This window comes from Streptomyces sp. NPDC058872, from assembly GCF_042743065.1.
GTDB lineage: Bacteria > Actinomycetota > Actinomycetes > Streptomycetales > Streptomycetaceae > Streptomyces.
Genome location: NZ_JBHYMK010000003.1, coordinates 1 through 115,343, shown reverse-complemented (window position 1 = coordinate 115,343; position 115,343 = coordinate 1). Strand labels below are relative to the sequence as shown.

Sequence of the window (115,343 nt, the reverse complement as noted above, 5' to 3'; positions counted from 1 at the left end):
TCAGCACCAGGCTGAACAGGGCAAGTGCCAGCCCGGACCGCAGGAGGGAGCGGGTGCCGTCCGCAGTGCTCTTGATGTTCTTCGCGAAGTGCACCTGGAAGACGATCGCGAGGATGGTGTTGAGGAAGAGGAGGGCGCTGAGCAGGGCCTCGGGCGCGTTCGTCGCCTCGACCAGCCACAGCGGGACGGCCACGCCGAGGAGGACGGGGTGCAGGAAGAGGACGCCGTTGACGGCGGAGAGGGCCAGGTAGGGGCGGTCCTTCGCGACGTCGACGAGCCCGGCGTACCACTTCTGCGCGGTCGGCTCCGAGGACGAGGTGTCGACGTCCAGGAAGCGGAAGACCAGCGCCGACAGCATGCTGCACGCGGCGCCGGCCAGGAGGACCGACCGCAGCCAGGACAGCCCGCCCATCGAGATCAGGGGGGCGGCCGCGAGCGTGCCGACCGACATCCCGACGTTGATGACGGAGCTGATCACGCCGAGTATGCGGGTGCGGTCGGTGCTGCTCGAGGTCGTGTTGATCAGGATCTGGACCATGGGGAAGATCGGCGCCCGCGACACCATCACCATGGAGGCGCACAGGGTGAAGGTGACCATGTTCTCGGAGAAGGCCAGCGCCACCATCCAGGCCGCGCGCCAGAGTTGGAGCGATCTCAGCAGGGTGAGCGGGCCGAGGCGCTTCGCGAGGAGCGTGACGGGGACCGTGGTCAGGAAGCCGACGAGACCGGCGATGGTCAGGCCGATGCCGACCTGGGCCGCCGTCAGGCCGATGCCCTTCAGGAAGTACAGCGTGCTGCCTGCCAGGTAGAACCCGCCGCTGGAGGCGTTGATGACGACTCCGAAGGCGATGATGCGGTGGTTCCGTCCGGGAAGCGAGTAGTCGCTGGCCAGCTTCTTGATGGTGTTCTTGATCATCACTTGGCCTTCGGTGACGGGAGCGGCGTGAGCCGGATGTCGATGAGCGCCTCCGCCTTGTCGAGGACGGCGTGGCACTCCTCGGGGCTGTCGCCGGCGACGATGACGGCGAGCACGCGCGGCTGCACGCCGCGCGGGGGCAGTTGGAGCGGGGTGGGCGGCTGGATCAGGGGCACCACCTGCACGACCCCGTCGAGCTGTTCGGCGGCGGCGGTGTCGAGGGACTCCACGGTCCCGTCCTCCGCCGGGTAGAGGAACCTGATCTCGACGCACCGATCGCGCACCTGCTCGGTGTCGGGTCGGTGCCCCAGCGCGATCGACACCGCGGCGGACGTCAGGTCGACACCGGTGGCGAGGTGGCCGAGGAGCGGGATGAAGTCGCCGCCGAGGCGTCCGTTGAGCTCGATCAGCTTCGGTCCGGACGACGACAGCCGGACCTCGGCGTGCGTCACGCCGTCGGTGATGCCCAGGTCCCGGTGGGTCTGGACGAGCATGCTCCGCACCTCGTCCGCCCACGGCTCGTCGCGCCACGGGGCGATGAGGTGCCCCATCTCCTGGCAGTAGGGCTCGAAGCCGAGGCGCTTGCGCGCCACGTTCACCGGCTGCACCTCGCCCTGGAAGACCACGGAGTCGACGCTGATCTCCGGGCCGTCGACGTACTCCTCCACGATCGAGCCGCCGAGCGGGGTCAGCCCGGGGAAGCTGCTCGTCACGGTCATGGCGAAGTGCCGGGCGAGCTCCTCCCGGTCGTTCGCCTGGGCCACGCCCACGCTGCCCGCGAGCGAGCGCGGCTTGATGACGACCGGGTAGCCGAAGTCCCGGGCGGCCTCCAGCGCCTGCTCCTCGGTGTCGACGCGGGCGAACCGGACGAGGCCGGTGGACTGCAGCGTCCGGGTGGAGAGCTTGTCCCGGCAGTTCGCGGCGGCCGTCGGCGACATGTGGCGCATGCGGAGCCGCGCGGCCGCGGCCGCGGTGTCCTCCAGGAGGGCCTCGGCCCACGTCATGACGCCGACGTTGCCGTCGTGCTCCGCGAAGAGGTCGCCGAGCGCCTCCACCAGCGAGTCGGGCTTGGTGTCGGGGACCTGTCGGTGAGCCGTGATGTACGCGTGCTCCCAGGTCGCCTCCGAGGTGCTGACGAGGGCGATCCGCGTGCCCTTGGCGACCGTCTCGTACGCGTACTCGCGGTACTGGCGCTCGCCGGATCCGACGAAGACGACCAGCTCGGGGGCGTCCGGGTCGACGGGACGGCAGCGGAAGTCGTAGGCGGCGACGGTCCGTTCGACCTTCGCCAGCACCTCGGCGCTGGAGCGCCCGCGGAACCGGAAGCGAGCCCCGGAGCCCTCGTAGCTGTGCTCGTGTCCGGGGGTGGCGACGATCGTCTGTCCCCGGATCGGACGGACGGTCTCGTACGGGCCCTTCTCGGCGGACGGCGCGAGCTCGGACGCGATGACGCGGCACGGCCGGACCTCCGGCGTCCTCACCAGCAGCCAGCCGGCGCGCTCGGTCTCCTCGACGGGCGGCAGCGACCGCGCCTCGTCGGGAACCGGGTCCCCGACCTGGAGCGCGAAGGCGGCCTTCATGAGGTCGATGCCGTGGATCTCGCGCCACAGGAAGGGGATTTCGGCCCCTCCGGGTCGCGCTCCGATCTCCAGGAACTGCACCTCCGGCGCCTCCTGCGGGCCGGAGACGAAGAGCTCCAGGTGGAAGACGACGGGACCGGCGCTGAGGGCGGCGGTGGTCCGGGTGGTGAAGTCCTCCACGCGGGCGAGGAGCACCGGGTCGTCGATCTCGACCGAGCCCAGCGGCTCGCCCTTGGTGTAGCCGAAGCAGGTGTTGACGTACCGTGACGCCCGCCAGGCGCCGAGCCCGAGTCCGTCCCCCAGGCTGACCCCGTCGACGTGCAGGACGTCGTGCGGGAGGTACGGCTGCACGAGGAGGGTCTCGTCGGGCGGGAAGGCGAACGCGGCGAGGTCGTCGGCGGAGTCGAGGCGCGTGATGCCGATGCTCGACGTACCGCACGCCGGCTTGAGCAGGACGGGCCAGCCGTGCTCGTCAGCGAACGACCGCACCACCTGGTGGTCGGCCGCGTGCGCGGTCGCGGGCACGGCGACTCCGGCCTCGGTCAGCTGCTCCGCCATGACCAGCTTGTCGCGGAACGGCGCCAGCTCCGCCGGGGTCTGGCCGGGGACGCCGAGTTCCTCGCGGAGGACGGCGGCGAGGTCGAGGTCCGATTCGTTGAGGGCGACGATGCGGTGGGGCACGCCGTACCGGGCGATGAGCTCGTCGACGGCGCCCCTGAGCAGGGACTCGTCCTTCGTGCTGGCGATCTGCTGCACCGCGGCCGCCGTGCCGGGGATCGAGCCGAGCGACCATGGCGCGGCAATGTACGTGACCGTGTGGGCGGTGTGGTCGACGTACGACTCGTACTCCGCGAAGCGGTCAGTCCATTGATGCAGGATCATGACGTGCTGCGACACTATTCCTCCAGAACGGTGCAGTGGATGGATGTGCGACCGGCGGCTCGGCCGGTCGGCGGTTCGCTCGGAGCAGCGGGGAATCCGGTCGTCCCGGTGGCGTCGGCGGCCGGGACGCCCCGCCTTGGCGTCCCGGCGCGCGAAGGCGCGACCCGCCCGACGGCCGGAGACGTCGCCCGAGCCTCCCCCGAGCGGCGTGAGGACGGACGCACGGCGACGACGCCCTCGACCGCTGTGCCCGCTCCGCCCCTCTCGCAGCGGGTCCACTGCGATGATTGCTGCTTCGCGGCTGTTCACGGGTGCGCGTGGAGCCGGCTACCCGCCGGATGCCGGGTGGCCGGAGCGGCCGCGCTCCGTGTCTTCACCGCGCGGTTCCGTCGCGCCCCGCCCCTTGTCCGGCGTGTGCGACGACGCCGCAACGGAGGACGGGACCGGCGACCGAACCTACTCGGCCGGGGAAACCTCTTCCCCGGCCGCGCCGAGGAGGATCTCCTCCATCAGTCGGAGGACGTCCGTGATCCTCTTGTAGTCGGTCGCCGAGGAGTTTTCCTGGAGCGTCGAGACGATGGCCTCGCCCTCCTGCACCTGGAGGTAGAGCGGCGCGCCGATGTTGCGACCGGTCGTCCCGGTCTCCAGGCTCTCCGGGACGGAGAGCCGGTCCTTCTGGTATTCGCCCAGGTAGTTGAAGAAGTAGGTGAAGAGCCCGCTCACCGATCCGTCGAAGCAGCCGTTCACCGTGCCGGTGAAGCCGTGTTCGGTCGCGATCTCCAACATGTCGTCGACGTTGTACTCACCGTGCCGGTAGGACTTGAACAGCTCCCAGTGGACCTTGGTGGCAAAGGCGCCGAACGACTCGTCCGGGTCGTTGCGGACGACGAGGGGAATGAGCTGGTTCTGGGTCGTGAGCAGCTTCTCCCAGCGCGGGTCGCTGCGGTTGTTGGTGTGGACCGCGACCATGATCTCGTCCAGGCCGTCGTACTGCGCGGCGGCGCGGCAGTAGGCGCTGAGGACGACGGAGGAGAGCGAGAGCCGGTGGGCCTCGGCGATCCGGTGGACGGCGTCGGTCTGCTCCGTGGTGCCGTAGCGGCCCCACCGGACGTTGACCGACTCGGGCGCCTCGTCCCGGACCATGGGCGGCGCGCTGCGGAACAGCTTCTGCCAGTGCTTGCGGGCCGACCTCCGGCGCGTCTCGTTGGCCTCGGCCCACTGCTCCTCCGCCAGCGACCGGCACGTCGGGGCCTCGCCCCCGGGGAGGGCGTCAACGGAGAGAAGGGTCAGGAACTCCCGCTGCAACTGGTTGATCGACCAGCCGTCCGTCGCGATGTGGTGGAGACAGATGACCAGCCAACGGAGTTCACCGTCCTCGGCCACCAGGACCATGCGCCACGGCGGTTCGGTCGCGAGGTCGAAGGACTCGCCACCGAGGGAATCCGCCGCCTTCACCGGATCGGTCTCCTGCGGCGGGCCGGCGATGACGACCGGTTGTGGCTGGAGGACGATTTGTGTGGGGGTCTTGCTGTCGATGTCCGCGTAACGCGTGCGGAGGGCCTCGTGTCGTTCCTGCAGGGTGGTCAAAGCCTCTTCGACCTGCTGGGGGGTGGTTCCCGGCGGCAGTTTCCAGACCTGGGGCAAATTGGCCGCCAGCGGGTCGATGTTCCGGATGGAGCGCAAAAGAGAGAGCTGCCCGAAAGTAACGGGAGCCCTGACGACTTCATTCGCATGCATATGAAATAAACCTATTCGCTCCGTGACGTCGGCACACGACCCGTATCGACGTCAGCACCTCGACTTGACCGTCGCGGTCAGGCTTTCGCGGAAGGCCCGACCGGTCTTACGCCAGCGCCCGGGCTGCAGGTAACACATCAAGGCGCTGGAAAGTGCTTCTTGAGATCTGAAGAGACACCTGAGGTCCGACGTGGCGTCGTCGACACGCGGGCACAGGCCAGAGCAAGTCCGACCTCAAGGCATCACTAAAGCGGAGGAATTTCATCTCTGCGGATTCGACACTCAGCCACGATCGTCGACGATCAGAGCTTCGGCCAGGGAATGCACAGACACGGACAGCTGCTTCAAAATAGCTTCATTGCACGACTCGAAGGCGCCGAAGAGGGCCAACGTGAGATAAACCTAGATCCACTACTGGAAGACGGTCAAGGGGTGATCGCCTTTCACGTCAAGTTCCCGGCGGACACAGAAAATGGAATCACCATTCCAACCCCAGAACGGAAATGTCCGATTGAAATTCGGCATGCGTCGTTTACTCCTCGGTGGGGCCACGTTGACGCCTCGGCGGCCTTCGCCGGGAACGGCAGGCACCGCACCACCGGCGAAGCGGTCGCGCACGGCCTGCCGGACCCGGACTCCCGCAGACGGACGGGTGCCGTTCGAGCGGCTCCCGTCCCTCGTCCCACAGCGCCCTGCGCGCCGTGCCGAACGTCCACCCGTCACCGGACGGTCACCGAGGGACGCGTCTCGCGTCCCGGTCACGCCCCGTCGGGGGCGAAGAAGGCGGAGAGCGCCGCCGCGACCGCCTTGGCGTCGTTCTCCATCGGGATGTGGCCCGCGTTCGGGACGCGAACCAGCTCGGCGTGCGGCACCTCCCGGGCGAAGCGTTCGGCGTACGCGACGCCCTGGAAGGTGTCGTCCTCTCCCCACACCAGCAGCTTCGGCATCTCCGAACGGCTCAGCGCCGGAACCAGGTCGAGGGTGTAGCGGCAGTCGGCCGCACCGGCCAGCGCCATCCAGGAACGACCGACGCGCCTGCTGCGCCAGGGGTCGAGGTACTCGGAGATCTCCGCCTCGGCGGCCGGCCGCCCCAGCGCGGCGGTGATCGCGGTGCGCCGGGCGGCGAGCAGCTCCTCCACGCTCGTGGCGGCCACCACCTCGGGGTTCCGGAACCGGTCCACGCCCGGCACCGGCCACGAGTCGTAGGTCACCGAGTTGACCAGGGCCAGCCTGGCCACCTCGGCGTCCCCGCCGACCGCGAGGTGCTGGGCAACGGCTCCGCCGATGTCGTGGCCGGCCACCCGCAGCGGCTCGTCGACGCCCACCGCGGCGGCGAAGCGCCCCACCCAGCCGGCGAGCGCCGGCACGGTGGCGGATTCGAGGTCCAGTTCGCCGGCCGACTGGCCGAGGCCGTGCAGGTCGACGGCGATGGGCCGCAGCCCCGCCGCCGCCAGCTCCGGCAGCACCGGCAGCCACACCCGGCTCCAGTAGGTCCCGTGCAACAACAGGACGGTCGGGAGTTCCGCGCCGCCGTCCGCCCCCGCCGCGGTGAGATAGCTGGCGGGTCTGCCGTCCACATCAACGGCCTTGCGGGTGACGGTTATCGACGACATGTCGCCTCCGGAGTCGTGCCCTCGAAATTGGACGACACGACCTTCCTAGCCTACGCAGACGTCCGTCAAATACCATTGCGGGCATGGGGGCATGGTCCATCGGCATAGATGCTGGTGAGCGGCCAGGGTATACGGGGGTGGGTATAGTGCGACTGTCGCAGTTGCGGATCTTGCTGGCCGTCGCCGAGCACGGCGGGTTCACCGCCGCGGCGGAGCAGACCGGCAAGTCCCAACCGACCATGAGCCGGTCGATCGCCGCGCTGGAGGCAGATCTGGGCGCGGTGTTGCTGGTGCGGCGCCGGGACGGCGTCGCCCTCACCGAGGCCGGGCAGCAGGCCGTCACCCGGGCCCGGGAGGCGATACGGCACTTCGACCTCATCCGTCCGGGCGTGGCGGCTGCCGCCGGACAGGTGAGGGGGCCCCTGCGGCTCGCGAGCCTACCGAGCGCCACCGGGACGCTGATCGCCGCCCGACTCCGCACCTTCAGCGACCGTTACCCCCAGGTCGGCGTGCGCCTTCTGGAGGGTTACAGCCCCGAGATACGCGGCTGGCTCCAGAACGGGGCCGCGGAGATAGGCGTGGTGATCCTCCCGGAACCCGGGATGCACACCGTGCCGTTGGGGACGGACACGATGGTCGCGTTATTGCCGCGGGGGCACGCACTCGCCGCGAGGGAGACGGTGCCCGTGCAAGCACTGGCGCGCGAGCCGTTCATCCTGACGACCGGCGAATGCCGACCGGTCATCCTGGACGGCGTGCGCCGCGCCGGCGCCACCCTCGACGTCGCCTACGAGGCCGGCGAACTGTCGGCCATCATCGCCATGGTGGAAGCGGGCCTGGGAGTGACCATCGTGCCCGCCCTGGGCCTGCCCGCGCATCTCGGCAGCGCCGTCGCCCGCCCCCTGAACGTGTCCATCGCCAGGAACCTCGCCCTGGCGGTGCCCTCCCTCGACGACTGCACTCCGGCCGCCCGGGCGTTCCTGGAGCACGCACTCGTCCCTTGAGCCGGCGCGGGACTCCGCACGGGCCCTCCGGGCGCGCCCGGGTCCGACGACCGGCGGAGCGGGGTCCGTCGACGTCCGGACCCGAAGTCTCCCCGGACGCACTGGTCCCCGGCCCGGGCCGGCCCGGGGACCAGACCCCGTCTCAGGCCTTGTTGAGGTGGGACCAGAACTCGTCCCAGGACAGGACGCCGTCGCCGTTGTCGTCGCGCTGCTTGATGAGCGCCTCGGCAACCGTCTCGGTGACGTTGAAGTCGCCCAGCTGCGCCATGACGTGCTTGAACTCGGCGGCGGTGATGAAGCCGTCGCCGTTCACGTCGAACCTGTTGAATGCCGTGCGAGCCGACTCGATGTCCGCCACTGCTTCCGCCCCTTCTCGGTGCTTGTCTGACGGGGGCCAGAGTAACCGGCCCGGCCCTGACCGATCATGGGGGCATGAGCGATGCGTTGGCAGGGGTCCTGGAGGCGGCGGCGGGCGGGGAGTTCCCGCCCGCGGACGGTTCGGTCACGGTGGTGCCGCAGCCGAGCCGACGGGACGCGGGCGTGCTCGCCTTCACCGCCCACTCGGTGGTCTTCGCGGACCTCGACCCGGAGTGGATACGGGCCGAACTGGCCGCCACGCCGAGCGAACCGCTCGCGGCCAGCATGCACCCGCGCTTCCTGGCCGCCCTGTTGGGCCGGACCGGCCGGCGGATGGACACGATCGACCTGCTCACGGTCGCCGACGCGCTGCCCGGCCCTCCCCCGTTGGCGCTGCGCGAGATCGACGATCCGGCGCATCCCCGGGTGGCGCGGGCGCTGGCGTTCCGGGACGAGGTCCGGGTGTGGGCGGCCGACGGCGGGGTGCTCGTGCTGGGCAGGGGCGTCGCAGGCCGTTGGGAGGCGGCGATCGAGGTGGACGAGGGGGTGCGCCACCGGGGGCTGGGCCGGGCCCTCGCCACCGCCGCCCGTCATCTGACCCCGGACGGGGTGGTCTGGGCCCAGCAGGCCCCCGGCAACGCCCGCAGCGTCCGGGTGTTCCAGGCCGCCGGCTACCGCCCGGTGGCCTCGGAGGCCCTGCTGGTCGCGGACTGAGCCTCAGCGGAAGATGCCGGTGTGGCCGAGGGAGTAGCGGCCCGGCTGGGGATAGACGGCGAGGCCGTGGGGGCCGCTGCCGACCGGAATGCGGGCGAGCTGCTTTCCGGTGGTCGTGTCGATCGCGTAGACCTCGGAGTCGTAGCGGCCGGACAGCCACAGGACCTTGCCGTCGGCGGAGACGCCGCCCATGTCGGGGGAACCGCCGTCCGGGAGCCACCACTTCTTGGTGAGCTTGTCCTGGGCGAAGTCGAAGACGGAGATCGAGCCCTCGCCCCGGTTGGGGACGTACATCTCGCGGGAGTCACGGCTGATGTAGAGGCCGTGGGCGCCCTTGCCGGTGGGGAGCAGGGTCGGGGTGGTGAACTTCTCGCCGTCGAGCACCCACATGCCGTGGGCCATCATGTCGGCGACGTAGAAGGTCTTGCCGTCCGGGGAGATCTTCACGTCCTGCGGCATGGCGCCCTCGAGGGGCAGCTTCTGCTGGCCGATCACCTCCATCTTCTCGGTGTCGACCTTGAGCAGTTCGCCGGAGAACTCGCAGGAGACGACGAAGTAGCGGCCGTCCGCCGAGAAGTCCGCGTGGTTGACGCCGTAGCAGCTGACGGGAACGGTCTTCTTGCGTTCCATGGTGTGCGGGTCGCGGAAGACCAGTTCGCGGTCGAGCGAGGCCATCACGACGGCGTACTTGCCGTTGGGCGTGAAGTAGAGGTTGTACGGGTCGTGGACCTCGACCGGCTTGCCGGCGATGCCGGTGGCCGGGTCGATGGGGGTCAGCGTGTGGCCGCGGTTGTTGTTGACCCAGAGGGTCTTCATGTCCCAGGAGGGGACGACGTGTTGGGGCTGGATGCCGACCGGGATGGTCTCGATCACCTGGTAGGTGGTGGGGTCGATGACCGAGACGGTGTTGGAGTTGGTGTTGGGGACGTAGACCCGGGAGGGGAAGTCCTTGACCACCGGGGAGAGCCGGTTGGGCCGGTCGGCGGCGTAGAGGTCGTTCGGGTCGAGCGGAGGCGGCATGCCGGGGAGGCCGGCGGGGGCCGCGGCCGGTCGGGGGACGGCCGGGGCCTCGGCCTTCTTGACGGGCGTCGCGCCGCCGCCGGGGTCCGCGGTGCCGCAGCCGGCGAGGGTGGCGAGGAGGGCGGCGGCGAGGAGGGTCCTGGTGCGTTTCGTGAGGTGTGGCATCAGCTGAACAGCTCCGTGGTGGTGACCGCGCTCAGGCCGCGACGGTCGAGGTCGGCGAGGAGGAGGGGCAGCGCGGCGGCGGTGTCGGGGTAGCCGAAGTGCAGGCTGACGACGGAGCCGGCGCGGACCGGCCCGGTCGTGTTGCGGACGACCGCCGCGGGGCCGGGCGAGGTGAAGTCGAGGGAGTCGACGTCGTACGAGAGGACGTGCGGGTATCCGGCCCGCCGGGCGGCACGCAGGACGGCGGGTGCGGCGTGTTGCGCGCGGGAGGGCCTGAACCAGGTGCCGGGGGAACCGGTGAGCCGGCGCAGCCGGGTGGCACAGGCCTCGATCTCGGCGAGGGCCTCGGCTTCGGTCATGGCGTTGACGTCGATGTGGCGCTGGGTGTGGTTGCCGAGTTCATGGCCGCCGTCGAGGATGCGGCGGGCCATCCCGGGGTGCGCGTCGAGCCAGCTGCCGACGGCGAGGACGGTGATCCGGGCGCCGGCCCGCTCGGCCCGGGCGAGGAGTCCGGTGGCGAGGGCGGGGTCGCCCTGGCCGTGGAAGGTGAGGGCGACCCGGGGTCGGTCACGGGGGCCGTGGGTGATCTCGTCCGGTTGCCCGGGGAAGCGGCGGGGAGCGGGGGCGGGGCCCCTCGCGGCGGGGTCCGGCGCGGCGGGGCTCCGGGGGGCGTCGGCGGGGGCCCGGGCGGCGGGGGTGGGACGCGGCTCCGTGCCGCAGGCGGTGGAGAGGGCTCCCACCAGGGCGGCAGCCGCGCCCGCCCGGAGGGCTCCTCGGCGGTCGGTCGGCTTCACCCGACCATTCAAAGGGGCGCGATGCCCGATTTATTACGATTAGGCCAATTCAGGACGTTTGCAATTAGATGAGAGGAGTCCAACATGCGGACGACCCCGAGAACCAGCCGGCAAACCGCATAGACATTCACTGTTTACAAGGTGAGTGCTACACGTCACCAACGATTCATTGTTAGCCTGTCCGCTTTTGCACCATCTTGACCCACTAGGAACTTTTGGCAGGAAGGCCCCCTGTCTGCCATAGTCGGGAACACGACCTTCCATTGACCCGGGCCAGGTCGACAGAGCTGCCGTGGATACACCCCCCCGTCCACGGCGCATCACACGGAAGCCCCCACGCGCCCCACCACGGCGCACGGGGGCTTCGGTGCGTGCGGGACCGGCCGCCCCCTCGCCCTCCGGGCCGGCACCCCGGGCCTCGGGACCTCCGGGGGACACCTCGTGCGGACCCGTCTTCAGGACCGGTCCGCGACCCTCATCTCGAACCAGGTCGTCTTGCCGCGCGGCGCCAGGTCCACGCCCCACCGGTCGGCGAGCTTGTCGACCAGGAAGAGGCCCCGGCCGCTCACGTCGAGCTCGCGCACGGGCATCAGGCACGGCAGTCCGCGCGAGGGGTCACGCACCTCGATCCGGATCCACCCGCGCCGCCGCTGTAACCGCAGGGCGAAGACCCGGGCACCGGTGTGCCGGACGGCGTTCCCGACCAGCTCCGAGACCAGGAGCACGACGTGCTCCGTGATCTGCGGGCCCAGCGCCCACTGCCGCAGCACCACGTGCTGGGCGAGCCTGCGGGCCACCCAGGCGGACTCCGGGCGGGACGGCAAGCGGACGTCCTCCTCGGCCGGATTGCCGTACAACTCCACTGCTTCGGCGGCCTGTTCGTCCTCAAGGGTCGGAACCCACCGCGCTGGGGCGGCGCTCGCGCGCTGCCTCGGTTGTTCCCTACCCTCCAGGCCCGCCATGCCCCCCATCATGGCCGCACGGAGTGGTCCGCGGGGGCCGTTCCGGTGGAATCGACCCCCGACGGGATCAGGAAGCGGGACCCCGGGCGGCATCCGGGGCCCCGCTCCCCCGTCAGACGAACTTCGCCTTGCCCGGGCCCTCCTCGACGAAGCTGCGCATCCCGCGCTCGCGGTCCTCGGTCGCGAAGAGTCCGGCGAACCAGTTCCGCTCGATCGCGAGGCCGGTGTCGATGTCGGCCTCCAGCCCCTGGTCGATCGCCTCCTTCGCGGCCCTCAGGGCGACCGCGGGCCCCTGGGCCAGCTTGGCCGCCCAGGCGTGCGCCTGCTCGTACACCTCGGCGGCCGGCACCACCCGGTCGACCAGACCGAGCGTGAGGGCCTCCTCCGCCTTGACCATCCGGCCGGTGAAGATGAGGTCCTTGGCCTTGGAGGGGCCGACGAGCCGGGAGAGGCGCTGGGTGCCGCCCGCACCGGGGATCAGGCCGAGCAGGATCTCCGGCTGGCCCAGCTTGGCGTTGTCGGCGGCGATCCGGTAGTCGGCGCAGAGCGCGAGCTCACAGCCGCCGCCGAGCGCGTACCCGGTGATCGCGGCGACGACCGGCTTGGGGATGCGGGCGACGGCGGTGAAGGAGTCCTGGAGGGCACGCGAGCGCTTGACCATGGCCACGTGGTCCATGACCTGCATCTCCTTGATGTCCGCGCCGGCCGCGAACACCTTCTCGCCGCCGTAGAGGACCACGGCCCGCACGTCGTCGCGGTCGGTCGCCTCCTGGGCCAGCTCGCGCAGCCGGTCCTGGGTGGCGACGTCCAGGGCGTTCATCGGGGGGCGGTCGAGGCGGATCGTGCCGACGCCTTCGGCGACTTCGAGGTTCACAGTCATGGGAGGAAGGTTAGTGGCCGTTAACGGGGACGGGCCCGGTGCTGTTGCTCACAGCACCGGGCCCGTCTCCGTCGCACGCGTCTACGCGATCCACTCCGACCAGTCCATGTTCCAGCCGTTGAGGCCGTTGTCCGGCTTGATCTGCTTGTCCTTGGAGTTCTTCACGATCACCACGTCGCCGATGATCGAGTGGTCGTAGAACCAGGCGGCCGGCATCGAGCCGTCGCCGGCGCCGCGGGCGTCCTGGAGGCCGACGCAGCCGTGGCTCACGTTGGAGGAACCGAAGGTGGAGGCGGGCGCCCAGTAGTTGCCGTGGACGAAGGTGCCCGAGGTGGACAGGCGCATCGCGTGCGGCACGTCCTTGATGTCGTACTCGCCGCCGAAGCCGACCGTGGCCCCGTTCATGCGGGTCACCTTGTACTTCTCGCTGATGACCATCTGACCGTTGTACGTGGTCGTGGACGGCGCGCCCGCGGTGATCGGCAGCGTCTTGATGACCGTGCCGTCCCGCTCGACCTTCATCGTCTTGGCGCTCGCGTCGACGGTGGAGACCTGGCGGCGGCCGATGGTGAAGCTGACCGTCTTCTTCTGCTTGCCGTAGACGCCGGGACGGCCCTCGACGCCGTCCAGGTTGAGGTGGACCGTCACCTTGGTGCCGGCCGCCCAGTAGTCCTCGGGCCGGAAGTCGAGGCGGTCGTTGCCGAACCAGTGGCCCTGGATCTCGACGTCCGGGACCGCCGTCACCTTGATGGCCTTCTCCACGGCCTCGGGGTTGGTGATGCCCCGGGTGAAGTTGATGGAGACCGGCATGCCGACGCCGACGGTGGAGCCGTCCTCGGGCGTGTAGTGGCCGATGAAGGTGTTCTGCGGGACGAGGGTGGTGAAGGTGATGTCCTTCGCCGACTCACGGCCCGCGGAGTCCGTGGCGATCGCGTGGACCTTGTACTGGGTGGCCGCGGCCAGGTGCGCGTTCGGCGTCCAGCTGGAGCCGTCGGCCGCGATCCGGCCCTCGACCTCGGTGCCCTGGGAGTCGGCGACGGTGACCGTGGTCAGCTTGCCCTGCTCCGCGCTGACCTTGAGGGCCCCGCTGGTGGGGACCGCGTCGGCGCCGTCCTTCGGAAGGATCGTCACGACCGCCTGGGAAGCCGCGTTCCCCTGGTCGCCGCCCTGGGCGGCCGGGGTCTGGCCGCCGGCACCGCCCGCGGTGGTCCCCCCTCCGCCGCACGCGGTGAGCACCAGGAGCAGGGCCCCCGCCGCCAGGGCCTGCAGCCTGACGCCCCCACGTCGGCCGCGTCGCCCCGTCGCCCCTACCGATGCCCCCGATATCGGCTGCCGGTTCACTGTGCTCGTCTCCCCTCGCACGGCCTGGCTCCGCCACGGCCCCACCCCCGTGTGCATCCACTCGCGCACACAGCGCTAGATAATCACACCGCAGGACACGAAAGTTCCTCGTAAATGTCACCGTTCAGTCCCAGTGGACCCGGTGGGGGCGGTGTAGGGGGCGGACGGGGTCAGCGCAGGGCGGAGCCGGCCTTCCAGCGGTCCCACTCCAGGTTCCAGCCGCCGAGGCCGTTGTCGGGGGCGACCTCCTTGTCCCGGGAGTTGACCACCTCCACCACGTCGCCGATGAGCGTCCGGTCGAAGAACCAGCCGGCCGGCGAATCGGCGCTGCCGCCCTTCTCGTCCCGCAGCCCGACGCAGCCGTGGCTGACGTTGGCGGAGCCGAACGTGGCGGCGTCGGCCCAGTAGTTGCCGTGCAGGAAGGTCCCCGAATCGGTGAGGCGCATCGCGTGCGGCACGTCCTTGATGTCGTACTCGCCGCCGAAGCCGACCGTGGCCCCGTTCATGCGGGTCACGTCGTAGAGCTCGGTGACGACCATCTTCCCGTTGTACGTGGTGGTCTTCGGCGCGCCCGCGGTGACCGGCAGGGTGGCGAGGACCCCGCCGTTCCTGCGGACCTCCATGGTGTGCGCGGCGGCGTCGACCACGGAGACCTGGGAGCGGCCGACGGTGAACCCCACGGTCTTGCGCTGGATGCCGTACACGCCGGGCGCGCCCTCGACGTCCCGCAGGGCGAGCTCGACGGTGACCCGGGTGCCCGGCCGCCAGTACGCGGCGGGGCGGAAGTCGAGCCGCTCCTTGCCGAACCAGTGGCCGACGACCTCGACCGGCGGGTCCGAGGTCACGCGGATGGCCCGCTCGACCGCGGCGCGGTCCTCGATCGGCATGTTGAAGCCGAAGGAGACGATCATGCCGGTGCCGACCGTGGAGCGGTTCTCCGGCTTGAAGTAGCCGATGAAGCGGGACTCGGGGACCACCGTGGTGAAGGTGGTGTGCCGGGCGGAACGACGCCCGTGGGCGTCGAGCGCGACCGCGTCCACGCTGTACTTGGCGGCCAGGGCGAGCCGGCCCCCGGGCCGGGGCCGCCAGCGCAGGCCGTCCGGCGAGACCTCCCCGGGGACCTCGGTCCGCCGGCCGTCCTCCACCCGGGCGACGCTCACCCGTTCGAGCCGCCCGCTGTCCACCTTCACCTCGACCGGCCCCCCGGCCGGAACCGCCCGGCTGCCGTCCTCGGGGCTGATCCGGATGACGTCCCCCGGGGCCCGCGCCTTGCCCGGCAGGACGATGCCGACGCCTCCCCCGCCGTCCGCTCCGGTGCAGCCCGCGAGTCCCGCAGACAGCCCGGCCAGTCCCGCCACCAGTCCCGCCACCGCCAGGGCGCGCTGCGCCCGCTTCCGTACGCATGTCACGCCCGGCCCAACGACGGCCACCCTCCAGGGGAAACGTGCGTGCGGGTCATGTTGGGAGCACGGCCGTGCGGGCAGAACAGGAGGGAGAACCATCCGCGGGAACGACGGCCGGGACGCCGCCGCTGCCCCGGGTGCGGGCCCGACGAGCCGCGGGAGGCCGGGACGGTGTCGAGTGCAGCCGAGCAGGAGGCGGTAGCGGAGCCTGCCCCGGAGCGGGCCCGGCTCCCCGTGTGGCCGGGGGCGCCGACGCCGCTCGGCGCCCGCTGCCGGGTCGGCCCCGGCGGCGTCGCGGGCACCAACTTCGCCCTGTGGGCGGGCGGTGCGGAGGCGGTGGAGCTGTGCCTCTTCGACGCCGGGGGAACGGAGACCCGGCTGCCGCTGACCGAACTGACCCACGAGATCTGGCACGGATTCGTGCCGGGCGTCGGACCGGGACAGCGGTACGGCTACCGGGTGCACGGCCGCTGGGACCCGTGGACCGGTGCCCGCTGGAACCCGGCCAAGCTGCTCCTGGACCCCTACGCGCGGGCCGTCGACGGCGACTTCTCGCTGCCGCCCCAGGTGTACGGCCACGTCCGGGACTGGCCGCAGCAGCACGTCGCCGACACCGTCCGCGACGACCGCGACTCCGCCCCGCACGTGCCGAAGGGCGTCGTCGTCCAGGACGACGACGACTGGTCCGACGACCGCAGGCCCAAGACGCCCTGGCCGGACTCGGTCATCTACGAACTGCACGTCAAGGGCTTCACCCGGCGGCACCCCGACATCCCGGAACACCTCCGCGGCACCTACGCGGGGCTCGCCCACCCGGCGGCGGTCGACCACCTCGTACGGCTCGGGGTGACGGCGGTCGAACTGCTCCCGGTGCACCAGTTCGCGCACGAGGACCACCTGCTGCGCCGGGGCCTGCGCAACTACTGGGGCTACAACTCGCTCGGCTACTTCGCCCCGCACGCCGGCTACTCCTCCTCCGGTACGACCGGCCAGCAGGTCGGCGAGTTCAAGCGGATGGTGCGGGCGCTGCACGCGGCCGGGATCGAGGTGATCCTCGACGTCGTCTACAACCACACCGCGGAGGCCGGCGAACTGGGACCGACCCTGTCCCTCAAGGGCATCGACAACCGCGGCTACTACCGGCTCCAGTCCGACGCCCGCCGCTACGCCGACTACACGGGCTGCGGCAACACCCTGCACGTCGTGCAGCCGCAGGTGCTGCGGCTCATCACCGACAGCCTGCGCTACTGGGTGACCGAAATGGGGGTGGACGGCTTCCGCTTCGACCTGGCGGCGGCCCTCGCCCGCTCCTTCCACGACGTCGACATGCTCTCCCCCTTCCTCGCCGTCATCGCGCAGGACCCGGTGCTGAGGCGGGTGAAGCTCATCGCCGAACCGTGGGACGTGGGCAACGGCGGCTACCAGGTCGGCGCCTTCCCTCCCCTGTGGACCGAGTGGAACGACCGCTACCGGGACGCCGTGCGGGACTTCTGGCGCGGGGCGCTGCCCGACGTGCGGGACCTCGGCTACCGGCTCTCCGGCTCCAGCGACCTCTACGCCTGGGGCGGGCGCCGGCCGTACGCCTCCGTCAACTTCGTCACCGCCCACGACGGCTTCACCCTCCGCGACCTCGTCACCTACGAACGCAAGCACAACGAGGCCAACGGCGAGGGCAACCGGGACGGCACCCACGACAACCGCTCCTGGAACTGCGGCACCGAGGGCGAGACCGACGACCCCGAGGTCAACGCCCTCCGCCTGCGCCAGCAGCGCAACCTGCTCACCACCCTGCTGCTCTCCACCGGGGTGCCGATGCTCGTCGCCGGCGACGAGATGGGCCGCACCCAGGGCGGCAACAACAACGCCTACTGCCAGGACAACGAGCTCGGCTGGCTCGACTGGTCCCTCCCCGACGACCCCGGCCGCGCCCAGCTCCTCGCCCTCACCCGCCGGCTGCTCGCCCTGCGCCACCGCCACCCGGTGCTGCGCCGCCGGGCCTTCTTCTCCGGCCGGCCGCAGGGCGCGGACGGGCTGCGGGACCTGGCCTGGTTCACCGCCGACGGCACCGAGATGACCGAGCCCGACTGGTACGCCCCCACGGCCACCCTCGGCCTCTACCTGTCGGGCCGGGACATCCCGGGCCGGGACGCGCGGGGCGAGCAGATCACCGACGACAGCTTCCTCGCCGTCCTGCACGCCGGCCCCCACCCCCTCGACTTCCGGCTGCCGGGCCCGCCCTGGGCGGAGACGTACGAACTCCTGGTGGACACCGGCCGCGAGGAGCAGGACCGGGCACCGGGCACCGAACACCCGGGCGGCGGGACGATCACGGTGGGCGGACGCTCGACGGTCCTGCTGCGCGTCCGGAGCTGACCGGGGTCCGGGGAACGGTCACCGGGATCCGGGGAACGGTCACCGTGGCGCGGGAACGGGCGGGGGTCCCGGGGACGGCCGCCGTGCCGCCGTCGGGGCTCAGGACCGGACGGCCAGTTCCGACTCCAGCCTGGCCAGGTGGCGGGCCTCGGCCTCCTTGCGCGCGGAGGCGAAGCGGCGGTCGACGAGGAGGACCGGGGCCAGCCACAGGTAGCCCCACGGGCTGAAGGAGTCGACGACCCCCGTCTGCCGGAGCAGCTGGTTGGTGACCAGGGCCAGCACCATGGCGACCACCCAGGCCGCCGGACGGTGTCGCCCGACGAACCGCACCGGCGCGTTCCAGGGGCCCGCGAGCGCCTCGACCGTCGCGGCGTGCACGGCCGCCCCGCGATCGGTGGGAGCGGCGGCCTCGGCCGCACGGGCGGCGCCGAGGGCCCCTTCGGCGCCGTTGCCGGCGAGGGACTCGCTGAGGTCGCGGGCCTGTTCCTGCGTCTGCTGGACGGCGAGCCGCTGGTGCACGACGCCCATCCGCAGCTCGTCCCAGTAGCCGCGGCGGGCCCAGCGCTCGGCCTCGGCGAGCCGCTCGGCCTCGGCCGTCCCGGGGCCGAGCTCCTTCAGCCGGCGGGACAGGGCAGCGGCCCGGCCGGCGCGCCCCGGATGGTCGAACCCATCTGCGCGCAGGCACAGTTCGGCGTACCCGGCGAGGAGCCCGAGGTGGTCGCCGTCCAGGGCGAGGCCGGCGCGGAAGGCCCGCTCGGCACTGTCGTCGTGGTCGTCCTCGTCCTCGGCGACGTGGCCGAGCGCGAGCCAGCAGTAGAGGTCGGGATGGGGTCCGAGCCGGTCGAGGCCCTCCTGGGCGGCCCGCCGGACGGCAGCCGCGCCGCCGGCGAGAAAGAGTTGCTCGCAACGGTCGCCATAGGCGTCGATCGTGGTCACTCGGTGTCCTCCTCGTCCATGCCCCCTGTGGGACCGCGCAAGTCTGTGACGTGCGGCTTCGCCGGGGCAAGGCCGTTCGGTGGCGCGGGTCAAGTCGGCCGGAAAACCGGATGAGACGTGTCAGTGGTGAACCGTATGGTCGGACCTGATGCCCGAGAAACCTGATCCCCCGAGGACCGCCGACCGCTCCGCGGTCCGCGTCCTGCTCCGCCTCTGGCCGTACGTGCGGCCCGTGCGGGCCCGACTGTTCACCGCCGCGGTCGTCGCGATCGTCGCCTCCTGCCTGTCGCTCGTCATCCCCCTCGTGTTGAAGTGGATGGTGGACGGGCCCGTCGCCGACCGGGACCCCGGGGGCGTCTGGCTGGGGGCCCTGTACCTGCTGCTCCTCGGAATCACCGAGGCCGTCCTGTTCGGCTTCCGCCGCTGGCTGGTGGCACGGCCGTTGTCGGCCGTGGAGGCCCGGATGCGCTCCGAGCTGTACTCCCGGCTGCAACGCCTCCCGATCGCCTTCCACGACCGCTGGGCCTCGGGACAGCTGCTCTCCCGCGGGACGACGGACCTGATGATGGTGCGGATGTTCCTGGCGTTCCCGCTGACGTTCCTGCTGGTCAACGCCGTCACCATCCTCGCCGGCTATGTCCTCCTGCTGGCCCAGGACTGGTCCCTCGGCCTGGTCCTCCTCACCCCGGTCGTCCCCCTCGTGATCGTCTGCTCGCTCTTCGAGCGCCGGTACGGGGTGGTGGCCCGCACGGCCCAGGACCAGGTGGGCGACCTGACCACGGTCGTCGAGGAGAGCGTCCTCGGCATCCGGATCGTGAAGGGCTTCGGCCGGCACCGCAGCCAGGCCAGGGCCTTCCGCGAGCTCGCCGGACGGCTCCGCGGCACGGAACTCGTCAAGGCACGGCTGCTCGCCACCATCTGGGGGGTCATCACCGTCGTACCGGAACTGGCCATCGGCGCGGCCCTCGTCCTCGGCACCGTGCAGGTCGCGGACGGCCAACTGTCGGCGGGCACCCTCGTCGCGTTCCTGTCGACGGCCCTGGCCCTGCGCTGGCCGGTGGAGTCCATCGGCTTCCTGCTCGCGATGAGCCAGGAGGCGGCGACGGCCACGGAGCGGTACTTCGAGGTGATGGACGCCGAGGAGGAGACCCGCACCGCGGCCGGCACCACCGCCGCCGCGGACGCCCCGGACGGCGTGCGCTTCGAGAAGGTGACGTTCCGCTACCCGGACGCCCCGGAGGACGCGCCGCCCGTCCTGGACGGCATCGACCTCCACATCCGACCCGGCGAGACCCTCGCCCTCGTCGGCGGCACCGGTTCCGGCAAGACCACCCTCACCGCCCTCGTACCGCGCCTGCACGAGGCGACGGGCGGACGCATCCTGCTGGACGGCGAGGACACCTCCCTGATGGAACGGGACCGGCTCCGCTCCCTCGTCTCCATGGCCTTCGAGGAACCGACCCTCTTCTCCGCGAGCATCGGCGAGAACGTCCTGATGGGCGCCGCCGACGCCGGGGAGCAGGGGCTGCGGCGCGCCCTGGGCGTCGCCCAGGCGGACGGCTTCGTCGACCGCCTCCCGGAGGGCACCGCCACCCAGGTCGGCGAGCAGGGCCTGAGCCTGTCCGGCGGCCAGCGGCAGCGGCTCGCCCTGGCCCGCGCGGTCGTCGGCAAGCCCCGGTTCCTGGTCCTGGACGACCCGCTCTCCGCGCTCGACGTCCACACGGAGGCACGGGTGGAGGCCGCCCTGCGGGAGGTGCTGCGGGAGACGACCGCCCTGGTCGTGGCCCACCGCCCGTCGACGGTGATGCTGGCCGACCGGGTGGCCCTGTTGTCGGGGGGCCGGATCACGGCCGTGGGCACCCACCAGGAACTGCTGCGGAGCAGCGAGGAGTACGCCTGGCTGATGTCGGGCGAGGGGGAGCAGCGATGACGGGGACCACACCGACGCCGACGCCGGAACCGACGCCCACGCCCGCGTCCTCGGGGGCCGGCGCGGCCGGTCCCGTGACCGATGCGGCGAACGGCCCCGCGACCGGTGCCGTGAACGGTCCCGTGAGCGGCGGCGCAACCGATGCGGCGGCCGATCCGGCAACCGGTCCGACGGCCGGTGCCGTAACCGGTCCGGCAGCCGGCCCCGTGACCGATGCGACGGCCGATCCCGTGACCGATCCGTTCGACCGGGACGACCTGCCCGCGCCGCCCGGCGCGACGGGGGCCCTGCTGCGGTCGCTGCTCGCCGCGCACCGCACCAGGGTCGTCCTCGCGACCCTGGTCCTCCTCCTCAAGGAGGCGGCGGTCCAAGCGGGCCCGCTGCTCGTCGCGTACGCCATCGACCGCGGCGTCCCCGCCTTCCGCGCCGGGGACCACGGGCCGGTCGTGGCGGTGGCCCTCGGCTACCTGCTGTGCGCCGCGCTGTCGGGCCTGCTCCAGTACGCCTTCGTCCGGGGCGCCGCCCGGATCAACCAGGACGTGCTGCTGGACCTGCGCGGCCGGATCTTCCGACACGCGCAACTGCTGAGCGTCGACTTCCACGAGCGCTACACCTCGGGCCGGCTCATCTCCCGGTCGACCACGGACGTCGAATCGCTGCGCGAACTGCTCGCGGAGGGCCTCCAGGAACTCATCGGGGTGGTCCTCTCCTTCGTCTCGATCTCCCTGGTGCTGCTCTGGCTGGACCTGGGGATCGGTGCGGTGGCGGTCGCCTCCTTCCTCCCCCTCTCCCTGCTGGTGCGCCGCTACCGGCGGCGGGCGGGCGCGGTCTACGCGGAACGCTCCACCGCCATCGCGGGCGTGATCGTGAAGTTCGCGGAGACGATGAACGGCATCCGCCCGGTCCGGGCGTTCCGCCGCGAGCGCTCCAACGACGCCGAGTTCGCGCTCCTCAACCACCGGCACGAGCGCAGCAACGGCGACGCCCTCCTCGAAATGGCCCGCTACGTGGTCGGCTCCCGCCTGGTGGCGAACACGGCGGTGGCCGGGATGTGCCTGTGGGGCGCGTACCGGGTCGCGGACGGCACCCTCGCACTCGGCGTGCTGGCCGCGGCGGTGCTCTACATGCGCCGGCTGTACGACCCGATCGACCGCCTCGCCATGTTCCTCAACTCGTACGAGTCGGCGGCGGCCTCCCTCGCCAAGATCGCGGGTCTGCTCGCCCAGGAGCCGGGCGTTCCCGAGGCGAAGGAGCCCCGGGAACTCCCCCGGCGGTCGAGCGCCCCGGGCCGCGAGGTCGTCTTCGACGGGGTGCGGTTCGCCTACCGGACGGGGGGCGAGGTCCTGCCCCGCTTCGACCTGACGATCCCGGCGGGCCAGACGGTGGCCGTGGTCGGCGCCACCGGCGCGGGCAAGTCGACGCTGGCGAAGCTGCTGGCCCGCTTCTACGACCCGACCGACGGCCGGGTCCTGCTCGACGGCGTCGACCTGCGCGAACTGGCGACCCCGGAGCTGCGGCGCGGCGTCGTCATGGTCACCCAGGAGGCCTTCCTCTTCTCCGGGACGGTCGCCGAGAACATCGCGATCGGCCGCCCGGACGCCACCCGCGAGGAGGTCGAGGAGGCCGCGAGGGCCATCGGGGCCCACGCGTTCATCAGCAGCCTCCCGGACGGCTACGACACGGACGTGCGCAAGCGCGGCGGCCGGATCTCGGCCGGCCAGCGCCAACTGGTCGCCTTCGCCCGCGCCCTGCTCGCCGACCCGGCGGTCCTGATCCTGGACGAGGCGACCAGCTCGCTGGACGTCCCGGGCGAACGGGCCGTGCAGCGGGCGATGGACACGGTGCTGGCCGGCCGCACGGCGGTGGTCATCGCCCACCGCCTCTCCACGGTCGAGGTCGCCGACCGGGTCCTGGTGATGGAGTCGGGCCGGATCGTCGAGGACGGCCGCCCGTCCGCCCTGGTGACGGGCGAGGGCCACTACGCGGGCCTCCACCGGGCCTGGCGGGACAGCCTGGTGGGCTGAGGACGCCCCGGGGCGGCGGGGTGGAGGGACACGGATCGTGCCCCTCCGCCCCTCCTCCTCCCGGCGATCACACCGGGACGGGGAAGTGCGCCCGGAGGGAAGCCGGAGCGGAGGCCTCGTCGCCTCCGTGCGGGCCGTTCCGCTCGCGGGGACCGCGCTACTGCGGGGCGTCGAGGCCGCGCTCGTGGCGGTCGATGGCCTCGCGCACGGCGTTGACGAAGCCGTTCCAGTACGCGGGGGCGTCGGGCGCGGTGGAGGATGCCACACCGGCGGTCCCCCGGCGGCCGGAGCCACTGCCGAAGGTGCCGAACATCGCCCTGCGCAGTTCGGTGGAGGTCTCCAGCTGGGCACCGGCTCCGGTGCGCGTCCGATTGACGATGTTGGTCGGGTCGTCGCCGTTCAGCTCGACGTTGGCGCCCGCGACGACCACTTCGACGCCCAGCGAGGAGTTCAGTCCGTGCTGGTCGAACGCCCACTCCAGGTTGCGGATCAGCCGCTGGTCCCGGCCGCCGATGAGGATCCGCTTGGCCATCGGGGCGTCATCCGGCTTGTAGCCGTGGAGGGAGACCGCATAGAGGTTGTTGCTGCAGACCGCCAGGGCGGCAGGATCGTCACAGTGGGTCGAGGTGACGTGGAGGGACTTGACGGGGGCGGGCCGGGACGCGGTCAGCGTCTCGAACATCCAGTAGTCACGCTGCACCGCGCCCGGGGTGCTCGTGTCCGGCGTCGGCTCGGTTCCGGGTTCGGCACGGTCGTAACCGGCGATGGTGAGGCACAGTTCGGTGGTGCCCGATTCGAGGCCGCCGCCGTGCGGGGCGATGATCGCCGTACTGCGGACGGGGGCGCTGGTGAGGACGCTGAGCGGGGCGGTTGCCGCGGGGTCCTTGGCGTAGTCGTTCAGGGTCACGGGGGCACCGCAACGGAAGCGGCGCATCCAGTTGACGCCCTCTTCGTAGTCGGTGCTGCTGTAGAGCGCCGCGTTCGACGCGAACTCCTCGGCTTCGGCCGCAGCGGCGGTGCTGCCGTTCCCCGCGAGGTCATTGAGCAGGGGCAGGGTGGCGGCCGCAGCCGCCACCGAGGTCAGGAGGGTACGCCTACTGGTGGAATTCATCCGTTGATCATCTCAACAGGACCGACTCGCCCCGCGAGGAGGCGGGCACGGTCCACCGGGCGGGCGGGGGACCCGCCGAAGTCCGGTGCCCGACGCTCGCACGTCCCACCCCTGCCCCTCACCGAAGCGGACGGGGCACCTGACGAGCCGCAGGCTCCAGCGGTAGTCGTCCGGCCCTGGGAACCACATCCCGCCGAGAAGTTTCCAGCCCCTCACTGCGGCAGCAGCCCGCCGGCCATCTCGGCACGGCCCGAACCGAGATCGGCTCCACGCGCTGCATGAACTCGCCCTCCGTGCCGGACTCCACAAGGGCGAACTCCTCGGTCTACGCCGGGAAGACCTCGATACCGGTATCGCTGCCGCCCGCCGCAACCTTCAGCACGCCAAGGCAGGCGGGCCCACCACGCCGCCCCCAAGATCTGGGCCCCTGAACGCCGCATCGCCCTCCCCGCCGGCTGCTTCCAGCCACTGAAGGTCCACCGCAAGCAGCAGCAGCGCGACCGTCATGCGGCAGGCACCGAGTGGCAGCACAACGGGCACGTGTTCACCACTCCCCAGGGCAGACCGATCGACCCGACCGACCTCACCCGCGCCTTCACCACGCTCCTCCGCACGGCCGGCCTCCGCCGCATCCGCTTCCACGACCTCCGGCACTCCACCGCCACCCTGCTCCTGGAACAGGACGTCGAACTCGTCGTCATCAAGGAACTCCTCGGCCACGCCCACATCGGCGTCACCGCCACCGTATACGCGCACGTACGCCTTCGCTTCCAGCGCGACGCCATCGACACCCTCAGCACCGCGCTCGACGGGCCAACGATCACCAAGACGGTCAGTACAGACGGCGACGAACCGCCGCCCTGCGCCGCCTTCGTCCGCTGATGTTGCCGGCAGCTACTGAGCCCGTGTCAAGCGGCTTTGTCGTGCGGGGTGAGGCTGATGCTCAGGTCGGCGCCGAGAGCCTGAGCCAGGCGGCGCAGGAGGGGAAGCGTGGGCACGGTCCCGCCGCCTTCGAAGCGGGAGATCTGCGGCTGCTTCATCCCGCACCGCTCGGCCAGCTCGGCCTGGGACAACCCGAGCTCGATGCGCCGGTCGTGGACGAGTTGCCCGAGCTCACGGGCGAGCGTGGAAGGCGGGTCCTGCATGATTCCTCCCCGCCTCAGGCCGCTGGGGCGACGATGGTGACGGTGGGCTCGTCTCCTCCGGCGAGGTGCACGTCCACCGTGAGGTCCAGTGCGCGGGCCAGGCGCATGATGACCGCAATGGGCGGCAGCTCGGTGGCCGTCTCGATGCCTTCGATGTCATCGACGCCGACGTGCATGCGCTCGGCGAGGTCGGCCTCGCTCAGGCCCAGCTGCTTACGCCGGTCGTAGACGGCCTTGCCCAACGTCATGGCGAGACCGGCCTCTTCGTAGACCCGGTCGTACTCGGCGTCAGCGTCCAGGTGTTCGCCCAGCAGCTGGCGGTGGCGACGGGTCCTCCATTCGCTGTGGTTCACCGGTTCTCCTTGAGGTTGCGGCTGTAGAGGTCGTGCTCGGCGGCGGCTTCATGCTCTGCCTCGCACAATCGCTGTGCGGCGTGGGCGCGGTCCACTTCGGCCTGCTCGCGCATCTTGGTCTTGCGGAACACGGTGAGCAGCACGACACGTCGGCCGGGCGCCAGCCAGTAGGTAATGCGCTGGTGAGCATCACCGAGACGGAAGCGCAGCTCGCGGAGCTTGCCGCCCAGATGGCGGGAGTGCGGTTCGTCGAGCGTGGTGGGCTGCTCGGCGAGCAGGTCAACAACGCGTTCGGCCTGCTTGTAGTGATGGGCCGGAATGTTCTCCAGCCACAGCCGTACCTCCGGCTCGATCTCGATCGAGTACCGCCCGCTGTCCATAGCGCCGATGATATATGGGCCGGGCTGATGCGTCGCCCAGTTTGGCGGCGCGGGCCGGGGCGGGAGGGGTCCGCCACGGGGGTGGGCCGCCGGGGCATCGCTCCCCCGCTGGAGGCGGTGCCGGCCACCGCCCTCGCTGAGCCTGCGCGACGCATGTGAAGGGTCGGCCCCTTGGCCGGCCCTTGCCTGCGATCCGGCCGTAGGACGGTCGTAGGCGATAGCTTGCTCCGCCAGGAGCCCGGCTCCGGTCATCCCGGTGATCCGGTTGGCTGCCGCTCCCGCAGCCCCACTACCGCTTCGGCTCGGTGCCTCCAGTAGCGCCTGATCGCGGGAGTAGACGGCAGGGTTTGCCGACGACGGCGGCCCGCTCAGGCGGGCGGTGCCCGCCTTGAACCTCGTAGAGAAAATCTGAACGCACCGTCCTGACCGGCGTCCCGGCACGGTGGGTCAGCGGCCCCGCTCGCCGCTGCCTGACTCCAGGGCCGCGATGCGGCCACGAAGGTCGGCAATCTGCTGAGCGGCCTCGGCCAGCGCACGTTCCAGCGCCTCGATGCGGGCCGTCGTCCCGGTGGCATGCGCGGTCGCCTCGGGGCCGTCGAGGTCATCAGCGTCGTCGGTGGCGTGGTCGTGGTGGGCGACGAAGGCGCCCTTGCCGGGGCGGGAGACCGCCCACCCCTCCTGCTTCAGCAGGGCCATGGCCTTCTGCACGGTCAGGCTCGACGCCCCGAACTCCCGCATCAACACGGCCTGCGTGGGCAACGCATCACCCGGCCGCAGCCCACCAGAGCGGATGCGCTCGCGCAGGGTCTCGGCGATGACCTCGAACGTCAGCGGCACCCCGCTGCCCGCCGGCCTGCGCCCGCGCCGCGTCGTCACCACGCCTGGTCACCCACGCTTTCCACGCCCTCTACCAGCAATATCCGGCCCGTCCAAGCCGGGAAACCGGCCCCACACTACCCGCGTCCCGCCACCCACAGAAAGGAATGAGGAGGGATGCAGTTGAATGCGCTGGTGGGGCGATGTTAACGTCACGCACCCGCCGGTGATCACCGCCGCGCCCCGCCGACCAAGCCCCCACCGGCCCCGGCCTCCGCGCCCACCTTCGAGGCGCCCCGTTCCCCCGTGAGCCGATCACTTCGGCCTTCCCACCGTCACGTCGTGCTGCTTCCGCACTCCCGCCGAAAGGCCCCGTTCCGCATGCCCGCACAGCTCCAACTCCCGTACACCGCAACCGTTCCAACTGCCTCGTGTCCATCGTCGGCGTTCACGACACCGACCTGCCCGGCGGACATCACCGCCTTGGCGGCAGGGCGGTCGGCGCTGGAGTGCCGCGCGAGGCTGACCGGCAGGCTGGCGAAGCTCGCCGCCGCCGGCCACCTCGCACCCCTCGCACGGCAGATCAGCACGCTCGGCGGCTGCGCGCACCCGATCCGCCTCGCCGGGCACCGCACCCGTCTGGACAGCGCGACCGGCGAGATCCTCGACCACTTCGACTCCAGCCGGCTCCCGGCGGGCGAACTGCTGGTCCGCTGCGGCAACCGCCGCGTCACCCGCTGCCCGGCCTGCTCCACTGTCTACCGGTACGACACCTACCAGCTCATCGCCTCCGGACTACGCGGCGGCAAGACCGTCCCCACCAGCGTCGCCGCGCACCCCCGCGTGTTCGCCACCCTGACCGCGCCCGGCTTCGGCCCCGTCCACAACCGGCCCGACACCGGCCGCTGCCACTGCGGCCACACCCACCCCGACGACGACCCGCTCCTCGGCACGCCGCTCGATCCCGACCGCTACGACTACGCGGGCGCCGTCCTGTGGAACGCGCACGCCCCAGCCCTGTGGGCACGCTTCACCACCCACCTGCGGCGGGAGATCGCGAAGGCGGCAGGGCTGACACAGCGGATCCTGCGGGACCACGCGACGCTCTCGTACGCCAAGGTCGCCGAGTACCAGAAGCGCGGCCAGGTCCACTTCCACGCCGTCATCCGCCTCAACGGACCCACCGGTCCCGCCAGTATCCCGCCCGCCTGGGCCACCACCCAACTCCTCGACCACGCCGTCCGCGCCGCCGCCACACGCACCCGCGTCCACCACGAGGGCGAACCGCCGAAGCAACCGCAGCCCGCCGGGGACATCCCCGCGCCCCAGCCCCAAAACTCACATCGGGGTGGGCGGTTGGTGTTCCGGTTCGGGCGGCAGATCGACGTCCGGCCGATCCGCAGCACGGACTTCACTGGCGGCCCAGTCACCGACCGGCACGTCGCCGCCTACATCGCCAAGTACGCCACCAAGGGCGCCGAGACCACCACCGGCACCCTCGACCGCCGACTCCGCTTCCTCGCCGAACTCGCCGGCCACGACATCACCGACCACGCCCGCCGAATGATCCACACCGCCTGGAGCCTCGCCACCGAACGCGCGCACGCCCACCTCCGTCTGCGCCAATGGGCCCACATGCTCGGCTTCCGAGGCCACTTCTCCACCCGCACCCGCCACTACTCCACCACCCTCGCCCACCTCCGAGCCGAACGCACCGCCTGGCGAACCAGCCGACCCGACACCCAGACCCCAGCCCCGGCATCGGCTGAGACGCAGGCCGGCCAGACGGACGGCACTCCGGTCAGTGACCGCGCCGGACACTCCACTGACCTGGCCGCCGGTCACCGACCCGGTCACGGTCATTCCACAGGTCACCGTCCCGGTCACCGCGATATCGCCGCACGGCCCGACGGCTCGGACACCACGCTGGTCATCTCCCACTGGCAATACGCCGGAAGCGGCCTCCTGCCCGAGCTCGAACACCTCGCCGATCTCCTGGCCGCGACACGGCAGACCCGACCCGAGCAACCGAACCGAACCCGACGCTCGGAACGCTCCAGTGACCGCTCCGGTCACCCGGTCGGTCACTCCACCGATCGGCTGACCAGTGCTGTCCGGGCGGGGGCCGTCGCATGACCGCCGACACGGAACTGCTGACGGTTCCCCAGGTCATGGCCCGCCTCCAGCTCGGCCGCTCGGCCGTCTACGACCTGCTCCGCACCCGCCAGCTCGCCTCGATCACCCTCGGCCGCGCCCGCCGCATCCCCGCCCACGCGCTGGCCGACTTCATCTGCACCCGCCTCGAACAGGAAGCCGCCTGATGACCACGCCCCGCGACAACCCCGTCTCCCGCCGCACCCGGGCCAACGGCGACGGGACCGTCTACCAGCGCAAGGATGGCCGTTGGGAAGCCGCCGGATACGTCCTCGCACAGGGCAACGCCCGTCGCCGGGTCCGCGTCTACGGCTCCACCCGCAAGGACGCCCTGGTCAAGCTCACCGAGAAGGTCGCCGCCAGCAACCGCGGCCTCCCCGTCCCCTCCGCGCAGGGCAGCGTGGCCGCGTACCTGACGTACTGGCTGGAGAACGTCGCCGTCCACCACCTCCGCGAGAACACCCACACCCGCTACACCGCCTGCGTCCACCGGTACCTGATCCCCGGCCTGGGCAAGAAGAAGCTCACCAAGCTCTCTGCCAAGGACGTCCGCACCTGGCTCAACCAGCTCCGCACCACCTGCCAGTGCTGCACGCGCGGCCTCGACGCCCGACGAGACGAGCCCCGCTGCTGCGCCGCCGGCCAGTGCTGCCACAAGCTGCTCTCCCCGCTGACGCTCACCTACATCCATTCCGTACTCAAGTCCGCCCTGGAGCACGCCGTCCGCGAAGAGGAGATCCCGCGCAACGTCGCCCGCAACGTCCGTACCGGCACCCCACGGCCCCGCCGCTTCGAACCCCTCACCGCCAGCGAAGCCCGCCAGTTCCTTACCGCCGCGGAAGGTCACCGGTTGCACGCGCTGTTCGAACTCGCCCTCCACACCGGACTCCGCAAGGGCGAACTCCTCGGCCTGCGCTGGGAAGACCTCGACCTCGACGCCGGCACCGCGGCAATCCGCCGAACCCTGCAGCGCACCAGCACAGGCGGCCTCACTACGCTGCCCACCAAGACCCGGGCCTCCGAGCGCCGCATCGCCCTCCCCACCCGCTGCGTCCAGTCGCTGAAGCTCCACCACGAGCAGCAGAAGCGCGAGCGGGAGGCCTCGGGTACCACATGGCAGCACAACGGGCGCGCCTTCACCACCGCGCAGGGCCGACCAATCGACCCGACCAACCTCACCCGCGCCTTCCTCACGCTCCTCCTAAAGGCCGGCCTCCGCCGCATCCGCTTCCACGACCTCCGCCACTCGACCGCCACCCTGCTCCTGGAACAGGACGTCGAACTCGTCGTGATCAAGGAACTCCTCGGCCACGCCCACATCGGCGTCACCGCCACCGTCTACGCTCACGTCCGACTCCGTCTCCAGCGTGGCGCTATCGACACTCTCAGCACCTCGCTCGGCAGCCCGGAGACCACCGAGACGGCCAACGGCGATGGCGATGAACCGCCATCCTGCACCGCCCTCGTCCACTGACGTTGCCGTCAACTACTGCCGTCACGACACGCAGAAGCCCCGCCAGGACGCACCTGGCGGGGCTTCATTTTTGCTGACGCGATCAGCTCTCCTTACGAGAGATATCCCATGTCAGCGCTTCGCCTGATCTCACGGTTACCCACGCTGCGGGGAACTCCAACAGGACACCACAGACCTCACCTACGGAATTATGGATATCCGAGGCTGAGATAATGATGTCGAGACCAGGGCTCCCGATCCCTTCCATCTCCTCGAAAGCCCATGACTCAATGGGCCAGCACCATGCGGGCAGCGCCGGCCACTGACCGTCAGTGACCTTGAGGGTCCAGTCTGTGTCGCAAGACAAGAGAATGGAAGGACCTGTGTCAAATAGGAATTCCACAGCCTCGACCGATGCGGCATCCTGGGAGTCATCCGCGAGGTACCTAACGCCAAGAGCAGCTCGCACGCGCTGCCCCGCTCGCAGGTTCGCTACTTTCCGTTCGGTCATTTCTTACACCCGCACGAGAAGGGACTAGCTTGCTCGAACCAGCCGTTTGGCTTACTCATTGGGAACATAGTGACGAACTGACCATCACCCTTCGTCACTAGAAGATCATTCCCTCTGCGGTAGAAGAAATAGTCGTTCCCGCCGCCATTCTTCGGATTCCACGGACCTTGCCGGACTTCGTCATGCGACCCGCGAACCTCTGCGATCTTGTCACGGAATCCCTGGCGGGCAGAGGCATCACCCGGGTTGAGGCCGTAGTCCTGAGCATGCTTGCCCCACTTCTTTCCGAACTGCCCCTCATCGATGGAAAACGCAGGACCACAGTTGCTGTTGTGAACGAGGACCGGAGTCTCGCCCGCCAGCACATAGTACGTGTGCAGGTCTGCGACGGTGAGATTATACGTATCCTGGTGAGCCTTATAAACCCGGACGCTCGTTACTGCTACATGTTCACCATCCGCAGCCAGGAGGGTCATGCCAGGCTGCAACTCATCGGCGTTGAGCCAGGACTCTTCAGATTCAACCCAGAAGGGGTGGTGACCAGTGGCGCGGAGGGGGCGCATTCCTTCCACCGAATTAACGAAAAGATCAACATAGATCTTATCGTCACTGGTGAATATGGTCGCGGTCACAGTCTTCCCTGCAGGCTTGCCTCCATCTGGATCGGCCGCTAGGACCTGATCACCGATTTCGACTTCCTCGATCGGCTTACTCGACCCATCGGCAAGCAGAACACGAGTTCCTGCCACAAAGCTATTACGAGGACACGGCGAGCTACTTCTTCTGCCGAAGCCGCCCAACCCCCCCACGGGACGCTCTCCAGGCCCCATAGCCATACCAGAAATCAGAAATGCGGCATTACTCGACACCGACTTAGGGCATCGAAAACTATTCCTCTGATTGCAGGCATGCCATTTCATTCTAGCCATGTGACTATAGAAAGCGCTTGACTGCTCCTCGTCTACAGGATCGGTGTACCAGCGCGCGATACACGATTCACCGCAATAGCTATCGTGGAGCTGCTCTGCCAGGCCAACCTTAAAAGCAGAGGCATCTGACCACGACTTGGGTACATTCACTCCAGGAAACACCGTCATGTATCCCGGAAAAATCTCCGGTCCAGTAGGCGATGCATGCCAGCCGCTAGTAGTCCACCAATTAGCGTTATAGCTGTCATTATCGCAACCTGTGCAGCCCCACGAGGAGTCATTAAGCGGCGCTCCTCCACTCTTCTGCGTGGGGGTGTTATTTCCGTACTGGGTACCGCCTCCACACTCGACTGGGGTAGCACACGCGGCAAGCCCACTCGGGTCAGAGAAGCTGACCGGACTCCCGTTGGAATACGAGTACCCGTTCATCTGGAGCGGGTCGGTGATGTCGAGGATCGGGTCGGCAGAAAGGAAGCGGCCGGTGTTCTGGTCGTATTCGCGGGCGCCGATGTGGGTGAGGCCGGTGGCGGTGTCGTCGATGCCGACGCCGAGGTAGCCGCGCTTGTTCGGCCAGTCGCTGGGCTTGGTGCCGCGGTACTCGCCGTAGGGCTTGCTGGCACGGCGGGTGACGGGCTGGGTTCCGCCGGCCTCGACCGCGGTGTGGGCGGTGCCGAGGTGGTCGGCGAGGAGGACGTTGATCTCGTGGCCGGTGGTGGACCGGTCGGTGGTGGTGCGGACGACCGTCGGTGCGCCGGGGTGGCCGTAGGAGCGCGAGGCGCGGGTGATGAGGCCGACGGAGTCGGTGGTGAGCTCCGTCTCGCCGAGGTAGAGGGTGCTGCCGGTGGGCGAGTTCTCCAGGATGCGGTTGCCCGCGGCGTCGTAGACGTAGGTGGTCTTGTCGTTGCCGATGGTGTTCGACTCGAGTTTCTGCTCGGTCGTCCACTTCAGGTTCTGGGTCTGGGTGCCGCCCTGGAGGGTGCGGGTCTTGGTCGTGCCGGTCGGGTTGTAGGTGTACGCGCTGCTCGTGCCCGGGGTGGGCGAGGTGGCGGAGAGCAGGGTGTGGGGCTGGGTGGAGCCGTAGGCGTAGGTGTAGGTGGTGTTCTTGCTGGTGTCGCCCGCCGGGTCGTGCTCCGTCATGGTGGCGCGGTTGCCGAGCCAGTCGAAGGTGAAGGACTGGTGGTAGGCGGCCGAGCCGGTGACGGCGGCGCCCGAAGCGACGGTGCCCGCGGCCGGTGCCGTGCCGGCGAGACCGGCGGGGGCGGTGGGGCCGGCCTGGGAGGGGGCGTCCGCGACGGGGCCTCCGGAGGGGGCTCCGTCGGTGCGGTGGCCCCAGGTGGCTCCCGAGGCCGACTTGCAGCCGGTCCCCTTGCCGTCGGGCGTGATGTTCGACGTCCAGGCGTTGATCAGTTCGCCCATGACGTCATAGGTGAAGCACTGGTTGTCCCAGGTCGTGAGGGTGGGGGTCTCCGCGTTCTGTCGGGCGCTCGCGGTGATGGTGCCGGAGGCGTCGTAGGCGTATCCGGTGTCGGAGACGCGGTGGGGGCCCGCGGTCTCCCGGTCGGTCACGGTGCGCTGGAGGCGGCCGGTGTGCTCGTCGACGAAGTTGGTCGTCCAGACCCGGTAGGGCTGGGCACTGGAGACGGCGCGCAGCACTTCGCCGTAGGGCGAGTAGGTGACGTCGGAGGTGTACCAGTTGATGCCGGAGGTGGACTCGGGCAGGCCGTCCGCGTCGTAGCGGGTGATGACCTTCTCGGCCGCCAGACCGCCCTTGGCGGGCAGGGTGACGGAGAGCGGCTTTCCGGTGGGCGTGTAGGCGTAGGAGTAGGAGTAGGTGCCCGACAGGCCGGTGGTCATGGCGTTGGCGGGGATGACCGTCTCGCTGCCGGTGGGGCGGTACTCGGTGTCGTAGCCGGTCACCCGCTCGACGTAGTCGCCGGTGGCGGTGTGCCGGGTGGACTCGTACGGGAGGCCGAGCGCGCCGGCCTTGTCGTAGCTGAACTCCTTGACCGGCGAGCTCGTCTTCGAGCCCTCGCGCACGGCGGTGACCCGCCCGAGCGCGTCATAGGTGGTGTAGACGTGCTGGCCGAGCGCGTCGGAGGTGACGGTGGGGCGGTCGGCGTTGTCGTACTGCGTCTGGGTGGTGCCGGTGTCCGGGTCGGTGGTCGAAGTGACGCGGCCCCGGGCGTCGTAGGCGTAGCTCCAGGTGTTGCCCGCGGGGTCGGTGACCCGGGTGCGGTTGCCTCGCTTGTCGTAGCCGTAGGTGGTGGAGCGGTAGGTGCCGGATCCGGTGTGGTGTCGGATCTCGGCGACGCGGCCGAGGTCGTCGGTGATGGTGGTGGTCGTGGGGGCGGTGGAGCCCGCGGGGTCGACGGTGACGCTGGTGTCGGCGTTGTACGTGGTGACGGTCGCGGCCTGCGGGGTGGACCCGTGGTAGGGCGTCTGCCGGATCGGGCGTTCCAGGCCGTCGTACGTGGTCTTGACGAGGCTGGGGACCAGCGACGGGGACTTGACCTTGAAGATCTCGGTGGTGGGCTCGCCCTTGGCCAGGTAGGCGCCGGTCTGTTCGGCGACCAGGCCGTGGTCGTCGTACTTGGTGTCGGCCACGATGCGGCCGGGGCCGTGGGCCTCGGACTGGGTCTGGACCTGGCGCAGCAGGCCGTCGTAGATCGTGACCTGACTGGCGTAGCCGCCGTCGTCCTTGAGGGACTTGACGGTGACGGCCGCGGGGAGGGCGTTTCCGTCGGGGGCGACGGAGGCGGTCTGGTAGGCGATCTCGACGTTGGGCGACTGCGTCCCCGTGGAGCGGGAGGCGGACCAGCCCTTGACCAGACGGCCGAGGTCGTCGTACTCGGTGCGGGTGACGCGGCCGTTGGGGTCGGTGACCGTCAGGGGCAGCGCCCGGCCGGGGTCGTAGGTCGTGGTGGTGGCGTGGCCCTTGGCGTTGATCGTCTTGGTGGAGGTGACCGGGCCTCCGGTGTCGCCGGGGACGTACTGGGTCTCGGTGGTGTAGGTGCTTCCGAGGGAGTCGCCTCCGGGGGTGGTGACGGTGCGGAGGCGGCCGAGCGGGTCGTAGGTGCTGGTCGTGGTGAGGGAGTGGGTGCTGCCGGTGCCGTCGATCCCGTCGACGGTGGTGACGAGGCCCTTGGTCGGGGTGGCGCCGTGGGCGAGGTTGTCGTAGCTGGTGCGGACCGAGCCCTTGAGTTCGGTGGCGGGGTCGGCGGTGGCCTGGTCGGCGCAGGCGGTGGCGGTGGCGCGGACCGTGGTGGGCAGGCCGATCAGCCACGCACCGGTGTTGTGGACGTAGGCGGTCTTGGTGCAGCTGGGGTCGGAGAGGGTCTCTCCGGTGCCGTTCGGTCCCGGCTTGACGACCACGGTCTCGACCTCGGTGGCCAGGCCGTAGGTGGGATCGCGCTGGAGGGTGGTGGTGCGGATCCCCCGCCACCCGGTGCCGACCGCCTGGATGGTGTCGGTCCTCTTGACGCCGGTGCGGTGGGCGGTCAGCGGGGTGAGGGCGGTGCCGTCCTCTGCTTCCCGGGGGCGCGAGGCGGTCTGAACCGCCTCGTCGGGGAAGGTGCGGGTGCGGCTGGTGAACTCGTCCGCCTTCTTGAAGGAGTTCTCGTAGACGAGGGTCTCGGCGGTCATGCCGGCGTACTGCGGGGCGTCGTCGGAGAGGAGGACGGTGCCGTCCACGGAGTCCTTGACCTCGCCGCCGGTGCCCTGGAAGTAGCGGGTGACGGACCGGGACTGCGTCGGGGAGTTGAGGCCGGTGGTCAGCCTCTTGTCGCCCTTGACGACGGTGACCTGCCGGTAGCCGCGCCAGTCGCTGTGGGTGCGCAGCGCGGGGCGGAGGAACTCGTCGTCGCTCTTGGCCCAGGCGGCGCCGGAGTAGCCGTACGCGGTCGTGACGGGCTGGCCGAAGAGGGTCGCGACCTTGTCGGTTTCGGTGACCGAGGCGACGACGTACTTGTTGAACCAGGCCTTGGCGGGGGTCTTCTCCTCGCCGTCGGGGGACCAGCGGACCGGGTAGCAGGTGCCGTTGGCCTTGCCGAGGTCGGTGGCGGGCTGGAAGCGGCAGCCGCCCGTGTACTGGACCTCGATGTCGGCGCCGCCCTCGGTGGCGATGACGCCGATGCGGGGCCGGGTGAATCCGGGCCGCTTGTCGTCGGGACCGCTGGGGACGAGGTTGGGCAGCTGCTTGTCCAGCGGGTAGCTCTTGAGCGCGAGGGGGGAGCGGGTGCCGACCGTGTAGGGGCCGAAGCTGACCCCGTCCTTGGACTGGAGGGTGCCGCCGCCGTTCTGGGGGGTGTCGCCGGGGCCGTAGCCGGTGCGGGTGAGGGAGTTGAGCCAGAGCCCCGGGGAGGAGTCGTACCAGTCCTCGGGGAAGGAGTGGTGCAGGGTGTACCTGTCGACGTACCCCAGGCCGGTCTGGCCGGGGCGGGCCGCCCTGGTGGTGACGGTGTCGAGGCGGAGCCGGGTCCAGAAGCTGGGGAAGCCGGGGCAGAGCTTGGAGGTGGCCTTGCAGTTCAGCGAGCCGGGGGTGTCCCACCAGGGGCGGTAGGCGCCGGGGTCGTCGGTCTTGTCGAAGTTGGCGGCGGCGCAGGCGGTGTCGGACTTCAGGCAGCGCTGCTTGACGCCGAACTCGACGGTGGCGGAGGGCGCGGTCAGGTCGGCGGCGCGGAGGCCGTACTCGATGCTGGTGGGGTAGGCGGCGCGGGAGTACTGCTCGGGGTTGGCGCGCTTGTCCCGCACGGCGTAGTGGTTCGTCTCCTGCTTCCAGTTGACGATCATGACGTTGCCGTGGACGTCCTCGACCTTGTCGAGGCCCCAGCGCCAGGCCTGCTGCTTGCCGGCGCCGCAGCGGGAGTCGGCGAAGGATGTGGCGTGGCAGGGCTCGCCGGGGTGGTTGCCGAAGACGGGGACGGTGGAGACGGAGTGGGTGTCGGCGTGGCCGCCGCCCACCTTGTTGAGGCCGAAGTGGTACTTGGTGCCGTCGGTGGTGGTGACGGTCCAGTACTCGCCGTTGTCGTCGCCGTTGGCGCTGCTGCCGGTGCTGTGGATGCGGCGCTCGACGCGGGTGCCGTCGTCCTTCGCGGGGCGGTAGACCTCGGTGTCGGACTCGGGGTCGCTGCCGGCGCCGGCGTCACGGACGAGTTCGGTGGTGCTGCCGCCGAGGGACATCACGGCGTTGTAGGACACCCAGCACAGGTCGCTGGTCTCGTTGGCCTTGGCGGTGTTGTTCGGGGTGCCGGCGGCCAGTTCGTGGGTGTCGTCCTTGCAGCTGCGGTAGCGGCGCTCGATGTAGCCGGGGTTGTAGTCCCAGCCCTCGCCGATCCAGGAGGCCTGGGGCGTGGAGACCGCGGTCTTCCCATCGACGGCCTGCGAGCTGTAGGAGAGCGTGACGTTCGGCGCGGGGCCGGCCGGGGCGGGGGGCACGGCCATCGGGTACGACCAGGTGAACGCGCCGGAGGAGCCGCCCGCGCTCCACGTGCCGCTGGCGGCGAGCGGGGTGGCCTTGAAGGAGCCGCCGGGGCCGGCGCCGGAGTCGACCGCGCCGATGACCGCCTTGTCCCCGCCCGTCGCCACGGGGGTGGCGGTGGTGTACGAGGCCTGCATGATGGCGGGGCCGGACCGGGTGGAGCGGGTGGCGAAGACGGGGGTGGCGGTGCCGTCCGCAGCGGTGTCAACGGTGGCCGTCAGCGTGTGGGTGACGGGGTCGTTGGTGGTTTCGAGCTCCTGGTACTCCTGGCACGCCTCTTCCAGCGGCGTGGTGAGGTAGCACTCGGGGAACTGGACCAGGCGCAGGCGCGAGGCCCAGTCCGCGCCGTTCAGGTTCTCGAAGGTGTCGTAGGTGACTCCGACGGAGATGGGCACGGAGCCGGTGGCGGGGGCCTCCACGGTCACGAGGGTGCCGACCTTGAGGACGTCCTCGACGCCCTGGCCGATCTCGCCGCCCCGGTCGACGACGGAGGCCTGCCAGGTGCCAGTGGGGGCGGGCTGTCCCTCGGCCTGCCCCAGCAGGACGGGCACGTTGGGGACCGGGGAGAGCGGGACCTCCTCGTCCTCCGCCGCCGTCGCGGTGAAGGCGGCGGGGCTGACCGGCGAACCGAAGGTGATCGTTCCGGTGTCAGCCGCCGGGGTGGTCGTGGTGTCGGCGGGCACCTGCTGGAGGTCGTCGGGGACCTCCACCTTCAGCTTGTCGACGTCCTTCTCGAAGGTCTGCCCGTCGACGGGCTCGTCGACGGCGATGGCTTCGAGGTCGAGGGGGTCCGCGCTGAGGGTCTCGCGCCCGGTTTCGACGTTCGCCGGGTCGGGCGGCACGGCCAGGGACTCGGCAGGCAGCAAGCCCACCAGCAGGGCGGCGCCGAGGGCGGGTATGAGCGTGCGGCGGGCCCGGCTGCGGGCATGCCGATGACGAGCGAACAAGGCGAGGTCCCTCCGGACCACTTGGGGCGGCAGCCGGAGACGGACCGCGGACGATTGCACTTCAGATCATGGAGATTCTGCGACTACTCCGTGAAGGAACACCAGAGTTGGCACGACACACGTGATGATCGTCACGGAATGCAACGGATCAGTTTGCACTAGTCGGCACCTATCGAACTCCCCTCGCCATAAGCGCAGGCCAGTGGAGCAATCAGAGGGAATGCCGTGATCGGTGCATCGGATGACTAAGTACCCGATCGCAAAGACCCTTCCTGGCATTTTCTCCCGTTTCGCCCTCCGGCAGATCGGAAGCAGCCCTGCCCGACACGCCTCCCCGCCCCCTGGCGCCTCATGCGTCGGGGCAGGTGGGACCGGTCCGGGGACTTCTGACGCGGGGTGACGGAGCGGAGTTCATGGGACATCATCGGCTCGCCCAGCCATGCCCGCGCGCAAAGGTGGTTCCCCGGACTCCCTGGCCCAGGACGTCATGGCCGGCTTCGTGGTTTCAGCCGGTGCCCTGAGAGCCCGGAACTCTGGGAAGAGGGGTCCCCACTCGATGAGACAGACATGGCAGCGGCCGGCGGCCCGGCGCGCGGGCGCCGTGGTGCTCGCGGCCACACTCGCCGCGGGCGGCATCACCTATGCCGGCTTCCGGGCCGGCTCGGCGGACGAGGCGGCGCGTCCCCCCGCGGAGTCCGGGAACGGAACCGGCAAGGACCGGACGGTGGAACGGGCTTCGGCCGCCTCGCTGGCACGCAAGACCGGCAAGCCGGTCGAGGTCACGGAGCTGCGGACGCCCCGCTCGACCACCTGGGCCCGTCCGGACGGGACGATGGGCCAGAAGCTCTACGCCTCCCCGATCTGGGCCAAGGTCGGTCAGGAGTGGAAGGCGGTCGACACCACGCTGAAGCGGACGGATCAGGGGTGGGCGCCCGCGGCCACCAACACCCGCATGGTCTTCTCCGGCGGTACGGCCGGAGGCTCCGGGCGGGCCTCGCGCGGCCGGGTCCACCGCGTCTCGCTCGTCAAGGGCGTCACGACCGAGACGGGCGCGGACAGTCCACTGGTCACGCTCACGGTCGGCGGCACGGGCGAGATTCCCGACCTGCACGAGATCCGGCTCACCTGGCCCGGTCCCGTGCCCGCCCCGATCATCCAAGGATCCCGCGCGCTGTACCCGGAGATCCTCCCGGGCACCGACCTGGTCCTGACCGCCGAGGACGACGGCTTCGCCCAGCTGCTGGTCCTGAAGAACCGTCAGGCCGCTGCCGACCCGCGCGTCGCGCAACTGTCCTACGGCCTGGCCTCGCCCACGCTCAGCTTCCGTCTCGACCCGGCCTCGGGCATCGTCGCGGCCGAGGACGCGGACGGGCAGGAGGTCGCGCTGTCGCCGACCCCTCTGATGTGGGACAGCAGCGGCGCCCCGGCCGTCACCGACGGCGAACTGGGCGCCTCCTCGCAGCCGACCGCCTCGGAGTCCCCCGAGGGGCCGATCAGCACGAGCACGGCTCCCGCGCCGAGTCCGAGTGCGAGCACCACGGAGCTGGCCAACGACAACGTCGATCCCGAGGCCGAGGTGCTGCCCACGGCCACGGACGAGGCCGCGCCGGCCCTCACCGAGGCTCCGCTGCCGCCCGTGCCCGCCGAGCCGACGCCCGCGCCCTCGCAGAGCGGAGACGCGGCCACCCTGAGCCTGCCGCTCCTCAACGGCCCCTCCCCGGAGTCGCGCGGCGACGTGGTCGAGGCGGACCTCGGGGCCGGCGGCTGGCTGCTCACGCCCAACCAGGACTTCCTCAACGACCCCGCCACCGTCTACCCCGTCTTCATCGACCCCACGGTGAAGAAGCACACCCAGGACTGGACGACCGCCTACAGCCGCCACCCGAACGCCACCTTCTTCAACGGCAAGGACTTCAACGCCGGCGGCACCCACGAGGCCCGCGTCGGCTTCGAGTCCGACACCTGGGGCACCTCGCGGTCGTACTTCAACATCGCGTTCGACAAGAACCTCCGGGGCGCCACGATCCAGAAGGCCACCCTGCGGCTCCTGGAGACGTACGCGTGGTCCTGCAGCGCACGCGGCATGTCCGTCCACGTCACCAGCCCGATCAACGGACGCACCAACTGGAAGAACGCGCCGGCCCTCACCGACGCCAACCTGGCCGCCGCGCCGCGGAGCTTCGCACACGGCTACAAGACCGGCTGCCACGACGACTACGAGACCTTCGACGTGAAGAAGGCCGCGCAGGCCGCCGCGGACAAGGGCAGGGACACCATCACCTTCGGCCTGCGCGCCAGGGACGAGAAGTCCCAGTACGCCTGGAAGAAGTTCCAGGCCAACGGTGACAACGCGCCCGTCCTCGAGTTGACCTACAACCGGCCGCCGACCGCGCCGACCAACCACGACCTCGGGCCCGACTTCAAGTGCACCACCACGCCCCCCTACGTCCGGGTCGGCTCCTCCAGCATCACCTTCACCGCCAAGTCCACGGACAAGGACGACAACCTCAGCTACCTCAACTTCGCCCTGTGGCCGACCAACCAGTGGGCCGTGACGGGCAACATGCTCAAGTCCACGGGCGTCGTCTCGGTCGGTTCCTCCACCAGCTCCGCGCTGCGCACCACGCCCGCCTTCTCGACCAGCGGCCTGGTGAACAACACCGTGTACTCCTGGTCGGTCCGCGCCGTCGACTCCGCAGGCAGTTCCTCGAAGTACACGCCCACCGTGCCGTGCCGCTTCATCTACGACGGCGCCGCGCCCAAGCCGCCCCGGGTCACCTCCACCGACTTCCCCAACGCCGACGGCAGCAAGAACACCTTCGGCAACGACCCCGAAGACTCGAACTGGTCGAAGCTCAAGTTCGGCAGCGGCGGCACCTTCAAGTTCCAGGCGCTCGACACCGACGTCGTCCGGTTCGAGTACGGGTACAACGCCAACTACTACCCCTACTCCGTGTCCCGGGCCGCCGGCGCCCCCACCTCCACCATCACCACGCTCTCGGGCGCCAAGCCCCCGACGGCCGGCCCCAACGTGCTGTACGTGCGGACCGTCGACCAGGCCGGGCACGTCTCCGAGGTCGTCAAGTACTTCTTCTACGTCACGCCCCGGGACGAGGAGGACGCCCCCGGCGACCTCACCGGTGACGCACTGCCCGACCTCTTCACCATCACCAACTACAAGAACCTGCGGCTGTTCCCCTCCCAGGCCAACAGCGGCAACTTCCTCAAGGGCACCGGCAAGCTCGACTACTCGATGTCCGGCGCCTACCAGCTGAACCCGGCCAAGGACCCCAACGGCGACGAGGAACCCCTCTTCATCGGTCCCCCCTCCGGGCACTTCACGGACGCCCTCATCACCCACAACGGCGACTTCTACGGCGGTGACGGCTTCCAGGACCTCATCGTCCGCCTGGACGGCAAGCTGTGGGTGTACCCCGGCGACGGGTACGGCGCGGTCAACATCACCGAGCGCCGGGAGATCCTGCTCCCCGCCAACGCCCCCTCCCCGGCTACCCTCACCCAGATCGTCGCCACCGGGGACGTCACCGGGGACAAGCTCCCCGACGTGTTCGCCACCGTCGGCGACCAGCTCTGGGCCTTCACCGGCTACACGGGCGCCGCGTTCTCCGAAGCCCGCATGCTCACCAGCGCCCCCTGGACCACGCGGGACATCGTCTCCGTGGCCGACATCGGCGGGGACGGCGTCCCCGACCTCCTCTTCCGCGGCGAGGAAACGGGACGCGGCCTCCTCCTGCGCCACGGCAAGCCGGCCGCCGGCGGCGGCGTCGACCTCACCTCCCTCGCCATCGCCGCCTACTCCAAGACCGGCGTGGACGAGGTCTACGGGACCGGCGGATGGGCCCTGACCCAGATGCCCTTCGTCATCGGGACGCCCGACGCCAACAAGGACGGCATCCCCGACCTCTGGGCCATCGACAGCACCGGCACCATGTACTACTACCCCGGGGGCCGCACCGCCCACGGAACGCGCATCACCGCCAGTTGGGTCAGCTGGAAGAGCGCCCTCGCCTTCGGCTGAGCGGCGACACGGGGCAACGTGCCGGAGGGCGATCGCGAGGACGCGGTCGCCCTCCGGCGCGTCGGTCGTCCCGCTCCTCCGAGCCGCCCCGGCGCCGGCCCGGACAGGCGGGCGGGCGGGCGACACCGACGGCACGGAGGAGCGGGACGGGGAAGTCCGGAGGGCCTTCTGACGGCCCGTGGAGAGAACAGAATGAGCCAGGCCCCGGCGCGATCCGGGCGGCGGGTCCGACTCGGGGCCGAGGGGTGCGACCAGCGGCGGAGCCCTCGGGGCGAACGGGGCGACTCTCGCGGAAAACGGGTCGCGAAGAACATCGGACGGCGTCGCGGCCATGATCGGCGAAACGTCCGGTTAACGAACACCAATGTACGGGCAGCGGACGATTTCCGGCCAACTTCCCGATGCGGTCCTGACAGGTCCCCGTCATTCCTGTCAGTCTCTCATCCGTTCTTCGCACCACAGTTCACGGCTTCACCCGCACGTGCTCCACAGCTCTCCTTGCACCGCCCGGACGGGCTCACCCAAGTCCGCCGGTACCCCCCTCGCATAAGGAGTCTGCGTGAGATCCACGCCCAGCCGTCGCGCCACCGCGACCGGCGCTCTGATAGCCGCCGCCGCCATGCTCACCCTCGGCGTCCAGTCCGGCACCGCCTCGGCCGACGCCTTCGAGGCGGCGCCCCAGGGGCAGTCCGCCGGCAAGGCCAACCCCGGCAAGCTCCCGGCCGACCTCACTCCCGCCGAGCGCACCGCGCTCATCAAGGCGGCCGACGCCGACAAGGCCGCCACGGCCAAGGCCCTCGGCCTCGGCGCCCAGGAGAAGCTGGTCGTCCGCGACGTCGTCCAGGACCGCGACGGCACCACCCACACGCGCTACGAGCGCACCTACGCCGGACTGCCCGTCCTCGGTGGCGACCTGATCGTCGAGGAGACGCAGGCCGGCGCACCCCAGAGCGTCAGCAAGGCCTCCCGCGCCGAGCTGAAGAACGTCGACATGACCGCCACGGTCGCACCGGCCGCCGCCTCGAAGCAGGCCCTCGGCGCCGCGCGCGCCGACGGCTCCGACAAGGCCGCGACCAACCGCGCCCCGCGCAAGGTCGTCTGGATGGCCCAGGGCGCCCCCGTCCTCGCGTACGAGACCGTCGTCGGCGGCCTCCAGCACGACGGCACGCCGAACGAGCTGCACGTCATCACCGACGCCAAGACCGGCCAGAAGCTCTACGAGTGGCAGGGCATCGAGACCGGCACCGGCAACACGATGTACAGCGGCCAGGTGACGCTCGGCACCGCGCCCTCGTACACGCTGACCGACACCGGTCGCGGCAACCACAAGACGTACAACCTCAACGGCGGCTCCTCGGGCACCGGCACGCTGTTCAGCAACTCCACCGACGTGTGGGGCAACGGCCTGCCCTCCAACAAGGAGACGGCCGGCGCCGACGCGCACTACGGTGCCGCGCTCACCTGGGACTACTACAAGAACGTGCACGGCCGCAGCGGCATCCGCGGTGACGGCGTCGGCGCGTACTCCCGGGTCCACTACGGCAACGCGTACGTCAACGCGTTCTGGTCGGACAGCTGCTTCTGCATGACGTACGGCGACGGCTCGGGCAACTCCAAGCCGCTGACCTCCATCGACGTGGCCGCGCACGAGATGACGCACGGCGTCACCTCCAACACCGCCGGCCTCAACTACAGCGGCGAGTCCGGCGGCCTCAACGAGGCCACCTCCGACATCATGGCCGCCGCCGTCGAGTTCTACGCCAACAACGCCCAGGACAAGGGCGACTACCTGGTCGGCGAGAAGATCGACATCCGCGGCAACGGCACCCCGCTGCGCTACATGGACAAGCCGAGCAAGGACGGCTCGTCCAAGGACTCGTGGTACTCGGGCATCGGCAACATCGACGTCCACTACTCCTCGGGCCCGGCGAACCACTGGTTCTACCTGCTCTCCGAGGGCAGCGGCACCAAGACCATCAACGGCGTCAACTACGACTCGCCGACCTCCGACGGCCTGCCCGTCACCGGCATCGGCCGGGACAAGGCCGCGCTGATCTGGTACAAGGCGCTCACCACCAAGTTCGGTTCGACCACGAACTACGCGGGTGCCCGCACCGGTACGGTCGACGTCGCCAAGGCGCTGTACGGCGCGACGAGCGCCGAGGTCACGGCCGTCGAGAACGCCTGGGCCGCGATCAACGTCGGCTCCCGCCCCGGTGGCGGCGACCCGGGCGGCGGCACCGTCTTCACCAACGACACCGACGTGTCCATCCCGGACAACGGCCCGGCGGTCACCTCCACGGTCAACGTCACCGGCATCGCCGGCAACGCCCCGAGCAACCTCAAGGTGGGCGTGGACATCATCCACACCTGGCGCGGTGACCTGGTCGTCGACCTGATCGCCCCTGACGGTTCGGTCTACAACCTGGCCAACCGGAGCGGCGGCAGCGCCGACAACATCCAGGAGACCTTCACCGTGAACGCCTCCTCCGAGGTCGCCAACGGTGCCTGGAAGCTCCGCGTCCAGGACAAGGCCAGCTGGGACACCGGCTACATCAACAGCTTCAAGCTGACCTTCCCGTAGGACGGGAGGGCCCGTACGGCCTGAAGTGACCCGGCGGACGCCCGGAGGGAGCCATCCCTCCGGGCGTCCGCGCGTCTGCGCGTCTGCGCGTCCGGAACGCCGCGCCGGCCGGATCCCCCGACCCCGCACCACGGAGGCGGAGCCCCGCGTCACCGGCCCCACGGGGCGGTGCGCCTAGCGCAGCAGCACCCCCGCCCCCTCCCCCGTCGTCTCCTCCGGCAGGGCCACGAGGCCCAGTTCGGCCGGGCCGGCGAGCAGCGGGTGCGCGGGCAGGACGCGGACCGTGCAGCCGAAGGAGCCGGTCCGGTCGAGCTCCAGGGTGCCCGCGTACGGCAGCCGTCCGTCCAGGTCGGGGCCGCCGGCCGGTTTGAGGGTGACGCAGCGGGGGGCGGCGAGGACGTCGTCGGTTCCGACGCGGCCGGTGACGGCCTGGACCTCGACGTCCTCGGGCCCCAGCGCACCGAGGGCCACCCGGACCCGGACGACGGGGGTGGCGCCCAGTTCGGCGTCGTCGAGGTCGTCCCCGAGGCCGTCGCCGACGACCTCGACGTGGTCCACGGCCACCTTGGGCCAGGCCTCCCGGACCCGGGCCTTCCAGCCGGCGAGGTCCCGCGCCCGGTCGGGGGTGAGGGCCCGACGGGCCCGGGCGGCGGGTGCGTAGAGCGTCTCGACGTAGTCGCGGACCATCCGGTCGGCGAGCACCTTCGGGCCGAGGTCGGTGAGGGTGCGCCGGACCATGGCGGTCCAGCCGGACGGCACCCCGTCGGAGTCCCGGTCGTAGAAGCGGGGGGCGACCCGGCGCTCGATCAACTCGTAGAGCGCGGCGGCCTCCAGGTCGTCGCGGCGCTCCTCGTCGGCGGCGGCGACGCCGTCGACGGTGGGGATCGCCCAGCCGAAGTCGGGCTCGAACCACTCGTCCCACCAGCCGTCCAGGACGGAGAGGTTGAGGCAGCCGTTGAGGGCGGCCTTCATCCCGCTGGTGCCGCAGGCCTCCAGGGGGCGGAGCGGGTTGTTGAGCCAGACGTCGCACCCGGGGTAGAGGCCGCGGGCCATCTCCATGCCGTAGTCGGGCAGGAAGACGATCCGGTGCCGGACCCGGGGGTCGTCGGCGAACCGGACGAGTTCCCGGACGAGCCGCTTCCCCCCGTCGTCGGCGGGGTGGGCCTTGCCGGCCACGACGAGCTGCACGGGCCGCTCGGGGTGGAGCAGCAGCGCCCGCAGTCGGTCCTTGTCCCGGAGCATCAGGGTGAGGCGCTTGTACGAGGGGACGCGGCGGGCGAACCCGATGGTGAGGACGTCGGGGTCGAGGACGGATTCGGTCCAGCCCAGTTCGGCCGCGGCGGCCCCGCGTTGCCGCCAGGAGGCCCGCAGGCGTCGCCGCACGTCGGTCACGAGCCGTGCGCGGAGGGTGCGGCGCAGCTCCCACAACTCCCGGTCGCCGGCGTCCGGGGCGAGCCGGCCGACCTCGGGGGCCACCCAGGTGGGGGCGTGGACGCCGTTGGTGATGGAGGTGATCGGGACCTCGTCGGCGTCGAAGCCCGACCAGAGCCCGGCGAACATGGAGCGGCTGACGGCTCCGTGCAGGGTGGAGACCCCGTTGGCGCGCTGGGCGAGGCGCAGTCCCATGGCGGCCATGTTGAAGAGGCCGGGCTCGCCGCCGAGCGGGGTCTCGTCGCCGAGGGCGAGGATCCGGGCGAGGTCGACTCCGGGGAGGGTGCCGTCGTTTCCGAGGTGGCGGGCGACGAGGGCCCGGTCGAAACGGTCGATGCCGGCGGGGACCGGGGTGTGGGTGGTGAACACGGTGCCGGCCCGGACGGTCTCCAGGGCGGCGTCGAAGTCCAGTCCTTCTCCCTGGAGTTCGCGGATGCGTTCGAGGCCGAGGAAGCCGGCGTGGCCCTCGTTGGTGTGGAAGACCTCGGGGTCGGGGTGGCCGGTGAGCCGGGTGTAGGTGCGGAGGGCACGGACGCCGCCGATGCCGAGGAGCATCTCCTGGAGGAGGCGGTGTTCGCTGCCGCCGCCGTAGAGCCGGTCGGTGACGTTCCGTTCGCCGGGGGCGTTCTCCTCGACGTCGGAGTCGAGCATCAGGAGGGGGACGCGGCCGACCCGGGCGATCCACAGGTGGGCGTGGAGGCTCCGCCCGCCGGGGAGTGCGAGGGAGATCCGGGCGGGGTTGCCGTCCGCCTCGCGGAGCAGGGTGACGGGCAACTCCCCGGGGTCGAGGACGGGGTAGTGCTCCTGCTGCCAGCCGTCCCGGCCGAGGGACTGGCGGAAGTAGCCGTGCCGGTAGAGCAGCCCGACGCCGATCAGCGGGACGCCGAGGTCGCTCGCGGACTTGAGGTGGTCGCCGGCGAGGATGCCGAGGCCCCCGGAGTACTGGGGCAGGGCGGCGGCGACGCCGAACTCGGGCGAGAAGTAGGCGAGGGCCGCCGGGGAGTCGCCTGCCCGGCCCTGGTACCAGCGGGGGGCGTGCAGATAGTCGTGGAGGTCGGCGGCGGCGGTGCGCAACCGGGCCAGGAAGTCCCGGTCGGCGGCGAGTGCGGTGAGCCGGGGGGTGTCGAGGGCGCCGAGGACGCGGACCGGGTCGGTGCCGGCGAGGCCCTCGGGGGCGAGGGAGTCGAAGAGCTCCCGGGTGGGCTCGTGCCAGGACCAGCGCAGGTTGTGTGCGAGGTCAGCGAGGGGTCGAAGGGTGTCGGGGAGGACGGGACGCACGGTGAATCGACGGATTGCCTTCACGGTGTCCACCTTCGCAGGCGAGTACGGAGCGGAGCGGACGCACCACGCTGTGCGTCCGGCGTGCCGCTCCGACGTTAGGCCACGGCGGCCCGGTGGGCCACGGGGCGTCAGGGTGCGGGCACCGGCACCTCGTACGGGGAGCCCTGGTTGACCGTGGTCGGGTCGGAGGGGCCGGTGGCGGCATACCGGGTGGTGAGGGCGGCGAGTTCCTCGGCGGGGAGGACCCGGTGGATGTCGGTGAAGCCGTGCGGGGCGCGGGCGTGGACGAGGTCGATGACGGCTCCGGGGCCGAGTGCGCGGTCGGCGCACCGCAGTGCGGTCGTGGCGGGGCGGCGTTCGCGCTCGTAGGCGGCGAGTCCTTCGGCGGGGTCGGCGTGCCGGGCGAGGGCATGGGCGAGGGCGCGGGCGTCGACGATCGCCTGGGTCGCTCCGTGGGGGCCGAGGGGGTGCATCGCGTGGGCGGCGTCGCCGATGAGGGTGGTGCGGCCGTGGGTCCAGCGGTCGAGGGGGGCCCGGTCGACCATCGGGTGCTCGTGGGCGGTGTAGGCGGCGCGCAGGACGGCGGGGACGCTGACGCCGGCGAACTCCCAACCGTCGTAGTGCGGGAGCAGGGCGTCGACGGGGACGGCACGGCACCGGTTGCCGTGCAGCCGTTCGTGCCCGGCGGTGCCGGGGGTGTCGGCGGGCCGGGTGAGCGCCCAGTTCACCAGGACCTCCCGGTCGGGTCCGGACGGTCGGCTCATCGGGTGGACGACGGCCTTCTGGCGGTCGTCGCCCGCGACGAGCATGAAGGAGCCGACGGCCCGTGCGGGCATCCGGGAGACGCCGCGCCAGACCAGCAGGCCGTTCCGTGCGGGTCCGCCCTCGGCGGGGTTGAGCGCCGCTCGGACGGCGGAGCGGATGCCGTCGGCGCCGATCAGGACGTCCGGTTCGAGGGAGGCCCGGCCCCGGACGGGTCCTTCGCGGTGTTCCAGGCGCAGTCGTGGCCGCCCGTCGGCGAGCAGTTCGACGCCGGTGGCCCTGATGCCGGTGATCAGGGCGGAGGTACCGAGTCGGGCGCGGACGGCGCCGGCCAGGACCTGCTGGAGGTGGCCGCGGTGGACGGAGAGTTGCGGCCACCGGTAGCCGGCGCCGAGGCCGCGCGGCTCCCGGGATATCAGGCCGCCCGAGCGGTGGTAGCAACGCAGTTCGCGGGTGTGCAGGGAACCCGCTTCCAGGGCGTCGAGCAGCCCGAGCGCATCGAGTTCGCGGACGGCGTCGGGCATCAGGTCGAGCCCGGCGCCGACGGGTCGGACGGCGGGGGCCGACTCGATCACGGTGACCCGTTCGAATCCGGCGGCGTGCAGGGCCAGGGCCGTGGTGAGGCCGGCGATGCCGCCGCCGGCGATCATGACGTGCGGGTCGCAACCGGGTCGCTGCCCGTGAGGGAGGTGGGGGGACATCGCGTCTGCTCCTTCGTGCCGTTGGGGCCTGTCCTACGCTGCCGGTGTCCCGACGGGGGTACCGGCGGGGTGGTGCGGCGCGGTCGCGCGGCGCACCGGTGTCTCGTTCTCCCCGGCCAGGTCGAGGATCGGGCGGAGCAGTGCGACGGGGGCGCCGCCGCCGTCCTCCCCGTAGGGCCGCAGCGCGTCGCGACAGGCCGTGTGGCTGGTGCCGGTGCGCCGGGCCCGGAGTGCCTCCAGGATCCGCAGCACCCGGCCGAGCGCCTGCGCCGAGGCAGTGAGGGCGGGCGGGAGCGGGGCGGCGCCCTCCCGGCTGATCGCGGCCGAGAGCTTGCTGACGGCGGAGACGCCGCCCCGGTGCCGGGCGTGGAAGGCGCGCCAGGACGGCGGGGCGTGGGGCAGGGTCTCGGCGAGGAAGGCCTCGTGGGCGGCGTCGGAGCGGTCGCACTGCCACAGCGTCAGGTCGACCAGCCAGAGCGGGACCTGGGTCGCTGCCGGGCCCGGGTAGTCGCGACCGGCGATCGCGACCTCCTCGAAGTACGGGCGCAGGGTCAGCGCGCAGTACTCCGGCGGAACCCGGATGGCCGTCGGGTCGAGGGCGGCGGCCACGGTCCGGAGGTGGCCGGCCACGCGGTCGAGGGCGCTCGCGAAGCCGGGGTCGTACGGTTCGAGGCGGGTGGTGCGGGCGCAGTCGTCGAGGGCGGCGACGAGCCCGGGGAACACCGCCCGCACGGCGTCCTGGAAGCGCGCCTCCGCCGGGTCCCCGGTGTACGAGCGGCGGCGGGGCCCCGTGGGGTTCCAGGTGGTGTAGTGGTGGACGGTGTCCCGGGGGACCATGTCGGTGCGGCGGCCGAGGATCTCCAGGACGGGCAGGGCCTCGGGGACCGCGGTCAGGGGTTGCACGCCGTGCCGTTTCAGGGAGCCGAGCAGGATGCCCAGGTCGCGCACGGCGGCGAGCGCACCGCCGACGCTCCACCGCGCGGCCTCCGCGGGGTCGGGCACCAGGGCCCGCAGGGCCACGGTGAGGGCGGCCGCGTCGGCCCGCGCGTTGAGCGTGGGCACCGCGGCGAGCAGGGCGTCGGCGCCCAACGGGTCGGCGGCGCGGACGTCCTCGGTCGTGTAGCGCGGGTCGCCGAGCAAAGGGGCTCCTTCTTCCGTGCCTCGGTGGCGGGTGGTGGGCGGTGCGGCCCGGGGGCCGGTGCGGGGCACGGAACCGTATCGCCGCGCCCCGCCCCGTGCGGGGCGAAGGCGGTGCACCGGGTCGCGGGGACCGCCGGCGGCGGCCGCGGTGTCGCGGAGGGCCGGGTGGACGGTGGAGTCCTCTCCGCGTCCTCCGTCGAGCCGGATCCCGTGCCCGTCGAACCGTCGCTCCAGGTGCTCCTGCCCGGTCCTCGTCACCGGTGTCCCGCCCTCCTCGGGTGTCACGGCCGTGCCGGTCCCGAGCCTGTCCGGGACCTTGCGGCCGGACAATGAACGTCCGTCCAGGGGTCCTTAAGAACCGTCCAGGGAACCCCGAAGATGTCAGGTCGAAGGGACGGCGGCGCTGCGGCGCCCACCTCCCGGCCGCCCCGCGCCCGCCGTCGTGTGCCCGCCGCCCCGCGCCCGCCGTCGTGTGCCCGCCGGGGAACGCGGGAGGGCCCTCAGGCGGCCCGGTACTCGCCGGGGGTGACCCCGAACCACTTGCGGAAGGCGAGGTGGAAGCCGACGGCGCTGCGGTAGCCGACGCGGGCGGGTACGGCCGATTGCGGGAGGGAGGTCTCGGTGAGCAGCCGGCCGGCCTCCTGCATGCGCCGGGCGGCGAGGTACCGGGCCGGGGACTCCCCGACGAGCTCGCGGAAGGCGGCGGTGAAGGCGGAGCGGGACATGCCGACCTCGCGGGCCAGGGAGTCGATCGTCCAGGGCTCGGCGAAGCGGGTGGCCATCGTGACCACCGCGCGGCTGATCCCGGGGTGCCGGAGCAGCGGCAGCGAGGCCGGGGTCCCGGCGAGTTCGCGGAGCAGCGGACGGAGGATGAGGACGAGGGCCATCTCGAAGGCGCGCAGGGTGACGAGCCGGTCGCCGGGGCCGACGGGCCGGTCGGGGGCGGCGAGCAGCCGGAGGGTGTCGCGGAGCAGGGGCTCGCGGTCGACCTGGTGGCCGTCGAGGACGAGTGCCCAGGGCAGCGAGGCGTAGAAGCCGGTGGCGGCGCCGGTGGCGTAGTGGAGCCCGGCGCACAGGAGTCGGCTCTCGGGTCCGGTTCCTTCGATGACGATCTCGCCGGAGGTGCCGGGGTGGCGTTCGGGCAGCCCGGCCCGGAGCGGGACGCCCCGGCGTTCGGGGCGGTCGGAGAGGCGGTGTGCGGTTCCGGTGGGGAAGACGACGAGGTCTCCGGTGTGGAGTTCGACGGGGGCTTCGCCGTCGGCGGTGATCCAGCAGTGGCCCTGGACGACGTAGTGGAGGACGGCGCAGCCGGGTTCGGCGTCGCCCTCGATGACCCAGGGGGCGCGGACGTGCCAGCGGCTGTCGAAGACCCCGGTGAGCCGGAGGGGCTTGAGGAGTTCGCTCAGCAGGTCGTCGTGCCGGTCCTCGTCGGAGGGGTCGAGCGGGTCGGACGGGTGGTGACGGTCGGTTCCCACGGTTTCCATGGACGATCCTTCAACTTCCGCCCCGGTGTGTCGACTGAACGGACGAGGCCGTCGCGGCGGGCCCGGAGGGGCGCCGGCGCAGCAGCGGTGACAGCCTATCGAAGGGCCTCGGACGGGGAGGGCCGGAACGTCCCGCCGCGCCCCGGTCCACGGAACGGAGCGGCGGACTCCGCCGCGCTGCGCGTCCCGTGCGGAGCGCACGGCCCCCCGACCGTCGAGGGCGGGGGCGTTTTCTTGGCCGGTTCTCGTCCGGGCCGAGCGCTTGCCCGCGGGGCTACGCCCTAGTAGTTAACAAAGCGCCGGATTGCCCACCCGAGAACCGCGGGAAGGCTCCTGCGGTACGAACCGGAAACCATCTCCCGTGCACCCCTCCCATCCCTTTTGTTCATCCCTGTGGACCCGCCATCCGAGTGAACGCGGACAGGAGCCGTCATGCCCGCAACCCGCCGGCCGTCGACGGAGCTACAAAGAGCGCACCACCACCCGCACCCCCGTACCCCGTCAGGTGATGCTGTGAATCCGCTCATGGGACGCATTCCCGTACTGGACGTCCGCCCGTTGGTCGACTGCGGCCGGCGCCCCGCGAAGGCGGTGGCCGGAGAGTCCTTCGAGGTGACGGCGACCGTCTTCCGCGAGGGCCACGACGCGGTCGCCGCCAATGTCGTACTGTGCGACCCCTCGGGGCGCACCGGCCCCTGGACCCCGATGCGCGAACTGGCCCCGGGCACCGACCGCTGGGGGGCCGAGGTCACCCCGGACGTCGAGGGCCCGTGGACGTACGCCGTCGAGGCCTGGAGCGATCCGGTGGCCACCTGGCGCCATACGGCGAAGATCAAGATTCCGGCCGGGATCGACTCCGAACTGGTCCTCGCCGAAGGTGCCGAGCTGCACGAGCGGGCCGCGAAGGGGGTCCCGAAGAAGGGCGGCGGCCGGGAGGCCGTGCTCGCGGCGGTGGACGCGCTGCGCGACGGGTCCCGCCCGGCGGCCGTGCGGCTCGCGGCGGCCCTCGCCCCACAGGTGATCGACGCCCTGGACCGGCACCCGCTGCGCGAACTCCTCTCCGTCTCGCCGGCGTTGCCGCTGCAGGTGGAGCGCGAGCGCGCCCTGTTCGGCTCCTGGTACGAGTTCTTCCCCCGCTCGGAGGGGGTGCGGACGGTCGGGGGGCGGACGGTTCCGGGGAACTTCCGGACCGCGGCCGGGCGGCTTCCGGCGATCGCGGCCATGGGCTTCGACGTGGTGTACCTGCCGCCGGTGCACCCGATCGGCGAGACCCACCGCAAGGGCCCCAACAACTCCCTCTCGGCCGGACCGAACGACGTGGGCGTGCCGTGGGCGATCGGCTCGCCGGAGGGCGGGCACGACGCGCTCCACCCGGACCTGGGCACCTTCGAGGACTTCGACGCCTTCGTGGCGCGGGCCCGGGAGCTCCGGCTGGAGATCGCCCTGGACTTCGCGCTCCAGTGCTCGCCGGACCATCCGTGGGTGGAGAAGCATCCGGAGTGGTTCCACCATCGGCCGGACGGCTCGATCGCGTACGCGGAGAACCCGCCGAAGAAGTACCAGGACATCTACCCGATCGCGTTCGACCGGGACATGGACGGGATCGTCGCGGAGACCGTGCGGGTGCTGCGGCACTGGATGGACCACGGGATCAGGATCTTCCGCGTGGACAATCCGCACACGAAGCCGGTGGTGTTCTGGGAGCGGGTGATCGGCGAGGTCAACCGGACGGACCCGGACGTGATCTTCCTGGCGGAGGCGTTCACCCGGCCGGCGATGATGCGGACCCTCGGGGCGGTCGGCTTCCAGCAGTCGTACACCTACTTCACCTGGCGCAACACCAAGGAGGAGCTGACGGAGTACCTCACCGAGCTGTCCGGGGAGACGGCCGCCGTGATGCGGCCGAACTTCTTCGTGAACACCCCCGACATCCTGCACGCCTACCTCCAGGAGGGCGGGCGGCCCGCGTTCGAGGTGCGGGCGGTCCTCGCGGCGACGCTCTCGCCGTCCTGGGGCGTGTACGCCGGGTACGAGCTGTGCGAGAACGTCCCGCTGCGGGCCGGGAGCGAGGAGTACCTCGACTCGGAGAAGTACCAACTCAAGCCGCGCGACTGGGAGTCGGCGGAGCGCTCGGGAGCGACGATCACTCCGCTGATCACCGCCCTGAACCGGATCAGGCGTCGCCACCCGGCTCTGCACAGGCTGCGGAACCTGTCCTTCCATGACACGGACAACCCGCAGGTGATCGCCTACTCGAAGCGTTCGGGTGCGAACACCGTCCTGGTGGTCGTCAACCTCGACCCGCACCACACCCAGGAGGCGACGGTCTCGTTGAACATGCCGGAACTCGGCCTGGACTGGCACGAGACCGTGCCGGTGCGCGACGAGCTCACCGGCGAGACCTATCACTGGGGCAGGGCCAGTTACGTGCGCCTAGAGCCGGGTGTCACGCCCGCGCACGTCCTCGTCCTGCGACCGTCCCCGCAGACCGGAGGGTCACCCACATCATGACTGTCAACGAGCCCGTCCCCGACACCTTCGAGGACACCCCCGCCAAGGACCGCGATCCCGACTGGTTCAAGCGGGCGGTGTTCTACGAGGTCCTCGTCCGCTCCTTCCAGGACAGCAACGGCGACGGCATCGGCGATCTGAAGGGCATCACGTCCAAGCTGGACTACCTCCAGTGGCTGGGCGTGGACTGCCTCTGGCTGCCGCCGTTCTTCAAGTCCCCGCTGCGGGACGGCGGCTACGACGTCGCCGACTACACCTCCGTGCTCCCCGAGTTCGGCGACCTGGCCGACTTCGTGGAGTTCGTCGACGCGGCCCACCAGCGCGGCATCCGCGTGGTCATCGACTTCGTCATGAACCACACCAGCGACCAGCACCCGTGGTTCCAGGAGTCCCGGCGCGACCCGGAGGGCCCGTACGGCGACTACTACATCTGGGCGGACGACGACAAGCAGTACGCGGACGCCCGGATCATCTTCGTCGACACGGAGTCCTCCAACTGGACCTTCGACCCGGTCCGCAAGCAGTACTTCTGGCACCGCTTCTTCTCGCACCAGCCGGACCTCAACTACGAGAACCCGGCGGTGCAGGAGGAGATCCTCTCCGCGCTGAAGTTCTGGCTGGACCTGGGGATCGACGGCTTCCGGCTCGACGCGGTGCCGTACCTCTACCAGGAGGAGGGCACCAACTGCGAGAACCTCCCGGCCACCCACGCCTTCCTCAAGCGGGTCCGCAAGGAGATCGACGACCACTACCCGGACACGGTGCTGCTCGCCGAGGCCAACCAGTGGCCGGAGGACGTCGTCGACTACTTCGGCGACTTCCCCTCGGGCGGCGACGAGTGCCACATGGCCTTCCACTTCCCGGTGATGCCGCGGATCTTCATGGCCGTGCGGCGCGAGTCCCGCCACCCGGTCTCGGAGATCCTGGCGAAGACCCCGCAGATCCCGTCCGGCTGCCAGTGGGGCATCTTCCTGCGCAACCACGACGAGCTCACCCTCGAAATGGTCACGGACGAAGAGCGCGACTACATGTACGCCGAGTACGCCAAGGACCCGCGGATGCGGGCCAACATCGGCATCCGGCGCCGGCTCGCACCGCTCCTCGACAACGACCGCAAGCAGATGGAGCTCTTCACCGCGCTGCTCTTCTCGCTGCCCGGCTCACCGGTGCTCTACTACGGCGACGAGATCGGCATGGGCGACAACATCTGGCTGGGCGACCGGGACGGGGTGCGGACCCCGATGCAGTGGACGCCCGACCGGAACGCGGGCTTCTCCTCCTGCGATCCGGGGCGGCTCTACCTGCCGGCCATCATGGACCCGGTCCACGGCTACCAGGTGACGAACGTCGAGGCGGGCATGGCCTCGCCGTCCTCGCTGCTGCACTGGACGAAGCGGATGATCGAGGTCCGTAAGCAGAACCGGGCCTTCGGGACGGGGACGTACACGGAACTCCCCTCCTCCAACCCGGCGGTGCTGGCCTTCCTCCGGGAGGACGGCGACGACCTGGTCCTCTGCGTGAACAACTTCTCCCGGTTCGCGCAGCCCACCGAACTCGACCTGCGGCGCTTCAACGGCAGCCGTCCGGTGGAGCTGATCGGCGGGGTGCGGTTCCCGGCCATCGGGCAGCTGCCCTACCTCCTGACCCTTGCGGGTCACGGCTTCTACTGGTTCCGTCTCCACACGACCTGAGCGAAGAGCAGTTCTTCCGCACCGGTGCAATTGCCCGGGGTGTGGCGGTTTCCCCCGCCCCACCCTGGGCACTGTGAACCACACACGATCCGCGCCAGGCACCAGGCCCATCCGGGCCCACTTGGCGGACCCGTACGGATCTTCCCCCTCCGACACGTCCCGCACCTCCGGACAGCCATAGCCGCAATCCGGGACAATTTGCGCATTTGAATGCATATGAAAACCACGTGCGCGCCCCGGGGAAAGGACGCGATGCCATGCAGGAAACCGCATCCACCACCCGGGCCCCGGACGCCCTCCTCCCGTCCCTCGCCCCCCTGCTCCACGAATGGCTGCCGCGGCAGCGCTGGTTCGCGGGCAAAGGCCGCCGGGTCACCGGATTCACCCTGGACGCGGCCACCGAGCTGCTGCCCCTCGACGGTGCGGGCCCCGGCCTCCTCCACCTCCTCGTACGGGTCGAGCAACCCGGCCGCCCGACCGGCACGCCCGCCGATTGCTACCAACTGCTCCTCGGCGTACGGGCCCAGCTCCCGCCCCGCCTCGCCCCCGCCCTGATCGGGCGGATCCGGCAGGGCCCGCTCGCCGGACGCGCCGTCTACGAAGGGCTGCGCGACCCGCGGCTCGCCGGCCTCCTCTACGAGCGGCTGCGCACCCCGGGCCGGACCGGCCCCCTGCGCTTCCACGCCACGACGGCACTGCCCGCCGCCCCGGCCCCCCGGATGCTCGACGCGGAACAGTCCAACTCCTCCCTGGTCTACGGGGACGCGTTCATCCTGAAGATCTTCCGGCGGGTCAGCCCGGGCGCCAACCCGGACCTGGAACTCCCCCTCGCACTGAGCCGGGCCGGCTGCGCCCGGGTCCCCGCACCGGTCGCCTGGTTCGAATCGGGCGCCGCGACCCTCGGCGTCCTCCAGCCCTACCTGCGGGACTCCCGCGACGGCTGGCGACTCGCGCTCGACGCGCTCGCCGACGGACGGGAGTTCAGCACCGAGGCCCGGGCCCTCGGCCGCGCCACGGCGGAGGTCCACCTGGCCCTCGCCGAAGCGCTCCCCACCCGGCGCCTCCAACGGGCCGAGACCGAGCGGCTGGCCGCCGCCATGGACCGCAGGTTGCACGCGGCGGCACAGGCCGTCCCCGCGCTGCTGCCGCACGTACCGGGACTGCGGGCGGTCTTCGCGGCGGCCGGCGGCGCTCCGGGCGCCGGGATCGTCCAACGCATCCACGGGGACCTGCACCTCGGACAGACACTGCGGGGCTCCGACGGCGGCTGGGCCGTCATCGACTTCGAGGGAGAACCGGCGAAGCCGCTGGACGAGCGGCGCAGCCCGCAGCCCACGGTCCGCGACGTCGCCGGGATGCTCCGCTCCTTCGACTACGCGGCCCGCACCCACCGGCCCTGGAACGCGGACTGGGCGGCGCGCTGCCGGGCGGCGTACTGCACGGGCTACGCGGAGGCGGCGGGCACCGACCCGCGCGCGGACCCCGCGCTGCTCCGCGCCTACGAGACCGACAAGGCCGTCTACGAAGTGCTCTACGAGGCCCGCCACCGCCCGGACTGGCTCCCGGTCCCCATGTCGGCGATCGAACGCCTGGCGACGTCCCGGTGACCGCCCCGCCCGCACCCGCCCCCTCCGCGGGGCCCACCCGTTCGGAGCAGTCCGCGCGCCGTCCGGCGGGGCCGCCGACTGCGGCGGGACGGACGGAGCCCGTTCGGCCGAGTTTCCTGCCCCCGCACCATGCCGTTGCCTAGCCGTACCCGTGTCCCCCCGTACCCCTCGCCCCAGGAGGCACCCCCTGTGACCGCCCGATCCGCAGGCAAGACGACCGGCAAAGCGCCCCGCGTGGCGCCCCCGCTCGACCCCGGCGACCGGGCCCGGCTGCTCGCCGGGGAGCACCACGATCCACACGGCCTCCTCGGTGCGCATCCGGTCCGGGGCGGGATCGTCATCAGGGTGCTGCGCCCGTGGGCGCGGTCCGTGGCCGCGCTGCTGCCGAAGGGCCGCCGCATCGAGCTCCACGACGACGGGGACGGCTTCTTCTCCGCACTCGTCCCGCTGCTCCGCAAGGTGCCCGCCTACGAGCTCCGGGTGCGGTACGAGGACGGCGGCGAGGAGTTGGCCCTCCACGACCCGTACCGCTTCCTGCCGTCGCTCGGCGAACTCGACCTGCACCTGATCGGCGAGGGCCGGCACGAGGAGCTGTGGACGGCACTCGGCTCGCGGGTGATGGTCCACGGGGGCGTGAGCGGCACCCGCTTCGCGGTGTGGGCGCCGAACGCACGCGGCGTCCGGGTCACCGGCGACTTCACCCACTGGGACGGCACGGCGCTGCCGATGCGCTCGCTGGGCTCGACCGGCGTGTGGGAACTGTTCGTGCCGGGGATCGGCGAAGGGGCCGTCTACAAGTACGACATCACCCGCCCGGACGGCTCGCACACGGTCCGCGCGGACCCCATGGCCCGCCGGACCGAGTGCCCGCCGAACACCGCGTCGATCGTCACGGAGTCGCACTACTCCTGGGACGACGCGGAGTGGATGGAGCGGCGCGGCGCCCGCCCGCCGCACGAGGCGCCGATCTCCGTGTACGAGGTGCACCTGCCGTCCTGGCGGCCGGGGCTGACCTACCGGCAACTGGCGGAGCAGCTCCCCTCGTACGTGAAGGACCTGGGCTTCACGCACGTGGAGCTGATGCCCGTCACCGAGCACCCCTTCGGCGGGTCCTGGGGCTACCAGGTCACCGGGTTCTACGCGCCGACGGCGCGCATGGGCACCCCGGACGACTTCAGGTTCCTGGTGGACGCGTTGCACCGGGCGGGGATCGGCGTCCTGATGGACTGGGTCCCGGCGCACTTCCCGAAGGACGACTGGGCGCTGGCGGAGTTCGACGGGCGCCCGCTGTACGAGCACGAGGACCCGCGGCGCTCGCACCACCCCGACTGGGGGACGCTGGAGTTCGACTACGGACGCAAGGAGGTCCGGAACTTCCTGGTCGCGAACGCCGTCTACTGGTGCCAGGAGTTCCACGTGGACGGGCTCCGGGTGGACGCGGTGGCGTCGATGCTCTACCTCGACTACTCGCGGGAGCACGGGGAGTGGCTGCCGAACGAGCACGGGGGCCGGGAGAACCTGGACGCGGTGGCGTTCCTCCAGGAGATGAACGCCACGGTGTACCGGCGCTGCCCCGGCATCGTGACCTTCGCCGAGGAGTCCACCGCCTGGGACGGGGTGACCCGGGCGACGGACCAGGTGGGGCCGGGCGGTTTCGGCGGCCTGGGCTTCGGCATGAAGTGGAACATGGGCTGGATGCACGACTCGCTCGGCTACGTGGCGAAGGAGCCGGTGCACCGCAAGTACCACCACCACGAGATGACCTTCTCGATGGTGTACGCCTACAGCGAGAACTACATCCTGCCGATCTCGCACGACGAAGTCGTGCACGGCAAGCGGGCGCTGGTCTCCAAGATGCCGGGCGACTGGTGGCAGCAGCGGGCCGACCACCGTGCGTACCTGGGCTTCATGTGGGCCCACCCGGGAAAGCAGCTCCTCTTCATGGGGCAGGAGTTCGCCCAGGGTGCGGAGTGGTCGGCGGACCACGGGCCGGACTGGTGGCTGCTCGACCCGGCGTACGGGGCGGAGGCGGACCACCGCGGGGTGCGGGACCTCGTCCGCGACCTGAACACGGTGTACGCGGCGACGCCGTCGCTCTGGGAGCGGGACACGGTCCCGGAGGGCTTCCAGTGGGTGGTGGGGGACGCGGCGGAGGACAACGTCTTCGCCTTCCTGCGCTTCGACGGCTTCGGGACACCGCTGCTCGCGGTGTCGAACTTCTCGCCGGTGGTGCGCCACGACTACCGGCTCGGCGTGCCGGACGCCTTCGCGGCCTGGGCGGAGGTACTGAACACCGACGCGGCGCGCTACGGCGGCGGGAACGTGGTGGGCACCGACCCGGTGAAGACCGAGTCGGTGCCGTGGCACGGTCGTTCGGCGAGCGTGCGGATGACGCTGCCGCCGTTGGCGACGGTCTGGCTCAGCCCGGCGTGACGGCCGCGGGCCGGATGACGCCCATCCGCTGGGTGGCCCGGGTCAGCGCCACGTACAGGTCGTTGACCCCGTGCGTGGCGCCGGCCCGGATGCCGTCCGGGTCGACGACGAGGACGGTGTCGAACTCCAGGCCCTTGACCTGCCGGGGGTCGAGGAGGACGACGGGTCGGGTGAGGTCGGGGCGCGGGCCGTGCGAGGCGTCGGGGAGCGCGGCGATCAGGCCCGGGTGCAGCCCGGGCGGGGCGATCACGGCGGTCCTGCCCTCCTCGCGGAGCGCGTCGGCGACCGCGTCGGCGACCTCCTTCACCGGGTCGTCCGCGGTGCGGTCCCAGGGCTGCACCCCGGTGGAGCGCACCGAGCGGGGCGGCTCGAAGTCCGGGTCGGCGGTCCTGCGCACCTCGGCGGCGACGGCCATGATCTCGGCGGGCGTGCGGTAGTTGACGCCGAGCCGGACGAGTTCCCAGCGGTCCTCGACGTACGGTCCGAGGATGTCCTGCCAGGCGCCGACGCCGGCCGGGTCACCGGTCTGGGCGGGATCGCCGACGAGGGTCATGGAGCGGCTGGGACTGCGGCGCATCAACAGTCGCCAGGCCATGGCGGAGAGCTCCTGGGCCTCGTCGACGATGATGTGGCCGAAGGCCCAGGTGCGGTCGGCGGCGGCCCGCTCGGCGGCGGTGCGGTGGTCGACCTCCTCGTGGCGTTCGGCGAAGCGTTCGGCGTCGATGATGTCGTGGGCGGAGAGGACCTCGGAGGCGTCCTTGTCGAGCTCTTCCTTGTCCTCGAACTCGTAGGTGCGGGAGGCGAAGGAGACGTCGAGGACGCCCTGTGCGTACTGGATCTGCTTCTGGCGCTCGGCCTCTTCGGCGGCGCGGGCGGCCGAGTCGTCCTCGCCGAGGAGCTCGGCGGCCTCGTCGAGCAGGGGGACGTCGGCGGGGGTCCAGGGACCGTCGGTCCGCCTGATCGCGGCGGCGTCCGGCCCGTCGTCCAGGTGCGTGGGATCGCTGAGGTAGTCGGCGAGGAACTCCTGCGGGCCGAGGGCCGGCCACAGGGTGTCGATCGCCGCGTGCACCTCGGGGTTAGCGGCGATGCCCTTGGCGAGCAGGGCCCGGTCGTCGGGGCCGAGGAAGTTGGGGCCGCCGTAGGGGTCGGCGCCGATCCGGTCGGCGAGCTGTTCGGCGAGCGCGTCGAGGATCCGGAAGACGAAGTAGGGGCGGGCGAGGTTGTGCGGGAGGAAGGTCTCGCGGGCCTTGTGACGGGCTTCCAGGGCCATGTCCCAGTCGATGACCAGGTCACCGTCCTCGTGCGGGACGACCAGCGGCTCGCCGCGTTCGGGAACCCGCTGGCGGTCCCGTACGGCCTTCGCCAGGGCTTCGGCCATCTCCGCCGCGCCCTTGACGGCGGCGGCGCGCGGGGTGTCGGTGCCGGTGGCGCGGACACCGGGGAAGAGCTCGGCGGGGGTGGCGAGGAGGACGCCGGTCTCGCCGAGGGAGGGCAGGACGTTGCCGATGTAGCCGAGGAAGGCGGGGTTGGGGCCGACGATGAGGACCGCCCGCTTGGCGAGTTGCTCGCGGTGGGCGTAGAGGAGGTACGCGGCCCGGTGCAGGGCGACGGCGGTCTTGCCGGTGCCGGGACCGCCCTCGACGACGAGGACCCCCCGGTGCGGGGAGCGGATGATGGCGTCCTGCTCGGCCTGGATGGTCTGCACGATGTCGTGCATGCGGCCGGTGCGGGCGGCGTCGAGCGCGGCGAGCAGCACCTCGTCGGCGTCCCGGCCCTCGTGGCCGGTGCGGGTGGCGTCGGCGAGGTCGAGGACCTCGTCGTGGAGCGAGACGACCTCACGGCCGCGGGTGGTGAGGTGTCGCCGTCGGGAGAGGCCCATCGGTTCGTATCCGGTGGCCAGGTAGAAGGGTCGGGCGACCTCGGCGCGCCAGTCGACGACGAGCGGGGTCCGTTGCGGGTCGTCCTTGCGGATGCCGAGCCGGCCGATGTGGTGGTCGCGGCCGTCCTTGAAGACGAGCCGACCGAAGCAGAGCCCGCTCTCCCCCGCGTTGAGGGCGGAGAGCAGTCCGGACTGCTCGGCGACCATCACGTCCCGTTCGAGACGGCCCTGGCTGCTGCCGACCCCGGGGGTGCGGAGCGCCCGCTCGACGGCGGCTTCGGCCTGGTTCCTCAGGTCGTCGAGTCGTGCATAGAGATCGGTGATGAATTGCTGCTCATTCCGAAATTCCTCGGTTGACAATTCGACTCCCGGCGCGATACAGTGCGTTTATTGAGCTTCTCCGCGCCTTTTCTGTGTCCGGGCGCGGAATCCACGAATATACGCGAAGCAATACCCCGACTGTCAATTCTAGTCGGGGTATTTCTGTATGCCGCGCCGTCGCCGGCGGCCCCTGGGCGAGTGAGCCCGAAGTGCCGGTCAATGGCCCTGGGCGACGAGTGATCGGGGGGATGGATGTTCCGCGGGGCCCTCGCTTCATGCACCCGAAAAACTTCGGACCTGCTCCTCCAGGTGGTGCGCCCTCCCCATGTGCCGCCGCGAGCCGAAGCACGATAGCCGCCACCTCCGAGGCAGCTGACCAGCAGTTTGAGGCGGCGAGGCGCGGTGGTCGTCACCAGGTCGACGCGCTGCCTGCCACCAGCGACGCGGAGGCGTGACTGTTGTCACAAGCTGCGGCGCCTTGTCCGCGGCCCGAGGTGCGTTCTTCGAAGGACGAGTCGCCGGCCTGCTCGACGGCGGCCGAGGCCCAGAGCATCCGCGCGGCGGCGCAGGCCGTCCCGTGGATCGGCGAGCTACGCCTTCTCATAGATGCGCAGTTCATCGGGTCCTCAAGAAGGAACGCCCCCCCACCACCACGCCCTCGGCTCGGGTCCCACGATCCGATCCCGCCCTTCGACGGCCCTCATCGCGGCTGGGTTTGCCGGGATGCGGAAGCCACCGCCCCACCCGGATTGCCATCCGACCGTTTTGTGTTCCCGATTCCGGTTGATGGAAGCTGGGGCGGAGGGGGTGGACGTGACGACACGGGCGAGGGCCAGGGCGCACAGCCCGGGAAGACTGCCGAGCCAGGATGGTGCCGGCCGGCGGTCGCCGGGCCGGACGCGGTTCATGGGCGTGCTGCTGATCCTGCTGTCCCTGATAGCGGCTGCAGCCTGCTACTCGGCGTTCGCCTGGTGGCTGCCCTACGACAGCAAGCGCTACCAGGACTACCGCGCGGCCGAGTCGTGCTCCTCCCGCGCAATGGGGCAGGGCCGGACGGACTGTCTGAGCACCTGGCGTCTCACCGTAGAGGAGACCGTGCGCAAGACCGCCGGGAAGGGCTCCTCCTACAAGGCGACCCTGACGGATCAGGATTCCTGGCGGGGAACCGTGTTCTTCGGTGACCCAGGGCCGCTCCTGAAGCGGCTCGAACCCGGCGACCAGGTCACAGCCACCGTCTGGCGGCGCGACATCGTGGTGCTCGGCAAGGACGGCGTGCGGCAAAACACCTCCCGGGCGCCCCGTGACGAGCTCCAGATGAACGCTGCCGTCGGCCTGCTCGCCGCGCTCGTCGCGCTTCAGGTCTTCGTGTTCGGTGCGGTGCGTCTTGTCAGGCCCTGTGACTACGAGCCCTTCACCTGGAATCCGTACGGCAAGCGGTTGCTCATCACCATCACCACGGTCTGTTTCGGGGTGGGCTTGCCAGCGGTGTGGATCGGCATCCCGTGGTGGAGCGTGCCCACCGTGGCCGTACCCGTGGTGGTGTACACGGCGGGTCTGACACACCACCGTCTGCGCCGCAGCGCCGCAGGCGGAGTGTGACCCGCCGGGCTTCCTGCGCCGAGGCCCTCCGGTCCACCCACCGGGCCGCGACCTCGATCTCCGCCGCCCCGGCGCAGTACGCGTCGCTCGGAAAGCACTGCCGCAGCAGGCCGTCCGTGTTCTCGTCCGAGGTGCGTTGCCAGGGGCTTGCCGGGTCGCGAAAGGGGTGCGCTTCCTTTCGAGGGACGTAGTCGCCCGACCTGCTCGACGGCGGCCGAGGCCCAGAACGTCCGCGCGGCGGCGCAGGCCGTCCCGTGGATCGGCGAGCTGCGCCCTCCCCTGGATGCGCAGTCCATCGGGCCCTGAGAAGAAACGCACCCCGCGACCCGAGCCGCGTGGGGGTTGCCCAGCACCTGGAACTCACTCGTCTAGTCCCACAGGTCCGCCAGCTCTTCCAGGAGGCGGCGCTTCGGACGGGCGCCGACGAGGGACTTCACGGGCTCGCCCGCCCGGAAGGCCAGCAGGGTCGGGGTGGCGAGCACCCCGTACCTCAGGCTGGTCTCCGGGTTCCGGTCCACGTCGATCTGCACGATCCGCAGCCGCCCCGCCTCCTCCTCGGCGATCGCGCCGAGCACCGGCTTCAACTGCCGGCACGGCCCGCACCACGGTGCCGTGAACATCACCAGGACCGGCAGCCCGGCACCGAGCACCTCCCCCTCGAAGTCCGCGTCCGTGACCTCCGCCACGCCCTCCGCATGCGTCGTCATCCCCGTCATCCCTCCGTGTCCGTCTCCGTCACCGCTCCGAGTTCGCACCGGGGCTCCGGACCCCGCGGAAGCTCCGCCTCGGCCCGCAGCAGCTGCGCACCCACCTGGGTGCGCACCTCCTGGAGCTGGGCGATGAGCGCGTCCAGCTCCGCCACCTTCCGCCGGTAGACGGCGATGGACGCGGGGCAGGAATCCCCCGCCGGGTGCCCCGCACGCAGGCAGTCGACGAACGGCCGCGTCTCCTCCAGCGCGAACCCGAAGTCCTGCAGGGTCCTGATCTGCTGGAGGAGCCGCAGGTCGTCCTCGTCGTACGTGCGGTACCCCAGGTCCGTGCGCCGGGCGGTCAGGAGACCACGGGACTCGTAGTACCGCAGGGTCCTGGTGGTGGTTCCGGCCCGCTCGGCCAGCTCTCCGATGCGCATGGCCACGACCGTAGGCCTTGACCCCGACGTCAGGGCAAGGGATCAGTGCGGGGCCTGCGGCAGGAGCGGCTTGCGGACCACCGGGGAGGACAGCACGATCGAGGTGGTGGTCCGACCGAGCGCCGACGTCTGCTCCAGGACCTCTTCGAGGTGGATGGTGTCGGTGACGGCGACCCTGAGGATCCAACAGTCCTCGCCGACCACGTGGTGGACCTCCAGCACCTCGGGGCGCGCGACCAGTTCCAGGGTGCGGGGGTGCTTCAGGGTGTACCCGCCGTGCGGGTTCACCCGGATGAACGCCTGGATGCCGTAGCCGAGCCGGGCCGGGGAGACGTGGGCCCCGTAACCGGTGACGACCCCGCTCGCCTCCAGCCGGCGGACCCGTTCGGTGACGGCCGCAGGGCTGAGCCGGACCCGGCGGCCGAGCTCACTGAGCTTGATCCGACCGTCGGTCTGCAGGAGGTCCAGGAGCTGCCGGTCAATGGGGTCGAAGGCCGCTGCCGAGGTTTCGTCGGCGGTACCGCGCGCATTCCGAGGTTCTTTCGGCCCGGCGACCTGGACTCCCATGTTTCCCCCTTCGTCGAACGGTCGCACAACGTAACACTTGTGCAGGAAGGCAAGGGAGTGGGGATTGATGGACGTTCTGGTCATCGGCGGAAACCGCTACGTCGGAAAGCGGCTCATTGCGCGGCTGCGGGAATCCGGGCACCGGGTCACGGTGCTCAACCGGGGCTCCAGGGCCGCCCCCGGGGGAATCGAGCACCTGAGGGCCGACCGCGATGACGAGCACGCGCTCTCCGCCGTGCTCGCCGGCCGCTCCTTCGACGTCGTCGTGGACCAGGTCTGTTACACCCCGCGCCAGGCCGAGGTCGCCCGCCGGGTGTTCGCGACGCGCACCCGGCGGTACCTGATGACCTCGACCGTGGAGGTGTACGCGGACCGGGACTCGCCCGCCCCCGTCGTCGAGTCCGCCCTCGACCTGGGCGCGGTCGCCGTCGACACCGAACTCCCTTGGGAGGAAAACGAGTTCCTGGCGGCGCACTACGGCGAGGGAAAGCGGCAGGCCGAGGCCGTCTTCGCGGACGGGGCGCCGTTCGCCTGGGCCTCGGTGCGGGTGGCGCACGTGCTCGGCGGCGCCGACGACTTCACCGGCCGGCTCGACCACTACGCGCGGCGGGTCCGCGCGGGCGAACCGATCGCCGTGCCGGTGGTCAACCACCCGGCGACCTACGTGTACGTGGAGGAGATCGCCGCCTTCCTGGCGTGGGCGGTCGAGGCGGACTTCACCGGCCCCGTGAACGCGCACTCCCACGGCGCGCTCACCACGGCCGACATCTGCGCGGAGGTCGAGAAGCTGGTGGGCGGCCGGACGGTCTTCCGACGGGTGGAGGGCGGCGAGGTCTCGCCGTTCTCCTTCGCCCGCGGGTACCGCATGGACAATTCCCGTGCGGTTTCGCTCGGTTACTCCTTCGGCGACTCCCGCGCATGGCTCGGGCGGGCCGTCGCCGAGACCGTCGGAGCGGGGCGCTGATGCGGCACCGGATGCCGGGGGACGTGCAGGTCGGGGCGGTCGGGCTCGGCACGATGCCGCTCTCCGTCGAGGGCCGGCCCGACGGGCGGAGGGCCGTCGCCACCGTGCGCGCCGCCCTCGACGCGGGGGTGACACTCCTCGACACCGCCGACTCCCACCACCTGCCGGGCGGCACGCACGGTGAGGGCGAACTGCCCGTCGCACGGGCCCTCGCCTCCCGTCCGGGCCGTACGGACGACGTGCTCGTGGCGACGAAGGGCGGGCGGGGGCGGACCGCGGACGGCGGCTGGACCGCGGACGGCAGGCCCGAGCACCTACGGCGGGCGGCGGGAGGCCTCGGCGTGACGGCTCGGCGGCGGAGGTGGCCGCGTCGGACGCCCGCACGAGCGGGTGCCTCCGACCGGGGCCGGAGGCACCCGCCGGGCCGAGGCCCGGATCCGGCTCAAGACCCGGGACTCGGGGTTCTGGGGGCCCGGGTCCGCCGTCCCGGCGGCGCGGGGGCGGTGCGGGCCGGCGGGTCGTCGCCGCGGGGAGGCCCTGGCGGGGGCGGGCGGGGGTCAGACTCCCGCGCGGGCCTTCTCGTCGCCCTCCTCGGCGCGCTGGTCGGGGAGCGGGGCCGCGGCGTGGTCGTCGAGGAGGGTCCGCTCGTCGAAGGGGACCCGCCCGGCGAGGACCTCGGTGACCCGTGCCGTGTCGATCTCCTTCGTCCAGGTGCCGACCAGTACCGTCGCAACGGCGTTGCCCGCGAAGTTGGTGAGGGCGCGCGCCTCGCTCATGAAGCGGTCGATGCCGACGATCAGGCCCACCCCGTCGACCAACTCGGGTCGGTGCGACTGGAGTCCGCCGGCGAGGGTGGCCAGTCCGGCGCCGGTGACGCCCGCCGCCCCCTTCGAAGCGATGATCATGAAGACGAGGAGCGAGACCTGCTCGCCGAGCGAGAGCGGGTCGCCCATGGCCTCGGCGGTGAAGAGCGAGGCCATCGTCAGGTAGATCGCGGTCCCGTCGAGGTTGAAGGAGTAGCCGGTCGGGACGGTGATGCCGACGACCGGCTTGCTGACGCCCAGGTGCTCCATCTTGGCGATGAGCCGGGGCAGCGCGGACTCCGAGGAGGAGGTGGAGAGGATCAGCAGGAACTCGCGGCCCAGGTACTTCAGGAGCGACCAGATGCCGATGCCGGCGATCAGGCGCAGCAGCGTCCCGAGGACGACGAAGACGAAGAGGCCGCAGGTCACGTAGAAGCCGATCATGATGATGGCGAGGGAGGCGAGCGCGGCGGCGCCGGTCGCGCCGACGACGGCCGCGATCGCGCCGAACGCACCGACCGGCGCAACCCACATGATCATGCCGAGGATGCGGAAGACCAACCGCTGGAGGTGCCCGATGCCGCGCAGGACCGGTTCCCCCGCCCCTCCCATGGCCTGGAGCGCGAAGCCGGCGAGGAGCGCGACCAGGAGGGTCTGGAGGACCTCGCCCCCGGTGAAGGCGGAGACCAGGGTGGTGGGGATGATCCCGAGCAGGAAGTCCGCGGTGGACTCGCTGGCGCCCTCGGCCTGCTTGGCGCCGGCCTCGGCGATCTCCGGGGTGAGGTGCAGTCCGGAGCCGGGTTCCAGGAGGTTGCCGACGAGCAGGCCGATCGCGAGTGCGACGGTCGACATCACGAGGAAGTAGCCGAGGGCGAGGCCGCCGACCGCTCCGACCTTGGCGGCCTTCCGGACCGAACCGACGCCGAGCACGATCGTGCAGAAGATGATCGGCGAGATCATCATCTTGATCAGGCTGACGAATCCGGTGCCGAGGGGTTTGAGTTCGACCGCGACGCCCGGCGCCAGGAAGCCGACCGCGATGCCGAGCAGGACGGCGCCGATGACGGCCAGGTACAGGTAAGGGGTGCGGTCCCGGCGTGCGGCCACGGGTCCTCCTCGTGCTGGTGGGTGTCCACGTCCCGGTGGACCTCCGCGACTATCCACCAGCCTGTGACCCGGGTCACGGTTGCGTGCCTTTCGTTCACGGCGGGACGACCGGCCCCGCGGGGAAGGGCACGATTCGGGAACGCGCTGCGCCCGCGTGCGTTCCCACGTGCACACTTACCCGCATGCCCCTGCGCCTCCCCCGCCCCCGCAGCCTGGCCGGCCAGCTCTTCGCCATGCAGGTCGTGCTGGTGGCCCTCGTCGTCGCGGGGTGCGCGGTGTTCGCGTACGTCACGGACCGGGCGCAGGCGGAGGAGACCGCGCGGCGGCAGGCCACGGCGACCGCCGCCGCCGTCGCCGACTCCCCCTCCGTGCTCGCCGCGGCCCGCTCCGCCGACCCCACCGCCGTCCTCCAGCCCTACACGGAGTCGCTGCGCCGGCACGCGGGCGTCGCCTTCGTGGTGGTGATGGCCCCGGACGGCACCCGCTGGACGCATCCGGAACCGGATCAGATCGGCCGCACCTACCTCGGTCACATCGAGCAGGCCCGGCAGGGCCGGCTCTACTCCGAGACCCACCGGGGCGTCCTCGGCCCCTCCGTCCGGACGGTGGCGCCCGTCCTCGACGACGGCCGGGTCGTCGCCCTGGTCAGCGCGGGCATCACGATCGACGAGATCAGCGAGCAGGTGCGGGAACAGGTGACCGCCCTGCTCGTCACGGCGGGCGCGGCGCTGGTGCTCGGCGGCACGGGGACGTACGTGGTGAACGCCCGCCTGCGCCGCCACACGCACGGGATGAACGCCACCGAGCTGAGCCGGATGCACGACTACCACGAGGCCGCCCTGCACGCGGTCCGGGAGGGGCTCGTGATGCTCGACGGGCAGCGGCGGATCGCCCTGATCAACGACGGGGCGCGGGAGCTGCTCGCCCTGGACGAAGGGGTCGTCGGCCGCCCGGCCGCGGAACTCGGGCTGCCCGCTTCGCTGACCGGCGCGCTGCTGTCCTCGGAGCCGCGGGTGGACGAGACGCACCTGACGACCGAGCGGGTCCTCGTCGTCAACACCCGCCCGGTGGTGGGCGGAGAGCGGCGCGGCACCCTCGTGACGCTCCGGGACCGCACGGAACTCCAGGCGTTGTCAGGCGAGTTGGACTCCGAGCGGGGCTTCACCGAAGCGCTCCGCTCCCAGGCGCACGAGGCCGCGAACCGACTGCACACGGTCGTCTCGCTCATCGAACTGGGCCGGGTGGCGGAGGCGGTGGAGTTCGCGACGGCGGAGCTGGAACTCGCCCAGGCGCTCACCGACCGGGTGGTCGACTCGGTCGGCGAACCCGTCCTCGCGGCACTGCTGCTCGGCAAGGCGGCGCAGGCCAACGAGCGGGGCGTGGAACTGGTCCTCACCGAGGACAGCCACCTCGATGACGGTCGGGTGTCGACGGCGCTGCCCTCCCGGGACCTGGTGACGATCGTGGGCAACCTCATCGACAACGCCGTGGAAGCGGCGGGCGGAACCCCCCGGGCACGCGTGACGGTGACGGTCGCGGCCCGTGCGGGCGACGGCGAACTGCTGCTCCGGGTCGGCGACAGCGGCCCCGGCGTGCACCCCGCCGACCGGGAAGCGGTCCTCGGCCGCGGCTGGTCCACCCGGGGCCCCGGTCGCGGCCTCGGCCTGGCCCTGGTCGGCCAGGCGGTCACCCGGGCCTCGGGGACCCTGCACCTGGCGGACGCCGAGGAGGGCGGCGCGGAGTTCACCGTGCGGCTGCCGCTCCCCGCGGAGGCCGGGGGAACGGGGGCGCCGCCGGGGGACGGGCGCCCGGACGACGGGCGCCGTGCGTCCGTCGGGCCCGGTGCCGGCGTCACCGGCGCGGGGGTGGGCGCATGAGCTCCGCCCCCCTCCGGGTCCTGGTCGTCGAGGACGATCCCGTGGCGGCCGACGCCCATGCGCTCTACGCGGGCCGGGTCGAAGGGTTCACCGTCGTCGGGGTCGCCCACTCGCGGGCCGCCGCCGTACGGGCCCTCGACCGCGCACCGGTCGACCTGATCCTGCTCGACCTCTACCTGCCCGACGGCCACGGCCTCCAGCTGCTGCGGTCCCTGCGGGCCGCCGGGCACTCCGCCGACGTCATCGCCGTGACCTCCGCCCGCGACCTGGCGATCGTGCGCGAGGGCGTCTCCCTCGGCGTGGTCCAGTACGTCCTGAAGCCCTTCGCCTTCGCCACGCTCCGGGACAGGCTCGTGCGGTACGCCGAGTTCCGGGCGACGGCCGGGGAGGCCTCGGGGCAGGAGGAGGTGGACCGGGCGCTCGCCGCGCTCCGGGCCCCCCACGCCACCGCGCTCCCCAAGGGCCTGAGCGCGCCGACGCTCGAAGCGGTCACCCGCACCCTCCGGTCCGCCGCGACGGGACTGACCGCCGCCGGGGCGGGCACCGCCGTCGGGATCTCCCGGATCACCGCGCGCCGCTATCTGGAGCACCTGGTCACCGAGGGCCGCGCCGTGCGCGCCCCGCAGTACGGCCAGGTCGGACGTCCGGAGCTCCAGTACCGCTGGCTCGGCGGGCCGGCGCGCGGTCGCTGAGGCCCTTCGGTTACCCATCGGTTCCGACGTTCCTACGACCCCGCACGTTGGGGGAACGCACCGTAGCCAGCCGTCACCCTCCGCACCTACCGTGTCCGGGTGCACCAACCCTCCCCACCCTTCGACGCCCCGGCCGCCCGTCGCCTCCGCGAGGGCCTCGGCATGGTCCCCGGTCATGTCGCCTACGGCCTGCGCGCCCAGTACGGCATCCTCGTCGCCCCCGAAACCGTGGTCGCCTGGGAGCGCGGCCGGGCGATCCCCAACGAGCAGGAGCTCACCGCCCTCGCGGGCGTCCTGTGGTGCTCCCCCGCAGACCTGATCGCCGCCGCGTCCACGCTGCGCGAGCACCGGGTGGCGCGCGGGCTCGCCGCCGAGGAGCTGGCGCGCCTGGTGGGCGTGGCGGCCCACGCGTACCAGCGGATGGAGGACGAGGGCCGCTGGCGCGGCACCGAGCGCCAGACCGCCGCCCTCGCCGAGGTCCTCGGCCTCGATCCGCGCTCCCTCATCACCGCGACCGGGGGCGACGGCCGCCTCGCCGAACTGCTCCGCGACGCGGCCACCACCCGCTGGCAGGCCTATGTGAAACCGACGGTGAAGATGGTGCCGCTGCCCCGGCGGACCGTGGAGTCCGCGCTCCAACGGCTCCACTCGGAGTACCACGCCCGCATGGCGGCGACCAGCAGTTGGGGCGCCTCGGGGGCGACCGGTGAAGAGGGCCGCGTCTATCTGGACGGGATCATCGGCCACTTCTGGGCCGCCGTCGGCCCGTGACGGGGCACCGGCCCCCTAGATTGGCGCCGTGAGACGACACATACCCTTCGAACGACTCCACAACTTCCGTGATCTGGGCGGCTACCGGACCGCGAACGGCGGAACCGTGCGGTGGGCGACCCTCTACCGCGCCGACTCGCTCGGCAAGCTCGCGGACGCCGGTCCCGGCGATCTGGAGCGCTTCCGCGCACTGGGCGTGGGCACCGTGATCGACCTGCGCTACCCGTGGGAGATCGCGGCCAAGGGCCGCCTGCCGGAGAGCGAGGTCGCCGCCTGGCACAACCTCTCGATCGAGCACCGCCCCTACGACCAGGAGGCGATCGACCCGGCCCTGGACCCCTGGCGCCACCTCGCCGACCGGTTCGCCGAAGTGGCCGAGGACGGGACGGAGGAACTCCGCACGGCCCTGGAGCTGATCGCCGCCGCCGGGGAACCGCTCGTCTTCCACTGCGCCTCCGGCAAGGACCGCACGGGGCTGCTCGCCGCCGTCCTCCTCTCCCTCCTGGAGGTCCCGGACGAGGAGGTCCTCGCCGACTTCGCGCTCACCGAGCTGGCCACGGAGCGGCTGATCGCCGACTGGCGGGCGGCGCACCCGGGTCGGGAGCCCCGTTGGCCGGGCTACGGTCGGGCACCCGCCGAGGTGATCCGGTTGTTCCTGGCGGACCTGCGCGAGCGGTACGGCTCGGTGCACGGGTACGTCACCGGTCGCGTCGGTCTCGACCCCGCGGTGGTGACGGCGCTCAGGGACCGTCTGGTCGAAGCCGCGTAGCGGTGCTTCCTCGGCCTCCGTCGCGGAGCGGGTCTCCGCTCGGTGCGGAGGCGGACGGGTGCGACGGCCGGTGGCCGGTCGGCGCGTCCGGGCCGCCGGCCGCTCAGCCGGAGTGACCGGTCGCCGGCCCCGCCGGACGGTCCGCGGTGACCAGCCAGGACGTGCTGCGCAGCCGGACCGTGCCGTCCGGTGCCTCGTGGTTCCGCAGGTGGTCGGCGAGGGCGCGCCCGGCCCGCTCCCGTGCGGCCGGGTCGACCTGTTCCGTCCAGTGGCTGCCGGGCCCCGTGCCCAGCAGGAACTCCGCCGCGTCATCGGCTCCGTGCCCCCACGCCCCGTGCGCCTCGACCCGGTCGACGGCCGTGCCGGTGAATCCGGCCGCGGCGAGGAGGGCGCGGATCCGCTCCGGGAACGACAGGGAGAACATGCCGGGGAGCCCCGGCGTCCCGAAGTCGCCGACCGGCAGCACGTCGCGCAAGGACTCCATGGCCACCACCCAGTCGTTGAGGGAGGGCTCGGCAGGACAGACGAACGCCAGGCGCCCACCGGGGCGGAGCGCCCGACCGATGTTGCCGAAGGCGGCTTCGGGGTCGGAGAAGAACATCACCCCGTAGCGGCTGATCGCCGTGTCGAACGCGCCGGCTTCGAAGGGGTGCGTCTGGGCGTCCCCCTGGATGAACGCGGCATTGTCGATGCCCTCCCGCGCCGCCTGCGACCGCGCTTCGGCCAGCATGGGGCCGGACAGGTCGAGGCCCACGGCCCCGCCCCGGGGCGCCCGGAGGGCGGCGAGGCGCGTGGTCTGCCCGGCACCGCAGCCGATGTCGAGCGTCCGGTGGCCGTCGGTGATTCCGGCGGCGTCGAGCAGGGGCTGGTTGAAGCCCTCGTTCACGGCGTTCCACCGGTTCCGGTTGCGGGCCCACCGGACCCCCTCGGGACCGTTCCACGCTTGTGCCTGCTGGGTGTTGACGACGTGCGACACGACTTCCTCCTGATGGCACGACAGAGAATGGGCGCTTGCCCAAACAGTATGGGCAAGCGCCCGTACTGGCAATGGGCTTACGATCCCAAGGGCCGCGCCGCCCGTGGCGCCGGACTCCGGAGGGAAGAGAAGCCGATGTCACCCCGTGGTGTGGCAACGCCGGACGTGCGCGAGCGCCTGTTCGCGGCAGCGGAACGGATCGTGGAGAGGGACGGGCCGGGCGCACTCACCAGCCGGTCCGTGACCACCGAGGCGGGCTGCGCCAAGGGGCTGTTGCACGCACACTTCGCCGGGCTCGACGAGTTCGTGGCGGAACTCTGCCTCGACCGCTTCGCACGGACGGCGACCCGGGCACGAGCCCTGACGGAACTGACCGGGAAGGGCACGGTGGCCGGAAACCTCGACGCCGTCGTCCTGGCCCTCTTCGACCGCGGCGGACCGGCACTGTCCGGCCTCGCCCTGACGCGCCCCGCCGCCGCGCAGCGCTTCCGCGAGGCCATGGAAGGCGGCGCACCCGGCTTCGCCGCCGTCCAAGGGGCGGTGTCCGACTACCTGGAGGCCGAACGCGCCCTCGGCCGGGTGGCGAGCACCCTCGATCCACCCACCGTGGCCCTCGCCGTCGTGGGCACGGCCCACCACCTCCTGATGACCACCTGGCCCGGGGCGCCCGACCCGCGTCCGGCCGTCAAGCGTCTGGTGGCCGTGCTGGTGGAGGACGCCCGCTGATCCCTTCCTCGGGTCCGCACGCGCCCCACCACTCCTGCGGTCTCGGCGTCGGGGCGCTGGGACGTCGGGGCGCTGGGACGTCGGGGCGGCCCGGTGGTCGTCCTTCAGCCCCGTCGGTCGGAGCCGAAGGGGTGCCCGGCCTCCGCGACCGGCACGTACCCCCGGACGTCCACGGCGGTGCACGGCAGTGGGTGGACGCGGCCGGTGCGGATGCCGTGGCGCTCCCCCGGACAGAACCCGGTGTCGGCGCCCCGGACCCGGACGTGGCCGGGTGCGGGTGCCGGTGCGCCGGGGGTGCGCGGCGGGTGCCCGGCGTGGCCGTCCCGCAGGAAGGCGACGACGCTGATGCCGGCGAGCACCAGCGCGGCGAGGGCGATCAGCACGACGAGGGCGCGCCCCAGGCGGTGCCGGGGACCCGGCCGGACGGTGTCCGGGCCCTCCCGGAAGTCATCGGCGCCGGGCCACACGAGCGGCGGCCCGGTGGAGTCCCCTTCCTCCCCCGGCGTCATCGGCCCCCCCTTTCCGCCGAACGGGTTCGGGACGCGTCCGGGACGAGGTCCCAGCCTCGTGGATCGAGCGCCGGGGCTCAAGGACGGAATCCGACATTTCCCGGGGGCGGGGAGGGAGAAGGAGCCGCGCGGGTCCCGGGGCGCCTCCGGGAAGGTTCGGGTCGAAGGTCCTGCGGAAGGGGGCCGAGGTCCCGGCCGCCGGCAACCGGCCCGTCGGACGGGCCGGTGCCCCGGTCGACCGGCTAGAAGACCGACTCCGCCTCGCGCATGCGGTCCTCGGGGACCGTCTTCAGCCGGGTCACGGCATCGGCCAGCGGCACCATCTCGACGTTCGTTCCGCGCAGCGCCGTCATCTGGCCGAAGTCGCCGCGGTGCGCCGCCTCCACCGCGTGCCAGCCGAAGCGGGTGGCGAGCACCCGGTCGTACGCGGTCGGGGTGCCGCCTCGCTGGACGTGGCCGAGGATGACCGGGCGGGCCTCCTTGCCGAGGCGCCGCTCCAGCTCGACGGCGAGCTGGTTGCCGATGCCCTGGAAGCGCTCGTGACCGAACTGGTCGATCTCGCCCTTCTTGTAGTCCATGGAGCCCTCGGCCGGATGGGCTCCCTCGGCGACGCAGATGACGGCGAACTTCTTGCCTCGGGCGAAGCGCTCCTCGACCATCTTGACGAGGTCGTCGACCTCGAAGGGACGCTCGGGCAGGCAGATGCCGTGCGCGCCACCGGCCATGCCGGACTCCAGGGCGATCCAGCCGGCGTGGCGGCCCATCACTTCGACGACCATGACCCGCTGGTGGGACTCCGCGGTGGTCTTGAGGCGGTCCATGGCCTCGGTGGCGACGCCGACGGCGGTGTCGAAGCCGAAGGTGCGGTCCGTGGAGGAGATGTCGTTGTCGATCGTCTTCGGGACGCCGACCACGGGCATGCCGGCGTCGGAGAGCATCCGGGCGGCGGTCAGGGTGCCCTCGCCGCCGATCGGGATGAGGACGTCGATGCCGTACTTCCGGGCCAGGTCGGGGGCGGACTCCGCGGCCTCGCGGAGCCTGCTCCGCTCCAGGCGGGCCGAGCCGAGGATGGTGCCGCCACGGGCCAGGATGCCGCTGACGGCATTGAGGTCGAGGGGGCGGTAGTGGCCGTCGAGGAGCCCCTTGAAGCCGTCCTCGAAGCCGATGACCTCGTCGTCGTGGCCGGTCAGCGCCCGGTGCACGACCGACCGGATCACTGCGTTCAGGCCGGGGCAGTCTCCGCCTGCGGTGAGAACTCCGATGCGCATCCTGCTGTGTCTCCTGCTCGGTCGCGGTCCGTGATGGGTCACCGCAATTCTCACACGCCGGCCCTGGGGGGCCTGTTCCTCCGCACTCCGCGCGTCCTTCCCGGCGGCTGCGCGAAGGACTTTCGCCCCGTGTCGTCGGGCCCTTTGCCCGGCGGGCAACTGCACCATTGGCGGGGGTATTGTCAAGGGGGTAATGCCGCTCCATCGGGGCTTTCTGAGCGCTTTCGATTGACGCACGGGCCGCGCAAGTGCCGCGACGGCACCCCGGGGCCCTCCGCAGGACTGGACAGGAGACCACGGCGTGACGCGCAGCGTGTACGTGACCGGGATCGACCGCGGTGACGGCCGCCAGGTCGTCGAGCTGGGAGTCATGGAGCTCCTCACCCGCCAGGTGGACCGGGTGGGAGTGTTCCGCCCCCTGGTGCACGACGGCCCCGACCGGCTCTTCGACCTGCTGCGCGCCCGCTACCGGCTGTCCCAGGACCCCTCGACGGCCTACGGCATGGACTACCACCAGGCCTCCGCCCTCCAGGGGGAGCAGGGCACCGACGCACTGGTCTCCCGGATCGTCGACCGCTTCCACGCCGTCGCCCGCGACTACGAGGTCGTCCTCGTGCTCGGCACCGACTTCGCCGCCACCCAGCTCCCCGACGAGCTGGCGCTGAACGCACGCCTCGCGAACGAGTTCGGCGCCTCCGTCATCCCGGTGGTCGGCGGCAAGGGCCAGCCCTCCGAGTCCGTACGGGCCGAGGCGCGCAATGCCTTCCGGGCGTACGACGGGCTCGGCTGCGACGTACTGGCGATGGTCGTCAACCGCGTGGCCGCCGAGGACCGCGAGGTCATCGCCGAGCGGCTCGCGGCCCGGCTGCCCGTGCCCTGCTACGTCCTCCCCGACGAGCCGGCGCTCGCCGCGCCCACCGTCGCCCAGATCACCCAGGCGCTCGGGGCGACCGTCGTCCTCGGCGACGACGCGGGCCTGGCCCGGGACGCACTGGACTTCGTCTTCGGCGGCGCGATGCTCCCCAACTTCCTCCACGCACTGACCCCGGGCTGCCTCGTCGTCACCCCCGGGGACCGCGCCGACCTGGTCGTCGGCGCGCTCGCCGCGCACTCCGCCGGCACCCCGTCGATCGCCGGCCTGCTGCTCACCCTGAACGAGCGGCCCGGCGAGGAGGTCCTGACCCTGGCGGCCCGCCTCGCCCCCGGCACCCCGGTCATCTCCGTGCCCGGCACCAGCTTCCCGACCGCAGCCGAGCTCTTCTCGCTCGAAGGCAAGTTGAACGCCGCCACCCCGCGGAAGGCGGAAACCGCGCTCGGCCTCTTCGAACGGCACGTGGACACCACTGATCTCCTCAAGCGGATCTCGGTCGCGCGCAGCGGCCGGGTGACCCCGATGATGTTCGAGCACGTACTGCTCGAACAGGCCCGCGCCGACCGGCGCCGGGTGGTGCTCCCCGAGGGCGTCGAGGAGCGGGTGCTGCGCGCCGCCGACGTCCTGATCCGCCGCGGCGTCTGTGACCTGACGCTGCTCGGCGACGTCGAGACCATCCGCAAGAAGGCCGCCGACCTGAGCGTGGACCTCGCCGACACCCAGCTGATCGACCCCCAGACCTCCGAACTGCGCGACGCGTTCGCGGAGAAGTACGCGGCGCTGCGGGCCCACAAGGGCGTCACCGTCGAGCTCGCGTACGACGTCGTCTCCGACGTGAACTACTTCGGCACCCTGATGGTCGAGGAAGGCCTGGCCGACGGCATGGTCTCGGGGTCCGTGCACTCCACCGCGGCGACCATCCGTCCCGCCTTCGAGATCATCAAGACCAAGCCGGGGAACACCTCCCCCGGCGAAGCACCCGGAGGAGCCGCCATCGTCTCCTCGGTGTTCTTCATGTGCCTGGCCGACAAGGTCCTCGTCTACGGCGACTGCGCGGTCAACCCGGATCCGAACGCGGAGCAACTCGCGGACATCGCCGCCCAGTCCGCGGCCACCGCGGCCCGCTTCGGCGTGGAGCCGCGGATCGCGATGCTCTCGTACTCCACCGGCACCTCGGGCTCCGGCGTCGACGTCGACAAGGTGCGGGAGGCGACCAAGCTGGTCCGCGAGGCCCACCCGGAGCTGCGGATCGAGGGCCCGATCCAGTACGACGCGGCCGTCGAGCCGTCCGTCGCGGCGACGAAGCTGCCGGGCTCCGAGGTCGCCGGCCAGGCGACCGTGCTGATCTTCCCCGACCTCAATACCGGCAACAACACGTACAAGGCGGTGCAGCGTTCGGCCGGCGCCGTGGCCGTCGGCCCCGTCCTCCAGGGGCTGCGCAAGCCCGTGAACGACCTCTCGCGCGGCGCCCTCGTCAGCGACATCGTCAACACGGTCGCCATCACGGCGATCCAGGCCCAGGCCACCACCCCGACCGCCCACCAGGGTCAGGAGCTTCGCGGATGACCGCCCACCCGTCACCCACCCCCACCCCATCCGACGAGCCCAGCTCGACCCCCTCCAACAACCACCCGTCACCCACCCCCACCCCATCCGACGAGCCCGGCTCGACCCCCTCCAACCACCCGTCACCCACTCGTGTGCTCGTCCTGAACTCCGGCTCCTCGTCGGTGAAGTACCAGCTGCTCGACATGCGGGACGACGGTCGCCTGGCCCAAGGGCTCGTGGAGCGGATCGGCGAGGCGACCTCCCGGCTCGTGCACACCCCGCTGCAGGGCGGCGGCGCGAAGCGCGAGAAGACCGGACCGATCGCCGACCACGCGGCCGCGCTGAAGGCCGTGGCGGAGGAGCTGGCGACCGACGGTCTGGGGCTGGACTCCCCCGAACTGGCGGCGATCGGCCACCGGGTGGTGCACGGCGGGCTGCGGTTCACCGAACCGACGGTCATCGACGACGAGGTGCTCGCGGAGATCGAGCGGCTGGTGCCGGTGGCACCGCTGCACAACCCGGCGAACCTGACCGGCATCCGCACCGCGACGGCCCTGCGGCCCGACCTCCCCCAGGTGGCGGTCTTCGACACCGCCTTCCACACCACGATGCCGGAGTCGGCGGCACGGTACGCGATCGACGTGGAGACCGCCGACGCGCACCGGATCCGCCGGTACGGCTTCCACGGCACCTCGCACGCGTACGTCTCGCGGGAGGCCGCGCGGCTGCTCGGCAAGGAACCCGAGGAGGTGAACGTGATCGTGCTGCACCTGGGGAACGGCGCCTCGGCGTCGGCGGTGCGCGGCGGCCGGTGCGTGGACACCTCGATGGGCCTGACCCCGCTGGAAGGCCTGGTCATGGGCACCCGCTCGGGTGACGTCGACCCGGCGGTGACCTTCCACCTCAAGCGGGTGGCGGGCATGTCGACGGACGAGATCGACGTCCTGCTGAACAAGAAGTCCGGCCTGGTGGGACTCTGCGGCGACAACGACATGCGGGAGATCCGCCGCCGGATCGACGAGGGCGACCAGCGGGCGGCGCTCGCCTTCGAGATCTACGTCCACCGGCTGAAGAAGTACATCGGTGCGTACTACGCGGTGCTCGGTCGGGTGGACGCGGTGGTGTTCACGGCGGGCGTCGGCGAGAACGCGGCCCCGGTGCGGGAAGCTGCGATCGCGGGCCTCGAAGAGCTGGGGCTCGCGGTGGACGCGGAGCTGAACTCCGTGCGGTCCGACGAGGCCCGGATCGTCTCGCCGGTCTACGCGCGGGTGGCGGTCGCCGTGGTGCCGACGGACGAGGAGCTGGAGATCGCCCGACAGAGCTACGCACTGGTGCACGAAGAAGTGAACGCCTGAGCGGACCCGCGCCCATTTGTACTTTCCGCCAGCCGGAATATTCCGCAGTGAAACAAACCGATAGGATCCGCCTCATGCGCCGTTCCAAAATCGTCTGCACGCTGGGCCCCGCCGTCGACTCGTATGAGCAGCTGAAGGCTCTCATCGAGGCCGGTATGAACGTGGCCCGATTCAACTTCAGCCACGGGTCCCAGGCGGAGCACCAGGAGCGGTACGACCGCGTCCGGCAGGTCTCCGCGGACACCGGGCGCGCCGTCGGCGTCCTCGCCGACCTCCAGGGCCCGAAGATCCGCCTGGAGACCTTCGCCGAGGGACCGGTCGAGCTGGTGCGCGGTGACGAGTTCACCATCACCACCGAGGACGTCCCCGGCGACAAGTCGATCTGCGGCACCACCTACAAGGGCCTGCCCGGCGACGTCTCCAAGGGCGACCAGGTGCTGATCAACGACGGCAACGTCGAGCTGCGGGTGGTCGAGGTCGACGGCCCCCGCGTCAAGACCATCGTCGTCGAGGGCGGCGTCATCTCCGACCACAAGGGCATCAACCTGCCCGGCGCGGCGGTGAACGTCCCGGCCCTGTCCGAGAAGGACGTCGACGACCTCCGCTTCGCCCTGCGGATGGGCTGCGACATGGTCGCCCTCTCCTTCGTCCGCGACGCCGACGACGTCAAGGACGTCCACAAGGTGATGGACGAGGAGGGCCGTCGGGTCCCCGTCATCGCGAAGGTCGAGAAGCCGCAGGCTGTGGAGAACATGGCCGATGTCGTCGCCGCCTTCGACGCCGTCATGGTGGCCCGCGGTGACCTCGCGGTCGAGTACCCGCTGGAGAAGGTCCCGATGGTGCAGAAGCGCCTGGTGGAGCTCTGCCGCCGGAACGCCAAGCCGGTCATCGTCGCCACCCAGATGATGGAGTCGATGATCACCAACTCGCGGCCCACCCGCGCCGAGGCGAGCGACGTCGCCAACGCGATCCTGGACGGCGCCGACGCGGTCATGCTGTCGGCCGAGTCCTCGGTCGGCGCGTACCCGATCGAGACCGTGAAGACGATGTCCAAGATCGTCGCCGCGGCCGAGGAGGAGCTGCTCTCCAAGGGCCTCCAGCCCTTGGTCCAGGGCAAGAAGCCGCGCACCCAGGGCGGTTCGGTCGCCCGTGCGGCCTGCGAGATCGCGGACTTCCTCGGCGGCAAGGCGCTCGTCGCCTTCACCCAGTCCGGCGACACCGCCCGCCGCCTCTCGCGCTACCGCGCGGAGCAGCCGATCCTCGCCTTCACCACGGACGAGGGCACCCGCAACCAGCTCACCCTGAGCTGGGGCGTCGAGCCCTTCCTGGTGCCGCACGTCGACAACACCGACGCGATGGTCGACCTCGTGGACGCCGAGCTCCTCAAGCTCCAGCGCTACGGCGAGGGCGACACCATGATCATCACGGCCGGCTCGCCCCCCGGCGTCCCCGGCACCACGAACATGGTCCGCGTCCACCACCTCGGCGGCAACAAGCAGGGCTGACGGTCCCGCAGGACGCACGACGACGGGCCGCACTCCCTCGGGAAGAGGGGGTGCGGCCCGCTGCGCGTCGCGGCCCGGCACCGTCCCGGGTGACCGGCCCCGACGCCCTGCGGCTCCCGGAGGGGTCCTTCGGGGTCAGCTGGGCTCGATCGTGTTGCGGAGGCCGGGGATCTTCAGGGTGCCGCCGAACTGGCCCGCCTGGCGCAGCTTCACGTTGGTGAAGAAGGCGAAGGGGACGTCCAGCGGGGGCGGGGACTCGGGGCCGAAGGTGATCGGGATGAGGCCGAAGAGGTTGCCCTTCAGCTCCTCCGTGTACATGGTCACCGTGCCGTTGCGGATGGTCGAGGTCGAGCCCCTGTTCGAGCGGACGTGCGCGGTGCGCCCCTCGGAGTGGTCCGTCAGCTGGTGCAGGTCCTTGATGTCCACCGAGCTCGCGGTGAACTTCAGCACCTTCTTGATCTTTCCGCTGCCGGTCTTCACCTCGACGATGCCGTGGTAGTCCAGGCCGCTCAGGGTGAGCAACGAGCTCTCCAGGCGCCAGGGCTCGTCCGGCAGCAGCGGGATGCCCGGCTCCAGCTCGGCGTCGGCGAGCGCCTGCGCGTCGAGTTCGGGGCACGGGAAGCGCGGCTTGGCCCCGTCGGGTATGTCCGTGTCCTGCCTGGCTTCGAGCCCCTGGGCGCTCTCCGGAAGCTCCTCGACCGTGGCGCCGGCCCGGGCGGCGGCCTCCTTGATCGCCGCCTTCGTCTGCTCCGCGGCCGGGTCCGTCGCCCCCTTCGGCCGGGTGGAAGCGGTCGCGGTCGGTGCCGCGGTTTCCGGAGCCTCTTCCTCGGGGGCCTCCGTCGGCTGCGGGGCGCTCGTCGTGGGGGCCGCCGTCGGCTCGGCCGTGGCGGTCGGTTCCGGGTCGAGGCCGTGGAAGAGGTCCTTGAGGGCGTCGCCCAGGCCCAGCGGGTCCAGCGGGTTCACGGACTTGGTGGGCGAGGGGGTGACGGCCGGGGCGGTGGTGGCCGTCGCCTGCCGGGGCTCCGGGGCGATCGCCTCGGGCTGCGTGGCGGTGGGCGCCGGGGTCGCGGTGGCGGACGGCGTGGCGGTCGCGGGCGCCGAGGGGGTGCCGGTCGGCTGGGCGGTCGGCTCGGAGGTGGCCGTGGCGGTGGGCTCGGCCGTCGGCCTCGCGGTCTCCGTCTCCTCCGCTGCCGGCTCGTCCGAGCGGGTCACGCAGGGGCCGGGGGCGAAGGGGATCTCCTTGTCGTCGGCGAGGGCGAGCCTGGGCGTGAGGCCCATGCCCACGAACACGGCGGTCGGCATGGCGGCCAGTGCCATCGCCTTCCCCGCGGGGCCCTGGATCCTGTTCAGCAGCGACTTGCGCGGGGCCGCGTGTCGCGGGCCCCCCTTCGCGAGCGCCGGCTGGCTCTCGTCACCCCGCACTGTTCCTCCCGCCCTTGGCGTCGGTCGTGGTTTCGGTCTCCCGGTGCTCCGCTTCGCGCTGCTCCGGGACCACGGCCGCGGGTACGGCCTCGACCTCGGGTTCGACCCGGGGTGCGTCCGGAGCCGGGTGCTCGGCACCGGCCTCGGGCTGCGCACCGGGCTCGGCCGGAACGTCCGACCGGTCGTCGTGCTCCGCTTCCGCGTGCTCCTCGACCGGGGGCGCGGGCGCCCAGGAAGCGGACATGGCGCCTCCGACGAGGGCGAACAGGAATCCGACGAGGAAGCCGCCGAAGTTCGACACCGGGATGGAGACGAGGGCCAGCACGATGGAGGCGACGCCCGCGAAGACCCGGACGACGGGCTGGAACCACATCGTCAGGCCGAGCGTGACCAGCAGGACGCCGATGATCAGTGCCCCGGCTCCGGCGGTCGTCTGCATGGCGAGCGTGACGTTGCCGAGCCGCATGTCACCGTACGGGAGGTAGGCGATCGGCAGGCCGCCGATCATCGTGAACAGTCCCGCCCAGAAGGGCCTGGTCTGCCGCCAGACCTTGAACCGGTTCTCCTTTACGGGGACTTCGCGGGAGGCGGGGATCTCGGCGCTCATGGAACAGCTCCCTGGAAGCGGTGTTGCTGAGAAGGTTGAAGACGAAGGACCCGGCGGGTGGGGCCGCACGCGGCGGCCCCACCCTCCGGACGGATCGGTCCTGGCGGACCGGCCGGTCCTAGTAGCACTCGGCAGACGTGCCCCGGTGCAGGGAGAGGTGCAGGTCGGGGAGCTTGAAGGTGCCGGCCGTGGTGGCCCACGCCTTCTGCTCCACGTTGCTCAGCGTCGCCTGGTCGGCGCGCTGACCGAAGCCGTACGGGTTGGCCTGGGTGTTGGGCTGGATGCCCGGCTTGCCCGGCGACTTCGCGAGGGCACCGGCGGCGACGCCGATGTCGATGTTCTTGAACTCGGCGTCGGTCTTGAGCTCGGAGACATCGAGGTAGATGCCCTTCGCGTAGACCTTGTCCTCGTCCTTGCCGGTCTTGACGGCCTCGGTGCCGGCCTCCAGGCGGAGGGTGACGTCACCGATGAACGGCACCTTCGGCGTGACGACCGACTGGCACATGTTCGTGATCCAGGCCTCGGAGAAGCCGGACACGGCCACCGGGGCGGCGAAGTCCTTGCCCTCGAGGTCCTTGCCCGCGTCCACGCTGCCGTACTGGACGAAGTCCTTGCCGACGAGGCTGTTGGCCTTAACCTTGAATTCCTGGCCGGAGATGCTGAAGGACGCGGCGAGCGCGCCCTGGGCCAGGCCGACACCGATCGCGGCCGTCGCGGCCACGCTCGGGACCATGACGACGGCGAACCGCTTCCACCGGGTCCCGCCACGAATCTGGGACTTCATGAGAATTCCTCCTTCTCGGACGTACATCTCCGGAAGGGCCCGGGGCCCGTCCAGGGATGGGAGAAGAGCTACGTCCTCGGGAAGGAGAGCGCCGAGGTGTCAGGCGGCGCGTGCGCGTCCGAATCACCGGCGATCACCCCCGAGCGACAACCATGGGCCGTGCCTTCGGGCGCGACCCGTTGCGGACAGGCCCCGTTCGGTGAGAGCGGGAACCCCCCTGTCCACGACCGGTGCCGGAACACCGGTCCACTCGGTGGGGACCCTCCCCGCGATCCCGGGTGGTTGCCGGGGTCGTGCGGTTCGGACCGAGCGTCGCCGATCGTGGTCCATTCCGGGCCCCCGCACAAGAGGGTTCGTTACTCACTAGTAACGGGTGGATAACCGCGTCATGGCGGGGAGGGGCCGAACGGACACTCAGGGTGCGAGGGGATGACCGTCGATGTCAGCAGATAGGCCGACGAATCGGGACGGAACCGCGGGTTTGATTTACTGCAAGTAACAGCGGCCGCGATTACCAAGTTTTGGTAAAGCGCGGCCGCCTTCTGTCACTCTGTCGCCAAATCGCCAGGCGATCCGGCACCCCGCCGGGGGGTTCGGAAACGGATCAGAACAGCACTCGGGCGAGGGCCTGTCGGGCCGCCGTGACCCGCGGGTCCTCGGCGCCGATCACCTCGAACAGCTCCAGCAGGCGCAGTCGGGCGGCGTTCCGCTCCTCGCCCGCCGTGCGGCGCACGGTCTCCACGAGGCGCCCGAAGGCGTCCTGGACGTGGCCGCCCACCAGATCGAGGTCGGCGGCGGCGATCTGCGCGGCGACGTCCGCCGGGGCGTCCGCCGCGTTCTTGCGGACGACGGCGGGGTCCAAGCCCTGCACCCGCTGGAGGAGTTCGGCCTGGGCGAGGCCGAGCTTGGCCTCCGGGTGGGCCGGGTCGTCGGCGAGGACGTTCTCGTACGCCTGCACGGCGCCGGCCAGGTCACCCGCGTCGAGCGCGGACATGGCCGCCGTGAGGAGCGCGTCGTACGGGCCGGCCTGCGGCGCGACCGGGGCCGCGGCACCGGCCTGGGCGTCCACGGCGATGCCGGTGAGGCCGAAGCGCTCCTCGCCGACCTGGATGAGCTGGTCGAGGGTCTCGCGGATCTGGGCCTCGGGCACGGCGCCCTGGAACAGCGGCAGGGCCTGACCGGCGACCACCGCGAAAACGGCCGGAATTCCCTGGATGCCGAACTGCTGCATCAGCATCTGATTGGCGTCGACGTCGATCTTCGCGAGCAGGAAGCGGCCGTGGTACTCGACGGCGAGCCGCTCCAGGAGGGGGCCGAGCTGCTTGCAGGGCTCACACCACTCGGCCCAGAAGTCGAGGACGACCGGAACCTCGGCCGAGCGCTGGAGCACGTCGCGCTCGAAGCCGGCCTCGTCGACGTCGATCACCAGGGCCGACGGGGGCACGGCGGCGGGGCCGCCCTGCCGGGCGGACTCGGCGCGCGCCTGCTCCGCCTTCGCCTTGGCCTCTCCGGCCGCCTTCACCGCGGCGAGGTCGACGACGCCGCTCATGGACATGTTTCGGGGCTGCATGGATACATCCTCCCCCTTCCGCGCACGTCACCGGTACGTCATGGCTGAACCGTGCCGTCCACCCGCCTCCGCCGGAGCGGAAGCACGCGGACGGCACGGCCCCTCGTCTTCGGTTCGCACCGGGTCCCCACCCGGCGCTGGAACCGGGTCCCCACCCGGTGCCGTGGTTGTCGCTCAGGCCGCTCAATGCCTTTCGCTACGGGTCGTAGCGTAACTCCACCGGGGGATCCGGGGGGAGGTCGCCGGTGCGATCCGGGTGGTGAACTGGCTCACATCGCGCACCCCTGGCGCACTACCTACTGACGGGTATGGTCGCTTTCCATGTGCAGCCGTACCCACCAGCGCAGGAGCCGTACCGGACGTCCCCGCTCCACCGAGGCCGACACGGCCATCCTGGAGGCGACCCGCGCGGCCCTGGTGGAACTGGGCTGGTCCAAGCTCACGATGGGGGACGTGGCCGGCCGCGCCGGGGTCGCGAAGACCACGCTCTACCGCCGCTGGGCCAACAAGAACGAGCTCGTGGTGGACGCCGTCGCCGTCCTCTTCGACGAGCTCGAACTGCCCGATCTGGGCTCCCTGCAGGCCGACATCGAGCACGTCGTGCTCCAGTTCGCGGCGCTCCTGGAGCGGCCCGAGACGAAGACGGCGCTGATGGCGGTGGTCGCCGAGTCGACCCGGGACGAGCCGCTGCGCGAACGCATCCGCTCCTCGATCGTCGACCGTCAGAAGCGCCTGGTCCTGGCGGGCCGCAGGCGGGCGCAGCAGCGCGGCGAGCTCCCGCCGGACCTCGGTCCGGTCGCCGCCACCGACGACCTGATCTTCGACGTCGTCGCGGGGGCGGTGGTGCACCGCGCGCTGGTCAGCGCCGAACCGGTGGACGCCCCCTGGGCGGCCCGCCTCTCGGCCCTCCTCCTCGGCGGCCTGGGCGCGGCCGCGACGGCCGGCGGCTGAACGGGCGCCGGCCGAACGGGCGGCAAGCGGGAGTTCCCGCACCGCCGCCCGCCGCCGTCCTCGGAGCGGATCAGAAGCCCGGGGGCTCCGTGTAGACGCCCCACTCGTCGCGGAGGGCGTCGCAGATCTCGCCGAGCGTGGCTTCGGCGCGCACGGCCTCCAGCATCGGGCCGATCATGTTCGAGCCGTCGCGGGCCGCCGCCAGCATCGCGTCGAGCGAGGCGCGGACCTCGGCGTCGTCCCGGCGCTCCTTGCGCTCGCCGAGGATGCGGACCTGTTCCCACTCGACCTCGTGGCTGACCCGCAGGATCTCCAGGTCGCCGGTGACCGAGCCGTGGTGGACGTTGACGCCGACGACCCGCTTCTCGCCCTTCTCCAGGGCCTGCTGGTAGCGGAAGGCGGACTCGGCGATCCGGCCGGTGAACCAGCCGTCCTCGATCCCGCGCAGGATGCCGGAGGTGATCGGGCCGATCGGGTGCCGCCCGTCCGGGTGTGCCCGGCGACCGCGTTCCTTGATCTGCTCGAAGACCTTCTCGGCGTCGGCCTCGATGCGGTCGGTGAGCTGCTCGACGTACCAGGAGCCGCCGAGCGGGTCGGCGACGTGGGCGACGCCGGTCTCCTCCATGAGCACCTGCTGGGTGCGGAGCGCGATCTCGGCGGCCTGCTCGCTGGGGAGCGCGAGGGTCTCGTCGAGGGCGTTGGTGTGGAGGGAGTTGGTGCCGCCGAGCACGGCGGAGAGCGCCTCGACGGCGGTCCGCACCACGTTGTTGTACGGCTGCTGGGCGGTGAGGGAGACACCGGCGGTCTGGGTGTGGAAGCGGAGCCACTGGGCCTTGTCGGTCGTGGCGCCGTACACCTCCTTCATCCACCGCGCCCAGATCCGGCGGGCGGCGCGGAACTTGGCGATCTCCTCGAAGAAGTCGAGGTGCGCGTCGAAGAAGAAGGAGAGGCCGGGCGCGAAGACGTCGACGTCGAGGCCGCGGGAGAGCCCGAGCTCCACGTAGCCGAAGCCGTCGGCCAGGGTGTACGCGAGCTCCTGTGCGGCCGTCGCCCCGGCCTCGCGGATGTGGTAGCCGGAGACGGAGAGCGGCTTGTACGCGGGGATGTTCGCCGCGCAGTGCTCCATCAGGTCGCCGATGAGGCGCAGATGGGGCTCGGGCTCGAAGAGCCACTCCTTCTGCGCGATGTACTCCTTGAAGATGTCGGTCTGGAGCGTGCCGTTGAGCACGGCCGGGTCGACGCCCTGGCGCTCGGCGGCGACCAGGTACATGCAGAAGGCCGGGACGGCGGGCCCGGAGATCGTCATGGACGTCGTGACGTCCCCGAGCGGGATGTCCTTGAAGAGGACCTCCATGTCGGCGGCGGAGTCGACGGCGACGCCGCAGTGGCCGACCTCGCCGAGGGAGCGGGGGTCGTCGGAGTCTCGCCCCATCAGGGTGGGCATGTCGAAGGCGACGGAGAGGCCGCCGCCACCGGCGGCCAGGATCATCTTGTACCGCTCGTTGGTCTGCTCGGCGTTGCCGAAGCCGGCGAACTGGCGGATGGTCCAGGTCCGGCCGCGGTAGCCGGTCGGGTGGAGGCCCCGGGTGAAGGGGTACTCGCCGGGCCAGCCGATGCGCTCGAACCCCTCGTAGGAGTCACCGGGCCGGGGCCCGTAGACGGGCTCGACGGCGTCGCCGGAGAGCGTGGTGAAGTCGGACTCCCGCTTGTGAGCCTTGTCGTAACGGGCCTGCCAGCGACGGCGGCCTTCCTCGATGGCGTCAGCGTCCATGTCTTCAAATTTACTAGGACGTCCTAGTAAGTGTCGACGGGAAACCTCCGCACCTGCGTGCGGAGGTGGGGGTCAGGCCTTGACCGGCTCCGGCTGCGCGCCGCTGACCAGCGGAAGCGTGTCCGCGACGACCTTGCGCTCGACGAAGAACGCGGCGAAGGGGATCGTGCCGGAGAGCAGCACCCAGGCGAGCCGGCCGAGCGGCCACTTCGCCTTGGAGCCCAGGTCGAAGGCGAAGACCAGGTAGAGGATGTAGAGGACGCCGTGGGCCTGGGACACCGCGAAGGTCACGTCCTCGCCCATGTCGAACCCGTACTTGAAGACCATGCAGGTGCACAGCACGAGCAGCATGACGGCGGTCACGTACGCCATGACGCGGTAGCGGGTCAGCACGCTGGATTTCATGGCCACGAGCGTAACGGCACGTTCCGGGCGATCTTCGCGGGGGTCAGCGCTCGTCGAAGTCGTGCGCCGCGACCCGCAGCGGGCGCAGCATCGCGAAGATCTCCCCGCACTCCTCCGCGTCGTACGCGCCGAGGCCGAAGTCCATCTCCATCAGGTCGCGGGTCGCGGACTCCACGACCTCGCGCCCCTTCTCGGTGATCGAGGCCAGTGTGCCGCGGCCGTCGTTGGGGTTGGGCCGCTTGTCGACCAGGCCGGACTTCACCAGCCGGTCCACCGTGTTCGTCACCGAGGTGGGGTGGACCATCAGCCGCTCGCCGATCTTGGACATCGGCAGTTCGCCGGCCTTGGAGAAGGTCAGCAGGACCAGGGCCTCGTACCGCGCGAAGGTCAGCCCGTACGGCTTGACCACCGCGTCGACCTCTGCCAGCAGGATCTGGTGGGCGCGCATGATCGAGGTGATCGCGGCCATCGAGGGGACCGGCCCCCAGCGCTTCTGCCAGAGTTCGTCGGCGCGGGCGATGGGATCGAAGGGGAGACTGAGCGGCTTCGGCACGCATCGACCTTACCGACTGGTCACATGACGGTCAGCCCCGTCTCGCCTTTCGGTCGCCCACAGCTCGACGGCAACCGCGAGGAGGCAGATCGTGCCGAGGACCCCGGTGCCCGCGACGACCGTGTGCACGGGGGCGAACTCCGCCGCGGCCCCGGCCCCGGCCATGCCGAGGCCCTGCACGGTCATCATGCCCGCGGTCATCAGGGTCATCGCCCTCCCCCGCTGTTCCTCGGGGACGGCGGCCACGAAGCGGGCGTCGAGGCCGAGCGTGTACGCACCGGTGGCACCGGCCAGCAGGAGGGCGGCGACCGCGAGGACGACGCCGGGCCGGAAGGCGTAGAGGAGGTAGGGCAGCACGGCCGCGACGGCGAGCGGCAGCACGATCCGGGAGCGGGTCCGGGCGGAGAGGAACGATCCGGCGAGCAGCTCGCCGGTGATGGTGCCGACCGGCAGCGCGCACATGAGCAGCCCCAGGGCTGCGGTGGAGACGCCGATCTCGTCGGCGTAGGGGGCGGCGAGGGCCTCGGGCACGACGACGAAGAAGGGGGGCGCCCAGAACATCAGCATCAGGGCGCGCACCCGACGGTTCCGGAGCACCGCCCAGGTGCCGGTGAGTCCGCTGCCCCCGGCCCCGGCGGCGCGGGCCGGACGGCGGGCGGTGCCGAGGCGCAGGAGGAGTGCCGAGACGAGGAAGGTGGTGGCGGTGACGGCGAGGGCGCCGCGCGGCGGGACGACGGTGAGGAGGATCCCGCCGACGCCGAAGCCGACGAGGATGGCGCTCTGGGAGACGATCCTCAGCAGGGAACGGCCGAGGACGAAGAGGTCGCCCTCGCCGAGGACGTCGGCGAGGGTCGCCATGCGGGTGCCCTGGAAGACGGGCGAGACGACGGCGATCGCGCAGCGCAGGGCGAGCAGCACGGCGACGGGCGTGACGGGAGCGATCATCGCCATGACGCAGCCGGCGCAGACCAGGTCGCAGACGACGAGGAGCCGGCGGGGCGGGAGCCGGTCGGTGAGACCTGCGAGGAGGGTGCCGCCGAGGAGGTAGGGGAGGAAGCCGAGGGCGAAGGTGAGGGAGGAGAGCAGCGGCGAGCGGGTCAGCTCGTAGACCAGCACGGTGAGCGCGAGTTCGCTGACGACGAGCCCGATCAGGGAGGCCAGGTGCGCCGCGAACACGAAGCGGAATTCGCGTACGGCGAAGACGGAGCGGTAGCCGGGACTGCCGGCGGGGTCCGCCGTGGGAACGGGGCCGGCCGACGGGGGCGGGCCGGCGGACGGGGGCGGGCCGGCGGACGGGGCGGCGTCGGCGACCGGCGCCGGGGCGGCTCCGGCGGCGGGTACCGGGGCGGCTCCGGCGGCGGGTGCGGAGGGGTTCGGGGCAGCGGTGTGCACGGGCGCCGGGGCCGGCGCCCGGGTGTCGTTCTCGGGCATGTGCGCAGCGTGCCGGGCGCGGGGGCCGGGCCCTAGACTTTCGGCTGCAGACGAATCTTCCGGGCGGGAGGACCATCCGTGCCGTACCACCTGCACTTCGGCGAGGCCGACCCGCTGCGCATCCGGTTCGCGGTCTCGCCGCTCTGGGAGACGCACTCCGCGGTGCGGGTGCTGGCACGACCGCAGAAGCAGGGGTACCACCTGCCGTGGATGCGGCGGATCGCGGGCGCCGCCCGGGAGCTGGACCTCGGGCCGCTCCAGCTGCTGATGCCGCTGTCCGGCCACAGCCCGGACTTCCTCTATCCCCCGCCGCTGGGTCCCGCCGCCTCCTTCGAGGAGGAGATCGCGGCCGTGCGGGAAACCGATCCTGCGCTCGCCCTCGACGACTTCGAGCGGGCGCTCGCGGACACCCCCGGCGCGGCCTCGACGGCCGAGGGGCGGCGGATGCTGGCGGACCCGGCCGGGGCGCTGCTGCGGCTCGCGGACCTGCTCCGGGCGGCGTGGGAAGCGTTGGTCGCCCCGGACTGGCCGCGGCTGCGCGCGCTGCTGGAGGCGGACGTGGCGTACCACTCGCGGCGGCTCGCGGAGGGCGGTCTCGAACGGCTGCTGGGCGAGTTGCACCCGGCGTTCGCGTGGGACGCGACCACGGCCACGCTCACGGTCGCGTACCGCGGCGAGCACATCCGGCCGTTGGCCGGGCAGGGGTTGGTGCTGATGCCCTCGGTGTTCACCTGGCCCGACGTGGTGAGCGGTTTCGATCCGCCGTGGCAGCCGACCGTGGTGTACCCGGCGCGCGGGATCGGCGGGCTGTGGTCGGAGGCCGGGGACCGCACCCCGGAGGCGCTGTCCCGACTGCTCGGTCCGGTGCGCGCGGACGTGCTGTGCGCGCTCGACGAGCCGATGGGGACGACGGCGCTCGCGCACCGGCTGGGCCGGGCGCCCTCCTCGGTGTCCGCGCACCTGACGGTCTTGCGGGACGCCGGGCTGCTGGCCTCCCGGCGGTACGGCCACCAGGTGCTCTACGAGCGGACCCCGTTGGGCATCGCGGTGTCGCAGCCCGGTGCGCCATGACCCCCGTGTGACGATGGGGCCCGCCCGTCCCGTACCCGAGCCTGGGGGCCGGATGTTCCGCCGTACCGTCGCCACCACCGCCGCCCTGGTCCTCGCCTGCGCACCGTTCCTGGCCGGGTGCGGGACGGACGGTCCGGCAGGAGGGCCCGCGGGGCCGTCCGCCACGCGCGGCCAGGCGGCGGCCCCCGCCTCGGGTTCGTCGTTCTGGGTGGATCCGGAGAGCGACGCGGCCCGGCAGGTGCGGGAGTACGAGGCGCAGGGCAGGTCGGAGGACGCCCGGGTGCTGAGGCGGATCTCGGAGCGGCCGGTCGCGGACTGGCCGGCCGGCGACGATCCCGTGCCGGAGATCGCCCGGGCGGTCCGGGGCGCGGCGTCCGGGAACCGCACCGCCGTGTTCGTCGCCTACAACATCCCGCACCGGGACTGCGGCATGTATTCGGCGGGCGGCGCGCACGACGGGCAGGAGTACCGCAACTGGATCGACTCCTTCGCCGCCGCGATCGGGGACGCCGCCGCGATCGTCGTCCTGGAGCCCGACGCGGTGCCGCACGTCGTGGACGGTTGCACCCCGGCGGAGTACCACGACGAGCGGTACCGGCTGCTGGCGGACGCGGTCGAACGGCTGAAGCGGCAGCCGCGCACCCGGGTCTATCTGGACGCGGGCAATCCGGCATGGATCGACGACCCGGGGAAGTTGGTGGAGCCGCTGCGGCGGGCGGGCGTCGCCCGGGCGGACGGCTTCTCGCTGAACGTCTCCAACTTCCAGACGAACGAGGCGGTGCGGGGCTTCGGCGCCACGCTCTCCGCCCTGCTCGGGGGCGCCCACTTCGCGGTGGACACCAGCCGGAACGGCGACGGCCCCCTCCCGGGCGACCGGGAGGAGGCCTGGTGCAATCCGCCGGGCCGGGCGCTCGGCGTGCCGCCGACGGACCGGACCGGGGACGCGCTCGTGGACGCCTATCTGTGGATCAAGCGGCCGGGCGACTCGGACGGGCAGTGCCGGGGCGGCCCGGCGGCCGGCACCTGGTGGCCGGAGTACGCCCTGGGCCTGGCGCGCAGGGCGAAGTCCTAGGCCCGGCCCGGGGCCCCGGTCACCCCACCCGGATCCACTGGGCCTCGGACGGGACGCCGTCCCCGTCGACGACGAAGAGCATGTACCAGCCGGGCGGCACGAGCGTCCGGTCGTCCGGTACGTCGATGGTGAGGGTGACCCCGTCGGAGCCCTTCGTCAGGCCGAGGGCGATCGAGCGCTGCTCGACGTCGGTCGTGTGGGTGACGGCGCTGGGCCGCATCAGCCGGGCCTTCACGATCCGTCCGGCGTCCTCGGTCGTGAAGGTGGCGCGGCCGTTCCGGTCGAGTTCCCGGGAGCCCCCGCCGAGAACGGGGCGGGCGGTGCCGGCCCGGTGGAGGTAGGGCGGGGTGAACACCTCGATGCGCTGCTCGAAGGTGCCGAGCTTGGTGTTGTCCTCGTCGTCGTAGAGCGGGTCGGAGCCGAAGGTGGCGACCCGGCCGTCGGGCAGCAGCAGGGCCTCGGAGTGGTAGTTGCGGCCGACGGTCGGTTCCGCGGCCTCGGTGAAGGCGTTGCTCCCGGGGTCGTAGAACTGGGCCTTGAGGATGTCGCTGCCGCTGCGTCCCCGGTAGTCCCGGGAGCCGCCGCTGGTGAAGACGGTGTCGTCGGGCATCAGGACGCTGCTGAGGTAGCGGGTGCCCTGCGGGAGCGCCGGCCCGTCGGTGAAGACGGGGCTGTCCGCGGAGAGGTCGACGATGGAGGTGCGGGCGGTGGACCTCTCGGATTCGCCCACGCCGCCGCCGCCGAGGACCATGACCTTCTGGTTCTGGGCGGGGGGCAGCAGCAGGGAGGCGGAGGTCTCCAGTTGGTCGGGGTCGGTGAGTCCGCCGAGCTTGGTGAAGGTGTTCGCCTCCAGGTCCCACAGGCCCGGTTCACGGCCCTTGTCGGCGGGTCCGTAGCCGGCGTTGGAGCCGGTGTAGAGCAGCTTGCCGCCCTGGGTGAGGAAGAGGGCGGGGTAGGTGGGGAAGTAGTGGAAGGGGCCCTTGGTCCACTTCTTGCTCTCGGGGTCGTAGATCTCGTTGTCGCCGGGCACGACGTCGCCGACGTCATTGAGGCCGGAGACGGCGAGGACCCTGCCGTCCTGCAGGCCGACGAGGGTCGGGTACCACCGGGCGTCCTTCATCGGAGCCACCGGAACGTACTTCTCCGCCTTGGGGTCGAACTCGTAGGCGGCCTTGATGCCCTGGAAGTCCTGCTTCTCGGTGGTGATCTTCTGGGCGAGGCCGTAGACGTTGTCGGCGTCCTCGCCCGTGAGGCCGACCACCTCGTACTGCGCGGCCTCGGTGGTGAGGGCCTGCGGCCCCTCTTCCCTCGCCTCGACGAAGACCCGCGACTCGGCGGCCGTGACCTTGGTCTTCCAGGGCTTCATCTGGCCGCTCGCGAAGTACGAGATCTCGAACTCGCGCTTGGCCCTGGGAACGGTGACCTCGGAGGTGGAGACGTATTCGATCCCGGAGGGGGAACGGAAGACGGTGCCCTTCTTCAGCGTCACCTCCTTGTCCGGGCTCTCGTTCTTGACCCGCATGCCGCCGCCCGCCTTCTTGACCTCGCCGTCGAGGACCTCGTAGCGGGCGGTGCCCCCGGCGACGAGCAGACGACCGTCGGGGAGCTGGGTGTGGCCGGAGCAGAAGAAGTCGACGGGGGTGGGGACCTTCTTGAAGGCGTTCCGGGCCGGGTCCCAGAGGATGGTCTCGAAGGTGCCCGCGTCGAAGTTCTTCTGGTCGTTGCCGGAGCCGGCGATCAGCAGCACCTTGCCGGTGTGCAGCAGGGCGGCGTGGATGGCGTTGATGCGGTACTCCGCGGGCACCGGCACCTCGGCCCAGGAGCCGTACCGCCGCAGGTAGTCGGGTCGGGCGATCTTGTAGGCGTGGTACTTCTCCTCCGCGAAGGAGACGGCGGCGGGGGCGTTGAGCGCCGCCAGGACCAGGACCGCCCCGCTGCCGAGCAGGGTCTTCTTGAACTGCTTCGACGGGCGGTAGGCCACGGCTCAGTTCCCTCCGGTCGTCGTGCGGGCGGACGGGGTGGTCACCGACGGGGCGGGGGCCGGCCCGGCCCCGACGGCTCCGCGGGCGCGGGTGCGTTCCCTGGCGCGGTCGCGCACGGCACGGAGGCGCCGGTTGCGCACTGTCGCGTAGGCGTGGAGGGCGATCGGGGCGAGGGTGACGAGCAGGGCCAGGGCGGCCCAGGTGCGCATCGCCGCGTGGGTGTGGCCGTAACGGGCGGAGGCGAGGAGCGCGGCGACGAGGACCGCCGCCCAGAAGAGATGGATCCGGAAGGTGGCGATCCGGTCGGGGCTGGCCTCGCCTCCCTTGGGGGTGACGACGAAGCGCCCGCGGGTGCGCAGGAGCGCCGAGCCGAGGGACGCGAGGTAGACGGGGGCGGAGAGCGCGGACATCCCCATGCCGGCGAGGCCGCCGGAGCCCTCGGGTTCGTGGGGCGAGACGTTGTGCCGCCGGTTCCAGAGGTAGAGGCCGATCTGGAGGGCCACCGCATCGCTGTAGACCATCAGCCACACCTGGGTCGACACCTGGGTTCCGGAGGCGCCGAGCCAGAGGTAGAGGACGCAGCTGAGTACGCCGAGGAGCCAGTTGACCGCCGTCATCGGGTAGTAGACGAGCATCAGCGCGTAGTGGAGGAGGCGCCCCGGCGGCATGCTGAAGGGCGCCTTCCAGTACTGCTTGAGGATCGTCTCGTACGTCCCCCGGGACCAACGGAGCTGCTGGGTGAAGAAGTCCGTCCAGGAGGCGGGGCCCTCGCCGACGGCGAGCACGTCGGGGGTGTAGACGGAGCGCCAGGTGCGGCCGGTGCGCGGGTTCCGGCGGCGGTGGAGTTCGAAGCCGGTGGCCATGTCCTCGGTGACGGAGTCGTACAGGCCGCCGACCTGTTGGAGGGCGGCGATCCGGACGACGTTGTTGGTGCCGACGAACATGGGGGCGCGGTACCGGTTGCCGGCCCGCTGGATGAGGGCGTGGAAGAGGAACTGCTGCGATTCGGCGGCCTTGGTGACGAGGTTGGTGTAGTTGCCGTACACCTGGGGGCCGACGACGAAGGCGACGTCGGGGTCGCGGAGGTAGCCGAGCATCCGCTCCAGGAAGTTGGGGAGCGGGACGTGATCGGTGTCGACGGAGGCGAAGAAGTCGTAGTCGTCACCGTGCCGGGCGAGCCAGGCGTTGTAGTTGCCGTGCTTGGTCCGCGCCCGGTGCGGACCCTTCCGGCGGTTCCACTCGGGGACGCCGGCGCGGGTGAAGTGGCGGACGCCGAGCTCGGCGCAGAGCACCCTGGCCTCCTCGGCGTCCCCCTCGTCGAGGAGCCAGACGTCGAGCGGGCCGTCGTGCCGCACCCGGACGGCGCCTTCGAGGGTGCCGCGGACCATCGCGAGCGGTTCCTTGCCGGGGACGTACGTGGTGAGGAAGGCGACGCGGGTGCCCGGCTCGGCGTGCACGGGTATCGGGTCGCGGGCGACCAGGGTGGCGTGGGCGATCGAGGTGACGTTCAGCAGCATGAAGAAGCAGATGAGCCCGATCGACACGAGCATCACGGTGTCGTAGGGCACGCGCCAGCGGTCGTCGCCCTCGCGGACGGTCCAGTGGGAGGGCCAGACCAGATAGGCCAGGAGCAGCGCCGAGAGGGCCGGCGCGAGGGTCATCAGCAGGACGGCCCGGATGCGGTGCGGTTCCTTCGAGAGCAGGCTGCGGTAGCGGACCCGGTGCCGCACCGGGTCCGGTTCGGTGAGGGGGCCGGCGAGTCGGCTGTAGCGGTCGTAGTCGTAGCCTCCCTGCCGCACGGCGCCTCCCGTTGTCGTCGAACAAGTCGATAAGCCAACGAAAGGGGCAAAGTTTCGGCGTGTCGACCGGAGTAGTCCGAGCGAGCGGTTTTACGGGCGGCGAACACGGCCCCGCGACCCTCGACGCCCCCGGGCCGCAGGGGGTCGGGGCCTCGCGACGGCCGCGGGAACCGAAGGGGCGCGGGCGGGGGTTCGGCGCGGAGCGGGACGGCGTCAGCCGCCGAGGTGGCGCTCCACCGTTTCGACCTTCGACGTCAGACCGTCCGTCACACCGGGGCGGACATCGGCCTTGAGGACCAGGGAGACCCGCGGCGCACGGGCCTCGACGGCGGCGACGGCACGCTTCACGACGTCCATCACCTCGTCCCACTCGCCCTCGATCGAGGTGAACATCGCATCGGTGCGGTTCGGCAGGCCGGACTCACGGACGACCCGGACCGCGTCGGCGACGTACGCGCCGACCTCCTCCCCCACTCCGAGGGGAGTCACGGAGAACGCGACGATCACGCCTTCACCGCGCTCTCGGCACGCACGCGGGAGGCGGCGACCGCGTCCTCGGCCTCGCGCTTCAGCCGCCGCTCGGCGTAGAACCCGCCCAGGGGCAGCACCGAGAGGACGAAGTAGAGGGCGGCGGTGCCGAAGCTCCACTTGGTGCGGTTCCAGGCGTCCAGCCAGAAGAGGACGTAGAGGACGAACAGCAGTCCGTGGACGGCCCCCATGACCGGCACCGCGTTGAAGTCCGTCGTCCGCTTGAGCACCGAGCAGACCAGCAGGAGCAGGAACGAGACGGCCTCCGGGGCCGAGACGAGGCGGAGGCGGTGGAGGGAGGAAGCGGTCTTGAGGTCCACGGAGGGGGTCACCTTCGTTCGATCTTGTGAACGGATGCACAAGGGCCCGTCCATTGTGCACGGCAACTTTGCTGTTCCTTTGGCCGGGGGCCCAGTACCTTCCTCGGGTGGCAACGTTCCGACTCCAGGGCAGCAAAGTGCTCGCCGTCTCCGTGACCGGCGACGCCGTCAAGGCGAAGAACGGCTCGATGGTCGCCTACGACGGCCAGATGGCGTTCAAGAAGATGAGCGGCGGGGGCGAAGGCCTGCGCGGCATGGTGACCCGCCGGCTGACGGGCGAGCAGATGGAGGTGATGGAGGTCCGCGGCCAGGGAACCTGCTGGTTCGCCGACCGGGCCTCCGAGATCAACCTCGTGACGCTGCACGGCGACAAGCTGTGGGTGGAGGCGAGCAACCTGCTGTGCACGGACGCGGGCCTGCGCACCGGCACCACCTTCACGGGCCTGCGCGGCGGCGCCACCGGCAACGGCCTCTTCACCACCACCGTCGAGGGCACCGGCCAGGCCGCCATCACGTCGGACGGTCCGGCGGTGGTGCTGCGGGTGACCCCGCAGTACCCGCTCCAGGTCGACCCGGGGGCGTACATCGCCCACCAGGGCAACCTCCAACAGCACTTCCAGTCCGGTGTGACCTTCCGCACCTTCATGGGCGAGGGCGGCGGCGAAGCCTTCCAGATCCGCTTCGAGGGCGACGGACTCGTCTACGTCCAGCCGAGCGAGCGGAACACGATCGGGGGCGACCTCTGATGCCCTTCCGCGAGATCAACTCCAAGATGGTCGAGGCGACCGTCATCCCCGGGCAGCGGATGTTCAGCCAGCGCGGCGCGATGCTCGCGTACCGCGGCGACGTCAGTTTCACGCCGAACATCACGGGCGGTCAGGGCGGCCTGATGTCGATGATCGGCCGCCGGGTGGCCGGCGAGGCGACCCCGCTGATGACCGTCGAGGGCAACGGCACGGTGATGTTCGGGCACGGCGGGCACCACATCCAGGTGATCGCGCTGACGGGCGACACCCTGTACGTGGAGGCCGACCGGCTGCTCGCCTTCGACGGGACCCTGGAGCAGGGCACGATGTTCATGGGCTCGCAGGGCGGGGTCATGGGCATGGTGCGGGGCCAGGTGACGGGCCAGGGCCTGTTCACGACGACCCTGCGGGGACACGGTTCCGTGGCCGTGATGGCGCACGGCGGGGTCATCGAACTGCCGATCTCCCCGGGCCGCCCGGTCCACGTCGACCCGCAGGCGTACGTGGCGCACCACGGCGACGTGCGGAACAAGCTGTCCACGGCGCTCGGCTGGCGCGACATGGTGGGGCGCGGCTCGGGCGAGGCCTTCCAACTGGAGCTGAGCGGCAGCGGCGCGGTGTACGTCCAGGCCTCGGAGGAGAAGCTGTGAGCACCCCGGTGATCCACGACCCGACGACCCTTCCGTCGGACGACAACGTGAACTCCTACACCTTCTGCGTGGAGCTCAAGGGCTCCCAGTGGTTCCTGCAGAAGGGGAAGATGATCGCCTACTACGGGCGGATCGAGTTCAATGGCATCGGGCACGGGCGGCTCGACCGGCTGGTCCGGACGTCCTTCCACTCGCCGTTGCACGCGAGCGACTGGGTAGTGGCGGAGGGCAGCGGAAAGATGCTGCTCGCGGACCGGGCGTTCGACGTGAACTCGTACGACCTGGACGAGGGCAACCTGACGATCCGTTCGGGGAACCTGCTGGCGTACCAGCCCTCACTGGCACTGAAGCAGTCGATCGTGCCGGGCTTCGTGACGCTGATCGGCACGGGCAAGTTCGTGGCCGCGTCGAACGGTGCGGTGGTCTTCATGGAGCCGCCGCTGCGGGTGGACCCGCAGGCGCTGGTCGGCTGGGCGGACTGCCCCTCGCCCTGCCACCACTACGACCACGGCTACATGACGGGCGTCATGGGCGGCCTGCGCTCGCTGACGGGACTGGGCGGCACCTCGGGCGAGGAGCACCAGTTCGAGTTCGTCGGGGCGGGCACGGTGCTCCTCCAGTCGACGGAGCTACTGATGGCGGAGCGGGCGATCGGGACGCCACCGGCCCAGGAGGGGGTCCCCGGCGGGCACGGGGCACCAGGTTCCGGCCAGGGTCCGCTGGGTTCGGTGCCGCGCCTTCCCGGCCAGCTCGGCGACCTCCAGCGTCGCTTCGGTCTGTGAGCGGTACCCTGCGGAGTGTGACGCCTTCGAACGCGCGCTCCCACGTTTCGTAAAATATTCAACTTCTTAGGTAGAATCCACTCATGGAGACCGAGACCGCCACCCCCTGGCTCACCGACGGGGAGCAGTGCGCCTGGCGCACGTTCCTGGACGTCCAGAGAATGCTGACGTACCAGCTGGAGCGGGACCTCCAGCCCTTCGGCCTGACGATGAACGACTACGAAATCCTGGTGAACCTCTCGGAGTCGGCGGAGCGACGGCTGCGCATGAGCGACCTCGCCGCGGCCACCCTCCAGTCGAAGAGCCGGCTCTCCCACCAGATCACCCGCATGGAGAACGCCGGCCTGGTGCGTCGCGAGAACTGCGAGTCCGACCGTCGCGGCCTCTACGCCGTGCTCACCGACCTCGGCATGGACACCATGCGGAAGGTCGCCCCGCACCACGTCGAATCCGTGCGCAAGCACTTCATCGACCAGCTCAGCGGCGAGGCGCTCGGCGACCTCCACGAGTCGCTGAAGCCGATCGCGGACCAGCTCCGCGGCCGGCGCGGCAAGCCGTGACCTGACAGAGAACGGGGAAGGGCTCCTCCGGTTTTCCGGAGGAGCCCTTCCCCGCGTCCCGGGACTCAGCCGCCCGTCAGGCTCATGACCAGTTCGTCGGAGGCCGCGTACGGATCGAGGTCACCCGCCACGATCCGCTCGGCGAGGGCGTCGAGGCGCCGGTCGCCGTGCAGGTCGCCGATCCGCTCGCGCAGGGCCGTGACCGCGATGGTCTCGACCTCGCGGGCGGCCCGGGCCCGGCGGCGCTCCGCGAGGACCCCGTGCTCCTCCATCCAGGCACGGTGCTTCTCCAAGGCCTCCACGACCTCGTCGACGCCCTCGCCGCGCGCCGCGACCGTCTTGACGATCGGCGGTCGCCAGTCGCCCGGCGCCCGCGCCTCGCCGAGGCCCAGCATGTGGTTGAGCTCGCGGGCGGTGGCGTCCGCGCCGTCCCGGTCGGCCTTGTTCACCACGTAGACGTCGCCGATCTCCAGGATGCCCGCCTTGGCGGCCTGGATCCCGTCGCCCATGCCCGGAGCCAGCAGCACCACGGAGGTGTCGGCCTGGGAGGCGATCTCGACCTCCGACTGTCCGACGCCGACCGTCTCCACCAGGATGACCTCGCAGCCGGCCGCGTCCAGGACCCGGATGGCCTGCGGGGCCGACCAGGCGAGGCCGCCCAGGTGGCCCCGGGTCGCCATGGAGCGGATGTAGACGCCCGGGTCGGAGGCGTGCTCCGACATCCGGACCCGGTCGCCCAGCAGGGCTCCCCCGCTGAACGGCGAGGACGGGTCGACGGCCAGCACGCCGACGCGCTTGCCCGCCCTGCGGTACGCGGAGACCAGGGCGGACGTCGACGTGGACTTCCCCACGCCCGGCGAGCCGGTCAGGCCCACCACGTACGCGCCGCCGGTGAGCGGCGCGAGCGCCGCCATCACCTCGCGCAGTTGTGGGGACGCCCCCTCCACGAGGGAGATGAGCCGGGCCACCGCACGCGGCCGGCCCTCCCGTGCCAAGGCGACCAGTTCGAGGACGTCCACCATCTGCGCTGCTCCTCGGGTAGCTGCGTGCTTACTTGCCGGAAACGCCGGGCACGCGAACGATCAGCGCGTCGCCCTGGCCGCCGCCGCCGCAGAGGGCCGCCGCGCCGACGCCGCCGCCGCGCCGCTTGAGCTCCAGGGCGAGGTGGAGCACGAGGCGGGCGCCGGACATGCCGATCGGGTGGCCGAGGGCGATCGCACCGCCGTTGACGTTCACCTTCTCGGGGGTAACGCCGAGGTCCTTCATTGACTGGACGGCGACCGCGGCGAAGGCCTCGTTGATCTCGATCAGGTCGAGGTCGCCGACGGCCAGGCCCTCCTTCTTCAGGGCGTGCAGGATCGCGTTGGACGGCTGCGACTGGAGCGAGTTGTCCGGGCCCGCGACATTGCCGTGGGCACCGATCTCGGCGATCCACTCCAGGCCCAGCTCCTCGGCCTTGGCCTTGCTCATCACGACGACGGCGGCGGCGCCGTCGGAGATCTGCGAGGAGGTTCCGGCGGTGATGGTGCCGTCCTTGGCGAAGGCCGGGCGGAGCTTGCCGAGGGACTCGGCGGTGGTCTCCGCGCGGATGCCCTCGTCCTTGGAGAAGACGACCGGCTCGCCCTTGCGCTGCGGGATCTCGACCGGGGTGATCTCGGCCTCGAAGATGCCGTTCTTCTGGGCGGCGGCGGCGCGCTGGTGCGAGAGGGCGGCGATCTCGTCCTGCTCGGGGCGCTTGATGCCGAGGCGGGTGTTGTGCTTCTCGGTGGACTCGCCCATGGCGATGCCCTCGAAGGAGTCGGTGAGACCGTCGTACGCCATGGCGTCGAGCATCTCGACGGCGCCGTACTTGAAGCCCTCGCGGGACTTCGACAGCAGGTGCGGGGCGTTGGTCATCGACTCCTGGCCGCCGGCGACGACCACGTCGAACTCGCCCGCGCGGATGAGCTGGTCGGCAAGGGCGATGGCGTCGAGGCCGGAGAGGCACACCTTGTTGATGGTGAGCGCCGGAACGCTCATCGGGATGCCGGCCTTGACGGCGGCCTGGCGGGCGGGGATCTGCCCGGCACCCGCCTGGAGCACCTGCCCCATGATCACGTACTGCACCTGGTCGCCGCCGATGCCGGCCCGGTCGAGGGCCGCCTTGATGGCGAAGCCGCCGAGGTCGGCGCCCGAGAAGGACTTGAGCGAGCCGAGCAGGCGCCCCATGGGCGTGCGGGCGCCAGCGACGATCACTGAGGTGGTACCGGTCGTTCCAGACATGAGGCACAGCCCCTTGGGATGAGGAGTGAACGAGGGTTTACTGCCAATGTACTGAGCGGTGCCGCACCGGGTCACCGGCCCGATGGTGTGATCGCGCGCACGTTGCGTAACCACCCTCCCGGCGCTGCACTGGAAGCATGCTGACGCGAATCGACCACATCGGAATCGCCTGTTTCGACCTCGACAAGACGGTCGAGTTCTACCGCGCGACCTACGGCTTCGAGGTCTTCCACACCGAGGTCAACGAGGAGCAGGGCGTCCGCGAGGCCATGCTCAAGATCAACGAGACCTCGGACGGCGGGGCCTCCTACCTCCAGCTCCTGGAGCCGACCCGGGAGGACTCCGCGGTGGGCAAGTGGCTCGCCAAGAACGGCGAGGGCGTCCACCACATCGCCTTCGGCACCGCCGACGTCGACGGGGACGCCGAGGCCATCCGCTCCAAGGGCGTCCGGGTCCTCTACGACGAGCCGCGGATCGGCTCCATGGGCTCCCGGATCACCTTCCTCCACCCCAAGGACTGCCACGGCGTCCTCACGGAACTGGTCACCTCGGCGGAGCCCTCCGCTGACCACTCCTCAGCGGAGCACTGACCTCAGGATTCCTGGCCCGGTAGAGTGGGCGACTCCGGGCCGGGGCCGGTCGGGACCACCCGCGCGGCATCGAAGTCGGAATGTCGGGGTCACCCGATCTGTCACCATTTCCCGGGGGGGCCGTCCTCAGCCGTGAGGGCGTGCTCGTTGGAGTGTTGCGACCAGGGTTGGGGTCTCCCCTGCTCGAAGAGCTCGGGGAAGGATGGGACCGCGCAGTGCGGGGCTACGAACGCCAGGAGAGCCACCGAGCTGAAGACGACCATCTCGCCAGGTTCGAAGCCGAGATGGACCGGCTGAAGACGGAGCGCGAGAAGGCCGTCCAGCATGCCGAGGACCTCGGCTACCAGGTCGAGGTGCTGCGCGCCAAGCTCCACGAGGCGCGCCGCACCATCGCGTCCCGGCCCGCGTACGACAGCGCCGACATCGGCTACCAGGCCGAGCAGCTGCTGCGGAACGCACAGGCGCAGGCCGAGCAGCTCCGCCAGGACGCCGAGCGGGAACTGCGCGAGGCCCGCGCCCAGACCCAGCGCATCCTCCAGGAGCACGCCGAGCACCAGGCGCGGCTCCAGGCCGAACTGCACAACGAAGCCGTCCAGCGCCGCCAGCAGCTCGACCAGGAACTCAACGAGCGCCGCCAGACCGTCGAGGCGCACGTCAACGAGAACGTCGCCTGGGCCGAGCAGCTCCGCGCCCGTACGGAGGCCCAGGCCCGCCGTCTGATGGAGGAGTCCCGCGCGGAGGCCGAGCAGGCGCTCGCCACCGCCCGCGCCGAGGCGAACCGGCTCGCCGAGGAGACCAGCCGCCGGGTGGGCAGCGAGGCGGAGGCCGCCCGCGCCGAGGCCGAGGCGATCCTGCTGCGGGCCCGCAAGGACGCCGAGCGGCTCCTGAGCACCGCCTCCAGCCAGGCCCAGGAGGCCACCAGCCACGCCGAGCGGCTCCGCACCACCACCACCGCCGAGACCGACCAGGCCCGCCGGCAGGCCACCGAGCTCTCCCGCGCCGCCGAACAGCGCATGCAGGAGGCCGAGGAGAAGCTCCGGCTCGCCCGCACCGAGGCCGAGAAGTCCCTCGCCGAGGCCAAGGAAGCCGCCGCCAAGCAGCTCGCCTCCGCCGAGTCGGTCAACGAGCAGCGCACCCGCACCGCCAAGGTGGAGATCGCCCGCCTCGTCGGCGAGGCCACCAAGGACGCCGAAGCCCTCAAGGCAGAGGCCGAGGAGAAGCTCCGCGAGGCGAACGCCGCGGCGGAGAAGCTCGTCACGGAAGCCACCGAGAAGGCCCGCGCCGCCGCCGCCGAGGACTCGGCCGCCGCACTCGCCAAGGCCGCCCGCAGCGCCGAGGAGATCCTCAGCAAGGCGTCCGAGGAGGCCCGCGAAACCACCCGCAAGGCAGCCGAGGAGGCCGAGCGGGTCCGCCGCGAGGCCGAGACCGAGGCCGACCGGCTGCGCGCCGAGGCCGGCGAGCAGGCCGACGAACTACTCGGCTCGGCCAAGGACGACACCAAGGAGTACCGCGCCAAGACCGTCGAGCTCCAGGAGGAGGCGCGTCGACTGCGCGGCGAGGCGGAGCAGCTGCGCGCCGAAGCCGTCGACGAGGGCGAGCGGATCCGCGGCGAAGCCCGGCGCGAAGCCCTCCAGCAGATCGAGGAGGCGGCGAAGACCGCCGAGGAGCTCCTCACCAAGTCCCGCACGGACGCCGACGAGCTCCGCGCCAAGGCCGGCGCGGAGGGCGAACGGGTCAAGTCGGAGGCGATGGAGCGCGCCCAGACGCTCCGCACCCAGGCCGAGGAGACCCTGGAGCGCACCCGCGCCGAGGCCGAGCGGCTGCGTGCCGAGGCCGATGACCAGGCCGAGGCGGTGCGGGCCGAGGCGGAGCGGGCCGCCGCCGGGGTGCGTGCGGACGCCGAGCGGGCCGCCGAGGCGCGCCGCTCGGAAGCCGCCCAGGAGCTGGCCCGGCTGCAGGCCGATGCCGATGCGAAGGTGGCGTCCGCCGGGGAGGAGCTCGCCGACGCCCGGGCCGAGGCGGAGCTGATCCGCCGCGAGGCCGCCGAGGAGACGGAACGCCTGCGGACCGAGGCCGCCGGACGGATCCGCTCCCTGCGGGAGCAGGCCGAGGAGGAGGCCGAACGGCTGCGTGCCGAGGCCGCGACGGACGCGTCCACCACGCGCACCGAGGCGGAGGGCGCCGCGGTGCGGCTCCGCACGGAGGCGTCCGAGGAGGCGGAGCGCCTGCGGTCGGAGGCCCAGGAGACCGCCGACCGGCTGCGGGCCGAAGCCGCCGCCGCCGCCGAGCGGGTGGCCGCCGAGGCCGCCGAGGCGCTGGCCGCCGCCCAGGAGGAGGCGACGCGGCGACGCCGGGAGGCGGAGGAGACCCTGGAGTCGGCCCGCTCCCAGGCCGGCCGGGAGCGCGAGCACGCCCGCGAACAGTCCGAGGAGCTGCTCGCCGCCGCCCGCAAGCGCGTCGAGGAGGCGCAGGCCGAGGCGCAGCGCCTGGTCGAGGAGGCGGAAGCCCGGGCGACCGGGATGGTCGCCGCGGCCGAGCAGGCCGCGCAGGAGGTGCGGGACGCGGTGGCGGGCCTGCGCGAGCAGGCCGAGGAGGAGGTTTCCGGGCTGCGTTCGGCCGCCGAGCACGCGGCCGAGCGGACGCGGACCGAGGCGCAGGAGGAGGCGGACCGGGTCCGCGCCGATGCGTACGAGGAGCGCGAGCGGGCGTCCCAGGACGCCGTCCGCACGCGGGAGCGCGCCCAGGAGGAGTCGGAGGCCGCGAAGGCGCTGGCCGAGCGGACGGTCAGGGAGGCCCTGACCGAGGCGGAGAAGCTGCGGACGGACACCGCCGAGTACGCGCAGCGGGTGCGGACCGAGGCGACCGATGCGCTCGCCTCGGCCGAGCAGGACGCGGCCCGCAGCCGCGCGGACGCCCGGGAGGACGCGAACCGGATCCGTTCGGAGGCCGCCGAGCGCGCCGAGGCGACGGTCGGCGAGGCCCGTGCGGAGGCCGAGCGGATCGCCGCGGAGGCCGCCGAGCTCCTGGGCGACGCCGAGCAGGAGTCCCAGCGGCTGCGCACCGAAGCCGAACAGGTCAAGGCCGACGGCGAAGCACAGGCGGAAGCCCTCCGGGCCGAAGCCCGGACCGAGGGCGAGCAGCTCCTCGACGAGGCCCGCAAGGCCGCCGACAAGCGCCGCACCGACGCCGCCGAACAGGCCGACACCCTCATCGGCGAAGCCACCACCGAAGCCGAACGCATCACCACCGAAGCCACCGAGCTCCTGCACGACGCCGAGCAGGAGTCCCAGCGGCTGCGCACCGAAGCCGAACAGGTCAAGGCCGACGGCGAAGCACATGCGCAGGCCCTGCGGAACGCCGCGCTCGCGGACTCCGACCAGATCCTGGACGAGGCCCGCAAGGCCGCCGACAAGCGCCGCACCGACGCCGCCGAACAGGCCGACACCCTCATCGGCGAAGCCACCACCGAAGCCGAACGGATCGTGAACGAGGCCGCCGAGCTGGCCGACTCGGTCGGCGCGGACGCCCGTGCCGAAGCGGGCCGGACGGTCGACGCCGCCGCGGAGGAGGCGGAACGGCTGCGCTCCGAGGGGGCCGAGGCGATCGCCGAGGCCCTGCGGGACGCGGAGCGGATCCGTACCGAGTCGGAGCGGGTGAAGGCGGAGGCCGCCGCGGCGGCCGAGCAGATGCGCACGGAGGCCCGCGAGGAGGCGGACCGGACGCTGGACGAGGCCCGGGAGGCCGGGGCCCGGAAGCGCTCCGACGCGGCCGAACAGGCCGACACCCTGATCGCCAAGGCCCGGGAGGAGGCGCTGCGCGCCACCACGGAGGCCGAGTCGCAGGCGGACACCATGGTCGGCGCGGCCCGCAAGGAGGCCGAGCGGATCGTGGCCGAGGCGACCGTGGAGGGCAACTCGCTGGTGGAGAAGGCCCGTACGGACGCGGACGAACTGCTGGTCGGCGCGCGCAGCGACGCGACGGCCATAAGGGAGCGCGCCGAAGAGCTGCGGGGCCGGATCGAGGGGGAGATCGAGGAGCTGCACGAGCGGGCGCGACGCGAGACGGCCGAGCAGATGAAGACGGCCGGCGAGCGGGTCGACAAGCTGGTGAAGGCGGCCGAGGAGCAGCGCGCCGAAGCGCAGGAGAAGGCGAAGGAGCTGGTCTCCGACGCGACTTCGGAGGCGAGCAAGGTCCGCATCGCCGCGGTCCGCAAGGCGGACGGGCTCCTCAAGGAGGCCTCGCAGAAGAAGGCCTCGCTGATCGCGGAGGCCGAGGCCATCAAGGCGGAGGCCGAGCGGATCCGGGCGGAGGCCGCGGCCGAGGCGGAGAAGACGGTCGCGGAGGGGCAGCTCAAGCTGGAGGCGCTGACGCGACGGCGCAAGGACATCAATGCCGAGATCTCCCGTGTCCAGGACGTGCTCGAAGCGTTGGAATCTTTCGAGGCTCCTTCCGGGGGGAGCAAATCGTCCGGGCCGATCGGTGCCAAGGCGGGCGCGTCCGCGGGTTCCACTCGTTCGAGTGGCAAGTCCCAGGACGGCTAGCCACTCAAAAGGTTGGACATTCTCCAGATCAAACGGGCATACGCTCGATGACACGCCGCTTCGGCCCCTAGGATTCCTTCTAACACCTCACCGGTCTCATTCGACAGGAACCCCATGAGCGACACTTCCTCCCCCTTCGGCTTCGAGCTCGTGCGGCGCGGTTACGACCGCGGTCAGGTGGACGACCGCATTACCAAGCTCGTGGCCGACCGTGACAGCGCCCTGTCCCGCATCACCTCGCTGGAGAAGCGGATCGAGGAGCTCCACCTCGAAACGCAGAACGCCCAGGCGCAGGTGACCGACGCCGAGCCGTCGTACGCAGGTCTCGGCGCCCGGGTCGAGAAGATCCTCCGGCTCGCCGAGGAGGAGGCGAAGGACCTGCGCGAGGAGGCCCGTCGCGCCGCCGAGCAGCACCGCGAGCTGGCCGAGTCGGCCGCCCAGCAGGTGCGCAACGACGCGGAGTCCTTCGCGGCCGACCGCAAGGCCAAGGCCGAGGACGAGGGCGTCCGGATCGTCGAGAAGGCTCAGGGCGAGGCCAACACGCTGCGCGCCGAGGCGCAGAAGGACGCGCAGTCGAAGCGTGAGGAGGCGGACGCCCTCTTCGAGGAGACCCGCGCCAAGGCCGCCCAGGCCGCCGCGGACTTCGAGACGAACCTGGCGAAGCGCCGCGAGCAGTCGGAGCGCGACCTGGCCTCGCGGCAGGCGAAGGCCGAGAAGCGCCTCGCCGAGATCGAGCACCGCGCCGAGCAGCTCCGGCTGGAGGCCGAGAAGCTGCGCACGGACGCGGAGCGCCGGGCCCGTCAGACGGTGGAGACCGCGCAGCGCCAGGCCGAGGACATCGTGGCCGACGCGAACGCCAAGGCCGACCGCATCCGTTCGGAATCGGAGCGCGAGCTGGCGGCGCTGACGAACCGCCGCGACTCGATCAACGCGCAGCTGACCAACGTCCGCGAGATGCTGGCGACGCTGACCGGTGCCGCGGTGGCGGCGGCCGGCTCGCCGATCGACGACGAGCGCGCCGCCGGCGTCCCGGCCCAGCAGTCGAGGTAACGGCTCGGCAGCAGCTCCCGGAACCCTCCGTCATTCCGGTGGCGGAGGGTTTTGCGCGCCCGTAGGTTGGTGCGCATGATCGAGCTTGAGGGGCTGACGAAGCGGTACGGGACGAAGGTGGCGGTCGACCACCTGTCCTTCCAGGTCCGTCCGGGCGTGGTCACCGGCTTCTTGGGGCCGAACGGGGCGGGCAAGTCGACGACGATGCGGATGATGCTGGATCTGGACAACCCGACGAGCGGGACCGTCCGGATCGACGGGAAGCACTACCGGGAGCTGGACGAGCCGCTGAAGTACATCGGGGCGCTGCTCGACGCCAAGGCGATGCACGGCGGCCGGTCCGCGTACAACAACCTGCTGTGCCTGGCGCAGTCCAACCGGATCCCGGCGAGCCGGGTGGGCGAGGTCCTCGACCTGGTGGGTCTGACGGCGGTCGCGCAGAAGAAGTCGAAGGGCTTCTCGCTCGGCATGGGGCAGCGGCTCGGCATCGCCTCGGCGCTGCTCGGCGATCCCGAGATCTTGATGTTCGACGAACCCGTCAATGGTCTGGACCCCGAGGGCATTCACTGGATCCGCAATCTGATGAAGGCATTGGCGGCCGAGGGGCGGACGATCTTCGTCTCCAGTCATCTGATGAGCGAAATGGCCCTGACGGCAGATCATCTGATCGTGATCGGGCAGGGAAAGTTGTTGGCCGACACGTCGATGGCGGATTTCATCCAGCAGAATTCCCGGAGTTATGTGCGGATGCGTTCGCCGCAGCAGGAGCGACTGCGCGACGTGCTCCACGCGAACGGCTTCCTCGCGGTGGAGGCGGGCGGCGGCACCCTGGAAGTGGACGGGGCCACGACGGAGAAGCTGGGTGAGCTGGCGGCGGAGAACGGGCTCGTGCTGCACGAGCTGAGCGCACAGCGCGCCTCCCTCGAAGAAGCGTTCATGCAGATGACCGCCGCCGCGGTGGAGTACCACGCGCACGGGACCGACGTACACGGCGGCGCCGCGGCGCCGGCCCCCTCATGGGGCACGACCTCCGAGGGAGCCTGATCGATGGCAGCGGCAAGCGCGGTCCTCCAGTCCGAGTGGACCAAGATCCGAACGGTGTCGTCGACCGTCTGGACGCTGGCCTGTGCCCTCCTCGTCACGGTGGCGATGAGCGCGGCCCTGAGCGCCCTGATGAAGGCACAGTTCGACAACCTCTCCGAGGTGGAGCGGGCGACCTTCGACCCGACCCTGATCAGCTTCTCCGGGATGGTGCTCGGTCAGCTGGCCATGGTGGTCTTCGGCGTCCTGGTGGTCGGGACCGAGTACACCTCGGGCATGATCCGCACCTCGCTGGCGGCGGTCCCGCAACGGGCCTCCTTCCTCTTCTCCAAGGTCGCGGTGGCCGGTGCGCTCGCCCTGGCCGTGGGAGTGGCGACCAGCTTCCTCTCCTTCTTCCTGGGCCAGGCGCTGCTGGGGGAGCACCGCACCACCCTCGGTGCGGACAACGTGCTGCGGGCGGTGATCGGCGGCGGGCTCTACATGGGCCTGATCGCGATCTTCTCGATGGGCGTGGCGACGATGCTGCGCTCCTCGATGCTGTCGCTGGGCATCCTGATGCCGTTCTTCTTCCTGATCTCGCAGATCCTCGCGGCGGTCCCGAAGGCCAAGGAGGTCGCCCGCTACTTCCCCGACCAGGCCGGCTCCAAGGTCATGCAGGTGGTGCCGGAGGCGATGGGGTCGGACAAGACGCCGTACGGTCCCTGGGGCGGACTCGGGATCATGGTGCTGTGGGTGGTGGCCTCGCTGCTGGGCGGCTATCTGGTGCTGCGGAAGCGCGACGCCTGACCGTCGGGCGCACCCGCCCCACCCCCTGGGGGAGAACCCCGAGTTTTCCCCTAGGGGGCGTACCACGGCATTCTCTGCTTGGCCGGAACCGTCAAGGCCTGGATAAGCTCCTCACTCATACGGGGGGCTCCGGCCGACGGCCGCCACGCCCCGACATGGATGCGACCGACCTGTCGATGGGGCTGGAGAATGATCGAGGCAGTCGGCCTGACGAAGCGCTACGGCGCCAAGACGGCCGTGTACAACCTTTCCTTCACGGTGAGGCCCGGTGTCGTCACCGGTTTCCTGGGGCCCAACGGGTCCGGCAAGTCGACCACGATGCGCATGATCCTCGGGCTCGACCGGCCCACCGCGGGGCACGTGACGATCGGCGGCCACCCCTTCCGACAGCTGCCGAACGCGCCCCGACAGGTCGGCGCGCTGCTCGACGCCAAGGCCGTGCACGGCGGCCGGAGCGCCCGCAGCCACCTCCTCTCCCTCGCCCAGCTGGCCGGCATTCCGGCGCAGCGCGTGGACGAGGTCCTCGGGGTGGTCGGTCTCCAGGACGTCGCCAAGCGCCGCTCGAAGGGCTTCTCGCTCGGCATGGGGCAGCGGCTCGGCATCGCGGCGGCGCTCCTCGGCGACCCGCAGGTGCTGCTCTTCGACGAGCCCGTCAACGGTCTGGACCCCGAGGGCATCCTCTGGGTCCGGAACCTGATGAAGAAGCTGGCCGCCGAGGGCCGCACGGTCTTCGTCTCCAGCCATCTGATGAGCGAGATGGCGCTGACGGCCGACCACCTGATCGTGATCGGCCGGGGGCAGTTGCTCGCCGACATGCCCGTGAAGGACTTCATCTCGGCGAACTCCGCCGACTTCGCCCGGGTGCGGACCCCGGGAACCGAGCCGGCGCAGCGCGAGAAGCTGACCTCGGCCCTCACCGAGGCCGGCGGCCAGGTGCTGTCCGAGCCGGACGGGGCGCTGCGCGTGACGGGTCTGCCGCTGCCGCGGATCAGCGACCTGGCGCACGACGCGGACGTACGGCTCTGGGAGCTCTCCCCGCACCAGGCCTCCCTGGAGGAGGCGTACATGCGCCTGACGCAGGGGGCCGTGGACTACCGCTCCACCGACGACCGCCTCGCCCATCTCCAGCAGCCGCTGCAGCCGGGCCAGCCGGGGTACGGGATGCCGCCGCAGCCGCCCGTCCAGGACGTGCCGCTGCAGGGCTGGTACGCCCCGCCGCCGCCCGGACAGAATCCTTACGCCGGGGCTCCGCAGGCCCCCGCGCCCGGCCCGTACGCTCCTCCGGCCGGCGCACGGCCGAACCCCCCGCAGCCGAGCGACACCCCCAAGGACGCCCGATGACCGCCCCCGCTCCCCACCACGCCTCCGCGGCGCAGGCCTACGTCTCCCCCATCCCGGTGCGCGCCGCGCACCTCGGTGACGCGCTCGCCTCCGAGTGGACGAAGATCCGTTCGGTGCGGTCGACGATGTGGACGCTCGGCGTCATGATCCTGCTGATGCTCTCCATCGGGCTGGGCATCGCGGCGATCGCCGCTGCCACCGACGCCCCGATGGGCGAGGAGTCCGCGCTCGGCTTCGGTTTCTTCGGGATGCTGCCCGCGTCGATCTGCGTGATCACGCTGGGCGTCCTGACGATCGCCTCGGAGTACGGCACGGGCATGATCCGCACCACCCTGACCGCGTGCCCGAGCCGGGCCCGGGTGCTCACGGCGAAGGCCCTCGTCTTCTTCCTGCTGGTGTTCTCGGTCACCACGGTGATGGCGACCCTGGTGGCGGTGGTGCAGGTGGCCATCGTCAGCGAGGCGGCGACGCCGACGGCGGGCGAGTGGTTGCGGGCGACCGTCGGAGCGGGTGGCTACCTGGCCCTGCTCGGTCTGCTGTCCCTCGCGGTGGGGACGCTCATCCGGCACTCGGCCGGCGCGATCACGGTGATGATCGGCCTGCTGCTGCTGCCGCTGGTGGCGGCGCTCTTCATGTTCTCCGAGGCGCTGCAGTCGGTGCAGAAGTTCCTCTTCACCTACGCGATCCCCTCGCAGATGATCGCGCTGTACAGCGAGACCGCCCCGTTCGGCGATTCCGGCCCGGCGGGCTGGGAGCCGCTGCTGATCATGGCCGTGGTCGTCGCCGCTGCGCTGGGCGGTGCCTACGCCCTGCTGAACAGCCGGGACGTGTAGGGCTTCGACGGGGGCTCAGTACCTCGGCGCGTTGCGGGACCGCTGCACCCTGCTGGTGCGGCGGTCCTTCGCGTTCCAGCAGGCCTTGTGCCAGTGCCGGCGGTCGTCCACTCCGCCGTACTCCGGCCAGGCGACCACGTGCGGGGCGCCGGACGGGATCTCCTGGTCACAGCCGGGGCAGCGGTAGCGCTTGCCGGGGGCGCTGGCTCCGGCGACCAGGCGGACGTTCCATTCCTCGCCCTGCCAGGTCTCGGTGCGCTGCGCACCGCCGTACCGGTCGCCCTGGTCGCCCTGCGGCTCGGGCTTTCCGCGGTGGCGGGACCGGTTGTGACGCGGGGACACGGGCACCTCGCAAAGGTCGGGGGGACACGGACCGTTCCCTCCAGCCTACGGGCCGCCATCGGGTGCCCCCGGCCGCGCCCGGAGCGGCTTAGCCGAAAATCGCAAGAACTTCACGGATGGCCGTTGCCTTTGGCACGTGTCAGACGTTGTTGCCAGTGCGAGGGGAGATACGCGTCGGCCGCAAGGAGGCAAAAGGCGATGCGCGTGGGTACGTTCGTTCTGGCAGCCCAGTTCCCGGGCCAGGGCCAAGGGGAGGCGTTGCACCGGGCGGTGCGGACCGCCGAGGTAGCCGAGGAGGCGGGGCTCGATGCGGTCTGGTTGGCCGAGCACCACTTCGTGCCGTACGGGGTGTGCCCCTCGGCCGTGACCCTGGCCGCGCTGCTCCTCGGCCGCACCCGACGGCTGCGGGTCGGCACCGCGGTGAGCGTGCTGCCGTCCGTCCATCCGGTCGCCCTGGGCGAGCAGGCGGCGCTGCTGCACCTGGTCTCGGGCGGCAGGTTCACCCTCGGGGTGGGGCGGGGCGGCCCCTGGGTGGACCTGGAGGTGTTCGGCGCGGGCCTGGAGGCGTACGAGAAGGGCTTCCCCGAATCGCTGGACCTGCTGTTGCGGTGGCTGACGGAGCCGCGGGTGGACGCCGCGGGAGAACGGTTCGCCTTCCGTGAGGTGCCGGTGGTGCCCCGCCCCGACGAATTGATCGGCGGAGCGGCCTCCCCCGAGGTGGTGGTGGCCTGCACCTCGCCGAAGAGCGTGCGGCTCGCGGCGGAACGCGGGCTGCCGATGCTGCTGGGCATGCACTGCGGCGACGAGGAGAAGGCGGAGATGGTCGCGGCCTGGGCCCGGTGCGCCCGGGAGGCCGGACGGGACCCGGACGAGGTCGCCCGGATCGGCGGCTGCCACGTCTCGGCGGGGGTCGCCCAGCTCGCGGACCGGACGGCGGACGCGGCGGAGTCCTTGGTCAAGGCGATGCCGGGCTGGCTGAAGCAGGGGCTCGACGCGCATGTGACGGTGGACGGACGGCACCGGGCGATGCGGGACCCCGTCGCATACACGGAACTGTTGTGCGGGCTGCACCCGGTGGGCACTCCTCGGCTGGCGGCGGACCGGCTTGCGGCGACCGCGGAGCGCACGGGCATCACCCGCTTCGCCCTGCTCGCGGAGGGGTCGGGCGACCTCGCGGACACCGAGGAGAACGTCCAGCGCCTCGGCGCGGAGGTCCTGCCGCTGCTGGTGTGACGGCGGGCGACGACGACACCGACGAGACGGGAGCGAGGGGTGTGGCGGGGGCACAGAACGCCACGCCCCGGACCGTGCTGCCGCTCCGGCACCTCTTCGCGGCGATGCGCGTCGGCTCGCATCGCCCGCTGTCTCCCGCGATGGGGAGCGGCAGCACCATGTCTCAGCAGTCGCGCAGTTCCGGCGACTGGTTCAGCAGCTGTCCCCGGACGGACGTGAAGCGGGCGAGGCGCTCGTCCACCGCCGGGTCGAGCGGGAAGACCGCCACGCGGTGGCAGTTCTGGAAGGCGAGACGCACCCCGAAGTGCCGCTGCAGCGCACCACGAATGGCATCGCTCGCAAGTGCGCGCAGCAGCTGACCACGTGCCTGCTCATTCGGCGGCGGCGTCTGGTTGTCGGCGAACTCTCCGCCGTCCACCTTCAGCTGGGCCACCAGAGAACTGATCATCTCCCATGCGTAGGGCAGGGAGGTCCGGACGCAGTCGACGAAGTCGGCTTCGTCGACCTCGCCTCGCTCGGCCTGTTCCAACAGTGCCGGTGAGACGTCGAGCGACATGGGTTCTCCTCTCGCGACCCCGCGGACGGGGCCTTGCGGGCAGGGACGAAGGCCGGGCCGTGCGCCACGCAGCGTGCACGGACGACGACCTCCAGCTTCCACGGTAAGCGCGCAGTCCGGGCCGCACCAGAAGATTGGGCATACAACCGGCTGATAAACGACGGGTGTTCGGCCAACGATCACCCCCGTCTGCTGCCCGAATCGCGCGGAAGAGCGCCCGTCTTGTAGCGTTGGCGACCATGCGTCTCGTCATTGCCCGTTGCTCCGTGGACTACGCGGGCCGACTCACGGCCCATCTGCCCTCCGCGCCCCGTCTGATCCTCGTCAAGGCAGACGGCAGCGTCTCCATCCACGCGGACGACCGGGCCTACAAACCGCTCAACTGGATGTCTCCGCCGTGCACCCTGAAGGAGGGCGCGGACGGCGAGGAGGGCGTCTGGACCGTGATCAACAAGGCCGGCGAGAAGCTGATCATCACGATGGAGGAGATCCTCCACGACTCCTCGCACGAACTGGGCGTGGACCCGGGCCTCATCAAGGACGGCGTGGAGGCGCACCTCCAGGAGCTGCTCGCCGACCGCATCGAGACCCTCGGCGAGGGGTACACCCTGATCCGCCGCGAGTACCCGACCGCGATCGGCCCCGTGGACATCCTGTGCCGCGACGCGGACGGCGGCACGGTCGCGGTGGAGATCAAGCGGCGCGGCGAGATCGACGGCGTCGAGCAGCTCACCCGCTATCTGGAGCTGCTGAACCGCGACCCGCACCTGGCGCCGGTGAAGGGCGTCTTCGCGGCCCAGGAGATCAAGCCGCAGGCACGGGTGCTCGCGACGGACCGCGGCATCGGCTGTGCGGTCCTCGACTACGACGCCCTGCGGGGCATCGAGGACGACAAGCTGCGGCTGTTCTAGCAGCGGCAGCAGGAGCAGTACGGGGGCGGCCCCGGGCGCGGTGGACG

87 protein-coding genes and 2 pseudogenes (1 of these 89 running past the window's edge) are annotated in these 115,343 nt (G+C 71.6%); 42 read left to right on the top strand and 47 right to left on the bottom strand.

Annotation, left to right across the window (positions count from 1 at the left end):
* The 4 genes from ACFW22_RS02675 to ACFW22_RS02660 form a co-directional block, all read right to left on the bottom strand.
* On the bottom strand, window positions 1-916 hold the 5' portion of the coding sequence (locus ACFW22_RS02675) for an MFS transporter (protein ID WP_386397803.1). 386 nt of this gene lie to the left of the window's left edge; 916 of the gene's 1,302 nt are visible here — the first part of the coding sequence; its start codon is at window positions 914-916; its stop codon lies off the left edge, out of view.
* The gene (locus ACFW22_RS02670) at window positions 916-3,393 is read right to left on the bottom strand and encodes an ATP-grasp domain-containing protein (protein ID WP_386397800.1); all 2,478 of its coding nucleotides are present in this window, start codon (window positions 3,391-3,393) and stop codon (window positions 916-918) included. The genes ACFW22_RS02675 and ACFW22_RS02670 overlap by 1 nt, the downstream gene beginning before the upstream one ends.
* A gap of 441 nt (window positions 3,394-3,834) precedes the next feature.
* Complete coding sequence (locus ACFW22_RS02665) at window positions 3,835-5,061, bottom strand: condensation domain-containing protein (protein ID WP_386397797.1); 1,227 nt, start codon at window positions 5,059-5,061, stop codon at window positions 3,835-3,837.
* Between the two features lie 812 nt (window positions 5,062-5,873).
* Window positions 5,874-6,728 (bottom strand): alpha/beta fold hydrolase, encoded by an 855-nt coding sequence (locus ACFW22_RS02660; protein WP_386397794.1) that lies wholly within the window; start codon window positions 6,726-6,728, stop codon window positions 5,874-5,876.
* Window positions 6,729-6,865: 137 nt separating this feature from the next.
* On the opposite strand from ACFW22_RS02660, the gene ACFW22_RS02655 reads away from it, so the two are divergent.
* Window positions 6,866-7,732 (top strand): LysR family transcriptional regulator, encoded by an 867-nt coding sequence (locus tag ACFW22_RS02655; protein ID WP_386397791.1) that lies wholly within the window; start codon window positions 6,866-6,868, stop codon window positions 7,730-7,732.
* Window positions 7,733-7,874: 142 nt separating this feature from the next.
* On the opposite strand, the gene ACFW22_RS02650 is transcribed toward ACFW22_RS02655, so the two are convergent.
* On the bottom strand, window positions 7,875-8,090 hold the full coding sequence (locus tag ACFW22_RS02650) for an EF-hand domain-containing protein (protein WP_384879912.1): 216 nt from the start codon (window positions 8,088-8,090) through the stop codon (window positions 7,875-7,877).
* A 74-nt stretch (window positions 8,091-8,164) separates the two neighbouring features.
* Here ACFW22_RS02650 and ACFW22_RS02645 point away from each other — a divergent pair, with 74 nt between their 5' ends.
* A complete protein-coding gene (locus tag ACFW22_RS02645) occupies window positions 8,165-8,803 on the top strand; it encodes a GNAT family N-acetyltransferase (RefSeq protein ID WP_386397787.1) in 639 nt (212 codons plus the stop codon).
* A 3-nt stretch (window positions 8,804-8,806) separates the two neighbouring features.
* Here the strand turns inward: ACFW22_RS02645 and ACFW22_RS02640 are convergent, their stop codons facing one another.
* The 6 genes from ACFW22_RS02640 to ACFW22_RS02615 form a co-directional block, all read right to left on the bottom strand.
* Window positions 8,807-9,988, bottom strand: a complete 1,182-nt coding sequence (locus tag ACFW22_RS02640; protein WP_386397784.1) for a YncE family protein — start codon at window positions 9,986-9,988, stop codon at window positions 8,807-8,809.
* On the bottom strand, window positions 9,988-10,782 hold the full coding sequence (locus tag ACFW22_RS02635) for a polysaccharide deacetylase family protein (RefSeq protein WP_386397781.1): 795 nt from the start codon (window positions 10,780-10,782) through the stop codon (window positions 9,988-9,990). The genes ACFW22_RS02640 and ACFW22_RS02635 overlap by 1 nt, the downstream gene beginning before the upstream one ends.
* Before the next feature lie 455 nt (window positions 10,783-11,237).
* Window positions 11,238-11,744 carry an ATP-binding protein gene (locus tag ACFW22_RS02630; protein ID WP_386397778.1) on the bottom strand — a complete coding sequence of 169 codons (507 nt, stop codon included), beginning with the start codon at window positions 11,742-11,744 and terminating at the stop codon, window positions 11,238-11,240.
* Between the two features lie 112 nt (window positions 11,745-11,856).
* The gene (locus ACFW22_RS02625; protein WP_386397775.1) at window positions 11,857-12,624 is read right to left on the bottom strand and encodes an enoyl-CoA hydratase/isomerase family protein; all 768 of its coding nucleotides are present in this window, start codon (window positions 12,622-12,624) and stop codon (window positions 11,857-11,859) included.
* A gap of 81 nt (window positions 12,625-12,705) precedes the next feature.
* Window positions 12,706-13,965: an Ig-like domain-containing protein gene (locus tag ACFW22_RS02620; protein ID WP_386397771.1), complete on the bottom strand. Its 1,260-nt coding sequence runs from the start codon at window positions 13,963-13,965 to the stop codon at window positions 12,706-12,708.
* 170 nt (window positions 13,966-14,135) lie between these two features.
* Window positions 14,136-15,374 carry an Ig-like domain-containing protein gene (locus ACFW22_RS02615; protein WP_386397768.1) on the bottom strand — a complete coding sequence of 413 codons (1,239 nt, stop codon included), beginning with the start codon at window positions 15,372-15,374 and terminating at the stop codon, window positions 14,136-14,138.
* A 165-nt stretch (window positions 15,375-15,539) separates the two neighbouring features.
* Here ACFW22_RS02615 and glgX point away from each other — a divergent pair, with 165 nt between their 5' ends.
* Window positions 15,540-17,741, top strand: coding sequence for a glycogen debranching protein GlgX (gene glgX / locus ACFW22_RS02610; RefSeq protein WP_386397765.1), 2,202 nt, complete (start codon window positions 15,540-15,542; stop codon window positions 17,739-17,741).
* A gap of 99 nt (window positions 17,742-17,840) precedes the next feature.
* Here glgX and ACFW22_RS02605 read toward each other — a convergent pair whose 3' ends face one another.
* Window positions 17,841-18,677 (bottom strand): hypothetical protein, encoded by an 837-nt coding sequence (locus ACFW22_RS02605; protein ID WP_386397762.1) that lies wholly within the window; start codon window positions 18,675-18,677, stop codon window positions 17,841-17,843.
* 148 nt (window positions 18,678-18,825) lie between these two features.
* On the opposite strand from ACFW22_RS02605, the gene ACFW22_RS02600 reads away from it, so the two are divergent.
* Window positions 18,826-20,607, top strand: a complete 1,782-nt coding sequence (locus tag ACFW22_RS02600; RefSeq protein WP_386397760.1) for an ABC transporter ATP-binding protein — start codon at window positions 18,826-18,828, stop codon at window positions 20,605-20,607.
* Window positions 20,604-22,631 carry an ABC transporter ATP-binding protein gene (locus ACFW22_RS02595; RefSeq protein WP_386397757.1) on the top strand — a complete coding sequence of 676 codons (2,028 nt, stop codon included), beginning with the start codon at window positions 20,604-20,606 and terminating at the stop codon, window positions 22,629-22,631. Before ACFW22_RS02600 ends, ACFW22_RS02595 begins: the two co-directional genes overlap by 4 nt.
* A gap of 157 nt (window positions 22,632-22,788) precedes the next feature.
* Here the strand turns inward: ACFW22_RS02595 and ACFW22_RS02590 are convergent, their stop codons facing one another.
* Window positions 22,789-23,742, bottom strand: a complete 954-nt coding sequence (locus ACFW22_RS02590) for a poly-gamma-glutamate hydrolase family protein (RefSeq protein ID WP_386397754.1) — start codon at window positions 23,740-23,742, stop codon at window positions 22,789-22,791.
* A gap of 193 nt (window positions 23,743-23,935) precedes the next feature.
* Between ACFW22_RS02590 and ACFW22_RS02585 the strand changes: the two are divergent.
* A pseudogene (locus ACFW22_RS02585) lies at window positions 23,936-24,624 on the top strand (tyrosine-type recombinase/integrase); the annotation flags it as partial.
* Window positions 24,625-24,650: 26 nt separating this feature from the next.
* Here ACFW22_RS02585 and ACFW22_RS02580 read toward each other — a convergent pair.
* The 4 genes from ACFW22_RS02580 to ACFW22_RS02565 all read right to left on the bottom strand — a co-directional run bounded on the left by ACFW22_RS02580 (window position 24,651) and on the right by ACFW22_RS02565 (window position 26,499).
* The gene (locus ACFW22_RS02580; protein ID WP_386397751.1) at window positions 24,651-24,887 is read right to left on the bottom strand and encodes a helix-turn-helix domain-containing protein; all 237 of its coding nucleotides are present in this window, start codon (window positions 24,885-24,887) and stop codon (window positions 24,651-24,653) included.
* Between the two features lie 14 nt (window positions 24,888-24,901).
* Window positions 24,902-25,240 (bottom strand): helix-turn-helix domain-containing protein, encoded by a 339-nt coding sequence (locus ACFW22_RS02575; RefSeq protein ID WP_386397748.1) that lies wholly within the window; start codon window positions 25,238-25,240, stop codon window positions 24,902-24,904.
* Entirely contained in the window at window positions 25,237-25,620 is a 384-nt protein-coding gene (locus tag ACFW22_RS02570) for a type II toxin-antitoxin system RelE/ParE family toxin (RefSeq protein ID WP_386397746.1), read from the bottom strand. The genes ACFW22_RS02575 and ACFW22_RS02570 overlap by 4 nt, the downstream gene beginning before the upstream one ends.
* A gap of 447 nt (window positions 25,621-26,067) precedes the next feature.
* A complete protein-coding gene (locus ACFW22_RS02565; protein ID WP_386397744.1) occupies window positions 26,068-26,499 on the bottom strand; it encodes a GntR family transcriptional regulator in 432 nt (143 codons plus the stop codon).
* Window positions 26,500-26,817: 318 nt separating this feature from the next.
* Between ACFW22_RS02565 and ACFW22_RS02560 the strand changes: the two genes are divergently transcribed.
* The 3 genes from ACFW22_RS02560 to ACFW22_RS02550 are packed head-to-tail and all read left to right on the top strand — an operon-like array spanning window position 26,818 to window position 30,064.
* Window positions 26,818-28,572, top strand: a complete 1,755-nt coding sequence (locus ACFW22_RS02560) for a replication initiator (protein WP_386397741.1) — start codon at window positions 26,818-26,820, stop codon at window positions 28,570-28,572.
* A complete protein-coding gene (locus tag ACFW22_RS02555) occupies window positions 28,569-28,757 on the top strand; it encodes a helix-turn-helix domain-containing protein (RefSeq protein WP_386397738.1) in 189 nt (62 codons plus the stop codon). Before ACFW22_RS02560 ends, ACFW22_RS02555 begins: the two co-directional genes overlap by 4 nt.
* Complete coding sequence (locus ACFW22_RS02550) at window positions 28,757-30,064, top strand: tyrosine-type recombinase/integrase (protein WP_386397735.1); 1,308 nt, start codon at window positions 28,757-28,759, stop codon at window positions 30,062-30,064. Before ACFW22_RS02555 ends, ACFW22_RS02550 begins: the two co-directional genes overlap by 1 nt.
* Before the next feature lie 486 nt (window positions 30,065-30,550).
* On the opposite strand, the gene ACFW22_RS02545 is transcribed toward ACFW22_RS02550, so the two are convergent.
* On the bottom strand, window positions 30,551-37,906 hold the full coding sequence (locus ACFW22_RS02545) for a polymorphic toxin-type HINT domain-containing protein (RefSeq protein ID WP_386397732.1): 7,356 nt from the start codon (window positions 37,904-37,906) through the stop codon (window positions 30,551-30,553).
* A gap of 556 nt (window positions 37,907-38,462) precedes the next feature.
* Here ACFW22_RS02545 and ACFW22_RS02540 point away from each other — a divergent pair.
* Complete coding sequence (locus ACFW22_RS02540) at window positions 38,463-41,945, top strand: DNRLRE domain-containing protein (protein WP_386397729.1); 3,483 nt, start codon at window positions 38,463-38,465, stop codon at window positions 41,943-41,945.
* A 559-nt stretch (window positions 41,946-42,504) separates the two neighbouring features.
* Window positions 42,505-44,529 (top strand): M4 family metallopeptidase, encoded by a 2,025-nt coding sequence (locus ACFW22_RS02535; protein WP_386397726.1) that lies wholly within the window; start codon window positions 42,505-42,507, stop codon window positions 44,527-44,529.
* A 174-nt stretch (window positions 44,530-44,703) separates the two neighbouring features.
* On the opposite strand, the gene glgP is transcribed toward ACFW22_RS02535, so the two are convergent.
* The 4 genes from glgP to ACFW22_RS02515 form a co-directional block, all read right to left on the bottom strand.
* Window positions 44,704-47,262, bottom strand: a complete 2,559-nt coding sequence (glgP, locus tag ACFW22_RS02530; protein WP_386397723.1) for an alpha-glucan family phosphorylase — start codon at window positions 47,260-47,262, stop codon at window positions 44,704-44,706.
* Between the two features lie 107 nt (window positions 47,263-47,369).
* Window positions 47,370-48,704, bottom strand: a complete 1,335-nt coding sequence (locus tag ACFW22_RS02525; protein ID WP_386397720.1) for an FAD-dependent monooxygenase — start codon at window positions 48,702-48,704, stop codon at window positions 47,370-47,372.
* Window positions 48,705-48,737: 33 nt separating this feature from the next.
* Window positions 48,738-50,102, bottom strand: a complete 1,365-nt coding sequence (locus ACFW22_RS02520; RefSeq protein WP_386397718.1) for a monodechloroaminopyrrolnitrin synthase PrnB family protein — start codon at window positions 50,100-50,102, stop codon at window positions 48,738-48,740.
* Between the two features lie 242 nt (window positions 50,103-50,344).
* The gene (locus ACFW22_RS02515; protein WP_386397715.1) at window positions 50,345-51,328 is read right to left on the bottom strand and encodes an AraC family transcriptional regulator; all 984 of its coding nucleotides are present in this window, start codon (window positions 51,326-51,328) and stop codon (window positions 50,345-50,347) included.
* Between the two features lie 525 nt (window positions 51,329-51,853).
* Between ACFW22_RS02515 and ACFW22_RS02510 the strand changes: the two genes are divergently transcribed.
* The 4 genes from ACFW22_RS02510 to glgB all read left to right on the top strand — a co-directional run bounded on the left by ACFW22_RS02510 (window position 51,854) and on the right by glgB (window position 59,570).
* A complete protein-coding gene (locus ACFW22_RS02510) occupies window positions 51,854-53,839 on the top strand; it encodes an alpha-1,4-glucan--maltose-1-phosphate maltosyltransferase (RefSeq protein ID WP_386397712.1) in 1,986 nt (661 codons plus the stop codon).
* Window positions 53,836-55,530, top strand: coding sequence for a maltose alpha-D-glucosyltransferase (gene treS / locus ACFW22_RS02505; protein WP_386397708.1), 1,695 nt, complete (start codon window positions 53,836-53,838; stop codon window positions 55,528-55,530). The genes ACFW22_RS02510 and treS overlap by 4 nt, the downstream gene beginning before the upstream one ends.
* Window positions 55,531-55,787: 257 nt before the next feature.
* Window positions 55,788-57,137, top strand: coding sequence for a maltokinase (locus ACFW22_RS02500; protein WP_386397705.1), 1,350 nt, complete (start codon window positions 55,788-55,790; stop codon window positions 57,135-57,137).
* A gap of 129 nt (window positions 57,138-57,266) precedes the next feature.
* On the top strand, window positions 57,267-59,570 hold the full coding sequence (gene glgB / locus ACFW22_RS02495; protein WP_386397702.1) for a 1,4-alpha-glucan branching enzyme: 2,304 nt from the start codon (window positions 57,267-57,269) through the stop codon (window positions 59,568-59,570).
* Here glgB and ACFW22_RS02490 read toward each other — a convergent pair.
* On the bottom strand, window positions 59,557-61,809 hold the full coding sequence (locus tag ACFW22_RS02490; protein WP_386397699.1) for a HelD family protein: 2,253 nt from the start codon (window positions 61,807-61,809) through the stop codon (window positions 59,557-59,559). The two genes, glgB and ACFW22_RS02490, sit on opposite strands and share 14 nt — an antisense overlap.
* Window positions 61,810-62,179: 370 nt before the next feature.
* Window positions 62,180-62,374: a hypothetical protein gene (locus ACFW22_RS02485; RefSeq protein ID WP_386397696.1), complete on the bottom strand. Its 195-nt coding sequence runs from the start codon at window positions 62,372-62,374 to the stop codon at window positions 62,180-62,182.
* 302 nt (window positions 62,375-62,676) lie between these two features.
* Between ACFW22_RS02485 and ACFW22_RS02480 the strand changes: the two genes are divergently transcribed.
* Window positions 62,677-63,369: a hypothetical protein gene (locus tag ACFW22_RS02480; protein WP_386397693.1), complete on the top strand. Its 693-nt coding sequence runs from the start codon at window positions 62,677-62,679 to the stop codon at window positions 63,367-63,369.
* A 368-nt stretch (window positions 63,370-63,737) separates the two neighbouring features.
* Here ACFW22_RS02480 and ACFW22_RS02475 read toward each other — a convergent pair whose 3' ends face one another.
* Genes ACFW22_RS02475 through ACFW22_RS02465 form a run of 3 tightly spaced genes read right to left on the bottom strand, consistent with a single transcriptional unit; the run spans window position 63,738 to window position 65,065 of the window.
* Window positions 63,738-64,076 carry a thioredoxin family protein gene (locus ACFW22_RS02475; RefSeq protein WP_384881425.1) on the bottom strand — a complete coding sequence of 113 codons (339 nt, stop codon included), beginning with the start codon at window positions 64,074-64,076 and terminating at the stop codon, window positions 63,738-63,740.
* 5 nt (window positions 64,077-64,081) lie between these two features.
* Window positions 64,082-64,498 carry a MerR family transcriptional regulator gene (locus tag ACFW22_RS02470; RefSeq protein ID WP_384881428.1) on the bottom strand — a complete coding sequence of 139 codons (417 nt, stop codon included), beginning with the start codon at window positions 64,496-64,498 and terminating at the stop codon, window positions 64,082-64,084.
* 42 nt (window positions 64,499-64,540) lie between these two features.
* Window positions 64,541-65,065 carry an Lrp/AsnC family transcriptional regulator gene (locus tag ACFW22_RS02465; protein WP_384881431.1) on the bottom strand — a complete coding sequence of 175 codons (525 nt, stop codon included), beginning with the start codon at window positions 65,063-65,065 and terminating at the stop codon, window positions 64,541-64,543.
* 67 nt (window positions 65,066-65,132) lie between these two features.
* On the opposite strand from ACFW22_RS02465, the gene ACFW22_RS02460 reads away from it, so the two are divergent.
* A complete protein-coding gene (locus tag ACFW22_RS02460) occupies window positions 65,133-66,029 on the top strand; it encodes an NAD-dependent epimerase/dehydratase family protein (protein WP_386397688.1) in 897 nt (298 codons plus the stop codon).
* Window positions 65,984-66,295 (top strand): annotated as a pseudogene (locus ACFW22_RS02455) (aldo/keto reductase); the annotation flags it as partial. The gene ACFW22_RS02460 and the pseudogene ACFW22_RS02455, both read left to right, overlap by 46 nt.
* A gap of 291 nt (window positions 66,296-66,586) precedes the next feature.
* Here ACFW22_RS02455 and ACFW22_RS02450 read toward each other — a convergent pair.
* Window positions 66,587-67,939 carry a cation:dicarboxylate symporter family transporter gene (locus ACFW22_RS02450; RefSeq protein WP_386397685.1) on the bottom strand — a complete coding sequence of 451 codons (1,353 nt, stop codon included), beginning with the start codon at window positions 67,937-67,939 and terminating at the stop codon, window positions 66,587-66,589.
* Window positions 67,940-68,121: 182 nt separating this feature from the next.
* On the opposite strand from ACFW22_RS02450, the gene ACFW22_RS02445 reads away from it, so the two are divergent.
* The 4 genes from ACFW22_RS02445 (at window position 68,122) to ACFW22_RS02430 (ending at window position 72,048) form a co-directional block, all read left to right on the top strand.
* Window positions 68,122-69,816 carry an ATP-binding protein gene (locus ACFW22_RS02445; protein ID WP_386397682.1) on the top strand — a complete coding sequence of 565 codons (1,695 nt, stop codon included), beginning with the start codon at window positions 68,122-68,124 and terminating at the stop codon, window positions 69,814-69,816.
* Complete coding sequence (locus ACFW22_RS02440; RefSeq protein WP_386397679.1) at window positions 69,813-70,508, top strand: response regulator; 696 nt, start codon at window positions 69,813-69,815, stop codon at window positions 70,506-70,508. The genes ACFW22_RS02445 and ACFW22_RS02440 overlap by 4 nt, the downstream gene beginning before the upstream one ends.
* 162 nt (window positions 70,509-70,670) lie before the next feature.
* Window positions 70,671-71,279, top strand: a complete 609-nt coding sequence (locus ACFW22_RS02435; protein WP_386398019.1) for a helix-turn-helix domain-containing protein — start codon at window positions 70,671-70,673, stop codon at window positions 71,277-71,279.
* Between the two features lie 28 nt (window positions 71,280-71,307).
* Window positions 71,308-72,048, top strand: a complete 741-nt coding sequence (locus tag ACFW22_RS02430) for a tyrosine-protein phosphatase (RefSeq protein ID WP_386397676.1) — start codon at window positions 71,308-71,310, stop codon at window positions 72,046-72,048.
* A 103-nt stretch (window positions 72,049-72,151) separates the two neighbouring features.
* On the opposite strand, the gene ACFW22_RS02425 is transcribed toward ACFW22_RS02430, so the two are convergent.
* Entirely contained in the window at window positions 72,152-73,024 is an 873-nt protein-coding gene (locus ACFW22_RS02425) for a class I SAM-dependent methyltransferase (RefSeq protein WP_386397673.1), read from the bottom strand.
* Window positions 73,025-73,159: 135 nt separating this feature from the next.
* Here ACFW22_RS02425 and ACFW22_RS02420 point away from each other — a divergent pair, with 135 nt between their 5' ends.
* A complete protein-coding gene (locus ACFW22_RS02420) occupies window positions 73,160-73,750 on the top strand; it encodes a TetR/AcrR family transcriptional regulator (protein ID WP_386397670.1) in 591 nt (196 codons plus the stop codon).
* A 104-nt stretch (window positions 73,751-73,854) separates the two neighbouring features.
* On the opposite strand, the gene ACFW22_RS02415 is transcribed toward ACFW22_RS02420, so the two are convergent.
* Window positions 73,855-74,259, bottom strand: a complete 405-nt coding sequence (locus ACFW22_RS02415; RefSeq protein WP_386397667.1) for a hypothetical protein — start codon at window positions 74,257-74,259, stop codon at window positions 73,855-73,857.
* A 242-nt stretch (window positions 74,260-74,501) separates the two neighbouring features.
* Complete coding sequence (locus ACFW22_RS02410; protein WP_386397664.1) at window positions 74,502-75,527, bottom strand: ATP-dependent 6-phosphofructokinase; 1,026 nt, start codon at window positions 75,525-75,527, stop codon at window positions 74,502-74,504.
* A gap of 301 nt (window positions 75,528-75,828) precedes the next feature.
* Between ACFW22_RS02410 and pta the strand changes: the two genes are divergently transcribed.
* The 3 genes from pta to pyk all read left to right on the top strand — a co-directional run bounded on the left by pta (window position 75,829) and on the right by pyk (window position 80,806).
* Window positions 75,829-77,964 carry a phosphate acetyltransferase gene (gene pta / locus ACFW22_RS02405; RefSeq protein ID WP_386397662.1) on the top strand — a complete coding sequence of 712 codons (2,136 nt, stop codon included), beginning with the start codon at window positions 75,829-75,831 and terminating at the stop codon, window positions 77,962-77,964.
* The gene (locus tag ACFW22_RS02400; RefSeq protein ID WP_386397660.1) at window positions 77,961-79,301 is read left to right on the top strand and encodes an acetate/propionate family kinase; all 1,341 of its coding nucleotides are present in this window, start codon (window positions 77,961-77,963) and stop codon (window positions 79,299-79,301) included. Before pta ends, ACFW22_RS02400 begins: the two co-directional genes overlap by 4 nt.
* Window positions 79,302-79,375: 74 nt before the next feature.
* Window positions 79,376-80,806, top strand: a complete 1,431-nt coding sequence (gene pyk / locus ACFW22_RS02395; protein WP_386397657.1) for a pyruvate kinase — start codon at window positions 79,376-79,378, stop codon at window positions 80,804-80,806.
* 135 nt (window positions 80,807-80,941) lie between these two features.
* On the opposite strand, the gene ACFW22_RS02390 is transcribed toward pyk, so the two are convergent.
* The 4 genes from ACFW22_RS02390 to ACFW22_RS02375 all read right to left on the bottom strand — a co-directional run bounded on the left by ACFW22_RS02390 (window position 80,942) and on the right by ACFW22_RS02375 (window position 85,189).
* Entirely contained in the window at window positions 80,942-82,228 is a 1,287-nt protein-coding gene (locus ACFW22_RS02390) for a hypothetical protein (RefSeq protein ID WP_386397654.1), read from the bottom strand.
* Window positions 82,218-82,835: a DUF6114 domain-containing protein gene (locus tag ACFW22_RS02385; RefSeq protein WP_386397652.1), complete on the bottom strand. Its 618-nt coding sequence runs from the start codon at window positions 82,833-82,835 to the stop codon at window positions 82,218-82,220. The genes ACFW22_RS02390 and ACFW22_RS02385 overlap by 11 nt, the downstream gene beginning before the upstream one ends.
* Before the next feature lie 118 nt (window positions 82,836-82,953).
* The gene (locus tag ACFW22_RS02380; protein ID WP_386397650.1) at window positions 82,954-83,619 is read right to left on the bottom strand and encodes a DUF6230 family protein; all 666 of its coding nucleotides are present in this window, start codon (window positions 83,617-83,619) and stop codon (window positions 82,954-82,956) included.
* Window positions 83,620-84,223: 604 nt separating this feature from the next.
* Entirely contained in the window at window positions 84,224-85,189 is a 966-nt protein-coding gene (locus ACFW22_RS02375) for a tetratricopeptide repeat protein (RefSeq protein ID WP_386397647.1), read from the bottom strand.
* 321 nt (window positions 85,190-85,510) lie between these two features.
* Here ACFW22_RS02375 and ACFW22_RS02370 point away from each other — a divergent pair, with 321 nt between their 5' ends.
* Window positions 85,511-86,140 (top strand): TetR/AcrR family transcriptional regulator, encoded by a 630-nt coding sequence (locus tag ACFW22_RS02370; RefSeq protein WP_386397644.1) that lies wholly within the window; start codon window positions 85,511-85,513, stop codon window positions 86,138-86,140.
* A 70-nt stretch (window positions 86,141-86,210) separates the two neighbouring features.
* Here the strand turns inward: ACFW22_RS02370 and ACFW22_RS02365 are convergent, their stop codons facing one another.
* From ACFW22_RS02365 to ACFW22_RS02350, 4 genes are all read right to left on the bottom strand, one after another.
* Window positions 86,211-87,911, bottom strand: coding sequence for a methylmalonyl-CoA mutase (locus tag ACFW22_RS02365; RefSeq protein WP_386397642.1), 1,701 nt, complete (start codon window positions 87,909-87,911; stop codon window positions 86,211-86,213).
* Between the two features lie 72 nt (window positions 87,912-87,983).
* A complete protein-coding gene (locus ACFW22_RS02360; RefSeq protein ID WP_386397639.1) occupies window positions 87,984-88,316 on the bottom strand; it encodes a DUF3817 domain-containing protein in 333 nt (110 codons plus the stop codon).
* A 43-nt stretch (window positions 88,317-88,359) separates the two neighbouring features.
* Window positions 88,360-88,869 (bottom strand): MarR family winged helix-turn-helix transcriptional regulator, encoded by a 510-nt coding sequence (locus tag ACFW22_RS02355; RefSeq protein WP_384878081.1) that lies wholly within the window; start codon window positions 88,867-88,869, stop codon window positions 88,360-88,362.
* A gap of 9 nt (window positions 88,870-88,878) precedes the next feature.
* The gene (locus tag ACFW22_RS02350) at window positions 88,879-90,300 is read right to left on the bottom strand and encodes an MFS transporter (protein WP_386397636.1); all 1,422 of its coding nucleotides are present in this window, start codon (window positions 90,298-90,300) and stop codon (window positions 88,879-88,881) included.
* Window positions 90,301-90,378: 78 nt separating this feature from the next.
* Between ACFW22_RS02350 and ACFW22_RS02345 the strand changes: the two genes are divergently transcribed.
* Together ACFW22_RS02345 and ACFW22_RS02340 are read left to right on the top strand one after the other, a co-directional pair.
* Window positions 90,379-91,371, top strand: coding sequence for a DUF5937 family protein (locus ACFW22_RS02345; RefSeq protein ID WP_386397633.1), 993 nt, complete (start codon window positions 90,379-90,381; stop codon window positions 91,369-91,371).
* Window positions 91,372-91,384: 13 nt separating this feature from the next.
* Window positions 91,385-92,443, top strand: coding sequence for a glycoside hydrolase family 6 protein (locus tag ACFW22_RS02340; protein WP_386398016.1), 1,059 nt, complete (start codon window positions 91,385-91,387; stop codon window positions 92,441-92,443).
* Window positions 92,444-92,462: 19 nt separating this feature from the next.
* Here the strand turns inward: ACFW22_RS02340 and ACFW22_RS02335 are convergent, their stop codons facing one another.
* The 4 genes from ACFW22_RS02335 to ACFW22_RS02320 form a co-directional block, all read right to left on the bottom strand.
* A complete protein-coding gene (locus ACFW22_RS02335) occupies window positions 92,463-94,424 on the bottom strand; it encodes a galactose oxidase-like domain-containing protein (protein WP_386397629.1) in 1,962 nt (653 codons plus the stop codon).
* A 3-nt stretch (window positions 94,425-94,427) separates the two neighbouring features.
* Complete coding sequence (locus ACFW22_RS02330) at window positions 94,428-96,224, bottom strand: glycosyltransferase family 2 protein (protein ID WP_386397626.1); 1,797 nt, start codon at window positions 96,222-96,224, stop codon at window positions 94,428-94,430.
* A gap of 213 nt (window positions 96,225-96,437) precedes the next feature.
* On the bottom strand, window positions 96,438-96,731 hold the full coding sequence (locus tag ACFW22_RS02325; RefSeq protein ID WP_386397623.1) for an MTH1187 family thiamine-binding protein: 294 nt from the start codon (window positions 96,729-96,731) through the stop codon (window positions 96,438-96,440).
* A complete protein-coding gene (locus ACFW22_RS02320; protein WP_386397620.1) occupies window positions 96,728-97,072 on the bottom strand; it encodes a DUF3817 domain-containing protein in 345 nt (114 codons plus the stop codon). Before ACFW22_RS02320 ends, ACFW22_RS02325 begins: the two co-directional genes overlap by 4 nt.
* Window positions 97,073-97,179: 107 nt before the next feature.
* Between ACFW22_RS02320 and ACFW22_RS02315 the strand changes: the two genes are divergently transcribed.
* The 4 genes from ACFW22_RS02315 to ACFW22_RS02300 all read left to right on the top strand — a co-directional run bounded on the left by ACFW22_RS02315 (window position 97,180) and on the right by ACFW22_RS02300 (window position 99,810).
* Complete coding sequence (locus ACFW22_RS02315) at window positions 97,180-97,818, top strand: AIM24 family protein (RefSeq protein ID WP_386397617.1); 639 nt, start codon at window positions 97,180-97,182, stop codon at window positions 97,816-97,818.
* Entirely contained in the window at window positions 97,818-98,468 is a 651-nt protein-coding gene (locus tag ACFW22_RS02310; RefSeq protein WP_384878053.1) for an AIM24 family protein, read from the top strand. The genes ACFW22_RS02315 and ACFW22_RS02310 overlap by 1 nt, the downstream gene beginning before the upstream one ends.
* On the top strand, window positions 98,465-99,250 hold the full coding sequence (locus ACFW22_RS02305; protein WP_386397614.1) for an AIM24 family protein: 786 nt from the start codon (window positions 98,465-98,467) through the stop codon (window positions 99,248-99,250). The genes ACFW22_RS02310 and ACFW22_RS02305 overlap by 4 nt, the downstream gene beginning before the upstream one ends.
* An 83-nt stretch (window positions 99,251-99,333) precedes the next feature.
* The gene (locus ACFW22_RS02300; RefSeq protein WP_386397611.1) at window positions 99,334-99,810 is read left to right on the top strand and encodes a MarR family winged helix-turn-helix transcriptional regulator; all 477 of its coding nucleotides are present in this window, start codon (window positions 99,334-99,336) and stop codon (window positions 99,808-99,810) included.
* Between the two features lie 65 nt (window positions 99,811-99,875).
* Here the strand turns inward: ACFW22_RS02300 and meaB are convergent, their stop codons facing one another.
* Together meaB and ACFW22_RS02290 are read right to left on the bottom strand one after the other, a co-directional pair.
* The gene (meaB, locus tag ACFW22_RS02295; protein WP_386397608.1) at window positions 99,876-100,832 is read right to left on the bottom strand and encodes a methylmalonyl Co-A mutase-associated GTPase MeaB; all 957 of its coding nucleotides are present in this window, start codon (window positions 100,830-100,832) and stop codon (window positions 99,876-99,878) included.
* 28 nt (window positions 100,833-100,860) lie between these two features.
* On the bottom strand, window positions 100,861-102,072 hold the full coding sequence (locus ACFW22_RS02290; protein ID WP_386397606.1) for an acetyl-CoA C-acetyltransferase: 1,212 nt from the start codon (window positions 102,070-102,072) through the stop codon (window positions 100,861-100,863).
* Between the two features lie 137 nt (window positions 102,073-102,209).
* Here ACFW22_RS02290 and mce point away from each other — a divergent pair, with 137 nt between their 5' ends.
* The 7 genes from mce (at window position 102,210) to ACFW22_RS02255 (ending at window position 112,254) form a co-directional block, all read left to right on the top strand.
* Complete coding sequence (mce, locus tag ACFW22_RS02285; protein ID WP_015036233.1) at window positions 102,210-102,662, top strand: methylmalonyl-CoA epimerase; 453 nt, start codon at window positions 102,210-102,212, stop codon at window positions 102,660-102,662.
* A 215-nt stretch (window positions 102,663-102,877) separates the two neighbouring features.
* Window positions 102,878-107,203 carry a polarized growth protein Scy gene (gene scy, locus ACFW22_RS02280; protein WP_386397603.1) on the top strand — a complete coding sequence of 1,442 codons (4,326 nt, stop codon included), beginning with the start codon at window positions 102,878-102,880 and terminating at the stop codon, window positions 107,201-107,203.
* 114 nt (window positions 107,204-107,317) lie between these two features.
* Entirely contained in the window at window positions 107,318-108,253 is a 936-nt protein-coding gene (locus ACFW22_RS02275) for a cellulose-binding protein (RefSeq protein ID WP_386397600.1), read from the top strand.
* 75 nt (window positions 108,254-108,328) lie between these two features.
* Window positions 108,329-109,297 carry an ABC transporter ATP-binding protein gene (locus ACFW22_RS02270; RefSeq protein ID WP_386397597.1) on the top strand — a complete coding sequence of 323 codons (969 nt, stop codon included), beginning with the start codon at window positions 108,329-108,331 and terminating at the stop codon, window positions 109,295-109,297.
* A 3-nt stretch (window positions 109,298-109,300) separates the two neighbouring features.
* Entirely contained in the window at window positions 109,301-110,080 is a 780-nt protein-coding gene (locus tag ACFW22_RS02265) for an ABC transporter permease subunit (protein ID WP_386397595.1), read from the top strand.
* Window positions 110,081-110,269: 189 nt separating this feature from the next.
* Complete coding sequence (locus tag ACFW22_RS02260) at window positions 110,270-111,421, top strand: ABC transporter ATP-binding protein (protein WP_386397592.1); 1,152 nt, start codon at window positions 110,270-110,272, stop codon at window positions 111,419-111,421.
* On the top strand, window positions 111,418-112,254 hold the full coding sequence (locus ACFW22_RS02255; RefSeq protein WP_386397589.1) for an ABC transporter permease: 837 nt from the start codon (window positions 111,418-111,420) through the stop codon (window positions 112,252-112,254). The genes ACFW22_RS02260 and ACFW22_RS02255 overlap by 4 nt, the downstream gene beginning before the upstream one ends.
* A gap of 15 nt (window positions 112,255-112,269) precedes the next feature.
* On the opposite strand, the gene ACFW22_RS02250 is transcribed toward ACFW22_RS02255, so the two are convergent.
* A complete protein-coding gene (locus ACFW22_RS02250; protein ID WP_386398013.1) occupies window positions 112,270-112,596 on the bottom strand; it encodes an ATP/GTP-binding protein in 327 nt (108 codons plus the stop codon).
* Between the two features lie 198 nt (window positions 112,597-112,794).
* On the opposite strand from ACFW22_RS02250, the gene ACFW22_RS02245 reads away from it, so the two are divergent.
* The gene (locus tag ACFW22_RS02245) at window positions 112,795-113,829 is read left to right on the top strand and encodes an LLM class flavin-dependent oxidoreductase (protein WP_386397583.1); all 1,035 of its coding nucleotides are present in this window, start codon (window positions 112,795-112,797) and stop codon (window positions 113,827-113,829) included.
* Between the two features lie 163 nt (window positions 113,830-113,992).
* On the opposite strand, the gene ACFW22_RS02240 is transcribed toward ACFW22_RS02245, so the two are convergent.
* Window positions 113,993-114,385 carry an SCO5389 family protein gene (locus ACFW22_RS02240; protein ID WP_017236120.1) on the bottom strand — a complete coding sequence of 131 codons (393 nt, stop codon included), beginning with the start codon at window positions 114,383-114,385 and terminating at the stop codon, window positions 113,993-113,995.
* 239 nt (window positions 114,386-114,624) lie between these two features.
* Here ACFW22_RS02240 and nucS point away from each other — a divergent pair, with 239 nt between their 5' ends.
* Complete coding sequence (nucS, locus tag ACFW22_RS02235) at window positions 114,625-115,296, top strand: endonuclease NucS (RefSeq protein WP_386397579.1); 672 nt, start codon at window positions 114,625-114,627, stop codon at window positions 115,294-115,296.
* Window positions 115,297-115,343: the final 47 nt, after the last annotated feature.

Coding starts and splice junctions, on each gene's coding strand:
- ACFW22_RS02400 (WP_386397660.1), top strand. CDS start 77,961: ATGACCGCCCACCCGTCACCCACCCCCACCCCATCCGACGAGCCCAGC.
- ACFW22_RS02415 (WP_386397667.1), bottom strand. CDS start 74,259: ATGACGCCGGGGGAGGAAGGGGACTCCACCGGGCCGCCGCTCGTGTGG.
- ACFW22_RS02265 (WP_386397595.1), top strand. CDS start 109,301: ATGGCAGCGGCAAGCGCGGTCCTCCAGTCCGAGTGGACCAAGATCCGA.
- ACFW22_RS02465 (WP_384881431.1), bottom strand. CDS start 65,065: ATGGGAGTCCAGGTCGCCGGGCCGAAAGAACCTCGGAATGCGCGCGGT.
- ACFW22_RS02595 (WP_386397757.1), top strand. CDS start 20,604: ATGACGGGGACCACACCGACGCCGACGCCGGAACCGACGCCCACGCCC.
- ACFW22_RS02445 (WP_386397682.1), top strand. CDS start 68,122: ATGCCCCTGCGCCTCCCCCGCCCCCGCAGCCTGGCCGGCCAGCTCTTC.
- ACFW22_RS02290 (WP_386397606.1), bottom strand. CDS start 102,072: ATGTCTGGAACGACCGGTACCACCTCAGTGATCGTCGCTGGCGCCCGC.
- ACFW22_RS02440 (WP_386397679.1), top strand. CDS start 69,813: ATGAGCTCCGCCCCCCTCCGGGTCCTGGTCGTCGAGGACGATCCCGTG.
- ACFW22_RS02590 (WP_386397754.1), bottom strand. CDS start 23,742: ATGAATTCCACCAGTAGGCGTACCCTCCTGACCTCGGTGGCGGCTGCG.
- ACFW22_RS02640 (WP_386397784.1), bottom strand. CDS start 9,988: ATGCCACACCTCACGAAACGCACCAGGACCCTCCTCGCCGCCGCCCTC.
- ACFW22_RS02420 (WP_386397670.1), top strand. CDS start 73,160: ATGTCACCCCGTGGTGTGGCAACGCCGGACGTGCGCGAGCGCCTGTTC.
- treS (WP_386397708.1), top strand. CDS start 53,836: ATGACTGTCAACGAGCCCGTCCCCGACACCTTCGAGGACACCCCCGCC.
- ACFW22_RS02560 (WP_386397741.1), top strand. CDS start 26,818: ATGCCCGCACAGCTCCAACTCCCGTACACCGCAACCGTTCCAACTGCC.
- ACFW22_RS02510 (WP_386397712.1), top strand. CDS start 51,854: ATGGGACGCATTCCCGTACTGGACGTCCGCCCGTTGGTCGACTGCGGC.
- ACFW22_RS02480 (WP_386397693.1), top strand. CDS start 62,677: ATGGGCGTGCTGCTGATCCTGCTGTCCCTGATAGCGGCTGCAGCCTGC.
- glgB (WP_386397702.1), top strand. CDS start 57,267: ATGCCGTTGCCTAGCCGTACCCGTGTCCCCCCGTACCCCTCGCCCCAG.
- ACFW22_RS02485 (WP_386397696.1), bottom strand. CDS start 62,374: ATGAGAAGGCGTAGCTCGCCGATCCACGGGACGGCCTGCGCCGCCGCG.
- ACFW22_RS02570 (WP_386397746.1), bottom strand. CDS start 25,620: ATGGACAGCGGGCGGTACTCGATCGAGATCGAGCCGGAGGTACGGCTG.
- ACFW22_RS02630 (WP_386397778.1), bottom strand. CDS start 11,744: ATGGCGGGCCTGGAGGGTAGGGAACAACCGAGGCAGCGCGCGAGCGCC.
- ACFW22_RS02240 (WP_017236120.1), bottom strand. CDS start 114,385: ATGTCGCTCGACGTCTCACCGGCACTGTTGGAACAGGCCGAGCGAGGC.
- ACFW22_RS02375 (WP_386397647.1), bottom strand. CDS start 85,189: ATGCAGCCCCGAAACATGTCCATGAGCGGCGTCGTCGACCTCGCCGCG.
- ACFW22_RS02260 (WP_386397592.1), top strand. CDS start 110,270: ATGATCGAGGCAGTCGGCCTGACGAAGCGCTACGGCGCCAAGACGGCC.
- ACFW22_RS02245 (WP_386397583.1), top strand. CDS start 112,795: ATGCGCGTGGGTACGTTCGTTCTGGCAGCCCAGTTCCCGGGCCAGGGC.
- ACFW22_RS02435 (WP_386398019.1), top strand. CDS start 70,671: ATGGTCCCCGGTCATGTCGCCTACGGCCTGCGCGCCCAGTACGGCATC.
- ACFW22_RS02385 (WP_386397652.1), bottom strand. CDS start 82,835: ATGAGCGCCGAGATCCCCGCCTCCCGCGAAGTCCCCGTAAAGGAGAAC.
- ACFW22_RS02370 (WP_386397644.1), top strand. CDS start 85,511: ATGTGCAGCCGTACCCACCAGCGCAGGAGCCGTACCGGACGTCCCCGC.
- ACFW22_RS02360 (WP_386397639.1), bottom strand. CDS start 88,316: ATGAAATCCAGCGTGCTGACCCGCTACCGCGTCATGGCGTACGTGACC.
- ACFW22_RS02365 (WP_386397642.1), bottom strand. CDS start 87,911: ATGGACGCTGACGCCATCGAGGAAGGCCGCCGTCGCTGGCAGGCCCGT.
- ACFW22_RS02470 (WP_384881428.1), bottom strand. CDS start 64,498: ATGCGCATCGGAGAGCTGGCCGAGCGGGCCGGAACCACCACCAGGACC.
- pyk (WP_386397657.1), top strand. CDS start 79,376: ATGCGCCGTTCCAAAATCGTCTGCACGCTGGGCCCCGCCGTCGACTCG.
- ACFW22_RS02580 (WP_386397751.1), bottom strand. CDS start 24,887: ATGCAGGACCCGCCTTCCACGCTCGCCCGTGAGCTCGGGCAACTCGTC.
- ACFW22_RS02600 (WP_386397760.1), top strand. CDS start 18,826: ATGCCCGAGAAACCTGATCCCCCGAGGACCGCCGACCGCTCCGCGGTC.
- mce (WP_015036233.1), top strand. CDS start 102,210: ATGCTGACGCGAATCGACCACATCGGAATCGCCTGTTTCGACCTCGAC.
- ACFW22_RS02500 (WP_386397705.1), top strand. CDS start 55,788: ATGCAGGAAACCGCATCCACCACCCGGGCCCCGGACGCCCTCCTCCCG.
- nucS (WP_386397579.1), top strand. CDS start 114,625: ATGCGTCTCGTCATTGCCCGTTGCTCCGTGGACTACGCGGGCCGACTC.
- ACFW22_RS02540 (WP_386397729.1), top strand. CDS start 38,463: ATGAGACAGACATGGCAGCGGCCGGCGGCCCGGCGCGCGGGCGCCGTG.
- ACFW22_RS02270 (WP_386397597.1), top strand. CDS start 108,329: ATGATCGAGCTTGAGGGGCTGACGAAGCGGTACGGGACGAAGGTGGCG.
- ACFW22_RS02350 (WP_386397636.1), bottom strand. CDS start 90,300: ATGCCCGAGAACGACACCCGGGCGCCGGCCCCGGCGCCCGTGCACACC.
- ACFW22_RS02310 (WP_384878053.1), top strand. CDS start 97,818: ATGCCCTTCCGCGAGATCAACTCCAAGATGGTCGAGGCGACCGTCATC.
- ACFW22_RS02550 (WP_386397735.1), top strand. CDS start 28,757: ATGACCACGCCCCGCGACAACCCCGTCTCCCGCCGCACCCGGGCCAAC.
- ACFW22_RS02645 (WP_386397787.1), top strand. CDS start 8,165: ATGAGCGATGCGTTGGCAGGGGTCCTGGAGGCGGCGGCGGGCGGGGAG.
- ACFW22_RS02380 (WP_386397650.1), bottom strand. CDS start 83,619: ATGAAGTCCCAGATTCGTGGCGGGACCCGGTGGAAGCGGTTCGCCGTC.
- ACFW22_RS02625 (WP_386397775.1), bottom strand. CDS start 12,624: ATGACTGTGAACCTCGAAGTCGCCGAAGGCGTCGGCACGATCCGCCTC.
- ACFW22_RS02255 (WP_386397589.1), top strand. CDS start 111,418: ATGACCGCCCCCGCTCCCCACCACGCCTCCGCGGCGCAGGCCTACGTC.
- ACFW22_RS02515 (WP_386397715.1), bottom strand. CDS start 51,328: ATGGAAACCGTGGGAACCGACCGTCACCACCCGTCCGACCCGCTCGAC.
- ACFW22_RS02555 (WP_386397738.1), top strand. CDS start 28,569: ATGACCGCCGACACGGAACTGCTGACGGTTCCCCAGGTCATGGCCCGC.
- ACFW22_RS02340 (WP_386398016.1), top strand. CDS start 91,385: ATGGGGCCCGCCCGTCCCGTACCCGAGCCTGGGGGCCGGATGTTCCGC.
- meaB (WP_386397608.1), bottom strand. CDS start 100,832: ATGGTGGACGTCCTCGAACTGGTCGCCTTGGCACGGGAGGGCCGGCCG.
- ACFW22_RS02525 (WP_386397720.1), bottom strand. CDS start 48,704: ATGTCCCCCCACCTCCCTCACGGGCAGCGACCCGGTTGCGACCCGCAC.
- ACFW22_RS02660 (WP_386397794.1), bottom strand. CDS start 6,728: ATGTCGTCGATAACCGTCACCCGCAAGGCCGTTGATGTGGACGGCAGA.
- ACFW22_RS02410 (WP_386397664.1), bottom strand. CDS start 75,527: ATGCGCATCGGAGTTCTCACCGCAGGCGGAGACTGCCCCGGCCTGAAC.
- ACFW22_RS02475 (WP_384881425.1), bottom strand. CDS start 64,076: ATGACGACGCATGCGGAGGGCGTGGCGGAGGTCACGGACGCGGACTTC.
- ACFW22_RS02300 (WP_386397611.1), top strand. CDS start 99,334: ATGGAGACCGAGACCGCCACCCCCTGGCTCACCGACGGGGAGCAGTGC.
- ACFW22_RS02460 (WP_386397688.1), top strand. CDS start 65,133: ATGGACGTTCTGGTCATCGGCGGAAACCGCTACGTCGGAAAGCGGCTC.
- ACFW22_RS02275 (WP_386397600.1), top strand. CDS start 107,318: ATGAGCGACACTTCCTCCCCCTTCGGCTTCGAGCTCGTGCGGCGCGGT.